Source organism: Undibacterium sp. TC4M20W, from assembly GCF_049340245.1.
Taxonomy (GTDB): domain Bacteria; phylum Pseudomonadota; class Gammaproteobacteria; order Burkholderiales; family Burkholderiaceae_D; genus Undibacterium.
In genome coordinates, this window is sequence record NZ_JBMPPI010000004.1 from 285,421 (window position 1) to 376,193 (window position 90,773).

Annotated in this window: 85 protein-coding genes and 1 tRNA gene (1 of these 86 running past the window's edge); 59 read left to right on the plus strand and 27 right to left on the minus strand. The window is 50.7% G+C overall.

Features of this window, described 5'->3' with window-relative positions:
- A protein-coding gene (gene uvrA, locus ACO0LL_RS07615) for an excinuclease ABC subunit UvrA (RefSeq protein WP_422950281.1) crosses the window boundary here: on the minus strand, nucleotides 1–2,379 show its 5' portion. It extends 561 nt beyond the left edge of the window; only the first 2,379 of its 2,940 coding nucleotides appear in the window; its start codon is at nucleotides 2,377–2,379; its stop codon lies off the left edge, out of view.
- A gap of 189 nt (nucleotides 2,380–2,568) precedes the next feature.
- Here uvrA and ACO0LL_RS07620 point away from each other — a divergent pair, with 189 nt between their 5' ends.
- Both ACO0LL_RS07620 and ssb read left to right on the plus strand, forming a co-directional pair.
- Nucleotides 2,569–3,753, plus strand: a complete 1,185-nt coding sequence (locus ACO0LL_RS07620; RefSeq protein WP_422950359.1) for an MFS transporter — start codon at nucleotides 2,569–2,571, stop codon at nucleotides 3,751–3,753.
- 33 nt (nucleotides 3,754–3,786) lie between these two features.
- On the plus strand, nucleotides 3,787–4,287 hold the full coding sequence (ssb, locus tag ACO0LL_RS07625; RefSeq protein ID WP_422950282.1) for a single-stranded DNA-binding protein: 501 nt from the start codon (nucleotides 3,787–3,789) through the stop codon (nucleotides 4,285–4,287).
- Nucleotides 4,288–4,400: 113 nt separating this feature from the next.
- Here ssb and ACO0LL_RS07630 read toward each other — a convergent pair whose 3' ends face one another.
- From ACO0LL_RS07630 to pgm, 4 genes are all read right to left on the minus strand, one after another.
- On the minus strand, nucleotides 4,401–5,159 hold the full coding sequence (locus ACO0LL_RS07630) for a hypothetical protein (protein WP_422950283.1): 759 nt from the start codon (nucleotides 5,157–5,159) through the stop codon (nucleotides 4,401–4,403).
- A 26-nt stretch (nucleotides 5,160–5,185) separates the two neighbouring features.
- Complete coding sequence (locus ACO0LL_RS07635) at nucleotides 5,186–5,614, minus strand: hypothetical protein (RefSeq protein WP_422950284.1); 429 nt, start codon at nucleotides 5,612–5,614, stop codon at nucleotides 5,186–5,188.
- A 166-nt stretch (nucleotides 5,615–5,780) separates the two neighbouring features.
- Nucleotides 5,781–6,125, minus strand: coding sequence for a hypothetical protein (locus tag ACO0LL_RS07640; protein WP_422950285.1), 345 nt, complete (start codon nucleotides 6,123–6,125; stop codon nucleotides 5,781–5,783).
- 588 nt (nucleotides 6,126–6,713) lie between these two features.
- On the minus strand, nucleotides 6,714–8,417 hold the full coding sequence (pgm, locus tag ACO0LL_RS07645) for a phosphoglucomutase (alpha-D-glucose-1,6-bisphosphate-dependent) (protein ID WP_422950286.1): 1,704 nt from the start codon (nucleotides 8,415–8,417) through the stop codon (nucleotides 6,714–6,716).
- Nucleotides 8,418–8,894: 477 nt separating this feature from the next.
- Between pgm and ACO0LL_RS07650 the strand changes: the two genes are divergently transcribed.
- The gene (locus tag ACO0LL_RS07650; RefSeq protein WP_422950287.1) at nucleotides 8,895–9,131 is read left to right on the plus strand and encodes a type II toxin-antitoxin system Phd/YefM family antitoxin; all 237 of its coding nucleotides are present in this window, start codon (nucleotides 8,895–8,897) and stop codon (nucleotides 9,129–9,131) included.
- A 299-nt stretch (nucleotides 9,132–9,430) separates the two neighbouring features.
- On the opposite strand, the gene ACO0LL_RS07655 is transcribed toward ACO0LL_RS07650, so the two are convergent.
- From ACO0LL_RS07655 to ACO0LL_RS07670, 4 genes are all read right to left on the minus strand, one after another.
- Nucleotides 9,431–9,856 carry a YciI family protein gene (locus ACO0LL_RS07655; protein ID WP_422950288.1) on the minus strand — a complete coding sequence of 142 codons (426 nt, stop codon included), beginning with the start codon at nucleotides 9,854–9,856 and terminating at the stop codon, nucleotides 9,431–9,433.
- A gap of 88 nt (nucleotides 9,857–9,944) precedes the next feature.
- The gene (locus ACO0LL_RS07660; RefSeq protein WP_422950289.1) at nucleotides 9,945–10,649 is read right to left on the minus strand and encodes a DUF899 family protein; all 705 of its coding nucleotides are present in this window, start codon (nucleotides 10,647–10,649) and stop codon (nucleotides 9,945–9,947) included.
- A gap of 42 nt (nucleotides 10,650–10,691) precedes the next feature.
- A complete protein-coding gene (locus tag ACO0LL_RS07665) occupies nucleotides 10,692–11,111 on the minus strand; it encodes a VOC family protein (protein ID WP_422950290.1) in 420 nt (139 codons plus the stop codon).
- 103 nt (nucleotides 11,112–11,214) lie between these two features.
- Nucleotides 11,215–11,742 (minus strand): GNAT family N-acetyltransferase, encoded by a 528-nt coding sequence (locus ACO0LL_RS07670; protein WP_422950291.1) that lies wholly within the window; start codon nucleotides 11,740–11,742, stop codon nucleotides 11,215–11,217.
- Nucleotides 11,743–11,924: 182 nt separating this feature from the next.
- On the opposite strand from ACO0LL_RS07670, the gene ACO0LL_RS07675 reads away from it, so the two are divergent.
- Genes ACO0LL_RS07675 through ACO0LL_RS07685 form a run of 3 tightly spaced genes read left to right on the plus strand, consistent with a single transcriptional unit; the run spans nucleotide 11,925 to nucleotide 15,023 of the window.
- Entirely contained in the window at nucleotides 11,925–13,187 is a 1,263-nt protein-coding gene (locus tag ACO0LL_RS07675; protein WP_422950292.1) for a DEAD/DEAH box helicase, read from the plus strand.
- Nucleotides 13,188–13,838 carry a hypothetical protein gene (locus tag ACO0LL_RS07680; RefSeq protein ID WP_422950293.1) on the plus strand — a complete coding sequence of 217 codons (651 nt, stop codon included), beginning with the start codon at nucleotides 13,188–13,190 and terminating at the stop codon, nucleotides 13,836–13,838.
- 21 nt (nucleotides 13,839–13,859) lie between these two features.
- Nucleotides 13,860–15,023 (plus strand): nucleotidyl transferase AbiEii/AbiGii toxin family protein, encoded by a 1,164-nt coding sequence (locus ACO0LL_RS07685; protein ID WP_422950294.1) that lies wholly within the window; start codon nucleotides 13,860–13,862, stop codon nucleotides 15,021–15,023.
- A 34-nt stretch (nucleotides 15,024–15,057) separates the two neighbouring features.
- On the opposite strand, the gene ACO0LL_RS07690 is transcribed toward ACO0LL_RS07685, so the two are convergent.
- From ACO0LL_RS07690 to ACO0LL_RS07705, 4 genes are all read right to left on the minus strand, one after another.
- Nucleotides 15,058–16,071 (minus strand): right-handed parallel beta-helix repeat-containing protein, encoded by a 1,014-nt coding sequence (locus tag ACO0LL_RS07690; protein ID WP_422950295.1) that lies wholly within the window; start codon nucleotides 16,069–16,071, stop codon nucleotides 15,058–15,060.
- 170 nt (nucleotides 16,072–16,241) lie between these two features.
- Nucleotides 16,242–18,662: a TonB-dependent receptor gene (locus ACO0LL_RS07695; protein WP_422950296.1), complete on the minus strand. Its 2,421-nt coding sequence runs from the start codon at nucleotides 18,660–18,662 to the stop codon at nucleotides 16,242–16,244.
- Nucleotides 18,663–18,764: 102 nt separating this feature from the next.
- Nucleotides 18,765–20,663, minus strand: a complete 1,899-nt coding sequence (locus ACO0LL_RS07700; protein ID WP_422950297.1) for a hypothetical protein — start codon at nucleotides 20,661–20,663, stop codon at nucleotides 18,765–18,767.
- A gap of 284 nt (nucleotides 20,664–20,947) precedes the next feature.
- Nucleotides 20,948–21,985 (minus strand): LacI family DNA-binding transcriptional regulator, encoded by a 1,038-nt coding sequence (locus tag ACO0LL_RS07705; protein WP_422950298.1) that lies wholly within the window; start codon nucleotides 21,983–21,985, stop codon nucleotides 20,948–20,950.
- 275 nt (nucleotides 21,986–22,260) lie between these two features.
- Between ACO0LL_RS07705 and ACO0LL_RS07710 the strand changes: the two genes are divergently transcribed.
- The 32 genes from ACO0LL_RS07710 (at nucleotide 22,261) to tatC (ending at nucleotide 52,511) form a co-directional block, all read left to right on the plus strand.
- Nucleotides 22,261–23,100 carry an NAD-dependent epimerase/dehydratase family protein gene (locus ACO0LL_RS07710; protein ID WP_422950299.1) on the plus strand — a complete coding sequence of 280 codons (840 nt, stop codon included), beginning with the start codon at nucleotides 22,261–22,263 and terminating at the stop codon, nucleotides 23,098–23,100.
- Between the two features lie 9 nt (nucleotides 23,101–23,109).
- Nucleotides 23,110–24,009 carry a heparin lyase I family protein gene (locus tag ACO0LL_RS07715; RefSeq protein WP_422950300.1) on the plus strand — a complete coding sequence of 300 codons (900 nt, stop codon included), beginning with the start codon at nucleotides 23,110–23,112 and terminating at the stop codon, nucleotides 24,007–24,009.
- A gap of 41 nt (nucleotides 24,010–24,050) precedes the next feature.
- Nucleotides 24,051–25,172, plus strand: coding sequence for an aldose epimerase family protein (locus ACO0LL_RS07720; protein WP_422950301.1), 1,122 nt, complete (start codon nucleotides 24,051–24,053; stop codon nucleotides 25,170–25,172).
- Nucleotides 25,173–25,454: 282 nt separating this feature from the next.
- Nucleotides 25,455–26,432, plus strand: a complete 978-nt coding sequence (gene phnD / locus ACO0LL_RS07725; RefSeq protein ID WP_422950302.1) for a phosphate/phosphite/phosphonate ABC transporter substrate-binding protein — start codon at nucleotides 25,455–25,457, stop codon at nucleotides 26,430–26,432.
- A 229-nt stretch (nucleotides 26,433–26,661) separates the two neighbouring features.
- On the plus strand, nucleotides 26,662–27,003 hold the full coding sequence (locus ACO0LL_RS07730; protein ID WP_422950303.1) for a hypothetical protein: 342 nt from the start codon (nucleotides 26,662–26,664) through the stop codon (nucleotides 27,001–27,003).
- Between the two features lie 277 nt (nucleotides 27,004–27,280).
- Nucleotides 27,281–27,979 carry a transposase gene (locus ACO0LL_RS07735; protein ID WP_422950304.1) on the plus strand — a complete coding sequence of 233 codons (699 nt, stop codon included), beginning with the start codon at nucleotides 27,281–27,283 and terminating at the stop codon, nucleotides 27,977–27,979.
- A 456-nt stretch (nucleotides 27,980–28,435) separates the two neighbouring features.
- Nucleotides 28,436–33,124, plus strand: a complete 4,689-nt coding sequence (locus tag ACO0LL_RS07740; RefSeq protein ID WP_422950306.1) for a glutamate synthase-related protein — start codon at nucleotides 28,436–28,438, stop codon at nucleotides 33,122–33,124.
- 125 nt (nucleotides 33,125–33,249) lie between these two features.
- Nucleotides 33,250–34,713 carry a glutamate synthase subunit beta gene (locus ACO0LL_RS07745; RefSeq protein WP_422950307.1) on the plus strand — a complete coding sequence of 488 codons (1,464 nt, stop codon included), beginning with the start codon at nucleotides 33,250–33,252 and terminating at the stop codon, nucleotides 34,711–34,713.
- Nucleotides 34,714–35,100: 387 nt separating this feature from the next.
- A complete protein-coding gene (locus ACO0LL_RS07750; RefSeq protein WP_422950308.1) occupies nucleotides 35,101–35,904 on the plus strand; it encodes an ABC transporter ATP-binding protein in 804 nt (267 codons plus the stop codon).
- Nucleotides 35,901–36,671 (plus strand): lipid asymmetry maintenance ABC transporter permease subunit MlaE, encoded by a 771-nt coding sequence (mlaE, locus tag ACO0LL_RS07755; protein ID WP_422950309.1) that lies wholly within the window; start codon nucleotides 35,901–35,903, stop codon nucleotides 36,669–36,671. The genes ACO0LL_RS07750 and mlaE overlap by 4 nt, the downstream gene beginning before the upstream one ends.
- Before the next feature lie 123 nt (nucleotides 36,672–36,794).
- Nucleotides 36,795–37,283 (plus strand): outer membrane lipid asymmetry maintenance protein MlaD, encoded by a 489-nt coding sequence (gene mlaD, locus ACO0LL_RS07760; RefSeq protein WP_422950310.1) that lies wholly within the window; start codon nucleotides 36,795–36,797, stop codon nucleotides 37,281–37,283.
- On the plus strand, nucleotides 37,267–38,043 hold the full coding sequence (locus ACO0LL_RS07765) for an MlaA family lipoprotein (protein ID WP_422950311.1): 777 nt from the start codon (nucleotides 37,267–37,269) through the stop codon (nucleotides 38,041–38,043). The genes mlaD and ACO0LL_RS07765 overlap by 17 nt, the downstream gene beginning before the upstream one ends.
- 242 nt (nucleotides 38,044–38,285) lie before the next feature.
- On the plus strand, nucleotides 38,286–38,936 hold the full coding sequence (locus tag ACO0LL_RS07770; protein ID WP_422950312.1) for an MlaC/ttg2D family ABC transporter substrate-binding protein: 651 nt from the start codon (nucleotides 38,286–38,288) through the stop codon (nucleotides 38,934–38,936).
- 66 nt (nucleotides 38,937–39,002) lie between these two features.
- Nucleotides 39,003–39,278, plus strand: a complete 276-nt coding sequence (locus tag ACO0LL_RS07775) for an STAS domain-containing protein (protein ID WP_422950313.1) — start codon at nucleotides 39,003–39,005, stop codon at nucleotides 39,276–39,278.
- Between the two features lie 196 nt (nucleotides 39,279–39,474).
- Nucleotides 39,475–40,395, plus strand: coding sequence for an ABC transporter ATP-binding protein (locus ACO0LL_RS07780; RefSeq protein ID WP_422950360.1), 921 nt, complete (start codon nucleotides 39,475–39,477; stop codon nucleotides 40,393–40,395).
- A 5-nt stretch (nucleotides 40,396–40,400) separates the two neighbouring features.
- The gene (locus tag ACO0LL_RS07785; protein WP_422950361.1) at nucleotides 40,401–41,156 is read left to right on the plus strand and encodes an ABC transporter permease; all 756 of its coding nucleotides are present in this window, start codon (nucleotides 40,401–40,403) and stop codon (nucleotides 41,154–41,156) included.
- A 77-nt stretch (nucleotides 41,157–41,233) separates the two neighbouring features.
- Nucleotides 41,234–41,470, plus strand: coding sequence for a BolA family protein (locus ACO0LL_RS07790; protein WP_162043501.1), 237 nt, complete (start codon nucleotides 41,234–41,236; stop codon nucleotides 41,468–41,470).
- The gene (gene murA / locus ACO0LL_RS07795; RefSeq protein WP_422950314.1) at nucleotides 41,470–42,720 is read left to right on the plus strand and encodes a UDP-N-acetylglucosamine 1-carboxyvinyltransferase; all 1,251 of its coding nucleotides are present in this window, start codon (nucleotides 41,470–41,472) and stop codon (nucleotides 42,718–42,720) included. Before ACO0LL_RS07790 ends, murA begins: the two co-directional genes overlap by 1 nt.
- Nucleotides 42,721–43,386: an ATP phosphoribosyltransferase gene (gene hisG, locus ACO0LL_RS07800; protein WP_422950315.1), complete on the plus strand. Its 666-nt coding sequence runs from the start codon at nucleotides 42,721–42,723 to the stop codon at nucleotides 43,384–43,386. It abuts the gene before it with no gap.
- A gap of 17 nt (nucleotides 43,387–43,403) precedes the next feature.
- Nucleotides 43,404–44,720 carry a histidinol dehydrogenase gene (gene hisD, locus ACO0LL_RS07805; RefSeq protein ID WP_422950316.1) on the plus strand — a complete coding sequence of 439 codons (1,317 nt, stop codon included), beginning with the start codon at nucleotides 43,404–43,406 and terminating at the stop codon, nucleotides 44,718–44,720.
- A 43-nt stretch (nucleotides 44,721–44,763) separates the two neighbouring features.
- The gene (locus ACO0LL_RS07810) at nucleotides 44,764–45,537 is read left to right on the plus strand and encodes a DNA-methyltransferase (RefSeq protein WP_422950317.1); all 774 of its coding nucleotides are present in this window, start codon (nucleotides 44,764–44,766) and stop codon (nucleotides 45,535–45,537) included.
- Between the two features lie 70 nt (nucleotides 45,538–45,607).
- Nucleotides 45,608–46,684, plus strand: coding sequence for a histidinol-phosphate transaminase (gene hisC / locus ACO0LL_RS07815; RefSeq protein WP_422950318.1), 1,077 nt, complete (start codon nucleotides 45,608–45,610; stop codon nucleotides 46,682–46,684).
- On the plus strand, nucleotides 46,681–47,283 hold the full coding sequence (hisB, locus tag ACO0LL_RS07820) for an imidazoleglycerol-phosphate dehydratase HisB (protein ID WP_110256500.1): 603 nt from the start codon (nucleotides 46,681–46,683) through the stop codon (nucleotides 47,281–47,283). The genes hisC and hisB overlap by 4 nt, the downstream gene beginning before the upstream one ends.
- Nucleotides 47,284–47,350: 67 nt before the next feature.
- Nucleotides 47,351–47,989 carry an imidazole glycerol phosphate synthase subunit HisH gene (hisH, locus tag ACO0LL_RS07825; RefSeq protein WP_422950319.1) on the plus strand — a complete coding sequence of 213 codons (639 nt, stop codon included), beginning with the start codon at nucleotides 47,351–47,353 and terminating at the stop codon, nucleotides 47,987–47,989.
- A gap of 100 nt (nucleotides 47,990–48,089) precedes the next feature.
- Nucleotides 48,090–48,881 carry a 1-(5-phosphoribosyl)-5-[(5-phosphoribosylamino)methylideneamino]imidazole-4-carboxamide isomerase gene (gene hisA, locus ACO0LL_RS07830; RefSeq protein ID WP_422950320.1) on the plus strand — a complete coding sequence of 264 codons (792 nt, stop codon included), beginning with the start codon at nucleotides 48,090–48,092 and terminating at the stop codon, nucleotides 48,879–48,881.
- The gene (hisF, locus tag ACO0LL_RS07835; RefSeq protein ID WP_110256503.1) at nucleotides 48,878–49,642 is read left to right on the plus strand and encodes an imidazole glycerol phosphate synthase subunit HisF; all 765 of its coding nucleotides are present in this window, start codon (nucleotides 48,878–48,880) and stop codon (nucleotides 49,640–49,642) included. The genes hisA and hisF overlap by 4 nt, the downstream gene beginning before the upstream one ends.
- Nucleotides 49,639–50,040, plus strand: coding sequence for a phosphoribosyl-AMP cyclohydrolase (gene hisI / locus ACO0LL_RS07840; protein WP_162043491.1), 402 nt, complete (start codon nucleotides 49,639–49,641; stop codon nucleotides 50,038–50,040). The genes hisF and hisI overlap by 4 nt, the downstream gene beginning before the upstream one ends.
- Complete coding sequence (locus ACO0LL_RS07845; protein WP_162060926.1) at nucleotides 50,037–50,390, plus strand: phosphoribosyl-ATP diphosphatase; 354 nt, start codon at nucleotides 50,037–50,039, stop codon at nucleotides 50,388–50,390. The genes hisI and ACO0LL_RS07845 overlap by 4 nt, the downstream gene beginning before the upstream one ends.
- Nucleotides 50,391–50,437: 47 nt before the next feature.
- Entirely contained in the window at nucleotides 50,438–50,809 is a 372-nt protein-coding gene (locus ACO0LL_RS07850) for a histidine triad nucleotide-binding protein (protein WP_422950321.1), read from the plus strand.
- Between the two features lie 118 nt (nucleotides 50,810–50,927).
- Nucleotides 50,928–51,149 (plus strand): Sec-independent protein translocase subunit TatA, encoded by a 222-nt coding sequence (gene tatA / locus ACO0LL_RS07855; RefSeq protein ID WP_422950322.1) that lies wholly within the window; start codon nucleotides 50,928–50,930, stop codon nucleotides 51,147–51,149.
- Between the two features lie 46 nt (nucleotides 51,150–51,195).
- Nucleotides 51,196–51,681 (plus strand): Sec-independent protein translocase protein TatB, encoded by a 486-nt coding sequence (gene tatB, locus ACO0LL_RS07860; protein WP_422950323.1) that lies wholly within the window; start codon nucleotides 51,196–51,198, stop codon nucleotides 51,679–51,681.
- Nucleotides 51,682–51,725: 44 nt separating this feature from the next.
- Entirely contained in the window at nucleotides 51,726–52,511 is a 786-nt protein-coding gene (gene tatC / locus ACO0LL_RS07865; protein ID WP_422950324.1) for a twin-arginine translocase subunit TatC, read from the plus strand.
- Here tatC and ACO0LL_RS07870 read toward each other — a convergent pair.
- Both ACO0LL_RS07870 and ACO0LL_RS07875 read right to left on the minus strand, forming a co-directional pair.
- On the minus strand, nucleotides 52,497–53,171 hold the full coding sequence (locus ACO0LL_RS07870; RefSeq protein ID WP_422950325.1) for a DUF2461 domain-containing protein: 675 nt from the start codon (nucleotides 53,169–53,171) through the stop codon (nucleotides 52,497–52,499). The genes tatC and ACO0LL_RS07870 overlap by 15 nt on opposite strands.
- A gap of 6 nt (nucleotides 53,172–53,177) precedes the next feature.
- Nucleotides 53,178–54,353, minus strand: coding sequence for a Do family serine endopeptidase (locus tag ACO0LL_RS07875; protein ID WP_422950326.1), 1,176 nt, complete (start codon nucleotides 54,351–54,353; stop codon nucleotides 53,178–53,180).
- A gap of 13 nt (nucleotides 54,354–54,366) precedes the next feature.
- Between ACO0LL_RS07875 and ACO0LL_RS07880 the strand changes: the two genes are divergently transcribed.
- Nucleotides 54,367–55,128: a Nif3-like dinuclear metal center hexameric protein gene (locus ACO0LL_RS07880; RefSeq protein ID WP_422950327.1), complete on the plus strand. Its 762-nt coding sequence runs from the start codon at nucleotides 54,367–54,369 to the stop codon at nucleotides 55,126–55,128.
- Nucleotides 55,129–55,350: 222 nt separating this feature from the next.
- Here the strand turns inward: ACO0LL_RS07880 and mscL are convergent, their stop codons facing one another.
- Nucleotides 55,351–55,770, minus strand: a complete 420-nt coding sequence (gene mscL, locus ACO0LL_RS07885; RefSeq protein WP_162043482.1) for a large conductance mechanosensitive channel protein MscL — start codon at nucleotides 55,768–55,770, stop codon at nucleotides 55,351–55,353.
- 399 nt (nucleotides 55,771–56,169) lie between these two features.
- On the opposite strand from mscL, the gene petA reads away from it, so the two are divergent.
- From petA to ACO0LL_RS07930, 9 genes are all read left to right on the plus strand, one after another.
- Nucleotides 56,170–56,784 (plus strand): ubiquinol-cytochrome c reductase iron-sulfur subunit, encoded by a 615-nt coding sequence (petA, locus tag ACO0LL_RS07890; RefSeq protein WP_422950328.1) that lies wholly within the window; start codon nucleotides 56,170–56,172, stop codon nucleotides 56,782–56,784.
- Nucleotides 56,784–58,196 (plus strand): cytochrome b, encoded by a 1,413-nt coding sequence (locus ACO0LL_RS07895; protein ID WP_422950362.1) that lies wholly within the window; start codon nucleotides 56,784–56,786, stop codon nucleotides 58,194–58,196. Before petA ends, ACO0LL_RS07895 begins: the two co-directional genes overlap by 1 nt.
- 22 nt (nucleotides 58,197–58,218) lie before the next feature.
- A complete protein-coding gene (locus ACO0LL_RS07900; protein WP_422950329.1) occupies nucleotides 58,219–58,983 on the plus strand; it encodes a cytochrome c1 in 765 nt (254 codons plus the stop codon).
- 151 nt (nucleotides 58,984–59,134) lie between these two features.
- Nucleotides 59,135–59,746 (plus strand): glutathione S-transferase N-terminal domain-containing protein, encoded by a 612-nt coding sequence (locus ACO0LL_RS07905; protein ID WP_110256517.1) that lies wholly within the window; start codon nucleotides 59,135–59,137, stop codon nucleotides 59,744–59,746.
- 155 nt (nucleotides 59,747–59,901) lie between these two features.
- Nucleotides 59,902–60,393, plus strand: coding sequence for a ClpXP protease specificity-enhancing factor (locus tag ACO0LL_RS07910; protein ID WP_422950330.1), 492 nt, complete (start codon nucleotides 59,902–59,904; stop codon nucleotides 60,391–60,393).
- A gap of 58 nt (nucleotides 60,394–60,451) precedes the next feature.
- Nucleotides 60,452–60,527 (plus strand) — tRNA-Thr (locus ACO0LL_RS07915).
- Between the two features lie 403 nt (nucleotides 60,528–60,930).
- The gene (locus ACO0LL_RS07920) at nucleotides 60,931–62,124 is read left to right on the plus strand and encodes a S41 family peptidase (RefSeq protein WP_422950331.1); all 1,194 of its coding nucleotides are present in this window, start codon (nucleotides 60,931–60,933) and stop codon (nucleotides 62,122–62,124) included.
- 301 nt (nucleotides 62,125–62,425) lie between these two features.
- Nucleotides 62,426–64,423 carry a sensor histidine kinase gene (locus ACO0LL_RS07925; protein WP_422950332.1) on the plus strand — a complete coding sequence of 666 codons (1,998 nt, stop codon included), beginning with the start codon at nucleotides 62,426–62,428 and terminating at the stop codon, nucleotides 64,421–64,423.
- On the plus strand, nucleotides 64,416–64,856 hold the full coding sequence (locus tag ACO0LL_RS07930; protein ID WP_422950333.1) for a response regulator: 441 nt from the start codon (nucleotides 64,416–64,418) through the stop codon (nucleotides 64,854–64,856). Before ACO0LL_RS07925 ends, ACO0LL_RS07930 begins: the two co-directional genes overlap by 8 nt.
- A gap of 109 nt (nucleotides 64,857–64,965) precedes the next feature.
- On the opposite strand, the gene ACO0LL_RS07935 is transcribed toward ACO0LL_RS07930, so the two are convergent.
- Both ACO0LL_RS07935 and ACO0LL_RS07940 read right to left on the minus strand, forming a co-directional pair.
- Nucleotides 64,966–65,616 carry a response regulator gene (locus ACO0LL_RS07935; protein WP_422950363.1) on the minus strand — a complete coding sequence of 217 codons (651 nt, stop codon included), beginning with the start codon at nucleotides 65,614–65,616 and terminating at the stop codon, nucleotides 64,966–64,968.
- Nucleotides 65,616–67,085 (minus strand): histidine kinase, encoded by a 1,470-nt coding sequence (locus ACO0LL_RS07940; protein WP_422950334.1) that lies wholly within the window; start codon nucleotides 67,083–67,085, stop codon nucleotides 65,616–65,618. Before ACO0LL_RS07940 ends, ACO0LL_RS07935 begins: the two co-directional genes overlap by 1 nt.
- A 383-nt stretch (nucleotides 67,086–67,468) precedes the next feature.
- Between ACO0LL_RS07940 and ACO0LL_RS07945 the strand changes: the two genes are divergently transcribed.
- The 8 genes from ACO0LL_RS07945 (at nucleotide 67,469) to ACO0LL_RS07980 (ending at nucleotide 75,709) form a co-directional block, all read left to right on the plus strand.
- Nucleotides 67,469–67,897, plus strand: coding sequence for a Csu type fimbrial protein (locus ACO0LL_RS07945; protein ID WP_422950335.1), 429 nt, complete (start codon nucleotides 67,469–67,471; stop codon nucleotides 67,895–67,897).
- A gap of 28 nt (nucleotides 67,898–67,925) precedes the next feature.
- On the plus strand, nucleotides 67,926–68,636 hold the full coding sequence (locus ACO0LL_RS07950) for a fimbrial biogenesis chaperone (protein WP_422950336.1): 711 nt from the start codon (nucleotides 67,926–67,928) through the stop codon (nucleotides 68,634–68,636).
- Nucleotides 68,633–70,921, plus strand: coding sequence for a fimbria/pilus outer membrane usher protein (locus ACO0LL_RS07955; protein WP_422950337.1), 2,289 nt, complete (start codon nucleotides 68,633–68,635; stop codon nucleotides 70,919–70,921). Before ACO0LL_RS07950 ends, ACO0LL_RS07955 begins: the two co-directional genes overlap by 4 nt.
- A gap of 2 nt (nucleotides 70,922–70,923) precedes the next feature.
- The gene (locus tag ACO0LL_RS07960) at nucleotides 70,924–71,391 is read left to right on the plus strand and encodes a Csu type fimbrial protein (protein WP_422950338.1); all 468 of its coding nucleotides are present in this window, start codon (nucleotides 70,924–70,926) and stop codon (nucleotides 71,389–71,391) included.
- A 254-nt stretch (nucleotides 71,392–71,645) separates the two neighbouring features.
- Complete coding sequence (locus tag ACO0LL_RS07965) at nucleotides 71,646–72,152, plus strand: Csu type fimbrial protein (protein ID WP_422950339.1); 507 nt, start codon at nucleotides 71,646–71,648, stop codon at nucleotides 72,150–72,152.
- Between the two features lie 208 nt (nucleotides 72,153–72,360).
- Entirely contained in the window at nucleotides 72,361–72,570 is a 210-nt protein-coding gene (locus ACO0LL_RS07970; protein ID WP_422950340.1) for a hypothetical protein, read from the plus strand.
- 98 nt (nucleotides 72,571–72,668) lie between these two features.
- Nucleotides 72,669–73,166 (plus strand): Csu type fimbrial protein, encoded by a 498-nt coding sequence (locus ACO0LL_RS07975; protein WP_422950341.1) that lies wholly within the window; start codon nucleotides 72,669–72,671, stop codon nucleotides 73,164–73,166.
- A 356-nt stretch (nucleotides 73,167–73,522) separates the two neighbouring features.
- On the plus strand, nucleotides 73,523–75,709 hold the full coding sequence (locus tag ACO0LL_RS07980) for a S9 family peptidase (protein WP_422950342.1): 2,187 nt from the start codon (nucleotides 73,523–73,525) through the stop codon (nucleotides 75,707–75,709).
- Nucleotides 75,710–75,765: 56 nt separating this feature from the next.
- Here the strand turns inward: ACO0LL_RS07980 and ACO0LL_RS07985 are convergent, their stop codons facing one another.
- Both ACO0LL_RS07985 and ACO0LL_RS07990 read right to left on the minus strand, forming a co-directional pair.
- Nucleotides 75,766–76,428: a glutathione S-transferase family protein gene (locus ACO0LL_RS07985; protein ID WP_422950343.1), complete on the minus strand. Its 663-nt coding sequence runs from the start codon at nucleotides 76,426–76,428 to the stop codon at nucleotides 75,766–75,768.
- A 10-nt stretch (nucleotides 76,429–76,438) separates the two neighbouring features.
- Entirely contained in the window at nucleotides 76,439–76,867 is a 429-nt protein-coding gene (locus tag ACO0LL_RS07990; RefSeq protein WP_422950344.1) for a DoxX family protein, read from the minus strand.
- A 78-nt stretch (nucleotides 76,868–76,945) separates the two neighbouring features.
- Between ACO0LL_RS07990 and ACO0LL_RS07995 the strand changes: the two genes are divergently transcribed.
- On the plus strand, nucleotides 76,946–77,830 hold the full coding sequence (locus ACO0LL_RS07995) for a LysR family transcriptional regulator (RefSeq protein ID WP_422950345.1): 885 nt from the start codon (nucleotides 76,946–76,948) through the stop codon (nucleotides 77,828–77,830).
- Between the two features lie 56 nt (nucleotides 77,831–77,886).
- On the opposite strand, the gene ACO0LL_RS08000 is transcribed toward ACO0LL_RS07995, so the two are convergent.
- The gene (locus tag ACO0LL_RS08000; RefSeq protein WP_422950346.1) at nucleotides 77,887–79,971 is read right to left on the minus strand and encodes an esterase-like activity of phytase family protein; all 2,085 of its coding nucleotides are present in this window, start codon (nucleotides 79,969–79,971) and stop codon (nucleotides 77,887–77,889) included.
- 162 nt (nucleotides 79,972–80,133) lie between these two features.
- Between ACO0LL_RS08000 and ACO0LL_RS08005 the strand changes: the two genes are divergently transcribed.
- Nucleotides 80,134–80,979, plus strand: a complete 846-nt coding sequence (locus ACO0LL_RS08005; RefSeq protein ID WP_422950347.1) for a hypothetical protein — start codon at nucleotides 80,134–80,136, stop codon at nucleotides 80,977–80,979.
- A 193-nt stretch (nucleotides 80,980–81,172) separates the two neighbouring features.
- Here the strand turns inward: ACO0LL_RS08005 and ACO0LL_RS08010 are convergent, their stop codons facing one another.
- Together ACO0LL_RS08010 and grxD are read right to left on the minus strand one after the other, a co-directional pair.
- Complete coding sequence (locus ACO0LL_RS08010) at nucleotides 81,173–81,763, minus strand: UbiX family flavin prenyltransferase (protein ID WP_422950348.1); 591 nt, start codon at nucleotides 81,761–81,763, stop codon at nucleotides 81,173–81,175.
- Between the two features lie 7 nt (nucleotides 81,764–81,770).
- Entirely contained in the window at nucleotides 81,771–82,082 is a 312-nt protein-coding gene (grxD, locus tag ACO0LL_RS08015) for a Grx4 family monothiol glutaredoxin (protein WP_422950349.1), read from the minus strand.
- Nucleotides 82,083–82,355: 273 nt separating this feature from the next.
- Here grxD and ACO0LL_RS08020 point away from each other — a divergent pair, with 273 nt between their 5' ends.
- Nucleotides 82,356–84,203 (plus strand): sigma-54-dependent Fis family transcriptional regulator, encoded by a 1,848-nt coding sequence (locus ACO0LL_RS08020; RefSeq protein WP_422950364.1) that lies wholly within the window; start codon nucleotides 82,356–82,358, stop codon nucleotides 84,201–84,203.
- Here ACO0LL_RS08020 and ACO0LL_RS08025 read toward each other — a convergent pair whose 3' ends face one another.
- From ACO0LL_RS08025 to ACO0LL_RS08040, 4 genes are all read right to left on the minus strand, one after another.
- Complete coding sequence (locus ACO0LL_RS08025) at nucleotides 84,204–84,593, minus strand: DUF779 domain-containing protein (protein ID WP_422950350.1); 390 nt, start codon at nucleotides 84,591–84,593, stop codon at nucleotides 84,204–84,206.
- Nucleotides 84,594–84,815: 222 nt separating this feature from the next.
- Entirely contained in the window at nucleotides 84,816–86,336 is a 1,521-nt protein-coding gene (gene adh / locus ACO0LL_RS08030; RefSeq protein WP_422950351.1) for an aldehyde dehydrogenase, read from the minus strand.
- A 271-nt stretch (nucleotides 86,337–86,607) separates the two neighbouring features.
- Nucleotides 86,608–88,956, minus strand: coding sequence for a Tex family protein (locus ACO0LL_RS08035; RefSeq protein ID WP_422950352.1), 2,349 nt, complete (start codon nucleotides 88,954–88,956; stop codon nucleotides 86,608–86,610).
- Nucleotides 88,957–89,171: 215 nt separating this feature from the next.
- A complete protein-coding gene (locus ACO0LL_RS08040; RefSeq protein ID WP_422950353.1) occupies nucleotides 89,172–90,308 on the minus strand; it encodes a hypothetical protein in 1,137 nt (378 codons plus the stop codon).
- Nucleotides 90,309–90,773: the final 465 nt, after the last annotated feature.

Here is a 90,773-nt window from a genome sequence, read left to right on the forward strand (position 1 = left end):
GTCAGGCAAGAAATGCATCTCTACCTTGATGACGCCATCGCCCTGGCAAGCTTCACAGCGCCCGCCCTTGACGTTGAAAGAGAAACGGCCTGCGCTATAGCCACGTTCCTTGGCTGTTGGCACAGTCGCGAACAGGTCACGGATAGGCGTGAACAGGCCAGTATAAGTGGCAGGGTTGGAACGTGGTGTACGACCTATCGGTGCCTGGTCGACAGAAATCACTTTATCAAAATGCTCAAGACCACTGACATGATCAAACGTTGCCGGTTCAGTTTGTGAGCCATACAGGTGACGCGCAGCGACATGGTAAAGCGTATCATTCACCAGCGTCGATTTGCCTGAACCAGAAACACCGGTCACGCAAGTCAGCAAGCCCACTGGCAATTTCATCGAGACTTTTTTCAGGTTATTACCACGCGCACCGGCAATCAGCAATTGCTTGGCCGGGTCTGCTTTCGTACGTTTCTTCGGCACGGCAATTTCCAGCGCGCCACTCAGGTATTGCGCAGTCAGCGAACGCTTGTTGCCCATGATATCTGCCAGCGTACCCTGGGCGATAATTTCACCACCATGTACACCAGCACCTATACCCATGTCGACCACAAAGTCGGCGCAGCGTATCGCATCTTCATCATGCTCGACCACCAGCACGCTATTGCCGATATCGCGCAAATGCTTGAGCGTATCGATAAGCCTGTCATTGTCGCGCTGATGCAGGCCGATAGATGGTTCATCCAGTACATACATGACACCAGTCAGGCCAGAACCAATTTGCGATGCCAGGCGTATGCGCTGGGCTTCGCCACCAGAGAGAGTATCGGCACTACGTTCCAGTGACAGATAATCGAGACCGACGTTATTCAGGAAAGTCAGGCGCGCCGTGATTTCCTTGATGATGCGGTCAGCGATGTCGCGCTTGGAACCTGTGAGTTTCAGGTGTTCAAAGAAATGCAGGGTTTCGCGCAAAGGCATGGCGCTGATATCGTAAATCGCCTTCTCCTGCTTGCCTGTACCCACCTTGACATAACGCGCTTCTATACGCAGGCGTGCGCCATCGCAAGACGGGCATTGCTTTTCATTGATGAACTTGGCCAGCTCTTCCTTGACGGCCATGGAATCAGTTTCGCGATAACGGCGTTGCAGATTCGTGACCACGCCTTCAAAGCTGTGTTCCTTGATGACGGTACGGCCTTTTTCATTGATATAGGTAAACGGTATCTGCTGTTTGCCTGAGCCATACAAAATGATTTGCTGTGCTGACTCAGGCAATTGCTCATATGGCGTATCAATATCAAATTCATAGTATGCCGCCAGGTTGGACAGCATCTGGAAGTAGAACTGATTACGCCTGTCCCAGCCCTTGACTGCACCACTGGCCAGTGACAAATTAGGGAATGCCACGATACGCTTGGGATCAAAAAATTCTATATGCCCCAGACCATCACATTCAGGGCAGGCCCCCATGGGATTATTGAAAGAGAACAGGCGCGGTTCCAGCTCTTGCAATGAATAACCGCAGATAGGGCAGGCAAATTTGTTCGAGAATAATTGCTCATGATTGCTGTCCATATCCACAATCAGGGCACGGCCATTTGCCAGGCGCAAACAAGTCTCGAAAGATTCTGCCAGGCGCTGCTTGATGTCGGCCTTGACCTTGACGCGGTCTATGACCACATCTATCGTATGCTTCTCGGTCTTCTTCAGCTTGGGCAGATTATCGACCTCATAAATCTTCGCTTCATGCGTGCCACTCTGTACGCGAAAACGTATAAAGCCCTGGGCCTGCATCTGCTCAAACAAATCCATGTGTTCACCCTTGCGGTTGGCAACCACAGGCGCGAGTATCATGAGTTTGGTATCGTCAGGCATGGCCAGCACGGCATCCACCATTTGCGAGACAGATTGTGCAGCCAGCGGGTTCTCCGGGTGATCAGGGCAATACGGCGTACCCACGCGTGCATATAGCAGACGCAGGTAATCATGTATCTCTGTGACCGTGCCAACAGTAGAACGCGGATTATGCGAAGTGGCTTTTTGCTCGATGGAGATGGCCGGTGACAGACCCTCAATCAAGTCCACATCCGGTTTTTCCATCAATTGCAAAAACTGGCGCGCATAAGCTGACAGAGACTCTACATAGCGGCGCTGGCCTTCTGCATACAGGGTATCAAAAGCCAGTGAAGACTTGCCCGAGCCAGACAGGCCAGTGATGACCACCAGCTTATTGCGCGGCAAATCTATGCTGATATTTTTCAGGTTGTGGGTACGGGCGCCGCGTACGCGTATCAATTCACGTTTTTGTGCCAATTGAACATCACTGGCATCAAAGTCGATTTCTGCCGGTTTGGGCGCTTTTGCTGCTTTTGTGCGTGTCGTCATAGTCTCTGTGCTGAATTTGGGCCGAATTGGAGGAAGTAGGCGTGCAACCTGATACTATAACGGGTTTTGAAAATCACTGCGGGCTCGTCTTTGCTTTGCCTAATCTAAATTGACCAGACGAGCTTTTTGAATATGACTATTGCAACACCTTCCGACGCATCCGCCCTGAGTGAGCAAGAGCCTGCCGGCATGAGCCGCGAGGAAATCAGCTCCAGTGCTTCCCTCGCTTCCATTTTTGCCCTGCGCATGCTGGGTCTGTTTCTCATCCTGCCGGTATTTGCCATTCATGCCAAAACCCTGCCTGATGGTGACAATGCCAGTTTGGTTGGCCTTGCCATGGGCATGTATGGCCTGAGCCAGGCGTTTGGTCAAATCCCGTTCGGGATAGCATCTGACAAGTTTGGCCGCAAGCGCATCATCGTTATTGGTTTGTTGCTGTTTGCTATCGGCGCTTTTGTTGCCGCATCCGCAACAACGGTAGTTGGTGTCATCATCGGTCGTGGCATACAGGGTGCAGGCGCGATCTCCGCCGCCATCACCGCCCTGATTGCCGATACCACCAGAGAAGAACACCGCACCAAGGCCATGGCCATGGTAGGGGGTTCCATAGGCCTGACCTTTGCATTTTCACTGGTGGCCGCACCTTTGCTGTATCAAAGCATAGGCATGAGTGGCATCTTTGCCATGACGGGTGTCTTGTCACTGGTGGGTATTGCCGTTGTCTTGTTCATCACGCCAGAAGCACCCGCCATACGCCATAAACCCGTACCCCTGTCCGTGGTCTTGAAGAATACCGAACTGATGCGCCTAAATTACGGCGTGTTTGCCCTGCACCTGACGCAAATGGCCATGTTCGTCGTGGTGCCAGCGGCATTGGTGCAATATGCCGACCTGCCGGTTGCTGCGCACTGGAAAGTTTATTTGCCTGTGATGTTCGCCTCTTTCATCGCCATGCTGCCAGCAATTTTCATCGGCGAGAAATTTGGCAAGATGAAACAAGTTTTTGTTGCTGCAATCACACTCTTGCTGGCGGTTGAGCTTGGCTTGTGGCAATACTTGCAATCTCCAGCCATGCTGGTAGGCTTGCTGTTTGCATTTTTTATTGCCTTCAATATCCTGGAGGCATGCCAGCCATCCCTGGTATCGCGTATCGCCCCGCCAGCCGCCAAAGGTGCAGCACTGGGTGTGTACAACACCCTGCAGGCCCTGGGCCTGTTCTGCGGCGGTTTGCTGGGGGGATGGCTCAAGCAAAGTTTCAACCCTTCATCAGTTTTTGTTGTTAGTTCTGTGCTTACAGCAGTGTGGCTTATAATCGCTATCAATATGCCCAACATACCCAAGCGCAGCAAAACTGTGCCTGCGGTCAAGGCATAAATTAATTTGTATCAGGAAAATTAGGAGAATTACATGGCATCAGTGAACAAGGTCATTATCGTCGGCAACCTTGGGAGAGACCCGGAAACCCGTTACATGCCATCAGGCGATGCAATGACCAGCATCACCGTGGCAACCACCGATAGCTGGAAAGACAAATCCAGCGGTGAAAAGAAAGAACAGACAGAATGGCACCGCATTACCTTCTTCGGCAAACTGGCAGAAATCGCCGGTCAATACTTGAAGAAAGGTTCCCAAGTCTACGTTGAAGGCAGCCTGCGCACCCGTAAATACACCGACAAAGACGGCGTAGAAAAATACGCAACCGACATCAAGGCCGACAGCATGCAAATGCTGGGCAGCCGTCAGGGCATGGGCGGCGGCGCAGGCATGGATGATGGTGGTGGCTACGGCGGTGGCGGCGGTGGAGGTGCTCCAGCCCCACGACCACAGGCAGCCCCACAACAACGCCAGGCCCCAGCCTCACGCCCGGCACCGAATTTCTCGGATATGGATGATGATATTCCGTTTTAACGTGTAGGTTTTGAGCATTGTAAATAAGATCCCATTTCTCATAGGAGAAATGGGATCTTATTTTTTTACATTTGGAATGCGAGTTTTCGAATCGAGTGTCATGTTATGCACTTTCAATTCAAGCCTGTTGCAACAACAGCCTGAAGCAACTCAGTCGCCTGGTTAATGATTGGACCCGCCATTGCTTCACGTTGCATTACGGACATCGGCCCTTCGCCAAAATAAAGGCCGTCAGAGACCAAAAATGTTAATCGTACATTTCCTTGTTTTGGAGGCGCTAATCGCGGCTTATCCCATGGCTCTATCTGTGACACCACTGGGGCTGATACAGAAAATAATTTCTTAACCATTGGTAAAAAGCTGTCAACGCCCTCGATGACAACAAGCTTGCCAGACTGATTGATATAACGCACCCCACCTTCCGAGAATGCGGCGAGTGTATCGAGGCCATCCGTGAGTGGCACTTCGATAATCACACCTAGCAAAATCTTTGGCTGAACAGTTTTTCCTTGCTCGCGAAGACGCGAGAAAGCCAAAAATCGAACACGTCCTTCTGCCGAAGTGTCGGAGGCCAAGGCTTCGAGTGCAGAGAAATCGGAAGGCGATGAAAATAAGATTGATTGCCAGCGCGTGGGTGTGTCGCCCGACTTACTTTTAAACCCATCCGGGTTGTCGCAAAAAAGTAAGTTATAAATTGTATTCATAGCCTCATCGGCGTAGGGCGAATGTGCAACGCCAGCTGCTGCATCCGAAGCAGCAAAATTAAGACCAACGGCAGCGAGTAATCTTCTAAACATAGGATACGTGACGTCGATTTGAGAGGCGCACGCGCCGATCAGTAAGTTGAATGGGAACGCATATTCGCACTTCATCTTCGAATGTCATGCTAGAGCTATTTTTATTGTTTGTTAATAGCATCTTCAATAAAACCGACGATCTCAGAAACTGAAATTGTAAATATTCCGGCCTTGCCAGCATCGAATGCAGATTTCCAAGTATTGTAGCCTTCAATATAATTTTGATTTGGTTTTCTCTTTCCGAGCAGTTTGGTAAGACTCTTATTTAGCGTTTCTTCAGAAACTGGAAAATGGGGTAGTTCTGAAGAAGCACCACCCTGAATGTGATTGTTCTTAACCCTGACACCATCGACACTGATGTGAAAGATTTTTCCGAGCTTCTGGTGCGTTTCGATCTTATTGATCAAGACGGTCGATTTTTCTTCACCTGCTCTAGTCTTGTATGCCCAAAGCTGACCTTCAGAGTAATCCACCGCTTTAGCGCTGTTGAATACAGAAAGTAAGCTCATGATAGTGATCAGTTTCTTCATGGTAGTAAGCTTTAACGCTGAATTACACGATGGGTAAGAGGTGTCTAATAGGTGGCATTCTTCGCTTCCGATCACCGGAGTGCGTCTTTGAGGCCTAACGTAGAGCTAGCCGACGCTGCGCGACGTTATTGTGCAGCGACCGAAGAGAGCAAGGTTGAGCGCCATGTTATGCAGACATTTTTGAGACATGCTTAAGGGCAAAGAAAATGACTATTGCCGGAATAATCAGGGCAATGACATTCCACACCCCCATTGCAAGCAGGACTATCTGATTGATAGCGACAAAACCTGTGTAGGTATAAGCTGCCCATTTTTTCATCATCCATAGCCCAATCATGCACACCAATCCCACGAAGGATGAAAAGCCTAAATATGGTGGATACCAAGGGCTAATTTGCTGGGCAATTGGAGAAAAAATGAGTGGTACTGCGATTAGTGCGCCCAAAAAACCAATTACACAAATGACTGTAATAGACGTTGGTCGCTTTACCTTTTCGATTGATTCACTCACGGCTAGAGTCTCCTTGGAATGATGTTGTATAACTTTAAATAGGGTGAAAAAATTCCGCCTAATGTGGCGGTTCGTCCGCAATACGTTTATTACTGTTGAACTGTGAAGCCATACGAAATATGCGGTGTTTATATTCAGTACTAATAATAACCAGAAAAAGTCAGGCAGCCTTCATGGACATCCCGCAAGTCATATCTGAATCCAGCTCCATACATCCAAGCTTGCCCAACTGTGTAAAAATTGTATTCGTGATAAGTGCTTCAGTTTACGCACTGAAGAAGATTATGTCTACTGGATTCGATGGCATGCCCGCTTTCATGGCCTGCACTATCCCTGGAGATGGGGGGGCTAGGTCAAAGCCTTCTTGTTCTAAGCATTGAACGCAGTGTCAGCGCCTCATTCCATTCGCTGCATAACACCCAACTTAGAGCAGATAATCGACCGTTTAGCAGGCTCTACTCAAAGTCATCCCTATCTGGATTCTCTATACCAAATTTGTCTTCAATGGAATTATTTGAACTTGATTTTCGTCATGATGCCTGCACCGGAAGCGTCTGCATAAGATGGATAATTTTCAAGGAGCTAGCTTTAAGACTGCTGTCTCTTCCCATCTATTGTTGATAACGCCACATCCACAATGCCCTGCGCTTCCGCCACGATCTCGTGCAAATGCTCCTCACCCTTAAAGCTCTCCGCATAGATCTTGTAGATTTCCTCTGTCCCTGAGGGGCGGGCGGCAAACCAGCCGTTGTTGGTGATGACTTTCACACCGCCTATCGCGGTCATGTTGCCGGGGGCAGTGGTGAGGATGTCGGTGATGTTGTCGCCCGCCAGCAATTTGCTGGTGATCTGTTGCGGCGACAGGTTGGACAGGGCTTTTTTCTGTGCCGGCGTGGCGGGGGCTTCTACGCGTATGCTGACGGGCTTGCCAAATTCTTGCGTAAGCTGTTCATATACCTGGCCGGGATCGCGTCCAGTTTTTGCTTTTATTTCTCCTGCCAGCAGGGCGGCGACGATGCCGTCCTTGTCTGTTGTCCATGCTTTGCCGTCCATGCGTACAAAGCTGGCGCCTGCGCTTTCTTCGCCGCCAAAACCCAGGCTGCCATCAAACAGGCCGGGGGCGAACCATTTGAAGCCGACGGGCATGTCGTATAGTTTGCGCCCCAGTCGTTTGCTCACATGTTCTATCATGCGGCTGCTGACGATGGTTTTTCCTATGCCGGGCGTGCTGCCCCAGTCCGGGCGATGCTGGAACAGGTAGTCGATGGCGACGGCCAGATAGTGGTCTGGCGTCATGAGGCCAGCGCCAGGTGTGACGATGCCATGGCGATCATGGTCGGTGTCGCAGGCGAAGGCGATATCAAAATCTGACTGTATGTCCAGCAGGCGGCGCATGGCGTAGGGTGATGAGGGGTCCATGCGTATCTTGCCGTCCCAGTCCAGCGGCATGAAGCGAAAGGTCGGATCAACTACATCACTGACTACCGTCAGGTCTATCTGATATTTTTCGGCGATGCGGCCCCAGTAATGCACGCCGGCACCGCCAAGCGGATCAACGCCCAGGCGTATGCCAGATTGGCGTATCGCGGCAAGATCAATGATCTGTTCAAGCTCGCTGACATAGGTATTCATGAAGTCGTAACGGTGCATCGTGCCAGCATGTATGGCCCTCTCAAAGGGTAGGCGCTTTACGTCCTGCAAATTCGCTGCCATGAGTTCATTGGCACGCTTGCCTATCCAGTCGGTGGTGGCGGTATCTGCTGGGCCACCATTGACTGCATTGTATTTAAAGCCGCCATTGTCGGGTGGATTGTGAGAGGGTGTAATGACGATGCCATCAGCCAGTCCAGTATTTTGCTCAATGCCACTAGCAATAGCAGTAGCAGCACGGCGACCGCGGTTATACATCAGGATAGCCAGTGATACAGCAGGTGTAGGCGTATATTCGTCACCGCTGGACAGCATGACGTTGACGCCATTGGCCGCAAGCACTTCTATCGCGCTGATGCGTGCCGGTTCTGACAATGCATGGGTATCAATACCGAGGAACAAGGGGCCGCTGATACCCTGTTGCTGACGATAGTCGCAAATCGCCTGGGTGATGGCGAGAACATGATGTTCATTGAAGCTGGTCTGGAACGAGGACCCACGGTGGCCAGAGGTGCCAAATGCTACTCTTTGCGCAGTGACTTGTGCATCAGGGATTTGTTGGTAATAAGCGGCGATGAGCTGGTTCACATCGACCAGTGCAGAATCTGGTGACAGTTGACCTGCAAGCGGATTGATATTCATAAGCTTCTTTCAAATAATCACAGGCATACCTGGCAGCAGCTTATCCAGTGTACTTGGATAATCGCGCAAGCGCACGCCCGTGGCGTTGTCACAGCATTGGAAATTGCAGCACTACACAGTTTAACTGCACCTTTTAGGGGGGAGGGGCTGTAAGTCGCAAGATTTATCTTTTGATCAGCATGATAAATCGGTCTCACTGCGACACTGGTAAGTGCTTATTACCGAAACGTGTAAGCGATCGCCCCGGCAAGAGGGCGACTATTTATAAATGTTTTCCAGAAGAAATGATGAGAAGAAAAAACTCTGAATTGCTTCCATTTTCAAAACTGCATGTTCGCCTACAAGCCAAGCGCATATTTTCCGACTTTCTATCGCCAGCTTTAACTTTATTATTGCTTCACCTGACAAGGTAAGTCGTCATGGTGAACGACGATCATTTCTTTATTAGCTTTACCTTTTTTGTGAACAGGAAAAACCATGCATACCGATCATTCAGTCAACATTAAAAAACTGCGTCGCCATGCAAAGGCAGTGTTGAGAGAAGCTATTCTTGAACCTGTCATGATACTTGACGACGAGATTCCTGCGGCTTATCTCGTATCTGCTGAAAAGTACGATACGATGAATAAAAAACTGCATGACATCCATGGTCTGGAACGGTTAGGGAAACTGTCTTCACGCAAACCAGCAAAAGCTTTTGCTGACGAGCTGTAAGCTGTCCTTTGCCCTGCTGTAAATTGCTTGCAGCGATGGAAGAAAATTAAAACCTAAGAAAATCAAAACCTTAGTGTCGTTTTGATTTTCTTTTGATTTTGCAATTGATGGCTTGCTTGCCAAGTTCAGTATTGAAATCTCTGTATTGAAAGTGTCGCGAATTTTTAAGGCACTATCTTGCTTTGCAATTCCTCAACCATTCTCAAATGATGCTTAAGCTAAGGCAGGGTTTTCAAGGCAAAGGCTTTGACATCAGGGCCTGTTAAAAAAGAGAAATCAGAAATTTGCCGTGCACAGTGTTAATGTTTTTCTTCAATCTGCTTGCGTAATCGCTCGTCTTGCTGGCGCAACTCTGGTGTGTATGTTTCGCCAAGATCATCTGCTTCCTGTATTTGTCTGATCTCTATGTCTGATTCGCACAGCATGGGATTGGGGCAGCGTTTTACCCATGCAATTGCTTCGTCAAGTGACTTTACCTGCCAGATCCAGAAGCCTGCAAGCAGTTCGCTGGTGGCAGAAAACGGCCCCTCAATAACTGAGCGTTCATTTCCAGAAAAGCGTACACGCACACCTTTTGATGATGGTTGCAGACCATCTCCGGCAAGCATGATGCCGGCATTCACCAACTCTTCATTGAATTTACCCATCTCCCTGAACATCTCTTCGCTGGGCATCGTGCCAGCCTCGGAATCTTTGGTTGCTTTGACCATGATCAGACATTTCATTTTCTGTCTCCATTTATGTGAGTGAGGATGAATGCGGGTAACAATACAGGTAACAGTACGGGTAACTACTCGCAGGGCGCAATGAAGCCTATTCCTTGGGGTAGCTGAGCTTGGGATACCAGTCAGCGCCGCGTCCTTCTGGCGTGCTGTCGAGTATGGTCCAGAGTGGCATGAGGTCGGGTGCGCCACGTGGATCCTGGCCAGGGTCGGCACTGTCTGCACCCATTTCACCACTCCAGAAATGTCGTATCGTGCCATCACGTCGCGTAAAGACATTAAAGGCCGGGATGTCGGCATCGTCTGCACTGACGTAATCACGGGTGTAGTCGCCACTGGCATCGGAATACAGCCTCAGGTGCTGCCAGCCACGTTCTTTTTTAAAGGCAATCAGGCGGGCAATGGGGGAACGGGCGATGACCACCAAAGAGATGCGTTGCGCAACATCTGCTGCTTCGCCATCCCAGGCCGACAGTAAAGAGGTGCACATGGGGCAAGGCCGTTCACGTTTCGGGCCAAACATGTAACTGTAAACAGCCAGGGTCTGCTTGTTGCCAAACAGGCTGGCGAAGTCGGCAGGGCCATCTTCACCTTCAAAGTGATATTGCCTGGGTACTTCACCACCTGCTGGTAAAGCGCGGCGCTGTTCTGCCACGCGTTCTATTTGCCGCCTTAGTTCGATTTCCTCAGCGAGTAAAGCATTCCGGGCCAGCCTGTATTCTTTGCTCTCGTTAGGGAAATGCACAGTGTTCTTGCTTGCCAATTCGATTGCTGACTTGAGTTGCGTAGTACTCATGTGAAAATCTCCTGAGCATGCATATTATGCATATTGGGGGTATCAGTTGTCCTGCGCAGCCACGTTGATCATCCATGGCACACCAAAACGGTCAATGACCATGCCAGACAGGGATGTCCAGAAGGCCTTTGCCAAAGGCATCTGTACCTTGCCACCATCGCTGAGTGCAGCAAATAATTTTTGCGCCTCGGCATCGTCTTTGGCTTCCAGGTTCAGGGTAACGCCCTTGATGTCCGGGTGAGCCAGGGTCTCGATACCATCGCTTGCCATCAGTGTCGTGTTGCCTATGCGAAATGATGCATGCATGATCTTGTCAGGGTCTGACGATACCTTGCGCAGGCCTGGATCAGGGCTGTCTTTCCAGCGCATCATGACGAGCACTTCTGCACCCAGTGCCTTTTCATAAAATTTGATAGCTGCTTCGCTGTGGCCACCAAAGGCCAGGATAGTTTCAACTTGCATGGTATTTTCTTCAGTGTATAAATAGCTTGCCAATCACTTTTACCCGTAGCTTACGCCAGTCACAGTTGACAGACTGTGCGTCAGCTCACACAAACAATCCGGCTTACAGTATCAATTCCATAAACCGCCAGCGTGGATGCAGGACCGCTGGTACTTCCGCACCTTCATAAGGTGGGCAGTCCTTGAAACCGGCAGTTTCATACAAGCTGTGAGCCGCTTGCATGAAGGGGGCGCTGTCCAGGCGAACCCGCTGATAGCCGAGCTTGCGGACATCGTTGAGCAAGTGTTGCAGCAGAGTATCGCCCAGGTGCAGGCCGCGAAAAGCCGGTAATACGTACAAGCGTTTTATTTCGGCAATACTATCCTGTATGCCGCGTCTGCCACCCATGGCGGCATACTGGCCATCTACCTCAACCAGATAAAACATGCCATCCAGCGCATCCGCGCCACAAATTTTATCCAGCGCGCCCGGTACATATTCAGCCAGTGGCATACCCAGTAAAGCCTCGGTAGTAATACCAAAATCTTGCGCTATGTTCGCCCCCACCCAGCCCATATATTCCATATTCATGGCGATGAGGACATCTTTATGTTGAGCAATATCAGCCTTGATAAAAGTAATTATTGCCAAAATGCTTGCTCCTTCATGCATAAACGAAAATATTGCAGGGATTGACATCTGCAGGTGTATGGCAGTTTTGCACTACAATGCGCATTGATAGGGATTAAAGCCCTGACGCACTCTATACTCTGATGCGCGTTAATATCAATAGTGTAACGCTCAATCAAAAATTTCTCTTCTTCAATTTATCCATGACTTTTGAATCTCTAGGCCTGATCCCGGAACTTTTGCAAGCGGTTGCCGCACGTCAGTATGAAACACCAACTGCGGTGCAGGCTGAGGCTATTCCTGCGGTACTGGCTGGACAGGATGTCATGGCACTGGCACAGACCGGTTCTGGCAAGACAGCTGCCTTTGCTTTGCCCCTGTTGCAACGCATGCAAGAAGAAATGGAAGAGGCTAGCAAACAGCGTAAGGTCAAGATTCTGGTACTGGTACCTACCCGTGAATTATCCGGGCAGGTAGGCCAAACAATTGAGGCTTTGGCGGAGCATTTGCCAAAGAGGCTGAAGGTAGCCGTCATTTATGGCGGTGCGTCTATCAACCCGCAGATGATGCATTTGCGTGGTGGGGCTGATATCGTCATCAGCACGCCGGGGCGTTTACTGGATTTGCTCGATAACAATGCCCTGTCTTTAAAAGACGTGGCGACACTGGTGCTGGATGAAGCAGACCGCCTGCTGGACCTGGGCTTTGCCGTTGAAATCAAACGCATCCTTGAGCAGTTACCTGCCAAACGGCAAAACCTGTTTTTCTCGGCGACCTTTTCGCCAGCAGTCAAAAAGCTGGCGCTAGGCATGCTGCATGAGCCAGTGCGCATTGCGATTGCCGACTTGACCAAGAACTTGCCCGATATCGCGCAAAGGGCGATAGCAGTTGATGGCGACAAGCGCACCAGGTTGCTGGTGCACCTGATCAAAGAGCAGCAATGGGAACGTGTGTTGGTGTTTGTCGCCACAAAATATGCGAGCGACACCATCAGCAATAAATTAAAAAAAGCAGGTATCAAGGCAGAGGCATTTAATGGCGATGCCAGCCAGGGTGCGCGTCAGCACATGCTGACTGACTTCAAGGCGAACCGCATACAGGTGCTGGTTGCTACTGACCTGGCGGCCCGTGGTATTGACGTTGTTGGCCTGCCCGCGGTTGTCAATTATGATTTGCCGCGCTCGGCAGACGACTACATCCATCGCATAGGCCGCACTGGCCGTGCCGGTGCGAGTGGTACGGCAATCAGCTTTATTCTGGCTGAGCATGAAATGCATTTCCGCCTTATAGAAAAACGCCAGAACAAACGTGTGCCGCGCGAGACCTTGCCCGGTTTTGAACCTGCGGCAATTGCAGCAAACCAGACAGATTCTGAAGCCAGCCCTGATGCGCCGACTGGCGGCATCAAGGGCAAGCGTAAAAGCAAGAAAGACAAGCTGCGTGAGTTGGCCGAAAACAATAAGTAAATGCGCGAAAATATTTCTGGACGGCCAGCTTTTGTGAGTGTTGCATGTCAAACCATGTTGCCATTTGAGATTCATCTGACGGTAGCAAATGCGCAGGAAGCAGATATCCCCGGGTTCATTGAATTTTGCGGGGAGATCAAGGCAAAACCGCTCTTGATAGAATTATCAAGAGGTACACATTCTCAGCAACTGATGTTGAGCAAGCTTCTGATGGCGGATCAACTGGACGCCGTATTGGAGGTAGCAAAAAACTATGGATGCATATTGAACCAGCGAGCTTACAAAACAAGCCGCCTGAAAATAGAGATACCTCTGCAATACGCAGAAGAGTATAAAGAAAATGTAGCCATGTCATCAGATGTTTACTATGAATGGCACGGTAAAATCAATTTCTCCAGAGTAGAAGATTTGCTGCGGTTTTGTGAAAATCATGAAGCGCACCTGTCCAGAAATTCCCTCAGAAATGAACCTGGAATGCGTTTTGTGACTTTGCGCGAATCTGGTAGCAAGGCTGCTTTCTTGCGCAGGGTTGACGCTTTGCAAAAAGGTCTGAAGGACAGTGTCTGGACCATTATGCACGAGCGTTTCGAGTACTGCGTCTTTGATGATAACTGTGCGCTGGATCACGGTTGGCTGAATCAGTCTCTTTAATGGAAAATCAGGAATTTTTTGATGTCATCTTCTAACTTATCAGCATGTGATGTTTCGCCCGCTTTCCTGGCAGGTGAAGCTTTCATACGTCGTGCCGCAAGCCTGGATTTACCTTTCATGCTGAAAGGCAGTTTCTTGACACGGCAATATTTTCAAGACCCTGCTCAGCGGATTCCTGCTGATCTTGATTGGGTATGCATGCAGGGAGTCGTTGATGCCGCGGAGGCGCGCACTATTCTTGACCCGTGGGCAGTGGTAGTTACTGAAGCTGTGGCAGATGATGATATACGTTTTCGCAGCTTTAGGAAAAATGCTTTTTGGCGACGGATAGATTACGCCATGGCAGAAGATTTTCCTACGGTGAATACTGACCTGGCTTATAGTCAGGGAGATGCGCCGTACGATGAAATTAGTATGGATGTGTCTTTGAACCTGGACCTGGCACAGGGACCTGTACCTTTGCTATACAGACCTGTTTTGGGCGACGCTTTTTTGATTAAAAATACAGTTCCACTTTCCTTACAAATCGCATGGAAAATTCATCAGACCCTGGTCAGGCCACGTTTCAAGGATTTATTTGACCTCGGTCACTTGTTACAGCATCGAGAATTTGATGAGGTAACTCACACTCAGATGCGGCAGGCACTTGAACGTGAATGCCAGGTTGGCAAAGTCGACATGCAGACACTAACCTATTTTTTGAGTGGAGATATTGCCAGGTTTTTCCCAAACTGTTCCATAGAAAAGAACTGGAATCTGTTTCGGCATAATCAAACACCGTCTTATCATTCCTACGCAGACATACTTGCGTTTGACCGGGCAGATCAAATTACAGATGCCAGTAAGTTGCCGCACGACTTGTCTGATTTTCTTGAACAATTTCATGCCATCCTCATGCGGACCGGTTTGGTTGAGGGGGGAGCTGCATGCCCGCCAGTAAGGTCCGGTGCACAAATCGTCACGTTCTTTATGCCACCAAAACGCCTTGTTCCTGAGATAGCGGAGCCTGCTCCTGCTCCTGAGCAAAATGATAATCCAATTTATGGCAGAGCAGATAATGCTAAAAAAGGAAGAGAGTTGGAGGCGGCTTTTCAATTTCCTATAACGTCTCGCGAAACTAAGGCGCTTCCAGAAAAAACGTCGACCCTGGAAAATTGGATAAAGAAGATCAAGGCCTTGTTTTAGCAGGCCTTGATTTGAGTCTGGACAAGGACTGGTTTTAGTTTGTGCAATGAGTGAGCGCAACGTTCGCCATGCCTGAACTGGTATTTGTTACCGAGTTATTGTCACAGACGATATTACCAGTCAGACCTGACTGCACATTGATGCCATAGCCCTTGGTATTGAGGTTGAAGCGGTTGCTGCTGAATTTATTGTTCTTGCCCCAGCCGGTATAAGCCTGGTGCACCTGAAAACCATCGAGCAGGTTTTTATCGCTGGAGGTAGGGTGGTTATTGACGGTGTTACCGGTGATTGCATAATTATTGCCTTTGACATCAATCACACTGTCGGCATAGTTTTCACCACTGATGCCGCTGCCATCAAAGGTATTGCCCTGTATCAGACCATCAGATGAACCTTCCTTGATGTCTATGCCTTCTGCATTGACGTTTGGGCCTATGCTGTTGGTCAGCACCTTGTTGCGGTCACTCTTGTCCGGGTTGCATGAAGTATAGGTGCACCAGTTGGAATTGGCTGAGCCTATATACACACCTTCACCAAAGCCAGCCTGTTTCTTGCCGGTGTTATAGATGTGGCTGTTCTTCAATACATTGTCGGTGTTGAAGGTGCGAAAGTGTATGCCTTCATCATCGACATCATGCACGGTCAGGTTTTGCAATACGTTGTTAGTGGAGGTATCAAGGATGATGCCCTTGCCGGAATTATTGACCGTGATGCCATCGATGATCCAGTAATTCGCGTGATCGAGATACAGGCCATAACCACCGCTGTTCACCAGCACGGCGGCAGATGATCCGGCAGGGCCAGTCAATTGTATGGGGGAGTCAGCCTTGCCGCTTTTGTTCTTGATGACGAACTTGTCTTTGTACGTGCCTGCCGCCAGTTGTATCACATCACCTGCTTTTACCTTGCTGATGGCGTCCTGCAATTCCTTGGCCGTTGTTACCTTGTAAGTCGTTGCCATTGCTGGCAATGCTGCTACCAGTAGCGTAATGAATGTCAAAGCCGGTTTCAGGATCATTGTTTTGCTATTTGATGTTGTCGATAACATGATGTACTCCTTGCTTGTTTGGATGGGATTAATTTTTCGTTATAAAAACAGACAGCAGAAAGCCATCCGGCAGGAATGCCGGAATTGATAAAAGTGGAAGGTGTATGAAATTCAGGAGCGTGATGAACGGTGCTGACTATTCATCACGCTGCTTTAGTTACTGAGGATGTTCAGAATTTAGCGTCCAGCCTGACACCGAAATAACGGAAGGCGTCACGGGCAGGTGTCCAGGTTGTGTTGGTCACTGTCAGCACAGGGTTCGGTGCTTTTGAACTCCAGCTACCTACACCTGTGAAACCGGTATTGGCATAGTGGCGGTCAAACAGGTTGTTGACAAAGAAGCTCAGTTTGTACTTGTTCATTTTGTCCCTGATCCCAAAACCGATATTCGTCACACTGATGGCAGATACGGCCAGCGTAGGGTCCTGGTTCAGGTTGGTGATGACATCGCTTTGATAACGCACACTGCCTGTAATGAAAGCGTCGAAAGGCAGGTTGCTGAAGCGCAGGTCATATTGACCACCGATATTGGCCTTGATCTTGGGTGCATTCGGCATTCTTGCTCCGGCCAGGTCTTGCACGTTCTGTCCACCATACTGGGCAGACTTCAACTGGCATTCTGCATTGAAGCCACCATTCGGGCTGCCAGCGACGTTATAGCAAGGGGCATTCGGGAATTCTGTAATGGTGGCATCGGTGTAGGCTATGCTGCCGTTGAGTATCAAGTCTCTGGTTACCAGTGCCGAGACATCCATTTCCACGCCGCGTGTCTGCACGCCACCCACACTATTGAGGCGCGTCACATAAGTTGTCGTGCCAGGCAGATAACCACCAGAATTCTGCTGGTAGTCGCTGAACCTGCTATTGAAGGCGGCGACATTCAGCGTCAGGCGGTTGTCGAGGAAATTGCCTTTAAGGCCTATTTCAAAGGTCTTGGCAGTTTCTGATTTGACCGGTTGCTGGGCCGCAGTGGCGGCATTCAAGCCGCTGGTCAAGTCATAGGCCAGGCCTTTGTAGCCGGTAGAGCCCATGGCATACACCATCAGGTTGTTGTTGACCTGGTGCTGCAGGCTGAGTTTGCCCGTCGTGGAATTCTCGGTATTGTCGAGGCTGGAAAAATAATCTGTCTGTACATACGCACCTGGCGGTGGCGCACCGACAGAGAAACGGTAGCCCGAGGTTTCACGGTTATAACGCAAGCCTGCGAGCAGGCTGAAGTTCTTTGCAAAGTCCCAGGTCGCCTGGCCAAACACGGCGCTGTTGACGTTATACGTGTCCGTGAAATACTGGATAGGCGTGGTCAAGGCAATGCCGTTATAACCGCGTATGAAATGACGTTCTATAGAGTTTTTTCCATACCAGTAACCGAGCACATAACGCAGCGAATTCTTGTCATTCGAGGTATAGCGCAATTCCTGGGTTTGCGATTTCACATCAAATGTGCCGTACTGGGTATAGCCAGCATTGACACCGGCAGGTTTGCCATTCGCCAGTGGGTAATACAGCAGGGTGGGCACGTCAACAAAGTCCTGGTCGCGTGTGTCATTGGCATAATAACGATCAAGTGAAGAAATCGAAGTCAGCGAAGAACCATCGGCAAAGTTGTAAGTGAATTTTAAGCCCGCACCACGGCTGGTGGAGGTCTGGCCTGTCAAGGTGTCATTGCGCACATCGGTGTTGTCCGGGCCTATGCGTATGCCATTCAATAAAGTCGTAGCTGGCAGTTGCGCGATATTCGACAACAGGCCGCCTTGTGCCGGTGTCAGACTGGTCAATGCCAGCACGCAGCAGGATGTGACTGTGCTGTTATAGCGTGGCGAAAAATCGACATCAATATTGTCGGTAGGATGCCAACTGAGTTTGGCCATGAAGGTCTTGCCGCCAGAACCATTGACCTTGCTGCCATCAGTCAGGTTATTCACATTGCCGGGGAAGCGATTGTCGCTGGCACTGAGCCTGAAGCCGAATTTCTCGGATACTTCCCCACCATAAGTCAGGCCAAAGCGCCATTCACCATCACTGGTATATAAGGTGCTGGCGCTGCCTGCCAGCGGGCCGGAAATGGGCTTGGTGACGATATTGACCGCACCGGCAATCGCGCTTTTACCAAACAGTGTGCTTTGCGGACCTTTCAAAATTTCTATGCGTGAGATGTCAGTCAAATCCTGGAAGGCCTTGACCTGCATGCCCATGGGAATATCATCGATGATGACTGCCACGTCAGCTTCTACGCCTATACCTATCGATGTCGTACCTATGCCGCGCATATTGATGCCATTATTGGCAGGTGTCGAACCATAGGTGATCGACAATGCGGGCGACAGGTTGATGACGTCAGCGATTTCCCTGACATTATTGCGCTGTAAGGTGGCATCGCCCAGGACCGAAATCGCCATCGGTACGTGCTCAAGTTTTTCTATGCGTTTGTTGGCCGATACCACGACTTCATTGAGTTTGCCGTCCGAGGTTTCTGCAGTAGTTGCCTGTTGCGCCTGCGCTGCCTGAGTCAGGGCCAGCATGGCCAGACTGATGGCAAAGCTCAGGGGCTTAAGTTGCATGGGATGTTGCTTGTTGCTGGATTGTGCTGACATTCTTGTCTCCGGATATTGTAGTTTTGTACTATTTTTTACTGCTGATTTTTTCTGTTAAATTCTTGATGCTTAATTTTTCCAGCTAAGTTTTGCCGCTAAATTCTATTGATACCGTATCGTCCATTTGATTTTCAGTGGCCGCCCAGGTTTTAGCTGTTGCGTATTGCAACTGATATGGTTGATGAAAGGGCCAGCCGGGGTCTGGAAGTAAGCGTCGCCCACTACCCGTTTTACCGAGCATTTTTCCAGGCCTTCGATGATGAATTCAGTGACACCACCTTTGCTGAAATAAATGTGATTTCCATCCTGCCGAACAGCATCAGAAAAGCTGCTGAATTCCAGGCTGGCTTGTTGTATCTGGGTACTGCCGATCGCTGTAAATTCATCTGTCCTGCTGATGCTGCCGGGTTCAAACAGGTAGCGGCTATTGAGTTTTACCCGCTCATCTTTCTGAGGTGGTTTGCCTTCGCCTGTCATGCGTGTCAGCCCGCTTTGCTGATAGCTGATGAATTCAGCTTTTTCTGTTTTACCAGTCTGGATATTGCTGATGAAGGCGGTCGCCAGTAACTTGCTGCCATCTGCCAGCGTCAGACTTGGGATCAACTGGGGATGGGCAAAGCCGCTGTCTGGTATGCCAACGATGAGATCATTTGAAAACGGTAGCGGGTAGTACGGGCTGTTCGCATGCTGACCTGCACCACCATTGGCCAGTAACAGGCTGAACACATGCTGACGGTCGCGATAGATCGCCAATGCCCTGTCATACTCTCCGCGGGCAAACCAGTTGAAACTGAACCGTGGCTGGTTTTTATCTGCCCATGCCTGCAGGTCAGCCAGCGGTATACGCTGGTCATAGCCTAGTTTGTGCCAGATGGCATTGGTAGTCAGCAGTTGATGCAGCAGCGAGAAATTTTCGCCCAGCACTCTGTGCGCTCCACGGTAGGCATCGGTTTTCCTGCCCTTGCCCCACAAATCGACGGAATGCAATTGCGGGTCATACCAGAAGCTTAAAAACTTGTTGAATACGCGGGTGGAATAGGTGTAGGCATAGTCTTTTTCCGTGGGCGTCAAGACATCCAGATAAGCAGATGCCGACAGGATTTCGAGTATCGCCGTATCACCATAAGCACCTATGCTGCGGCCAAAGCTGAAGCCATCGCCTTTGTCATTTGCCATATTCAGGGCGATGTCTGCGGCTTTCCTGAGTTTCAGTTTCAAGTCAGGCCGGACTTCTTTGCCGGTTTCTATGAGCCTGTGGCAAATCTCGGCAATCAATAAAATACTGTAGCGGTCAAAGCGGCCTTCACCATCGGTTTCATCAGAAAAACCATATTCGCCAGAATGGGCATCGTAATGCGCGAGCAGGGTGTTCAAGAGTTTTTCACTGCCACTGGCATCTTCCCAACCGAGCAACATGCGCAGGCGTGCCACACCAAATGCCACGCCATAGTAATTGGTGGGCAGGTTGATGAGTTTCAGGTCCGCTTCATTGACAAAGCTGCGCCAGTCCAGTTGCTTCTTGAGTTTGGCCAAAGTGTCAGGGCTGACTGCCTGCTCCAGCAAGCCCGCTTGCTGTATCTGTTGCAGTGACAGCAAATAATAATAAATGCCCCAGGTATGGTTTTCCATATCGACTGTCATGTCGGCACTGGCACGAAAATTTTCTGCTGCCTTGCGCCTGGCTTCTGGTGTCAGGGCTCGGTTCAGCATTAAATGCGCGAGGCCGGTAGCGATTTTACCGGGCAAGAATTTGTCCTTGCCATTGAAGGCAGGGTAGCCCGCCAGCGTGGTTTGCAATCTCTCGGCCAGCAGTTTTTGCGACAGGTAGTCAAGCTGGGGGTAGAGCGATTCTTGCACCATGGTGTTCATGGGCAGTAGTTGCGCTTGTGCCGCTTGCGGAGCCAGATCGGCGTTGGCTGAGACTGTCAGATTCCAGGCAAGTGCAGATGCTATGATGCAAAGCTTGTACAGATTGTTGAGTATGGGATTACGGTAAGACATACATCTCCTGATTTTGTTATGTGTCCCTGTATTTGCCGCTTTGCACTTGCGCTTTAAAGCATTTAGGAAAACGTTTAACTAAATAGTAGATGAATTCAAATTGAAGGTAAACCTGATTTTAGATTTTTTTATTAACCTATCAAAATTGTTATTCAAGAGCAGAGTTGAATTGACAAGGCTGTGCATTTTCTACGCACAGAGATAAGGCTGGGCAACGCTTTAAAGAAAACGTTTTCTAAGATTGTCGTTTTTTTGCAAAAATACGATTTATTCCGTGCGCAATTTCAGGAATTGGCCGGGCTTCTTCTGTTCATGACTGAGGAGCGCAATATCAGTTGTGGCTCTATCGTGGTCAGGCCGCGGGCAGTTTCGCCATTGATCATGCTGATCAGCGTGCGCATGGCAGCGACACCCATTTCTTCACTTTGCAGATCGACCGAGGTCAGTGCTGGCGAGGTGTAGCGGCCATACTGGATATTGTCAAAACCGGCGATAGAAACATCGCGGGGAATATCGAAGCCCAGGTTTTGTGCTTCTTTCATGAAGCCAAGTGCCATCAAATCGTTATAGCAAACCACGGCATCAGGATGCTGTTTGCCGAGCATGATGGAAGAACACAGGCGTTCGCCTTCTTGTGCAGAAGGGGAATTGACGTTGTAGATTTCTGCTGTCAGTTGATGCTCGTTCAGACATTCCTGCAGGCCGCCAAAACGTTCTTCATCGCGGCGGGATTTATTGAAACCCATATAGGCAATGCGCTTGTGACCCAGGGTCAGCAGATGTTGCGCCAGCATATAGGCGCCCTTGTGGTCATCACTGCTGACGCAGGGGGAACTGAGCTGGCTCAGGCGGCCAAAGAATACCAGGGGTTTTTCCAGTTGCTCGGTCCAGCTGAGGTCGGCTTCACTCATGCGTGAAAAAAGTATCATGCCATCGACGCGGCGGCTCAATGCTTCTATCAGCGGTTTTTCACGACCCAGGTTTTCTTCGGTATCGACCAGCAGCAAGGTGTAACCATGTTCTATGGCGATGCGGTTGGCCCCTTTGACGATGCTGGTGAAATGGGGGTTGCTGACATCAAGTATCGACAGGCCTATGGACTTGGTGCGCCCGGTGATCATGGATTGCGCCAGCGGGTTGGAACGGTAGCCGAGGCTGTCAATGACCGCTGTGATCCTGGCTTCTACGGTGGAAGAAAAACGCTGCGTGCCATTGATGAATTTGGAAATGGTGGCAGTAGAGACGCCTGCTTCTGCGGCGACATCACGTATGGTCGGTGGTTTTTTCTTCATCGCGTATAAAAAGTATTCCAGACAAGCCATGGCTGTAAGCGTTTAACTGCCAGGCTGATTCAGGATGCATCTTACCGTACAAACTACCAGACATGCATCAATGTCATTTTCCATGAACACCCGGAAGATCGCACTCCCCGTGAGCAAGGTATGAGTTTACTTGGGGTGTAAGGAAATATTTGACCACGGCGGAAATTTCTATATACTTAGTTAAACGTTTAACTAATAATCTGATTTTTCTTAATTTGCCCTGGTTTACCGGAGCAGGGTAAATCAGGGCCTACACCAACCTAAAAGCAAAAATGATGATGACTGAACAATTTAGTGAGCAATCCAGTAATAAGCCTTTTAATCGCCTGCTCTTGACGGGTGCAGCTGGTGGCCTGGGCCGGGTTTTGCGTGAGCGCCTGAAACCGTGGACAAAAATACTCAGGCTCAGTGATATCGTCGATATAGAGAACCTTGTGCCTGGCGAAGAGGCGCAGACCTGCGACCTGGCCGACAGGGCAGGGGTATTTGAATTGCTGCAAGATGTCGATGCAGTGCTGCATTTTGGCGGCATCTCGGTCGAAGACAAGTTTGAACCCATCATGCAGGCCAATATCCTGGGCATGTACCATTTGTATGAGGCTGTGCACAAGCTGGGTATCAAGCGCGTTATTTATGCCAGCTCCAGCCATGTCGTTGGTTTCTATCCGACGACAGAAAAAGTGAATGCGGACAGCCCACTGCGGCCTGATGGTTTTTATGGCCTCAGCAAATCTTATGGCGAAGCGCTGTCACGTTATTACTATGATCGTTTTGGCATAGAGACGGTATGCCTGCGCATAGGCTCGTCTTTTCCTGAACCCAGAAATACGCGCATGATGGTGACTTATCTCAGTTACGATGATTTGCTGGAGCTGATCAGGGCGGCGCTGTTCACGCCAAAAGTCGGTCACAGCATCGTCTTTGGCGTGTCAGATAATCCGGCTAAATGGTGGGATAACAGCAAGGCCGCACATCTGGGGTTTGTGCCCAAGGATAATTCCAGCGAGTTCGCCGGACGCTTCCCGCTGACCGCAAGCTGGCCTGCTGCTGACGACATGACCAGTACCTATCAGGGTGGGCCATTTGTCGTGGCCGGGCCGCAATACCAGGACTGAGGCAAGTTCATGCGCTTACCCATTTTATCTGGCAGTCTGCTTTCTGGTTTTGCCATGCTAGCTAATCATGCTTTTGCCACTGATGCGACTTCCGGCATAACCGGCAATACCTTGTGCCTGAATGCGCAAAAGCCAGGTGGAACGGACACTTATACGCGTATAGAAAATGTCTTTGGCAAGGGAGCAGTAGAGGCGCCGAGTGATACGCACTACGCACCAGCCAGGCCGCATATTATTGAAGCGGGTGATGATGTAGTGCCCGCTTATTTTGCAGTGCTGGCGATAGACCCGACGGATGTCAACCTGGATGGCAAGACCATAGCTGAGGGTAGCGATCGTTCCCGCACCGAGATCAAGATTGCGCCCAGCCTGATGGGTATGCACCAGGCTTTCAAGGCGCGCGAAAATAACAGCTTTGTGTATAGCTGGCGTTTCAAGATTGATGCTGGCATGAAGTTTTCGCCCTCATTTACGCATATCCACCAGATCAAGGCCTATGGTGGCCGCTATGCGGAACCGCCACTGATCACTTTTACGCCATTGGCGAGTGGCCGTATGGAAGTGCGGCAAATTGATGATTTGAAAAATGACGGCGGTGTTTATCATGTGCTCGGCACGGTGGCTTTGTCGCAGATGCAGGGTCAATGGATAGACGTGCGCGAGCAGATCACATTCTCAAATTCTGCCGGACGTTATCAGTTGAGTATGCGCGGCCAGGACGATAAGCCCGTATTGGAAATCGACAGCACGGGCCTGCAATTATGGCGCACAGGGGCAGACCACATGCGCCCGAAATGGGGTATCTACCGCAAGCATCATGCGATGCTGAATCAGGACAAGGATGATTACGTCTATTTTGCCAATCTTGGCATTACGCGTGGCGGCCAGCCGGATTCCAGTTGCCGCTAGTTCGCATAGTAAGGCTAGTCATTCTGGCGTGCATGAAGTGTATGGCATGTACTAGCGCGGCCGCGCTCGCTGCCCACAGTCAGGATAGTGATTGCGGCAAGACAGCTACTGGTCAGGTAGTGCAGGAACATTGCCTGCAGAACGACACGCACATGCGGGTTTGCTATATTGATTATGGCGCGACAATAACCACTGTCGAAGTGCCGGACCGCGATGGCAAGCTGGCCAATATTGTGCTCAGGCTACCTGATCTGCCAGCTTATTTAATTACCAGGCACAGGCATGCGTCCATCATAGGGCGCTATGCTGGACGCATAGGCAAAGCAGAATTTGCATTGAATGGACAAACTTTTCATTTACCTGCCAATGAAAAAGGAGTGGCCCTGCATGGCGACCCGCATGGTTTTGACAAGCGGGTGTGGTCACGCAAGGACTTTGATGAGAGCGACAGTCTGGGTTCGCATTTCAGTTTGCAAAGCCCCGACGGTGATCAGGGCTTCCCGGGTGAAGTGCGGGTAACAGTCACTTATCGCCTGTACAAGGCGCGCAATGCATTCAATATTGAATATCGTGCCGTCAGTGATAAAGCGACGGTCATCAACCTGACCAATCACGCCTACTTCAACCTGGCGGGTGCAGGTAGCAGAGGTTTGAGTACCCACCTGTTTCAAATCCATGCTGATCGCTACACTGAGGCCGACAACAAACGCATACCCACGGGGCGTATTTTGCCGGTGGATGGCAGCGTGCTGGATTTGCGCAAACCCACCACCATCACACGCCATCTTAAACAAGGTGATGCTTTGCTAGGGCAGCCATCCGGCTATGATCATAGCCTGTTGTTTACCAACTGGGATCAATCCTTGCGGGCCGTTGCGCATATCTCTGAAACTGTATCTGGCCGGCAAATGCATGTCTACACCACAGAACCCTCCGTACAGTTCAATAGTGGTAATGGCTTTGACGGTAGCGAAGCCTCAGCCTATCAGCGTCATGACGGCTTTGCCTTTGAAACCCAGCACTTGCCCGACAGCCCGAATCACGCGAATTTCCCCTCGACTGTGCTTAATCCAGGGCAAGTGTTTAAGTCTGTGACCAGTTTTCGCTTTTCCGTGACGCCGCTATCTAAAACCGGTCAGGTGCTGCCAGACCAAGAGCCCTGAGTAAAACACAGGGCTCAATAACCGAATTCCATGGCGAAGTGTCTGGTGAATTAGCTCTAAAACATTTCTTGCTTTAGGGGAATTGATTGCCCAAATTCATCTAATGCTATAATGGCAGGCAATTGATGCACAAAAATTAATCAGTGTGTATCCAATCACCATCCCCCATTCCTGTCCCAGAGTACGTCGTTGACGTCACTTGTTTGTTTGCTACCGCATACATGTTTGACCGGTCACAAGCACTGCCGTGCTTTGGGTATTTGCATTTTCTATTGAGGTTTTATGTTTAAAAAAATTGTCACCCTGGTACTGCTGCTTAGCAGTATGTTCATGTCTCTTGCCCACGCTGCAGAAAAAATCACTGTAGGCCTGATCGCCACTACCAGCATAGAAGATACCCGCAAACGCTGGCAGCCTTTGCTGGATGACCTGGCAAAAAGCACAGGCACAGAAGTGACTGCCGCCATTTCTTCGAATTACAGCGACATCGTTACTGGTTTGAAAGAAAATAAAATACAAATCGCCTGGCTGAGCAGCAAGGTCGCGCTGGATGCGGTGGAAGATGGCAAGGCCACTGTATTTGCGCAAATGGTCAAAAGCGATGGCTCACGTGGTTATAACTCGGTGTTGATTGCTTCCAGCAAAAGTGCACTGACCAGCTTTGACCAGGTTTCTGCCAAACCTGGCGTGTATATCTTCGCTGATGGCGATAAAAAATCGACATCTGGCTATCTGGTTCCTGCTTATTACCTGTTTTCCAAGAACAAGATAGATCCCGCAAAACTGTTCAAAAAAGTCATCGTTGGTAATCACCAGGCAAATTTTTCTTCTATTTTGCGTGGTGAAGCCGATGTCGCCACCTTCAATAGTGAAGAGATGGACAGGCTCAAAAAAGAAGCGCCAGACCAGCTCAGCAAGGTTCGTGTCATCTGGACTTCACCTTTGATACCAAATGACCCGATTTTGTACCGCAAGGACATGTCACCTGCCCTGAAAATCCGCGTGGAAGATTTCTTTGTCAATTATGGAAAGCAAAAACAGGCGCAGGCAGTGTTGAAAGACATTTTGAATTTGTCCGGTTTCCAGCGTTCTACCGATGCACAGTTGAAACCTATCGCCGATTTAACATTGTTTAGCCTTTTGCGCGATAATTTGAATAACACCAGCCTCACTGATGCACAAAAACAAAAGAAATTTGATGAAGTTAGTGCACGTTTTGGCAAGCTGAGCTTCGTTCTTGAAGCCTCACGCATCAAATAAGCCTGAAAAGTTCCAGCTGATTTGTAACAAAAGCTGAAATAAATGCAATAAATAGGGCATTTTTGCTCAAATTTTGCCCAATTTATTGTTTTTTTATTAAATTCACAAAAAAATTTTCGGGTTTTGTAACCTATCGTGTCAACTGAATCGCGAACCGGTGCGTTTTTGGACTAAAGAATCTTTGCTGACACCTTCCTTTAAGCAAAGTTTCCCTTTAAGGAGTCAGAAAATGATTTACGAAATACTGGTTCGCCCTTCGGACAACAGCAAGAAAATCACCGCCGATCATCTGATCTGGATAGAAAGCAACATGACTACCCGTTCTTTTGAGAACTGGCTGCGTGAAAAATCCTTGCTCGATGGTAGTGGTCATGCGCCTGTAGCGCGTTGGAGCATAGTGCAGACTCAGCGTCCTGCGCATTTCAATCTGGCAACACAGGCAAAAGCCCTGAAGAGCCGTATTTCTGAATTGATGACTGGTACACCAGAAATCGTCGCAGTACCGGACGCATCCCGTGCACTCAAAGCTTTCCGCTTGAAAAGCCCGGTTCAAGAACTCATCGCGGCCTGAGCGCTGTGTGATTGCCAGTATTCCGGCCAGACCGGAAAGCTGGCGGCGGCAAAAGCTCCCTTAAAAGTTCATTGCTGATCCATGCTCCCGCAAGGCGGGCATGGTGGCTATGCTTATGGCGAATGCAAATGCCAATATCAGTCAATATCAGCTCGCTGTTCACTGTTCACTATTAACAAGCTGCGCTGTGCTGTCGTGCATGTGCAGGCAGATAAGTTTTGACAAGACAGACTGATGCCAAGCACAATCCAGACTCTTTTGGATTGCCCGCATACCCATGGCCAGATTAGCCCGACTCGTTATCCCGCATCAGCAACATCATGTTATCCAGCGCGGCAATGCCGGTGCCGTGATTTTTCAGGATGCCGAGGATTACAGCAGCTTTCTGGACTGGCTCAAGCAAGCTGCCAAGTTGTTTGATGTAGCCATACATGCCTATGTATTGATGCCAGATCACCTGCATCTGCTACTGACACCCGGTGATGAACCAGGCTTGGGCAAGATGATGCAATGGCTGGGGCGTCACTATGTCCCTTATTTCAACCGCAAATACCAGCGTACCGGCACTTTATGGCAGGGCCGTTACCGTGCGACTGTCATTGAGTCAGCCAATTATTTCATCCCTTGCAGTATTTATATGGAAAGCAATCCTCTGCGTGCCGGTCTGGTGCAGGATTTGCTCAATTACACCTGGTCGAGTTATCGCCATCACGTAGGCCTGCATATCGATACATTGATCACTGATCATAGCTGTTACTGGGCATTGGGCAATACGCCTTTCCAGCGCGAGGCTGCCTACAAGCAAAGCCTGGAACAAGGTTTGTCAAACACGCAAATCAGCGAAATCACCCAGGCCACCACCAAAGCCTGGATGCTGGGCTCAGCTAAATTCAAGATAGAAATGAGCAAGCTGACTGAGAGACGGGTAGAGCCGGTCAAGCGTGGCCGCCCCCGCAAGGCCCAGCAAAGCGCCTGATTTTTTCTTTTACATGAGCGGGCCTGTAAGCTGCTTCCATGCCTGGAAATCCTCATATGAGCGCCAGAAACTCAATAAACACGGTTGTATTTACTATGTCCCTATTTAAATATTCATGAGAATATGATTATTTTAAATTGACACCGACCCTAATTAAATCAGTTGCGCAATATTTTGCACTGCACTATTCTCTGTCTTGTCCTGACAGGATTTACGCCAAACTGTCGTGCCGGCATTAACAATCAATCAATGCCTGGCACATTTGTCCAGCGTAGCGCCATGCCCTTACCCGGAAGCATGGCCAGCACGGTTTGATCACCCTTCAAACTAAAGTCATCAAGCTGCCATCCGCAGCCAGCAAAATTGCTGAATAGCCAAGATAAGCAAGCCAGCTATTCATGCCGACAGCTGTTTCACGTAAGTCCTGATATTGAAATTGTCCTCCGGAGATCCACTATGCACGCTCAAGGTTTATACGACCCATCCAATGAACATGACGCCTGTGGCGTAGGTTTTGTTGCCCATATCAAAGGCAAGAAGACGCATGCCATCGTCGACCAGGGTTTGTTGATTTTGAAAAATCTCGATCACAGGGGCGCGGTTGGTGCCGATGCCCTGATGGGCGACGGTGCCGGTATCCTGATCCAGATTCCTGACCAGTACTACCGTGAAGAGATGGCCAAACAGGGCATCAACCTGCCACCACCTGGCGAATATGGCGTAGGCATGATCTTCCTGCCGAAGGAACATGCATCCCGCCTGGCTTGCGAACAAGAGATAGAACGTGCCGTGCGCGCTGAAGGCCAGGTTGTACTGGGCTGGCGCGATGTGCCGGTGGATCGCGACATGCCTATGTCACCTACTGTGCGTGAAAAAGAACCGGTCATACGCCAGATTTTCATCGGTCGCGGCCCTGACATCATGGTGACGGACGCGCTGGAACGCAAACTGTATGTCATACGTAAATCGGCTGTGCATGCGATTGAAGCCCTGCATCTTTTGCATGGCAAGGAATACTTCGTGCCATCCATGTCTGCCCGTACCATCGTCTACAAAGGCTTGCTGCTGGCTGATCAGGTCGGTGTCTACTATAAAGATTTGCAGGATGAGCGCTGCGTCTCTGCGCTGGCCTTGGTGCATCAGCGTTTTTCGACCAATACTTTCCCTGAATGGCCACTGGCCCACCCTTATCGCATGATTGCGCATAACGGTGAAATCAACACCGTCAAAGGCAATTTCAACTGGATGCGCGCCCGCGAAGGCGTCATGAAATCTGCGGTACTCGGCGACGATCTGCAAAAGCTGTATCCGCTGATATTTGAAGGCCAGTCTGACACCGCAAGTTTCGACAATGCGCTGGAATTGCTGGTCATGGCTGGTTATCCAATCGCGCAAGCCATGATGATGATGATCCCTGAAGCCTGGGAAAACCACACGATGATGGATGAAAACCGCCGCGCCTTCTATGAATACCACGCAGCGATGATGGAACCATGGGATGGCCCTGCCGCCATGGCCTTTACCGATGGTCGCCAGATCGGTGGCACGCTGGACCGCAATGGCCTGCGTCCGGCCCGCTACATCGTCACCGATGATGATCTGGTCGTTATGGCATCTGAATCCGGTGTCTTGCCTATTCCCGAATCCAAGATCATCAAAAAATGGCGTTTGCAACCAGGCAAGATGTTCCTCATTGACCTGGAAGCTGGCCGCATCATTGATGACAAGGAAATCAAGGACACCTACGCCAATGCCAAGCCTTACAAGCAATGGATCAAGTCTGTTCGTATCAAGCTCAATGAATTGAAGGCGGCAGAAGACAAGGCAGAATACTCAGCCACTTTGCTGGACCGTCAGCAAGCCTTTGGTTATACCCAGGAAGACCTCAAGTTCTTGATGGCACCAATGGCGCTGGCAGGTGAAGAAGCCATCGGCTCCATGGGTAATGATTCTTCGCTGGCAGTCATGTCGAACAAGCTCAAGCCTCTGTATAACTACTTCAAGCAATTGTTTGCGCAGGTCACCAATCCACCTATCGACCCTATCCGCGAAGCGATGGTGATGTCGCTGGTATCCTTCATCGGCCCGAAACCGAATTTGCTCGATACCAATAACATCAACCCACCGATGCGCCTCGAAGTCGCGCAACCGATACTGGATTTTGCTGACATCGCCAAACTGCGTAATATCAGCGCCAATACTGGCGGCAAGTTCAAGTCTTACGAACTGGATATCTGCTATCCCATCGCCTGGGGTAAGGATGGTATTGAGGCACGCCTGGCATCTATCTGTGCGGAAGTCGTTGATGCGGTCAAGTCTGGCCACAACATCATGATCATCACTGACCGCAAGATGGACGCAAACTATGTTGCCATCCCGGCTTTGCTGGCAACTTCTACCGTGCATCAGCATCTGGTCAGCAAGGGTTTGCGTACGACGACCGGTCTGGTAGTCGAGACTGGCTCTGCCCGCGAAACCCATCACTTCGCCCTGTTGGCAGGTTATGGTGCAGAAGCTGTCCATCCTTACCTGGCGATGCAGACACTGGCCGATATGGCCAAGGATCTGTCGGGTGAATTGTCAGCAGAAAAAGCCGTTTATAACTACACCAAGGCAGTCGGTAAGGGCTTGATGAAAGTCATGTCCAAGATGGGTATCTCTACCTATATGTCTTATTGTGGCGCGCAGATTTTTGAAGCAGTTGGTCTCAATAAATCCCTGGTTGATAAATACTTCAAGGGCACGGCATCGAATGTAGAGGGTATAGGCGTATTTGAAGTTGCAGAAGAAGCCCTGCGTTTGCACAAGGCAGCTTTCGGTCAAGACCCAGTACTGGAAAATGCCCTGGATGCAGGTGGTGAATATGCCTTCCGCGTCCGTGGTGAAGACCATATGTGGACACCCGATGCAATCGCCAAGTTGCAGCATTCCACCCGCGCCAACAACTACAATTCTTATAAAGAATACGCGCAGATCATCAATGACCAGAGCAAGCGTCATATGACTTTGCGTGGCCTGTTTGAATTCAAGATAGACCCAAGCAAAGCCATCGCACTGGACCAGGTAGAACCTGCGAAGGAAATCGTCAAGCGTTTCGCGACGGGTGCGATGTCCCTGGGTTCCATCAGTACCGAAGCACATGCAACGCTGGCTGTGGCCATGAACCGCATAGGCGGTAAATCAAATACCGGTGAAGGTGGTGAAGACCCTGCGCGTTACCAGCAAGAGCTGAAAGGCATCCCTATCAAGCAAGGCGCAACGCTGGCTTCCGTCATTGGCAAAGATCAGATCGAAGTCGATATTCCTTTGCAGGATGGTGATTCGCTGCGCTCGAAAATCAAGCAAGTCGCATCTGGCCGTTTTGGTGTTACCGCTGAGTACCTGAGTTCTGCTGACCAGATACAGATCAAGATGGCGCAAGGCGCCAAGCCAGGTGAGGGCGGCCAGTTGCCAGGGCATAAAGTCTCTGAATACATCGCCAAGTTGCGTTTCTCTGTGCCTGGTGTGGGCTTGATTTCTCCGCCACCGCATCATGATATTTATTCGATTGAAGATCTCGCGCAGTTGATCCATGACTTGAAAAACGCCAATCCAAAAGCCTCGATCTCGGTCAAGCTGGTATCTGAAGTTGGCGTTGGTACGGTGGCTGCCGGTGTATCCAAAGCCAAGGCTGACCACGTCGTTATCGCAGGTCATGATGGTGGTACTGGTGCTTCACCTTTGTCTTCCATCAAGCATGCTGGTACACCGTGGGAACTGGGCTTGTCTGAAACCCAGCAGACCCTGGTCTTGAATGGCTTGCGTGGCCGTGTGCGTGTACAGGCCGATGGCCAGATGAAAACTGGCCGTGACGTCGCGATCGCCGCGATGCTGGGTGCCGACGAAATCGGTTTTGCGACAGCACCGCTGGTGGTTGAAGGCTGCATCATGATGCGCAAATGCCATTTGAATACTTGCCCGGTAGGCGTGGCGACACAAGACCCGGTCTTGCGTGCCAAGTTCTCTGGCAAGCCTGAATATGTCGTCAATTACTTCTTCTTTGTAGCAGAAGAATTGCGTCAGATCATGGCGCAGCTGGGCATACGCACTTATGACGATTTGATAGGCCGTGTTGATTTGCTGGATAAATCCAAAGCTGTGTCGCACTGGAAAGCCAAGGGGCTGGACTTCAGCCGCATCTTCTATCAGCCAGAATTGGCTGAAGGTGCAGCAATACGCCATGTTGATGTACAAGACCATGGTCTGGAAAAAGCGCTCGACAACAAACTGATTGCCCAGGCAAAGATCGCTCTGGAAACTGGTGAAAAAGTATCCTTCATATCACCGATCAAAAACCTGAACCGCACGGTAGGCACAATGTTGTCTGGTGAAGTGGCAAAAAAATATGGTCATGCCGGTTTGCCGGATGACACTATCCACATACAGTTGCAAGGTACGGCTGGTCAGTCTGCCGGTGCTTTCCTCGCACATGGCGTGACGCTGGATCTGGTGGGTGAAGGTAATGATTATGTCGGCAAAGGTTTGTCCGGTGGCCGCATCATCATCCGCCCGAATACAGAATTCCGTGGCTGGGCAGTGGACAACATCATCTGTGGTAACACTGTCCTGTACGGCGCCATCTCTGGTGAAGCCTTTATCAATGGTGTTGCCGGCGAACGTTTCGCCGTACGTAATTCTGGTGCAGTCACTGTGGTTGAAGGTACTGGCGACCATGGCTGCGAATACATGACAGGTGGCACAGTCATCGTGTTGGGTAACACCGGTCGTAACTTTGCTGCCGGTATGTCAGGCGGTATCGCTTATGTCTATGACCCTGAAGGTGAATTCGAAGCCAAGTGCAATATGTCCATGGTGACACTGGAGCCGGTGTTGGCCGGTGACGTACAGGTGGCAACCCTGGATAAATCAATCTGGCATAGCCGCCTGCGTGGCGGTGACGGCGAGACCGATGAAGCTATCTTGCGCAATCTGATAGAGCGTCATTTCAAACATACAGGCAGTACCCGCGCCCGCAATTTGCTGGACGACTGGGCCCGCAGCCGTGCCAAGTTCGTCAAGGTATTCCCTACCGAGTACAAGCGCGCCCTGGGTGAAATGTATGCAGCCAAACAGCTCGTAGCGAAAAAGGAAAAAGTCACGGCATAGTTGAGTGAGCGTGCCGCAGCTTTGCTGCGGTCGCGCCCTCCTGTGTTCTCCAGACTATTCAGCTTATTTCAGCTTATTTCAAATTCAGACAGGGCAGATGCCCGCAACAAAATTGAGGTTAGAAAATGGGTAAAATTACCGGCTTCATGGAATACCAGCGTTTGCAAGAAGCAAGCGAAGCACCACAGTCACGAAAAAAGCATTACAAGGAATTTCTGGTACATCTTGATGATGGCCAGGCCAAGGTGCAGGCAGCACGCTGCATGGACTGCGGCATCCCTTTCTGTAATAACGGCTGCCCCGTGAACAACATCATCCCTGACTGGAATGATCTGGTGTTCAATGGCAATTACAAACTGGCGCTGGATACCCTGCATTCAACGAATAACTTCCCTGAATTCACAGGCCGCATTTGTCCTGCACCATGTGAATCGGCCTGTACTCTTGGTATCAATAGCGATGCCGTCGGTATCAAGTCGATAGAACATTTCATCATCGACAAAGGTTGGGAAAACGGCTGGGTCGTGCCGCAAGTTCCATCCATCAAGACCGGCAAAAAAATTGCCGTGGTTGGCTCTGGGCCTGCGGGCCTGGCAGCGGCACAGCAACTGGCACGTGTTGGCCATGATGTGACTGTGTTTGAAAAAAATGACCGTGTTGGTGGCTTGCTGCGTTATGGCATCCCTGACTTCAAGATGGAAAAATCCCATATCGACCGCCGTGTTGATCAGATGGTGGCGGAGGGTGTGACTTTCCGCACCAGCGTATTCGTCGGCAAGGACTTCCCCGCAACAGTCACCAACTGGGCCAAGGAAAACATCTCGCCTGAACAACTGCAAAAAGACTTTGACGCCGTCATCATCGCCGGTGGTGCAGAAACACCGCGTGACTTGCCTGTTCCTGGCCGTGAACTCAAAGGCGTGCATTTCGCCATGGACTTTTTGCCACTGCAAAACAAGGTCAATGCCGGCGACAAGGTCAAGGACCAGATCATGGCCAGTGGCAAGCATGTCGTCGTTATCGGTGGTGGCGATACCGGTTCTGACTGCGTAGGTACTTCCAACCGTCACGGTGCCAAATCAGTCGCCCAGTTTGAACTGATGCCGCAACCGCCTGAGCAAGAAAACAAACCCATGGTCTGGCCTTACTGGCCAACCAAGCTGCGCACCTCTTCTTCGCATGAAGAAGGTTGCGACCGTGACTGGGCAGTAGCGACCAAACGTCTGGAAGGCAAGGCAGGCAAGGTGGAAAAGCTGATCGCCTGCCGCGTGGAATGGAAAGATGGCAAGATGCAAGAAGTGCCGGATTCAGAATTTGAAATGAAAGCTGATCTTGTCTTGCTGGCCATGGGCTTTGTCTCGCCAGTACAACAAGTGCTGGATGCCTTTGGTGTTGATAAAGATGCCCGTGGCAATGCCAGGGCAACCACAGATGGCGCTGGCTGCTATAAAACCAATGTCGAGAAGGTATATGCTGCGGGTGATATGCGCCGCGGTCAGTCGCTGGTGGTGTGGGCAATACGTGAAGGGCGTCAGTGTGCTCGTGAAGTAGATTCCTTCCTCATGGGTGATTCAGTATTGCCGCGCTGATTTGCGGCACTGAATAGCAGGACCGGAGCCCATTTCATCTGTATTGATGAAATGGGCTTTAATTATTAATTGCTTATTGACTGGCATTTTTCGTAGTGCGGGGCGGCTTGTTTTTTGCGGGTAAAATTGTAGAGCTTGGGTTCAGACAGTTCAGTTTTGGACAGATATTTGCAAATAACTGACTTTGCGTTCATTTAAAAAATTTATTTTCGCCCCTATCATTTGAATTAAATTCGGAAAAATATGCATTTATCGCGTTTTGCGTGAAATAGCCGCAATATTCTGAATATTCATCAATTAGTTGTTTTTTTAATATAGTTGTCTGTACAACCCTCTTTGCCTTTCTGCATTACAATCTAGTTTTTATAAACTATCTCCCCCATTGCTGTGCCAAATCTTGTAGAAATTCGCGATATCCAGTTTGGGTATGGAGACCGGACTATCCTGTCTGAACTCCGTATGGATTTCCCACGCGGTAAACTGATTGCCGTCATGGGTGGGTCAGGCTCAGGCAAGACGACGATCTTGCGTCTGATAGGCGGACAAATCCGCGCGCAACGCGGCAGTATCAAGGTCAATGGGCAAGAAGTTAGTGAGCTGGACACCAAGGGTTTATATGCCATCCGCCGCAAAATGGGCATGCTGTTCCAGCATGGCGCCTTGTTCACTGACTTGAGTGTCTTTGATAACGTGGCTTTTCCCATGCGTGAACATACCGACCTGAGCGAGGCCATGATACGTGACCTGGTTTTGCTGAAATTGCAGGCCGTGGGTTTGCGTAATGCAGCCAGTTTGATGCCTGCTGAAATATCAGGCGGCATGGCCAGACGCGTTGCTTTGGCGCGTGCAGTGGCGCTGGACCCAGAATTGATCATGTATGACGAGCCCTTTGCTGGTCTCGACCCTATCTCCATGGGCGTTGCTGCCAATTTGATACGGAACTTGAATGACGCTCTGGGGTCTACGTCCATTCTGGTCTCACATGATGTGAATGAGACCTTTGCGATCGCTGATTATGTTTACTTTTTGTCCAAGGGCAAAATCGTCGCACAAGGTACGCCAGAAGAAATGCGGGCCTCAGAAGACCCCTATGTAAAACAGTTTGTGCATGCAGAGGCAGATGGACCCGTGCCTTTCCATTATCCCGGTGCATCCCTGCAGGCGGACCTGGGTTTGGAGAAGCGCACATGATCGTAGAAAAAATCGGCGGTTTTGTCAGATCGACCATGGCTGACCTGGGCTATTCGGCCCGCAGCTTTTTTTCGATATTGATGAGTTGCGGTGGTTTGTGGCGCAGGCCACGTCTGGTCACGGACCAGATTCATTTCATCGGCAATTATTCGATGTTGATTATTGCCGTGTCGGGATTGTTTGTCGGCTTTGTGCTGGCCTATCAGGGTTATTACACCCTGAACCGTTATGGATCGGAAGAGGCGCTGGGTCTTTTGGTTGCCCTGTCGCTGGTGCGTGAACTGGGCCCGGTGGTAACCGCCTTGCTGTTTGCTGGGCGTGCAGGTACATCGCTGACCGCTGAGATAGGCTTGATGAAAGCTGGCGAGCAACTGGCAGCAATGGAAATGATGGCAGTCAACCCTATCCAAAGGGTGCTGGCACCGCGTTTTCTGGCTGGCATCATCGCCTTGCCGATATTGACTTCCATCTTCAATGCCATGGGCATTATTGGTGGTTATATTGTTGGCGTGAAACTGATCGGTGTCGATAATGGCGCTTTCTGGTCGCAAATGCAGGCAGGCGTCGCAGTATTCCAGGATATTGGTAACGGCGTCGTCAAAAGCATCGTCTTTGGTTTTGCAGTAAGCTTTGTTGCATTATTCCAGGGCTATGAAGCGCAGCCTACGCCTGAAGGTGTAGCGCGTGCCACGACCAGGACTGTGGTCATATCTTCATTGCTGGTGTTGTGGCTGGATTTCCTGTTGACGGCATTGATGTTCCAGTAGTTGGCCCTGATCCGCATATTTTGCTGTGCGGGTAGAGCAAAATGAGTTATTTGCCTGGCCTGCAAAGTGGCTGTGTGCATGGCAAAACTGTAAGAAATCGCAAGAAATAGGTGGAAAAGAAAAATGCAAAAAAAATCTCTCGACTTTTGGGTAGGCCTGTTCGTCTTGCTGGGTGCGGCTGCGCTGTTGTTTCTGGCACTCAAGGCGGGCAATTTAAGCTCTCTGTCCTTTGAGCAGACGTATACTGTTACCGGGCGCTTTGACAATATCGGCGGGCTCAAGCCCAGGGCCGCAGTGAAAAGTGCAGGCGTGGTAGTGGGCCGCATCAGTGAAATCAAGTTTGACGATAAAACTTATCAGGCAACTGTCGTCATGGAATTGGAAAAGCGTTACAAATTCCCAAAAAATTCGTCCATCAAGATACTGACCGCGGGTTTGCTTGGTGAGCAATATATAGGTTTGACCGCAGGCAGCGATGAAAAATTGCTGGCTGCAGGTGACAGAATTACATTTACCCAAGATGCCATCGTGCTCGAAAGCCTGATCAGTCAGTTCCTGTTCAGCAAAGCAGCAGACGGTAATACGGAAGAGAAAAATGACAAGAACAAATAAGTTTCCTGCAAGCAGCAGGATGTTAGCCATGTTGCTGTTGATGGCCAGTGTATTGCTGACCGGTTGCAGCACAGTTTCGGTAGAGAAAATCAAGGATAAGGCTGACCAGACCCTTGATGTATTGAGCACCAAGACCAATATAGGTAAGAACCCGCGTGATCCGCTGGAAGGTTTCAACCGTGCCATGTTCAGCTTTAACGACACTGTTGATACGGCGGTCGTCAAACCGGTGGCGCAGGCTTACCGTGCTGCTACGCCAAGTTTTGTACAGACTGGGATTGGCAATTTTTTCAGCAATATTGGTGACGTCTGGAATGCAGTGAACAATTTGCTGCAAGGACGTGTCAATGATGGTGTCACCGACGTCATGCGGTTTGCCGTCAATACCACCATAGGTATAGGTGGTCTGATCGACATAGGTTCAGCGGCTGGTATGCCCAAGCATAATGAAGATTTTGGGCAGACCCTGGGGCGCTGGGGTGTCAAGTCCGGCCCTTATCTGGTCTTGCCGGTATTGGGGCCATCGACCGTACGTGATGCACTGGCGACGCCTGTCGATATGCGCGGGGATTTGTGGTACTACAAGCGGCCGATGTATATCAAGAACATAGGTTCGGTGGTGCGTTTGGTCGATAAGCGTGCATCGGTACTGGATGCCGGTAGCCTGCTGGAAGAAGCGGCACTTGATAAATATGTCTTCTTCCGTGACGCCTATTTGCAGCGCCGGGCAGGGCAGGTTAATGCGGATGATGCAGACTGATTATTGTTTGAGCGCTATTTGCAGATCAGGACTTACGCAAAATTGTCCCAGCAAGGCGTCAGCGACGAAGACAGTACTTTAGTACGGCTAGGAGCTGCAACGCAGCTGGGGCGGTTTTGCGTAAGTCCTACAAATGTAAGAATTGGTGTAGGTGTAGTGAACTAAGTCAACCGCCGAGGCTGCTGACAAGTTAACTGCTCATGTGCGGCATTTGCCGCAAAATCAGGAACAGGAATAATAAAATGAAACGAACTCTGACAAAATTTTTTAATCTGGTATTTGCCAGCTTACTCATCACTGGCCTGGCCAGCGGCGCAGCGCAAGCACAGGAAGGACCTGATGCCCTGGTCAAACGCCTGAGCCAGGAAATCCTGGATACGGCAAAAAATGACAAGGATATCCAGGCCGGGAATCAAAAGAAAGTGTATGACATGGTGGAAAGCAAAATCCTGCCATACATAGACTTTCCCCGCATGACTTCCCTGGCGGCCGGTAAAAGCTGGAAAGACGCGACGCCAGCTCAGCAAAAACAACTGACCAATGAATTCCGCACTTTGCTGGTATTCACTTATTCTGGCGCGATTTCTCAGATCAAGGATCAACGTGTCGAATTCAAGCCTATGCGTGCTGATGCAGCTGATACTGAAGTTGAGGTACGTACCCAGGTTATACAGTCACGCGGTGAACCAATTGTCTTGAACTATCGCCTCGAAAAATTGCCAGCTGGCTGGAAGATTTTTGATATCAATGTACTCGGTGCCTGGCTGGTGGAAACCTATAAAGGCAGTTTCGCTGCTGAAATCAGTAAATCCGGCATTGATGGTCTGATCCAGACTCTGTCTGAAAAGAATAAAAAACTGGCAGCTGCGAGTGCGGCCAAAAACGGAAAATAAAAAGCAATAATAAGACGTAATAGTAAGACGCAACAATAAGACGCAAAATAAATCCGGGAACGTATTGTGTATACAGTAACAGGTGAGCTTAGCCATGATAATGCCAATGCAGTTGTTGCAGCTGGCTTGTCTGCCATAGCTGCAGGTCAGTCAGCGTTCGACTTGTCGGCGCTGACTAAAATTGACTCCAGCGCTGTGGCGGTCATGATAGCCTGGCAACGTCAGGCTATTGAGAAAGGCGTGCAGCTACAGTTCAGTGGTTATTCTGCCAGCTTGCTGAGTTTATTGGCACTATACGGTCTCAACGAGCAATTCCAGCTTCATACACCAGAGCGACATTGATCGCATCCTGAGTTGTTTCTCCCTTGAAAAGGCATGTTCAGCAGTAAAGCAGGCATGCCATTTCAAATCAAATCCCGAAAATCCCCTATAATCAAAGGTTTCGTCACTCTAGTGGACTGTAATAGTGAACTAGTGACAAGAAACCGGGTTTTCCGGTTCTTAATTCCCTGATGAGCACTTAGTGCAAACACGCCAGATGGCAGCCATACAAATTAGCAATATACAAAAACGCTACCAGTCGCTACAGGCGCTGGGCGGTGTCTCCCTTACGATAGAAGAGGGTGAGTTTTTCGGTTTGCTGGGGCCAAATGGTGCTGGCAAGACTACTTTGATTTCCATACTGGCAGGACTCAATCGCGCTGATGCCGGTAACATCACCGTGCAAGGTCATGATGTGGTCACGGACTACCGCAATGCCCGCAAGAAGTTGGGCGTGGTGCCGCAAGAGCTGGTATTCGACCCTTTCTTCACCGTGCGTGAAACCCTGCGCATGCAGTCTGGCTATTTTGGCCTGAAGAACAATGACAAATGGATAGACGAGGTCATGGAAAACCTCGATCTGACCAATAAGGCCGACGTCAATATGCGCGCGCTGTCAGGCGGCATGAAGCGCCGGGTACTGGTGGCGCAAGCGCTGGTACACAAACCACCTGTCATCGTTCTCGATGAGCCGACGGCCGGCGTCGATGTGGAACTGCGCCAGACCCTGTGGCAATTCATCGCCCGCCTGAACCGCGAAGGCCATACTGTCGTCCTGACCACACATTACCTCGAAGAAGCACAAGCCTTGTGTAACCGCATCGCCATGCTGAAACTGGGCAAGGTCGTGGCGCTGGATAGCACCGCCAATCTGATCAAGCGCATCTCGGGTTCACAATTGCGCATCACCCTGGCAGCCAGTGGTGTAGTGACTTTGCCTGCCAGCTTGCGTGATAAGGTAATTACCCATGAAACCCCGTCAGACCCACGCCAGTTTGCCCTGCGCGTAACTGACTACAACCAGGTCGAAGGCATGCTGGCTGCTTTCCGTGCTGATGGTTGTGTCATCGAAGATATGCATTTATTGCAAGCTGATCTGGAAGATGTCTTCCTGCAAATTATGGAGGGCAGCAAATGAGCAGCTTGACCGGTTTTAATACCCTGTTTTACAAAGAAGTTTTGCGCTTCTGGAAAGTGGCGACACAAACCATCACTGCGCCCATCATGACGGCCATCCTGTATTTGCTGATTTTTGGCCATGTGCTGGAAGATCATGTACAGGTTTATCCTGGCGTTAAATACACGGCCTTTCTGGTGCCTGGTCTGGTCATGATGAGTGTCTTGCAAAATGCGTTTGCGAATTCATCTTCTTCGCTGATTCAGTCCAAGATTACGGGTAACCTGGTGTTCATCCTCTTGCCACCACTGTCACACTGGGAAATTTTCAGTGCCTATGTACTAGCGGCGATTTTGCGTGGTGTTGCTGTCGGTGCCGGTGTGTTTATCGTCACTGCCTGGTTTGCTGACCTGCATTTCGTTGCGCCATGGTGGATAGCGATTTTCGCTTTCCTTGGTGCTGCCATGCTGGGTACCATGGGTTTGATTGCCGGTATCTGGGCAGAGAAATTTGACCAGCTCGCGGCTTTCCAAAACTTTTTGATCATGCCTGCGACTTTCCTGTCGGGTGTGTTTTATTCCATTCATTCCCTGCCCGGCATCTGGCAAAGTATTTCGCGTTTCAATCCGTTTTTCTACATGATAGATGGCTTCCGTTTTGGTTTCTTCGGCAAGTCCGACGTTGATCCTCTGCATAGCCTGATGATCGTTACAGTTTTCTCATTATTGCTGGCGACGATTGCCATCCAGATGTTGAAACGTGGATATAAATTAAGGCACTGAGTGAGACACTGAGTACGCCACAGAATAAGATATTAAGTACAACAATTGCTTCACCATTTTGATCAAGAGAGTTAGCCGTGTTTCCTACGCCCGAACAAATTAAAAATTACATTGCAGCCGGTCTGGAATGTACACACCTGGAAGTCGAAGGCGACGGCCAGCACTTTAATGCCGTGATCGTTTCTGCTGCCTTCGCTGGCAAGCGTCCGATACAGCGTCACCAGATTGTCTATGCCGTTCTCGGTGATCGCATGCGTGAAGAAATACATGCGCTTTCCATGAAAACCCTGACGCCAGAAGAGTACGCTGCATAATGGATAAATTATTGATCACGGGCGGCAATCGCCTGAATGGTGACATCACGATTTCCGGTGCAAAAAATGCTGCACTGCCTATCCTGTGTGCCGGCTTGCTGACTTCCGGTAACGTCGAATTGCACAATGTGCCGTCGCTGCAAGATGTCAGCACCATGCTCAAATTGCTGCGTCAGATGGGTCTGCAAGTCACTCAGGAAAACGGGGTGACCGTACTCAATGGCGCAGCCATAGACAAGCTTGAAGCTCCGTATGACCTGGTGAAAACCATGCGCGCATCGATACTCGTGCTCGGCCCCTTGCTGGCACGTTTTGGTGAAGCCAAGGTATCGCTGCCAGGTGGTTGTGCGATTGGTTCCCGCCCTGTGGATCAGCACATCAAGGGCTTGCAGGCCATGGGTGCCGAGATCAATATTGAAGCAGGCTATATCCATGCCAAGGCCAAGAAACTCAAAGGCACACGCATAGTCACCGACATGATTACCGTGACAGGAACAGAAAACCTGTTGATGGCAGCAACGCTGGCCGAAGGCGAAACCGTACTGGAAAATGCTGCACGCGAACCAGAAGTCACTGACCTGGCCAACTTGCTGGTGGCCATGGGTGCGAAGATAGAAGGCATAGGCACAGACCGCCTGGTGATACAGGGTGTAGAGAGCCTGCACGGCGCGACACATACCGTCATCGCAGACCGCATAGAAACTGCAACCTTCCTGTGCGCAGTAGCTGCTACCGGTGGTGACATCACTTTGAAAAACACACGCAGCGACATCCTTGATGTCGCGCTTGATAAATTGCGTGACGCCGGTGTGATACTGACGACAGGCCCTGACTGGATACGCGCGCAAATGAGCAGCCGTCCCAAAGCTGTCGGTTTCCGTACTACTGAATATCCAGGTTTCCCGACCGACATGCAGGCACAATTCATGGCGCTGAACTGTATCGCGCAAGGTACAAGCCGTGTCACAGAAACGATATTCGAAAACCGTTTCATGCATGTGCAGGAAATGAACCGCCTGGGTGCAAAAATAGAAATCGACGGCCACACTGCCATCGTCAATGGTGTTGATAAACTCATAGGCGCGCCTGTCATGGCAACGGACTTGCGCGCATCTGCCTCGCTGGTGATTGCCGCCATGGTGGCCGAGGGTGAAACCCTGATAGACCGTATCTACCATCTGGACCGTGGCTATGACCGCATGGAAGTCAAACTCTCAGCAGTTGGTGCACAGATACAGCGAGTCAAATAAATGTCTTCAGCCACCACTCCACAATTGACACTAGCCTTGTCCAAGGGCCGCATCTTTGAAGAAACCCTGCCCTTGCTGGAAGCAGCAGGCATACGCGTCACTGAAGATCCAGAGAAATCGCGTAAGCTGATTTTGGCGACCAATGATCCTGATGTGCGCGTCATCATCGTGCGCGCGTCTGACGTACCTACTTATGTGCAATATGGTGCTGCTGATTTTGGTGTGGCAGGCAAGGATGTCTTGCATGAGCATGGCGGTGCTGGCCTGTACCAGCCTATCGATCTGAATATTGCCAAATGCCGCATGTCAGTTGCGGTGTCGGTGGGTTTTGATTATGAAAACGCCGTACGCCAGGGCGCACGACTGCGGGTTGCGACCAAATATACAGAAACTGCGCGCCAGCATTTTGCTGCCAAGGGTGTGCACGTTGATCTGATCAAGCTGTATGGCTCGATGGAGCTGGCACCACTGGTCGGTTTGTCAGATGCAATCGTCGATCTGGTCAGTACCGGCAGCACCCTGCGTGCGAATAATCTGGTTGAGGTTGAACACATCATGGAAATTTCTTCGCGCTTGGTAGTTAACCAGGCAGCACTGAAATTGAAGCGTGAACGCTTGCAACCCATATTGGAAGCATTTGATCGTGCCTCCAAGGCAAATGCATAATTGACCAAGAGAACAGCATGGCATCCCTGATTACCCGGCTTGATACGACAGATGCAGATTTTTCCAGGAAACTGAGTTCACTGCTGGCTTTTGAAGCGAGTGAAGATGAAGCGATAGACCGCGCCGCTGCGCAAATTCTGGCCAGTGTCAAAACCAGCGGCGACACTGCCGTGCTGGAAGCGACCAATCGTTTTGACCGCCTGAGCGCTAGCAGCGTTGCCGCGCTGGAGTTGACGCAGGAAGAAATGCAGGCTGCACTGGCTTCATTGAATGTCGAGCGCCGCACTGCGCTGGAAACTGCAGCAGCACGCGTGCGCGCCTATCACGAAATTCAAAAGACAGAATGTGGCTCTGCCGGTTTTAGCTATACCGAAGCTGATGGCACCGTGCTTGGCCAAAAAGTCACGCCCCTGGATCGCGTTGGTATCTACGTACCCGGCGGCAAGGCAGCTTATCCATCGTCAGTATTGATGAATGCGATACCGGCCAAGGTGGCAGGTGTCAAAGAAATCATCATGGTGGTGCCTACGCCAGACGGCGTAAAAAATCCCCTGGTCTTGGCAGCTGCAGCCATCTCCGGTGTTGACCGCGTGTTTACGATAGGTGGTGCCCAGGCTGTAGGCGCTTTGGCCTATGGCACAGCAAGCATACCTGCTGTCGATAAAATCGTAGGCCCGGGCAATGCCTATGTGGCCGCCGCCAAGCGCCGTGTGTTTGGCGTGGTTGGCATAGACATGATTGCCGGTCCATCCGAGATTCTGGTCTTGTGCGATGGCACGACAGACCCTGACTGGGTTGCCATGGATTTGTTTTCACAGGCTGAACATGATGAGCTGGCGCAATCCATTTTATTGTGTCCGGATGAAGCCTATATCGAAGCCGTGCAAGCCAGCATCATCAAACTGCTGCCTGACATGCCCAGACATGAAGTGATACGCACTTCTCTGGCCAATCGCGGTGCACTGATCAAGGTGCGCGATATGGATGAAGCCTGCGAAATTGCCAACAGCATCGCGGCTGAACATTTGGAAATTTCTGCAGAAAACCCTCAGCAATGGGCTGACAAGATACGTCATGCCGGTGCCATGTTCCTCGGTCGTTATTCGTCCGAATCCCTGGGTGATTATTGCGCTGGTCCCAACCATGTCTTGCCAACGTCACGCACGGCACGTTTCTCATCACCGCTGGGTGTCTACGATTTCCAAAAACGTTCATCGATGATTTTTGTCAGTGAACAGGGCGCACAAACCCTCGGTAAAGTAGCTGCTGAACTGGCCTATGGCGAAGGCTTGCAGGCTCACGCGCGCAGTGCAGAATTGCGGCTCAAGTCATGAAAGTAAAATTGCTGGCTGCCATGAATACCTATACCTGCATATGATGGCCGAATGGCGTAACCAGGTTTTTTGTGAAGATGCGCTGCAAGGTCTGGCGCGTCTGCCTGATGGCAGCATAGACTTATTGCTGGCTGATCCACCGTATGGTCTGGGCAAGGATTATGGCAACGAGTCAGACAAGATGGAATCTGCTGCCTATCTGGAATGGATGGCGCAGTGGATAGATCTGGCCCTGCCCAAGCTGAAAGCCAATGGCAGCCTGTATATCTTCCTGACCTGGCGTTATTCGCCTGAAGTCTTTGTCATGCTCAAGCAGCGTATGAGCATGATGAATGAAATCATCTGGGACAGGCGTGTGCCGTCGATGGGGGGCACGGTAAGAAAATATTCATCGGTACATGACACCATAGGCTTTTTTGTCAAAGCCAAAGATTATTATTTTGACCTGGATGCCATACGCATCCCGTACGATGCAGCCACCAAGAAAGCCCGCAGCCGCAAGATTTTTGAGGGTGCGAAGTGGCTGGAAATGGGATTCAATCCCAAGGATGTCTGGAGCGTCTCGCGCCTGCACAGAGAGCATGCCGAACGTGAAGAACATCCTACCCAAAAACCGCTCGAAATCATCGAGCGCATGATCAAGGCTTCCTGCCCACCCGGCGGTGTTGTACTCGATCCCTTCATGGGCAGTGGCACCACCGCCGTAGCTGCCAAACGTTGCGGGCGTGATTTTGTCGGATTTGAATTAAATCCCGACTATTGCGCAATGATAGAAAATCGCCTGGCCTCAATCGACACGGAAGCACTTCCTGCCTGATTTGTGTTGAACGGTGTTGAGCGGTAGTCTGCGCGATTTTCGATGTAAGCCCTGAACATGGAGCAAAGAATTGAGCATCACCAAACTGATACGTCCTGAAATCGCCAGCCTGTCCGCTTATCACGTGCCGGACGCCAGCGGTTTCCTGAAGCTGGATGCGATGGAAAACCCTTACCTGCTGCCGCCCGATATGCAGCAGGAACTGGCCAAGCATCTGGCAGGCGTAGCACTGAACCGTTATCCACAACCAGCCTATGCCAGCCTCAAGCAATTGATCGCCGACAAACTCGGTGTACCTGCTGGTCATGACATCGTCCTCGGCAATGGCTCGGATGAACTCATCAGCATGGTGTCCACCGCCTGCGCAAAGCCAGGTGCCAAGGTGCTGGCGCCTGTGCCCGGCTTTGTCATGTATGCCATGTCGGCCCTGTTTGCCGGATTGGAATTTGTAGGCGTAGATCTGAATCCGGATTTTACGCTGAACAAGGCAGCCATGCTGGCCGCTATTGCCGAACATCAACCTGCCATCACTTATCTGGCTTACCCCAATAATCCCACGGGCACGCTTTACGATGCTGACGACATGGTCGCCATTTTGCAGGCAGTTGGTGAAAATGGCATCGTTATCGTCGATGAAGCTTATCAACCGTTTGCCCAGGCCAGCTTCATGTCACGCCTGGCAGAGTTTGATAATCTGATCGTCATGCGCACCGTCTCCAAGCTGGGCCTGGCAGGCATACGTCTCGGTTATATGGCTGGTAATAATGCCCTCATGCATGAATTTGAAAAAGTGCGTCCGCCTTACAACATCAATGTATTGACGCAGGCAGCGGCAGAATTTGTCTTGGCAAGAGTAGAAATACTGGACGCGCAGGCAGCAGAATTGCGCCAGCAACGCACAGAATTAATGGCCGTTTTGGCAAGCTTGCCAGAGGTGCAAGTCTTTCCTTCGGCTGCCAATTTTGTGTTGATACGTGTTGCGAATGCCGAACAAGTCTTTGTGAAATTACGCGAACAAAAAATTTTAGTCAAAAATGTAGGTAAAATGCATAATCTGCTGGGTAACTGCCTGCGTATCACAGTCAGCACCCGTGAAGAGAATGCTCTTTTTCTTGCTGCCCTGGCAGCATCTTTATCATCAAAATGAATAAGCCCATAGAACGCATTGCGGCGGTTACCCGCAATACCAATGAAACACAAATCCGTGTTGCCATTAATCTTGATGGCACAGGCCAGCAAAAACTCAATACCGGCGTCCCTTTTCTGGATCATATGCTGGATCAGATTGCCCGTCATGGCCTGATTGATCTGGACATAGAAGCCGTAGGCGACTTGCATATTGATGCCCACCACACGGTAGAAGACGTTGGTATTACCCTGGGCCAGGCATTTGCCAAGGCAATTGGTGATAAAAAAGGCATACGCCGTTATGGTCATGCGTATGTGCCGCTGGATGAGGCCTTGTCACGCGTGGTCATCGACTTTTCTGGCCGCCCAGGCCTGGAATACCATATTCCCTTTACCCGCGCCATGATAGGCAATTTTGATGTCGATCTGACCCGTGAGTTTTTCCAGGGTTTCGTCAACCATGCTTTAGTCAGCTTGCATATCGACAACTTGCGCGGCGACAATTCTCATCATCAATGCGAAACGGTGTTCAAAGCCTTTGGCCGCGCCCTGCGTATGGCGACGGAGCTTGATGCGCGTGCGGCAGGAACCATACCCTCGACCAAAGGCAGCCTTTGATCGTAATGCAAATACCGATACAGATACAAATCGCAGACACGAGATACCAGCTTGCTGGTGATTCATTATGAATAAAATTGTAGTAGTAGATTACGGCATGGGTAATTTGCGCTCGGTAGCGCAAGCTCTGCGTGCCGTTGCCCCAGAGGCGAATGTGCTGATCTCGGGTGAAGTTGCCGATATCCGCAGCGCCGATCGTATCGTTTTGCCAGGTCAGGGCGCCATGCCGGATTGCATGAGCTGCCTGCGTGAATCAGGCCTGCAAGATGCCTTGCTGGAAGCCGCCCGCAGCAAGCCCCTGTTTGGTGTGTGCGTCGGTGAGCAAATGCTGTTCGATGTCAGTGAAGAAGGCGACACGCCTGGCCTCGGGCTCTTGCCCGGCAAGGTAGTGCGGTTTGAACTGGACGGACAATTGCAGGCAGATGGCTCGCGTTACAAAGTGCCACAAATGGGCTGGAACCGCGTACAGCAATCGCAGTCACATGCTCTATGGCAAGATATTGCTGATGATGCCTATTTTTATTTTGTTCACAGCTACTATGCTCAGCCTGCAAATGTGCAACATGCAGTCGGCATGACGGATTACGGCAGCCCGTTTCCCTGTGCCGTAGCGCGTGACAATATTTTCGCCACCCAGTTCCACCCTGAAAAGAGCGCAACGGCTGGCTTGCAACTGTATAAGAATTTTGTACACTGGAAACCGTAAGCTTGCGAACCAGGTATTTGAGGTAAATTTTTTACACTGATTTTTAACTGGTGTTGTCTTTTCTTATTGCCACATTGACGTTCCTACTTTTTTTCATATCATGCTGCTCATTCCTGCTATAGACCTGAAAGATGGCCACTGCGTACGCCTTAAACAAGGCGACATGGACCAGGCCACCGTATTTTCTGAAGACCCAGCCGAAATGGCGCGCCATTGGCTGCGTCAGGGCGCTCGTCGTCTGCATCTGGTGGATTTGAACGGTGCTTTTGCCGGCAAGCCCAAGAACGAGGCGGCGGTCAAAGCCATCATACAAGCGGTGCGTGACTACGCAGAAGAAACCGATACCGAAGAAATCCCGGTGCAACTCGGTGGCGGTATCCGTGATCTCGATACCATAGAACGCTATCTTGACGATGGCCTGTCCTACATCATCATCGGTACGGCTGCGGTCAAAAACCCCGGGTTCCTGGCAGATGCCTGCAGCGCCTTTCCCGGCCAGATTATCGTTGGCATAGATGCCAAGGATGGCAAGGTAGCGACCGATGGCTGGAGCAAATTGTCTGGCCATGAAGTTATCGACCTCGCCCAAAAATTTGAGGGCTATGGCGTCGAGGCCATCGTCTATACCGACATAGGCCGCGACGGCATGATGGGCGGCGTGAATATTGAAGCTACCGTCAAGCTGGCGCAAGCCGTCAGCATCCCCGTTATTGCTTCTGGCGGCGTCCATGTGCTGGCCGATGTTGAAGCACTTTGCGTTGTGCAGGACGAGGGTATAGAAGGTGTCATCTGTGGCCGTTCGATTTACGAAGGCACGCTGGACCTGTCATCGGCACAAGACCGTGCCGATGAACTCAGCGGTGAATTCGATGATGAAGAAGAAACTGAATGAGCTTAGCCAAACGTATTATCCCTTGTCTGGACGTGACCGCTGGTCGTGTCGTCAAGGGCATTAATTTCCAGGAACTGCGCGATGCCGGTGATCCGGTAGAAATCGCCCGCCGCTATGACGGGCAGGGCGCAGATGAAATTACTTTTCTCGATATCACTGCGTCTTCCGATGGCCGCGACCTGATCTTGCCGATTATCGAAGCTGTGGCTTCGCAAGTATTCATTCCGCTGACTGTCGGTGGCGGAGTGCGCACGGTGGCTGATGTACGCCGTTTACTGAATGCCGGTGCGGACAAAGTGGGCATCAATACTTCTGCCGTGACCAATCCGCAATTGGTGGCGGATGCTGCGCATAAATATGGTTCGCAATGCATAGTCGTCGCGATTGATGCCAAGAACGTAGGGCCAGGCAAGTGGGAAGTATTCACCCACGGTGGCCGCAATGCCACGGGCCTGGATGCGGTTGAATGGGCGCAGCATATGGCCAAACTCGGTGCAGGGGAAATCCTGCTGACCAGCATGGATAAGGATGGCACGCGTTCCGGTTTTGATCTGGGCCTGACCCGTGCAGTGTCGGACGCAGTATCCATACCCGTCATCGCCTCAGGTGGCGTTGGTGGTTTGCAAGACCTGGCGGATGGCATCAAGGTAGGTGGGGCAGATGCGGTACTGGCTGCCAGCATCTTCCATTACGGACAACATACAGTAGGCGAGGCCAAGCAATTTATGGCTGCACAACATATACCGATGAGGTTGTCATGAGCGCGGCAAAATGGTTGAACAAGGTCAAATGGGATGAAAACGGCCTGGTACCTGTCATTGCACAAGAGGCCAGCAGCAACGATATTCTGATGTTTGCCTGGATGAACCGCGATGCCCTCTCTAAAACCGTAGAGCTGGGTGAGGCGGTTTACTGGAGTCGTTCACGCAAGAAGCTCTGGCACAAAGGCGAAGAGTCGGGTCATATCCAGAAGGTCAAAGAAATCCGCATTGATTGCGACGAAGATGTGGTCTTGCTGAAGATAGAACAGATTGACAGCATCGCCTGCCACACTGGCCGCCATTCCTGTTTCTTCCAGAAATTTGAAGGTAGTCTCAATGATGGTGACTGGCAGGCAGTTGATCCGGTCTTGAAAGATCCGGAAAGCATCTACAAATGAGTAATACACAAATACAGACTTTACAGCGTCTGGCAGAGATCATAGAAAGCCGTAAACTGGTGAATGGTGGTGACCCGGACAAGTCCTATGTCGCCCGCCTGTTTTCCAAGGGTGACGATGCCATCTTGAAAAAGATAGGCGAAGAAGCAACAGAAACTGTCATGGCCGCCAAGGATGCACGCGTGTCTGGTGATGCGTCCAAGCTTTTATATGAGTGTGCTGACCTGTGGTTTCATTCGCTTGTCATGTTAGCGCAGTATGATCTCAGCCCTCAGCAGGTGCTGGACGAGCTGGCAAGGCGCGAAGGTATTTCTGGTATTGAAGAAAAGGCAGCACGCAAGGATGCGTGAAGCCATCATTTGACATCATGCGTCTTGTTGAAAAGAACGGATAAAACGTGGATAACTGTATTTTTTGTAAGATTGCCGCAAAACAAATTCCATCCGCCAGTGTCTATGAAGATGAAGAATTGCTGGCCTTTAAAGATATCAACCCGGCTGCCCCTGTGCACCTGTTGATTATCCCCAAAGTACATATCGATACCTTGTCTTCAGTGCAAGCTGAGCATTCGGTTTTGTTGGGAAAAATGCTTGCTTTGGCGCCAAAATTGGCACAGGAGCAAGGATGTGCACCGGTGCAAGAGGCTGATGGCAGCTTAACGGGCGGTTACAAAACCCTCATCAACACCGGACCGGATGGTGGGCAAGAGGTGTATCATCTGCATATGCATGTGATAGGTGGCCCCAAGCCTTGGCGAGGACAACGCTGATCTACCAGATGACCGACAGTGAACAGACGCTGAGCTGACACTGTGATATGGCTGGGTTTGATAATCGCGGGTTTCTATTCATATTTTTCGAGAGCAAGACTCTCATAAGGAGTACATCATGGGTTCATTCAGTATTTGGCATTGGCTGGTGGTGCTGGCTATCGTTGTTGTTGTGTTTGGTACAAAAAAGATCGCCAATATCGGCCCTGATCTGGGTAAAGCCGTTAAGGGTTTCAAAGATGGCCTCAAGGGTGAAGAAGACAAGGCTGCTGCAGGATCTCAGCAAGTTGCCGACAAAAGCACGATAGATGTAGAAGCCAAAGAAAAATCCAAACTGTGATTGCATTCTTTACCGGTAATCTGGATTTTTTATGTAGGTTTTACCCATGATAGACCTGGGAATCAGCAAACTCGCCTTGATAGGTGTGGTTGCTTTGATCGTGATTGGCCCTGAAAAATTGCCCAAGGTGGCAAGAATGGCCGGTACCTTGCTGGGACGTGCGCAGCGTTACATCAATGACGTCAAATCTGAAGTCAGCCGCGAAATTGAGCTGGAAGAATTGCGCAAGATGCATAAAGATGTGCACGATGCGGCGCAGAATGTAGAGCAATCGATACACAAGACCTGGTCCGAGACTGAGCAGGAATTGCGCAATCTGGGTCAGGAAACTGATACCGCCTTGTTGCATACGGCCACGCCTGAGCAACTGGCGGTCAAGGCAAAAAACTTCCGCCGAAAAAAACTCGCGCGCACTTCGGCACTGCCTGCCTGGTATAAAAACCGCCACGGCCAGCGCCAGCATATTATCTCTGGATCGGCAAGAATGGCGCGTCATCGTGCCTATCCCCGATCTGGCGGCAGCTTCTTTTAATTTTCGCTTATGTCTTTGCGTTTTTATAATCTGGCGGTATTCGCATGAGCGATCACACGGAACAGGCTCCTGAAGAAAGTTTTATCTCGCATCTGGTTGAGTTGCGTGACAGGCTGGTCAAGTCCATGTATGGCCTGGTCATCGCCTGCGGTGCTTTGATGTTATGGCCGGGGCCTTCGGCTATTTACGATTTTCTCGCGCAACCCATGCTGGCCTCTTTGCCTGCCGGTTCAAAAATGATTGCGACTGGCGTTATCTCACCTTTTCTGGTGCCGATGAAGGTGACCTTGTTGCTGGCATTCATGCTGGCCCTGCCCTGGATTTTGTATCAGGTGTGGGCTTTTGTTGCACCTGGCCTGTACACGCATGAAAAACGTCTGGTCGCTCCATTGGTGATTTCTTCATCAGTACTATTTTTGAGCGGCGTAGCGTTTTGTTATTTTCTGGTATTTGGCCGCGTCTTCAAATTCATCAATGAATTTGCTCCTGCATCCATCAACGTCTCACCGGATATAGAAAATTATCTGGACTTCATCATGTCCATGTGTCTCGCCTTTGGCGTGACTTTTGAAGTGCCGGTGATCGTGGTTGTGCTGGTACGCATGGGCCTGGTGCCGCTGGATAAACTCAAGGCCATACGCCCTTATGTCATCGTCGGCGCTTTCGTCATCGCCGCTATCGTTACGCCACCGGACATTGTCAGCCAATTCTCATTGGCTGTGCCCATGTGCATCTTGTATGAGTTGGGTTTGCTGATCGCCCCCATGTTTGTGAGGGTAACCCAGGCGCCTGAAGAAACCTCGGGATCTAGCGAATCAAACGGGAGCTGACCTGAGCCAGCTTACCAGTGGCATCGCGCTACGGTAAGCTGTCAGCAAAGTAGTTTTCAGCTCATCAGTATCCATGCCCTTGAGCGGGCATTCAGTCCACACCATGAAGTTCTTCAGCTTGATCTGCTCTATGTGCGGCAGGTCAGCATCGAAGCCCTTGGGCGGGCGCTGCAGCTTGCCTTCTTCCTGCAAAGTACCAAACTGCGATTTCAGTTTCTTGTCCTTCAAGACCTTAGCAAAACCATCCGGGTCGGCGACGATGTGATTGCGTATCGCCTTCAGACGGTCTGATGGGGGCATGTATTCACCAACCGCATAGAACAGACGGCCAGTACCATCCATCTGGAAATAATAAGCGGGCCCACCACCTTCGCTGGGCTTCTTGCGCCCGCTAGGGACGATGGAAGACGAAAAGGTAGTCTTGTACGGCGATTTGTCATGCGCAAAGCGTACGTCGCGGTTGATGCGGAACAAGGCTTTTTTGGGTTCCAGCCCCAGGATGGCAGGGTCGAACTTGCTGATCTCGGTGATCAGCTCCGTCACCAGTTGTAAAAATTCCGCCCGCAAAATGTCATAGCGCGGTTTGTTCATGACGAACCAGGCGCGGTTATTGTTGTCGCCCAGTTCGGACAAATAAGCTTGCAAGTCAATCAAATGCATGGATTTCTATTCCCGGTTTTCTTCTTTACGTGCTGACGGGCGTTTGCCTATCAGGATTTCCAGTGTTGGTTCCTTGGTGTCACGCAAAACCGTGACCTTGGCCTTGTTGCCTGGCTTCAGTTGTGCCACCAGGTTCAGCATTTGGGTAGTGTCACCGACGGGCTTGCCTTCAATCGCGATCAGGATGTCGCCAGGCTTCATGCCTGCCTTGTCGGCCGGGCCGCCGCGTATCACGCCAGCGATGATGGCACCGGATTTTTGTTTCAGGCCAAAGCTGTCAGCCAGCTCTGGCGTGATGTCTTGCGGCTCTACACCTATCCAGCCGCGCACTACCTGGCCATTGGTGATGATGGATTCCATGACTTGTTTGACCGTGCTTGCCGGTATCGCAAAACCTATGCCTACCGAGCCCCCGGTCTGTGAGTAAATCGCGGTATTGACACCGAGCAGATTACCATTCACATCCACCAGCGCACCACCCGAGTTGCCTGGGTTGACGGCGGCATCTGTCTGGATAAAATTTTCAAAGGCGTTGTCAGTCAGGTTATTACGTCCCAGGGCAGAGATGATACCCATGGTCACCGTCTGACCTACGCCAAAGGGATTGCCGATGGCGAGCACGACATCGCCGACACTGGCGGTGTCGGAGCGGCCCAGGGTAATCGCAGGCAAGTCCGGCAAATCGATCTTGATGACAGCCAGGTCAGTTTCCGGGTCAGTGCCGACTATCTTGGCACTGGCTTTGCGGCCATCCGCGAGGGCCACTTCAATATCATCAGCAGCTTCCACCACATGGTTATTCGTCAGGATGTACCCTTCTGAACTGACGATGACACCTGAACCCAGGCTGGACAGGCGTTCGGCCTGCGGGTTTTGCTGGTCGCCAAAAAAACGCCTGAGGAAAGGATCATTCAACAGTGGGTTGCGGCGCTGACGCACTTCTTTCGAGGTGAAAATATTCACCACCGAGGGCATGGCCCGTTTGGCTGCCGCACCATACGAGCTTTGCGCGGGGACGCTATTGGCAGGCGCTTCCTTGACGATAGCACCGGCATTCAGGGTCTGGCTTTGTCTGCTGTTATAGCCAGCTTTTACCCAGTCGGGTTTCAAGGTGGTTACAATGAACCAGAGCGCCAGACCGACAGTGACAGTTTGGGCAAACAATAACCAAAGACGACGCATAGTGAGAATCAGTATGAAATCAGTGAATCGGGACGAATTAGCGCAATTCCTGGCAAAAGAATTGCAAGTCAATTATTTTCGTGATTATTGCCCAAACGGCGTACAGGTGGAAGGGCGCAACACCATTAAACATATAGTCAGCGGTGTGACTGCCAGTTTAGCATTATTGGAAAAAGCCGTGGAATTGCAGGCAGATGCCATCCTTGTACATCATGGTTATTTCTGGCGCGGCGAAGACATGCGTGTAATAGGTCAAAAACAGCGCCGCCTGAAACTCTTGCTGGAAAATGATATTTCCCTGTTCGCCTACCATCTGCCGCTGGATAACCATGCAGAGCTGGGCAATAACATAGGCCTGGCCCGTCGCCTGGGTCTGAGTGCCGATGGGCGCTTTGGTGAAAATGATCTGGCCTGGCTGGGGACTCTGGAAGACAAAGCCATTGCTACCCTTGCTGACCTGGCCTTGCACATAGAGCTCAAGCTGGGCCGCAAACCCTTGCTGATCGGTGATCCGGCAGCACCTGTGGGCCGGGTGGCCTGGTGCACAGGAGCTGCGCAGAACATGCTGGATCAGGCGATTACGGCAGGTGCCTCGGTCTATTTAAGTGGTGAAATATCTGAACCGACAGTACACCTGGCACGCGAATCAGGTGTGGCTTACATCGCCTGCGGCCATCATGCGACCGAGCGTTTTGGCGTGCAGAGTCTGGGGGCATTCATTGCTGACACTTTCGGAGTGCAGCACAGCTTTGTGGATATCGATAATCCGGTGTGAGGTTAGGGATATGTAAGGGTAGGGATATATTTTGCGCGTAGCTTATGGCAATCCGGGAATCACCTGATTTCGTAGGAGCGGCTTTAGCCGCGATCAGTTGATTCCATCGGTCATGCAGTTTTGTCCGGCATTCGCGGCTGAAGCCGCTCCTACAGAGGAGCGGCCAATCATGTATAGCACCTCAGTCTGAGGTGCTATGTTCAATAGCAACCTCAACAGCAATCATTTCCTTAAAGCATCCCTGATCTCACGCAACAACAACACATCTTCAGGCGTGACTTCTGGCGCCGGTTCCGGTGCAGGCTCTGCCTTTTTTAGCGCATTGACGAGTTTGACCATCTGGAAAATCACAAACGCCAGGATGACGAAACCTACACTGACAGTCACAAAATTACCATAAGCGATAACGCCACCTGCTTTTTTGGCTTCTGCCAGCACCAGATGCGTGCCCTGGCCATTCAGCGGTATGTAGTAATTTGAAAAGTCCAGTCCACCAACGATACGGCCGATGACAGGCATGACAATATCGCCTACCAGAGAATCAACGATTTTGCCAAAGGCAGCACCAATAATGACGCCGACAGCCAGATCAACGACGTTACCGCGGCTGATAAAGGTTTTAAATTCATGCAACATGGACATAGAAATTCTCCGGTGAGAAACTGGTAAATAAATCATAAACAGGGGACGAGGCGCAGATAAATACCTCATTGTGCTGCAGAATAAACGACAAAAATGCATGCACAAAATGTAATTATCCAGATTTTAATGCCCAAAGCAGGGGAAAAGCCTGCAGTTTTTTGTCAATTTTGTTTTCTCTCCAGCCTTAAATATTTATTATTACCTATGATTTTGTGCTCAAAGTGCAAATTCAGCCAGCCCGCACATGCCATTCGGGCTTGAATTGTTGAAAAAAGCCAGCAAGTTGGCGTTTCGGATATCTTTTTCTTTAAAACCATATCCGGGTCATTTATAATTTAAGGTTGCTAGAAGCTGGGTTTTGCTTCATCAGTTTTTGATTATTGACAGATTGGGGTTGGTATGAGTATCGAAAAGCAGGTCGATTCCGGCCGTCGCGGTTTGCTCGTCGCCACTTGCGCGGCGGGCGGTGTGGCAGGCTTGGCAACGGCAGGTGCGCTGGTAAGCACTTTCCAGCCATCCGAGCGTGCCAAGGCTGCAGGTGCACCGGTGGAAGTGGACATCTCGTCCTTGAAGCCAGGCGAAATGCAAACCACTGAATGGCGTGGTAAGCCAGTATGGATTTTGAAGCGCACACCAGAAATGATGGCGAGTCTGGCCAAGACTGAAGACAAGGTGGCCGATCCAAAATCGGAAAAGCCTTACACCATGGACATGCCAGAGTACTGCGACAAGCAAAGCCGCTCACGCAAAGAACATAGCGACATCCTGATTGCAGTAGGTATTTGCTCGCACCTGGGTTGCTCCCCAAGCTCCAAATTCCAGGAAGGTGCTCAGCCATCTCTGCCAGATGACTGGAAAGGCGGCTTTTTGTGCCCATGCCACGGGTCGACCTTCGATCTGGCTGGCCGTGTATATAAAAACAAGCCAGCTCCGCAAAACCTGGATGTGCCTCGTCACATGTTTTTATCAGATACTAAAATCATCATCGGTAAAGATGAGAAAGGCGAGGCCTGATCATGGCATTTGTTGAGAAAAAACTTCCGGCAGATGCTCCTGTCGTGGACAAGGCCTTGAACTGGGTTGATTCCCGTTTCCCGCTGACCAAGCTGTGGAATGATCAATGGGGCAAGTATTACGCCCCAAAGAACTTCAACTTCTGGTACATCTTTGGTTCCCTGGCGATGCTGGTACTGGTTATCCAGATCGTTACCGGTATTTTCCTGGTCATGCATTACAAACCAGATGCGAATCTGGCGTTTGCTTCTGTTGAATACATCATGCGTGATGTGCCGTGGGGCTGGCTGGTGCGCTACATGCACTCGACCGGCGCTTCGGCATTCTTCATCGTGGTCTATCTGCACATGACCCGTGCCTTCCTGTACGGCTCTTACCGCAAGCCACGTGAGCTGATCTGGTTGTTCGGTTTTGCGATTTTCCTGTGCCTGATGGCCGAAGCCTTCTTCGGTTACCTGCTGCCATGGGGCCAGATGTCTTACTGGGGTGCTCAGGTTATTGTTAACCTGTTTGGTGCCATCCCTTTCATTGGTCCTGATCTGTCCTTGTGGATCCGTGGTGACTATGTGGTATCTGATGCGACTCTGAACCGCTTCTTCTCTTTCCACGTCATCGCCATTCCTCTGGTTTTGCTGGGTCTGGTGGTTGCTCACTTGATTGCCTTGCATGAAGTGGGTTCGAATAACCCTGACGGCATAGAAATCAAGGACAACATCGGTCCGGATGGTCACCCTGTTGATGGTGTGCCTTCTCACCCTTACTACACTTTCCACGATATCTTTGGTGTGACTGTGTTCCTGACAATTTTCAGTGCAGTTGTGTTCTTTGCGCCGGAAATGGGTGGTTACTTCTTGGAGTACAATAACTTTATCCCGGCTGATTCGCTGAAAACGCCATCACATATTGCCCCGACCTGGTATTTCACGCCTTTCTACTCGATTCTGCGTGCAACTACTTCCGAGTTCCTGTTCGTGGTGCAGGCTGGTGCTGCTGCTTATGTGGCCCTGATCTGGCTGACTACCAAGCTGCCACAGTTGCTGAAGATCGCGATTGCCGCAATTGCTCTGATCGCTATCGCAGGCATGATGCCAGGCGCACTCGATGCTAAATTCTGGGGTGTGGTATTGTTCGGCGGCTCTGTCGTGATCCTGGCTTTCCTGCCTTGGCTCGATGTTTCTCCGGTTAAATCCATACGTTACCGTCCTGACTGGCACAAATATGTGTATATCGTGTTTGGTATCGCCTTTGTTGCCCTGGGTTACCTCGGTGTTGAGCCACCCTCACCAGTTCGTGAGCGTGTCTCCCAGGTTTGCGCGATTATTTACTACGGCTTCTTCCTGCTGATGCCATGGTGGAGTGCTATGGGTACATTCAAGCCTGTGCCCAAGCGCGTAACATTTGCAGCGCACTGAGAAAAAGCGAGGAAGAATAAGCATGAAATTACTTAAAAAACTGATCGCTGTGCTGGCATTTGCTCCTGCAATGGTATTGGCGAATAGCGGCACGTTCCCACTGGACCACGCACCTGATCGTTCTACTGACTTGTCAGCATTGCAAAACGGTGCCAAGCTGTTCGTCAACTATTGCCTGAACTGCCACTCTGCATCCGCCATGCGTTACAACCGCTTGAAAGATATCGGTTTGACAGATGAGCAGATCAAGCAAAACCTGTTGTTCACTGGCGAAAAAGTCGGCGACCTGATGAAAACCACCTTGTCCGCCAAGGATGCCAAGGACTGGTTTGGTGCAGTGCCTCCTGATTTGTCCGTGATTGCCCGTGCCAAGGCATCTGGCGACGGCACAGGTGCAGACTGGATTTACACTTACCTGCGTACTTACTACAAGGATGAATCCCGTCCTACCGGCTGGAACAATATGGTGTTCCCTAACGTAGGCATGCCACATGTACTGTGGGAACTGCAAGGTACACGTACCGTCAAGATGGTAGAAGAAAGCGACCCGCATGATGAATCCAAAAAGGTTCACAAGTTCGCTGGCTTTGAAACGGTAACGCCTGGCACCTTGAACAAGATAGAGTATGACAATGCGGTTGGCGACCTCGTCGCTTATCTGCAATGGATGGGCGAACCTGCGCAAAGCACACGCAAGCGTCTGGGCGTCTGGGTCTTGTTGTTCCTCGCTACGCTGGCTACGCTGGCATGGCGTCTGAACGCATCGTACTGGAAAGAAGTAAAATAAATGTAAGGTTTCTGGCTTGTGCTGCTAGCGGCATGAGCCCGGAATTTTTTGAGATCGTCCGTTTTTCTCCGTCGTAAACGGACGTGTAATCCCTGGGGTGAGGTGCGCAAAACTGGCTCCTCGCCCTGATCGTTTCTAAGGAACTATAAAAATGATGGTTCTCTATTCGGGTACAACCTGCCCATTTTCTCAACGTTGCCGCCTGGTCCTGTTTGAAAAAGGCATGGATTTTGAAATCCGTGATGTTGATCTGTTTAACAAGCCTGAAGATATCTCGACCATGAATCCTTATGGTCAGGTACCTATCCTGGTTGAACGTGAATTGATATTGTATGAATCCAATATCATCAACGAATACATCGATGAGCGCTTCCCGCATCCGCAACTGATGCCGGCAGACCCGCTGCAACGCGCCCGCGCCCGTTTGATGTTGTTCAATTTTGAAAAAGAATTGTTCATCCACGTCCACACTCTGGAAAACGACAAGAACACCGCGTCGGCCAAAGTACAGGACAAGGCCCGCGCAGAAATCCGCGACCGCCTGACCCAGCTGGCACCTTTGTTCGTCAAGAACAAATACATGCTCGGTGATGAGTTCTCTATGCTCGACGTGGCCGTTGCCCCGTTGTTGTGGCGTCTTGATCACTACGGTATAGAATTGTCGAAGACAGCAGCACCTTTGATGAAATATGCAGAACGTATATTCTCCCGTCCTGCCTATATCGAAGCACTGACACCATCTGAAAAAGTCATGCGCAGATAAGCAAGGCAATTTCAGGATAAGATAACAAGGCTGATGCATATCAGCCTTGTTGTTTTTGGGCACTACGCCTATGCTTGAGTAAGTTTTACAGTATTCGCAAGTACCACCTAAAGTACATTTTCATCTATCGCAGCTATCGCATTTACCGTATACACATGCAAGAAATATCCACCAAACCTTATTTTATGCGTGCCATCTATGAATGGTGCACCGACAATGGCTTTACCCCCTATATGGCGGTCAAGGTCAACCATGCTGCGCGCGTGCCTATGGAATTCGTCAGGAATGGTGAGATTGTACTCAACATCAGTTTTGGCGCGACCAGTAGCCTGAAGATGGATAATGATGCAGTTGCCTTCAAAGCCCGCTTTGGCGGTGTCTCACGCGAAATCTATGTGCCGGTAGAAAATGTGCTGGCAGTGTATGCCAGCGAAAACGGCCAGGGCATGGCATTTGAAGTTGATCTCAGCGAAACGCCTGAAGAAGGCGAAGCAGTTGTCGCAGAAGTCGAAGAAATCAGCAAGCCTGTGCTGGGCCTGGCATCGGTAAAAAGTGCGCCTGCCTCAGTAGAAAAGCAGCTTTCTGAAGAAGAACCAAAAAAATCTGAAAAAAAATCAGAAAAGCCCTCGCTAAAAATAATAAAGTAGCCTATAATCTTGGTCTTCGGGAATGCAACGGCAACGAAGCAAAAACGAAAAAAGTTTCGCCGACTTAGCTCATTTGGTAGAGCAGTTGACTTGTAATCATCAGGTGGCCAGTTCGATTCCGGCAGTCGGCACCAAATTAAAAACCCATCGTTAGCAATAACGGTGGGTTTTTTCTTTCTACTCCCTTCCTGCTTTTCGGCAGATATCTTTTTCCAGGCCCTCAATCACTTTCTTCTGCTCGTGTGAAGCGGCACCGTCATTTATCTGGATAGATTTTTTAAAAATTTGGCAATAGCTGGAAACTCAGGTAATGCTGTTGATGGATAATCGTGCCTTATGCTGATACTTGCCTGTGTCCGGGATGTATTATCCCTGCATGGCGATTTGCCTGGAAGCACCGATTCATTATACGTGCAATAACAGTGGGATGATGACTGCGCGCCCGTCGTCATCAGTGCACACCTAACGATGTGATGCTTTCCCGGCTGCCGTTTGCTGGCCAGGCAGAAAATAAACAGAATTATTGAGAGAACTTGCATGAAACAATCACATTACATCTGCCATTTTTTTAGAAATTGCCTGGCTGCCATCCTGTTCCTGGCAGCACCATGCTCTTATGCAGATAATCAGCCTATTCCTACAGAATTGCTGCGCAAGTTTGTCAATATTTACGGCTTCATACATGCAGACTATGTGAATGAAGTTGATGACAAAAAATTGTTCGAGGCCTGCTATGGCAGTATGCTGAAAAGCCTGGATGGCCGCTCGGCTTATATTGATGCTGAGTTATTCAAGGAGCTGCAAACGAGGGAACATAGTGTTGATGCTTCGATAGGTATCAATCTCCATTCCAGGGCGGGCCTGCCCTATATCATTGGCATCTTTGACGATTCGCCAGCGAGCCGGGCTGGCCTTAAAATCAAGGACTATATCCTCGCGATAGACGATGAGAGTACAGAGGAAATGGATATATCTCAGGTGGGGAAAAAACTGCGTGGCCCACATGGCAGCACGGTACACCTGAAAGTAAGACGATATGGAGAAATTGAAGAGCGCTCACTGAGCTTGATACGCGAAAAGGCAGATACGCGTGGTGCCAAGTCAGCCCTGCTGGCAAAGGACATTGCCTATATTCGCATCAACGAGTTTTCCAGCAAGATAGTCGTCGATACAGTCGCAGCTTTTAAGGACCTGAGTGTCAGGAACAAGAGTGCACTTAAAGGACTGATACTGGATTTGCGCGACTCGCCTGGTGGCATTTTGCCCGCATCGGCAGAGATCGCGGCCTTGTTCTTGCAGAATGAAAAACTCATCTATTCTTCCAGGGGGCGCATGCCGGAAGCTAACTCAGAAGTTTATGCAAAACGCAGTGACTTCAAGAGCGACTATGAGGGCAGCTACAGCGGTGAATGGCCAGCAGCAATGGCGACGCTCCCTGTTGTGGTGCTGGTGAATGAAGGAACGGCATCTGGTGCAGAGATCGTTGCTGCTGCCTTGAAAGAACATCGTCGCGGCCTGCTGATAGGACGCAAGACCTTAGGTCTGGGTTCCATACAGACAATACGCAGAGTCAGTCCTGATACAGCGGCCAAGTTGACGACAGCATATTTCACGACACCTGAAGGTAACAGGATACAGGGAAATGGCGTCATGCCAGACCGGCTCATCGTTGGTGAAAATAATGAGGCGTGGATAAGTGCTGCCATGGCTGCCTTAAAAACAGGCAAGTGATCACTGAGATTGTAGGCAAGCTGCCCAGGCGCTGCGTATCAGACTGTTTGCAACATACATAGTCATTGAAAGGCTGAAGTAGAGACTTGCCGGCAGGCAGCTAAAATTTTCCTGAAAAACCATTAGTTTTCTGATATTCTCAATCAATAGATTGCTGAAATGCTATTTATCCCCGTCTGCATCAAGCCACAACGATTGGGAAAATCTGTATTCCGAATTGCAAGCATAGTTAGATTTACCGCAGTGAAACTTGCTGATGAATTTGTATTCATCCACACAGGCAACTGATGGGAGTCGGAAAATGATGCGTCTCAAATCGGTAGGTTTAATTGGTCTGTGCTTATTGCTGACAGGCGCGATGACTATGGTAGCCTGGCTTAGCCAGAACACTTATCTGGTCAAGGTGTTTTACAGCAGCACGGTCATGGTGTTCTATACGGCTTTTTGTTTTTTTCTGGCCGGGCTGGCATTCTTGTTGCCGGTTTATTTCCCCAAGCAGGCACCCCTGGCACGTAATGCTATCGGTGCCGTGATTGTTGTCATTGCCATCCTGATGTTGATAGAAAATCTCTTCAATGTCAGTCTCGGCATAGACCTCGATGGTATTCATCAATGGTATGGCGATGCCAATCCTCATCCCGGCCGCATGGCACCCAACACCGCAGTGGCTTTTCTGTTTGGTGGAGCGGGTCTGCTGCGCGGCAAAAATAATTTTTTTATCAAACCGCGTACCGCCGCAGGCGTGATGCTGACCATCAGTGTGCTGGGCATGGTCGGTTACATGCTGTTGCTGGATCTTGCCTATAGCTGGTATGGATTTCCCCGCATGGCTTTCATGACAGGGTTTTCCATGAGCATGTTTGCCGCTGCGCTGATGCTGGAGCGTACTGAGCAAGACGTGCTGGCCAAAGGTGAATCCAATCTCTATGTTTTCCTGGGCGTGGCTGTGACGGTGCTGGCTACCACCATGATCGTTTCTTATGGCAGCCTGCGTGCTCTGGATGCGCGCAATACCTGGGTCGAACACACTTATGAAGTCAAGATTCTGTCGGACGAGGTGGCTACTTACCTGACGCTTGCAGCGACCGCAAATGAGCGGCAAGAATTAAATAATCTAGTCAGCAATATACAATTCAGGCTCAATGAGCTGAAGAAACTGACCAAGGATAACCGGGCGCAGTATGCCAGATTGCAGGAGCTGGAAGCCAGGCTGGCACCAACCATAGACGCTGCCAGCAAGATATTGGCAACAGGCGCCAATGCCGCCCTGGCAAAAGGCCGCACGCCTTTGGAATTCCAGTCCCTGATACAGTTGATGCAGCAATTCAGGAGTGCTGAAAATCAATTGCTGCTACAAAGAAAACAGGAATCAGAGCAAAGTACCGCCAGTACTATCGTCATCATCATTCTCGGGAATATGACAGGCTTTGCGATGCTGCTGTATGCATTCTGGCTGTTGAAAAAACTCAATGTGCACAGGTCTGAGCTGGAGCTGGCTTTGCATCAGTCAAACCTGGATCTGGAATTGAAGGTGGAAGAAAGAACGCATGAGCTGGCCAGGCTTAATCAGGATTTGAGTGGGTTCAATGCCACCCTGGAGCAACGTGTCGCTGAGCGCACTGCCGATCTCGAAAGCTTCAGCTATTCGGTTTCTCACGATTTGCGCGCCCCCTTGCGGGCGATAGATGGCTTTGGCCGCATGCTGGAAGAAGATTACGCCGCTCAACTCGATAGCAGTGCACTGCGCTACCTGTCTGTCATACGCAAGAACAGCCAGCGCATGGGTATGCTGATTGATGATCTGCTGGCATTTTCACGTCTCGGACGACAAGACGTGCATAAGTTTGACCTGGACATGACGGCGCTGGTCAGGGAAGCCATTCATGAGTCTTTGCAACAGACAGAAAATGCGCCGGAAATAATACTCGACAAATTGCCTGCTGCCCTGGCTGACCGCGCCTTGTTGAAGCAAGCCTGGCTCAATCTGTTATCTAACGCCATCAAATACAGCAGCAAGGCTGAGAAGCCGGCAGTGCAAATCAGCGGTGTGATTGAAGGTGACGAGATAGTGTATGCCGTCAAGGACAATGGTGTGGGCTTTAACATGGAATACTACGACAAACTGTTTGGCGTGTTCCAGCGCCTGCATCACAGTAGCGAATTCAGTGGTACGGGTGTCGGTCTGGCGATAGTGCAAAGAGTCCTGAAGCGGCATGGTGGCCGTATCTGGGCCGAGTCGAGCTTGAACCAGGGGGCCACTTTCTTTTTTTCATTACCAATAGGAGCACAGAATGGATGATATCGATGCTGCAGAAATTTTATTGGTAGAAGACAGTGAAGACGACGCAGAAATGACCATGCGTGCTCTCAAAAAGCATAATTTTGGCAATAAGCTGACCTGGGTCAAAGATGGTGCCGAGGCATTGGAATTCCTTTTCTGTACCGGCGCTTATACCAGACGCAGGACTGGCAATCCCAAGCTGGTTTTGCTGGATGTCAAAATGCCCAAGATGGATGGGATAGAGGTATTGAAATACCTGAAGGCAGACAACAAGACCAAGTCTATCCCGGTGGTGATACTGACCTCGTCAGCAGAATGCAGTGATGTGACCGAGAGTTATAAACTCGGCGTCAATAGTTACCTCGTCAAGCCTGTTGATTTCGATGCCTTCATGAATGTTGTGGCCCAGGTCGGCCTGTACTGGACTGTCACCAACAAGGCACCATCCTGAGTGAAGGATGGTGCTGGGGCCCGGGGCTATTGAATGCTGGCTGAAGGCTGTGATGGCTGGCAGATGTGATGCGTGCCTTATCTGCTCGTCCGCGCTAAGCTCGCAGGCCTTATTTTTCTGCCGTCGTCAGCCCTATGCGTATCGCATAACGCACCAAACCGGGTACGTCATGGATGTCCAGGCGGTCCATCAACTGGGCCCTGTGGGTTTCCACCGTTTTACCGCTGAGATTGAGGCGGTAGGCAATTTCCTTGGTGTTGTCGCCCTCAGCAATGAGTTGCAGTATCTGCCTTTGCCTTGGTGTCAGGATTTCTATGTTGCTTCCTTTTTCAGCGACACGACGCATGTATTGCTCCAGTGCCTGTGGCGACAGGAATGAATCAAGATAGCGTTGTCCCTGCATGACCTGGCGTATGGCTTTTTCCAGCTCATGGCTTGCCGAGTCTTTCAGCAGATAGCCACTGGCACCGGCATTCAATGCCTGCATTACATATTCTTCGCTGCTGTACATCGACAGCATGAGCAGTCTGACCGCCGGGCAGCGGGCACGGAAATGGCGTACTGCCTCTATGCCATTCATGCCCTTCATGGCGATATCGAGGATAGCCAGATCCGGCTTATGGGTTTCTGCCTCCATCAGGGCTGCGGCTCCATCTGCCGCCTCGGCCACTACCTGTATGCCCGGCATGGTCCTGAGCAGTGAATGTATGCCACTGCGTACCAGCGCATGATCGTCCGCCAGCAAAACACGTATATTCATCATGTGAGCCCCCTGATGTGAGGTGTGAAGGGGAGCAATACATCGATGGTCACCCCTGCACCGGGTGATGAAATGAAGTCCATCGTGCCGCCCACCAGCAATGCGCGTTCTTCCATGTTCAGCAAACCAAAGCTATTACCCAGCACGGCGTTCTCGCGGGCCTGATCGACATCAAAGCCCTTGCCATCATCGCGTATGCGCAAAATCAGATTGCTTTCATTCTTGTCCAGCCTGACCCAGATATTACTTGCATGCGCATGCCGTAAGATATTGGTGATGGCCTCCTGCACAATTCGGAAGCAGGTATTTTCTATATCAGGATGCAGCTTGCTGATCTGGCCTTCGTATTCAAACCAGCCGCGCAGGCCATCACTGGAAGTCTTGCTTTCCACATACCAGCGCAATGCAGATACCAGGCCCAGGTTGTCCAGCTGGGGCGGGCGCAATTCCAGTGACAGCGTGCGTACCTGAGACAGGATGCTGGCAACCAGTTCCACACCTTCCTGCAGCCTGGTGTGCCGGACTTCGTCATCAGCTTTTTGCGCTGCCTGCAGCATGATCTTCAGGGCAGTCAGTGACTGCCCTACATCGTCATGCAGGCCGCGCGCCAGATGCTGGCGCTCCCTTTCCTGGACTTCGATGATGCTGCCGGATAGCAGTTGTAAGCGCTGGTTGGCAGCTTTCAGGTGTTCCTGATTGTGTACCTCAGCGGTCACGTCCATCGCCAGCCCGGCTACCATGGGCTGGCCCTCATCCATGCCTAGCGGGAAGCGGGTGATGTTCAGTATGCGTGCAGTCAGGCCTTCGTCAGCGATGGTTTCCTGCGTGCTGACGCTGGCACTGCTGGCCAGTACCTGCTCATCATGATGACGTGAGGTTTGTGCCGCGCCTATCGACATCAGGTCAAAATCATCGCAACCTATCATCTCTGCGGGTGCCATGCCAAAAAAACTGGCCTGGGCTGTATTCACATACACATAGCGCAAGTCCTTGTCCTTGATCCAGGCGGGAGTGGGGGCGTTATTCATGAAGGCATGAAAACGCACCTGCATTTCGCGCAAGGCAGTTTCGCTGGCCATTTTCTTGCGTCTCAGTGCCGAGTCACGTAACTCTCTTTCTATGGCCAAAGGCAGGCGCGTGATATTTTGCTTGAGGAAAAAATCATCCGCACCAGCGCGCATGACTTCCAGAGCCGTGTTCTCGCCTATGGTGCCTGAAGTGATGAAGAAGGGAATATGTAGCTTCAGGCTCTTGAGCAGCTCCAATGCTTTCAGACCGCTGAAAGCAGGCATGGAATAGTCGCAGATGACGATGTCCCACTTGGCCTGCTTCAAGGCGTCTTGCATGGCCCTGGCATTATCTACCCGCAGCCAGTCGGGTGCGAACCCGCCGCGTTTGAGTTCGCGAACGATCAGTTCGGCATCTTCGCTGACATCTTCTACCAGTAAAACACGTAGAGGTATGCTCATCAGGTGCTTGCCTTCCAGCATGATTTGAGAAGGAAAAATATTGTTTAATAGAGCGATTTTGCATGCAGATGACGGATAATGACGGTATCCGCGTATGTCTTGGAGAATTTGCTTTGTGTTAATTGCAAATAAGACAAATGCGATGCTTAAAAAAGCTTTATTGCTAATTAGATATTAGCAATAATTATAGAATTATTTGTAATTTTTTGTCAAAATAGATCCTTATTTGACGGTGAATGCAAAATTTACCGGCAAGCGGTATGTTTTTACCTGTTCATTTCAAGGATCTGGCGTTTTCAACTTCATACCAGGATATGTGTATTTTTTTCAACAAATATAAAATATTGCTAAATTCGATAACTAAATTGGCAATATTTGCCAGCATGCTTGCTATACTTGCACCAGCGCTGGCAGAAAATCGTACTGCCAGCCTGGCAGTATCTGCAGTGGTTGTGCCAACTTGCACTGTGAATGGTTCGGCAACTTCTTCCGCGAGACATGAAGTCGTGCCTGTAGAGCAGGCAGGTAATATCGGCGTCAATTGTTCGCAAGGCACAGCCTATGTGCTGAGTCTGGGAAATGGAGCCGATGCCACGCAAATGTCGGGCACCGTGAGTACGGCACTGGACTATGCTTTTTCCCAGAACCGTACACGTGGAAAGCAGTCGCTACCCGCCGTTGACAACCATGCCATAAGCTCTACCGGTGATGGCAATCTGCAAAATCTGCCTGTATATGGTCGTATCCCGGCTGGTCAGGTAGCTGCACCCCTTCATCAAAATGAGGTAGTGAGTATTACCCTGACCTATTGATGTAAAACCTCGCTATGGAGGAGACGTCATGTTTCCATATGCATGTGTTTTAATTTTAGGCCTAGGGTTTTTTGCAGGCAGCTTGTCTGCCCAGGCTTCCAACTTTGAGATAGCTCCCGTTGTGCTCGACCTGAGCATGAACCGCAGCGCCGGGGTGATACGCATCGTCAACAAGGACGATCATCCTGTTTCTCTCCAGGTGCGTGCTTATGAATGGACGCAACTGGACAATGATGACCAGCTCAACAGTAGCGAGGCCTTGCTCATCAGCCCCCCCATGTTTGTGATTGAGCCAGGTGCAGCACAAGTCATACGTGTGATATCGCGCAAACCTCTGGCCAGCAATGTCGAGCTCGCCTATCGCTTGCTGATAGATGAAATTCCTGACGCTGAACAGTCTGCAGTGAAATTCAAATTCCGCATCTCCATGCCGGTGTTCATACAGCCGGAAAAAATACAATCTCCCAAAATCAACTGGCGTGTCGAAGCTGGTGGCAAGCAAGCCATCGTAGTAGAAAATTTTGGCGGACAGCGTGCCAAGTTGCTCAACATCAGTCTGGGTTTGCCAGATGGAAAGCGGCTATCTCCCAAGGCTGCGGCGAATCCTTATGCATTGGCTGGTGCCAGGCGGCGCTACGAATTTGAAAACAATGCCGAGCTCAAGGCCGGGCAGCCCGTAAAAATTTATGCGACATCCGACGCCGGACCTGTCGAAGTGGAAACCACCGTCTTGCCATGAGATTGCCGGCCGGGAGTGCCATGCTGTTCTGTCTGACTGGAGCACTGCATGCGGCTCCGGCAGAGGAGATATTGTTACTGGAGGTCAGTGTGAATGGACGTCAAACGCAAAGTGTTATGCAATTTACCCGGCGCGCTGGCAAACTGTTTGCCAGCGTGGAGGAATTGCAGGCCGCTGGCATACGCTTGAACGCTGCGCCAAAACAACTGATAGACCTGGCCAGTTTTGCCGCAGATGTGCAACTGGACATGGGAGCGCAGACGATTAACATCAAGGTCCGGCCAGACCTGTTGAGCACCACGCAATTGCAGGCTGCGGTAGCAGAGGCTGATGCCCTGACACTGGCAGATAAACATCCTGGTGCCTTGCTCAATTACGATGTGCTGGCAACCCAGACTGGCAGCAGCAGGGGTGTCAGTGCTCTCACGGAGGCTCGCACTTTCTATGGCCCGCACGTACTTAGCAGCACTGGCCTGGCCTATGCCCATGAAGGCAAGGCCAGTTCCCGGCGGCTTGATACTACCTATACTTATTCCAGCCCGGGCAGCTTGCATCGCTACCGGGCCGGTGACTTCATCAGCAATGGCCTGAACTGGTCCAGACCGGTACGGATAGGTGGTTTGCAACTTTCTACCGATTTCAGTTTGCGGCCTGATCTGGTGACGTTCCCTACACCGGACTTGCGGGGGGAAGCCGTGGTCGCGTCGAATGTCGATCTTTTCCTCAATGGCATACGGCAGTTATCCGAGACCGTACCACCAGGCCCGTTTGAAATACGCCGACCACCCATTGCCACCGGTGCCGGCACCATGTCACTGGCAGTGACAGATGCACTGGGTCGCCAGACCTTCAGGAATATCTCTTTCTATGCCAGCGAAAAACTGTTGCGTGATGGTTTGCTGTCGTATTCTGCTGAAGCGGGTTCCTTGCGCAAGAACTATGGTGTTCAGAGCAGTGATTATGGCAGCCTCGTGGCTTCAGGTTCAGTACGGTATGGCTGGTCACCGACGCTCACACTGGAAGGGCATGCAGAGGCGACGGCTGGCCTGCTGCAGGCAGGGTTGGGTCTGGCAACCACGGTGCGCGACTGGGGTGTACTCAGCGCCGCAGCCAGTCGCAGCAGCAATGCAGGCCAGCAGGGCATGCAATACCTGCTCGGTTTTGAAAGACGGGCTGCCGATGCCAGTTTTTCGGTATCGAAGATGCAGGCCGACCGCTTTTACCGTGACATTGGTGCCATGTATGGATCACCCGTACCACGCTCCTTGCTGACAGCCAGTGTGGGTTTGTATTCCCAGCAATATGGTTCGCTGAACCTGGCTTACACATCAGCGAAAACCACATTGCCCGGTACAGAAAGCATGCCCGAGATCAGGCAGCTGGATGCCGACATATTGTCCTTCTCGTATTTCAAATCTATCTTCAATCGTGCCAATTTTTTTCTGACCGGTTTCAAGAACCGCACCGACCAGAGTTATGGCCTGACTGTGGGTCTGCTGATGGCTCTGGGCACCAAAGACAGTATCAGCACCAGCTACACCACGGGCGGAGGTTTGCGTAATTTTTCTGTGCAGGCTTCCCGTCCGGCGATACAGGTGGGTGACATAGGCTGGCAGTTGCAAGACAATGAAGGTGATTATACCCAGCGACTGGCAGAGTTCAGTTACCGGGCAAATGCTGCCCGTGTCAGCCTTGCAGTTTCGCAATCTGGCAATCTGTCGAGCGAGCGCGCCAATCTGCGTGGTGCGCTGGTGTGGGCAGACAGTTCATTGTTTTTGTCCAACTGGATTGATGACAGCTTTGCCGTGGTGAATGCCAGCGGCATCAGCAATGTTGCCGTGTTTGCCGAAAACCGCATGGTAGGCCGCACAGATGCGCGCGGCAAGTTGCTGATACCTGATCTGCGTTCTTACGAAGCCAATAAAATTTCTCTTGATCTGCGCGATTTGCCTATGGATGTGCAAATCGGCGTCTCCGAATATACCGTCAAGCCACAAAACCGCAACGGTGTCATCGTCCATTTCAAGCTTGCCAGAGCGCTGGGTGTGCGCATCATTCTGCAAGACAGCGAAGGTAAATTTCTCCCCGTAGGTAGCTCTGTACAAGTTAAAAAAGGGGGCAACAAGGCGATCGTCGGCTATGACGGCGAAACCTATTTCCCTGAATTGCAAGTCGAAGGCACATTGGAAATCATCACTACCAACGGTGCGACATGCCGGCTTGGTGCGGACAGCGTCCCCAAAAAAGAAACCATCCCTGTCGTGGGCCCACTTACCTGTAAATGACCATGCGCTATTTTTTCAAAACACTTTTTATTCTGCTGCTGAGCGTCAGTCTCCAGACGCAAGCGCAGACTTGTACGGTCTCCACGCTGCCAGTGACTTTCAGCACCTATGACCCATTGTCGAACACGCCTTCTGACATCACCGGGACGCTGACGGTGACCTGTAATGCTCTGGTGTCATTACTGGTCAGTTATAACGTCAAGCTCAATGGCGGCCTGACGGGCAGTGTCGCATCGCGGATCATGACCAGTGGCGTTTCACAGATGACGTATCAGCTTTACAGTGATTCCGGGCGCACCACTATCATGGGCGATGGTACTGCAGGTTCGACCATCATCAATGATGGTTACCTGCTCAGTGTAGTGGCGCCCGTGATACGTAATTATTCTATTTATGGGCGTATCGCTGCGAAGCAAAACGTTAAGGCTGGAGCGTATCTGGATACGGTCACGATTTTGCTGACATATTGACTAAGTAGGGAAAAAAATATGAGTGAAATATGAGTGAGGTGTGGGCTGAGCTGTGGATGAAAGTGGTGTTGAAAAGGACAATTAATTGTATTCCCTGCATCAGGAAAACCCTGAGCCACAATAGGCGAAACTCAGGCTTATCCTGATACCGCAAAGAGCTGGTTGGACATAAAGTTTCATCAAAGCACTGTTATTCAGAAATATGAAAACTGCGCTTTCAACAGTGTCCGATAATCCAGCCTGAGGAAATCATCATGTCCGCCGTAACCCGTAATCGCCTGATCCGCCCCATCCACCTGTTTTTGCCCGCAGTCAGTCTGTGCATTTCTGCCAGCAGCCTGGCAGCTACCTCGAATAGCAATCTGTCAGTGTCATCTACCGTTTTATCGGCGTGTTCTGTGACGGGATCGTCGCTGGCTTTTGGCAGTTATACCAATACCCAGATTGATAATAGTGCTGCCGTCAGCATTACTTGCACCAATGGTACGGCGTATAACGTTGGACTTGATGCTGGCGGTGGCTCAGGTGCCAGCACCGCCGTCCGCAAGATGACTGGCTCGATCAGCGGCACCCTGAGCTATTCTCTTTATAAGGATTCTGGCCGGAGTACCGTATGGGGCAATACTGTAGGTTCCGATACGGCGATTGGTACAGGTACAGGCTCTGCTCAATCGATTTCCGTGTATGGCAGGGTGCCAGGCGGGCAGAATGCCGATGTTGGCATTTATAGCGATACCGTTACTGTCACCCTGACTTACTGATTTGACTTGTTTAATGATTAACTGCCGTTGCACTGGGGTGATTATCTTTTCAGGTGCGCACAGACAATGAAGTCTGGCGATATGTTGATCTTGCCGATGTTCGGCGATGTTTGACCTTGCTTGTTTTTGTTTATTCTTGTTTGATTATTTTTTAGTAATATGTCAATTTTCCGGGGCGGGCTGACCAGGGACATGGTCAGCCACATCCATGTCCGGTTACATTTATCGGCGCTGTCTTGCGATTGATATGCGACCAGGCACTACCCGGGCTGGTATTGCCGCAGGGCTGTCAGCATTTCTATCAACTTGTTTTGTTGTTTTATTCTCTGTCGATTTTTACCTGTATCAGGAAAACCCTGAGTTGCATAAGCCAAAACTCAGGTTTACCCCGATATCACAGAAGGCTGGCCTGGCATAAAGTTCTATCACAGCGCAGTTATTCAGAAATACGAAAAAACTGACTTACAACAGAACCAACAGAACCTGAACCAGATCATTTAGCCCAAGGAAAATATCATGTCCAACGCAAACCGCAACCGCCTGATCACAACATTATTCTCTGCAGTCTGCCTGTGCGTTTCTGCCAGCAGTTTTGCTGCCACCTCCACTGGTAGCCTGACAGTGTCTGCTACCGTTCTGTCAGCTTGTTCCGTCACAGGTGCTTCTCTGGCGTTTGGTACCTACGCCAGCAGCCAGATCGACAACAGCGCTGCTGTTAGCGTCACTTGCACTAATGGCACATCTTATAATGTAGGCCTGGATGCTGGCGGTGGCTCAGGCGCAACGACCGCTGTCCGCAAGATGACAGGCTCGGTCAGTGGCACATTGAGTTATTCCCTCTACAAAGATTCTGGCCGTAGCACTGTCTGGGGTAACACCGTGGGTTCTGATACCTCCATAGGCACAGGTACAGGCTCTGCGCAATCAATCTCCGTCTATGGTCGCGTACCTGCCGGACAAAGCGTTACCGCTGGCGTGTATAGCGATACTGTGACAGTTACCTTGACTTATTGATCGCTGATTCATTCAGCCCTTGATTCAGATAGTGATGGGCTTAAATAATGATGGGCCTGACACCAGTTTTTCAGTTTGATGATGTTTTCCAAAGGCAGATTTTTCAGGACAGACTGACCCGGGGCGCCGGGTCAGTTACAAGCTTGCCGGGATACGCTGTTTTAGCATTAATCCTGTACTAATCCTGCTTTTCACCGTATTTCCGCCTTCCCCCGTGCTTTTCCCCCATTTTGTTCCCCAATACTTGAACTGCTGCCTTGCATAGCGGTCATAATCCCTTTACGTAAAAAAACTGATCACGCATGCCTGCTCAAAAGCCTGGTCAGCATGAATCAAATGGAAAAAGTAGGAGTCTTATGAAACTTAGCAAGGCGTCGCAGCTGTTGTTCCTGTTCCCGCTACTGGTAGTCACTGCTGCCCAGGCACAAGAAGGCATGTTGAGTCTGGAAATGCTGTATCACCCGACAAAAAAAGAAAAATTTGATACCACGCCACTGACGCGCCTGGCATGGGATGCGCAAAACCGTTTGATAGAAACCCAAAGCAAGGATGGCATAGTCCAGCAATTTGTGGTTAATCCTGTGACCTGGGACAAACAGGTGTTAAGCCTGGATGGCAATATCCTGGCGATGATGACAGCCGCAGGCATACCAGAAAAAGAAGCCAAAGCGCAGATAGACAAACTGACACCGCAAATCAAGCCGGACCTGAAGTCTTACCTGTTCACGTATAAAAATGACTTATGGCTGCTGGATCTGCAACAGGGCAAGGTCAAAGAACTTACCCATACACCAGACCAGGCAGAAGATGAAGCGATACTGTCGCCTGACCTGCAATCGGTCGCCTATCTGAAAGGTAATGATATTTATCTGACAGATGTCGCCACTGCCACAGAAAAACGCCTGACCACCGGCGGCAATGAAACCACTTTCAATGGCCGCCTGGACTGGGTCTATATGGAAGAGATTTATGGCCGTGGCCATTTACGCGCATTCTGGTGGGCACCTGATTCCAAAAAAATCGCTTACCTGAGTTTTGATGAAAGCAAGGTGCCGGTATATACCTTGAGTGGTGATCATGTGCAACCGATCAAGAGCGAACGCACCCGTTATCCCAAGGCAGGCGACCCCAACCCTGAAGTCAAGCTCGGTGTTGTTGATATGACGGGCCAAACCAGCTGGACTGAAAACCCTTATGCGGGCAAGGAAACCCTGATCGTACAGGTAGGCTGGACACCAGACGGTAAATTGCTGGCATCCTGGCAAGACCGCGTGCAGACCTGGCTGGATTTGCGCCTGTATGATGCCCAATACCGCAGCAGGCAATTGCTGCGCGAGAGCAGCCCGGCCTGGGTAGAGCGTTTGCCTTTGCCACAATTTTTGAAAGATGGCAGTTTTGTCTGGGAATCTGACCGCACAGGTCACCATCACCTGTATCGCTATGACCAGCAATATCAGTTCAAAGGTGCAATCACCAAAGGTGACTGGGATATACGCAGCGTTTATGGTGTCGATGAAGCCAAAGGCAAAGTTTTTTTTGCGGCCAATGAACGCAACCCCATAGGCAATGATGTGTATGCCGTCAATCTCGATGGCAGCAAGCTGCAAAGACTGACGACAGAATCAGGCACTCATAATGCACGCTGGAATAGCGCATATACCCATTTCATCGATAGTTGGAGTAGTCTCAAACAGCCACCAAGGCAGGCAGTATTCAATGCAGAAGGTGTATCGCAAAAGCTGGTTGATGATGTCGGCGTGCCTGAGAAAATGCAAAGCCTGAAACTGGCCAAAGTCACGCAACAACAAATCAAGTCGCGTGATGGCTTCCTCATGGAAAGCCTGCTGTTCCTGCCACCAGACTTTGATCCAAAAAAGAAATATCCAGTTTATCAGCATCTGTATTCCGGCCCCATGGCGTCACAAGTGGTTGACCGCTGGAATAATAATCTTTTGTACCACTTCCTGGCGCAGCAAGGTTATATCGTCTGGGTACTGGATAACCGCAGCGCCAGCAACAAGGGCCTGGCCAGCGCCTGGCCGATACACAAAAAACTCGGCCAGCTTGAATTGCAGGACCAGCTTGATGGCCTGGAATGGTTGCGCAAGCAGGGCTGGGCAGATATGGACAGGATAGCCCTGAATGGCTGGAGCTATGGCGGCTATATGACTTCGTATGCGATGACGCACAGCAAGGCCTGGAAGATAGGTTTCGTCGGTGCGCCTGTCACGGATTACCGCCTGTATGACAGCGTTTATACCGAGCGCTACATGGGGCTGCCACAAGACAATGCCGAAGGCTATGACAAGGGCAGCGTGCTCAAAGCTGCCAAGGATCTGAGTGGCAAAATCATGATCATGCACGGCACCATGGATGATAATGTCCATCCGCAAAATACCATTATGTTTATTGATGAACTGATCAAGAATGGCAAAGACTATAGCCTGCAATTGTATCCTGGTGTGGGCCACAGCCCGCGTGGTGACTGGATCAACTGGTCTTTGCAAAAAGCCAAATGGGAATTCTTGAAAAACAATCTCTGATTTTTTTGATCTTTGAGATGCAAAAAAAGCGGTGCAGAAAAATCTGCACCGTTTTTTTATTGCATCAAAGCTGATAAAGCAGAATGACGTGCATGCAAGAAAGCGCTTAAGAAAACAGGGTAGTCTTCACTGACAGCAGTCCGTACTGAAGCCCGTGCCTGCAAGGCTTGTTGCCATGCCGTTAGTTTGGGAAGGTCAGTAAAAAATCCAAAATCTGCTATCCGCTCAAACACATCAAAATAGCGGAATACCGGTGCAAATGCCGCATCTGCGAGGCTGAAATTTTCTCCTGAAAAATAAGGCCCATTGCCTAGCTGTTTTTCCAGTTGTGCAAACTTCGTTTTTAGTTCTGTTGCTTTGGCATTCAGGATTTGCGTATCTGCGGCATTGTAAAAACCGCCTATGTTATTCAGCGTGGCTGAGGCAAATTCTATCCAGGCGCGATGCTGCGCTCTTTCCAGTGCAGCTTCCGGATGCAGGCGGTGTGGCATGGTTTCATCCAGGTATTCGCAAATGACTGCTGATTCAAAGATGGCTTGTCCATCCACCAGCAACACTGGTGTCTTGCCCAGTGGTGATACTTGCAGAAACCAGTCAGGCTTGTTCGCCAGGTCTATGTCTATGCGTTCAAACTCCAGACCTTTCTCGGCGAGGGTAATGGCCGCGCGTTGCACATAAGGGCAAAGCTTGTGGCTGATCAGGGTATATTTATTGCACATGATTTTCCCCTTATGCCAGTGAAAAGCGTGAACTACGGCGCAGGGTAAAGGCACCATCACCGAGTAACCAGACCGCGATTGAAGTCACGATCAGAAACACCGGATATTCCCAGCCACCATTCGGGCTGGTATGCACCCAGCCATTGCCAAAATGCACAGTCGCGGCAACCGCCATGATGGGCACCAGTGCCAGCGCAACCTGGCGGCTGTAGATGCCGAGTACCAGTGCCAGGCCGCCCAACAATTCCAGCGCAAATACGGGATAAGCGAGAAAGCCCGGATAACCTATGCTGATGAAAAACTGCGCCGTACCTGGCAGGGTAAACACAAACAGTTTCAGCAAGGCGTGGGCTATCCACATGACGCCGAGGCTGATGCGTAACAGGGTGATACCGTAGGCATTGCTGCCTTGGTCGGTAGAAGGATTTGAATGCGTCATTTTGTTCTCCAAAAAAGTAGTTGATGGAGCTACTATATGATTTCGCATTTGCAATGAAAATAGGCGATAGGGCAAACTATGAATGCAAAAACGCAATACAAGCTAAATGCTGTTGACCTTGAGGTGGTGCTGGCGCTGGTACGCACCGGCAAACTGGCTGAGGCGGGAGAACGGCTGACACTGGATGCATCCACCGTCTTTCGCAGCATACAAAAGCTGGAAAAAGGCCTGGGCCAGCGCCTGTTTGAACGCTCGCGCACAGGCTATCAGGCCAATGAGCTGGCGCAGGAACTGGCGGTTCATGCAGAGCAAATGGAAGCGCAGCTGGAAGCTGCCCGTTCAGCCATGCAAATGCAGCCAGATCAGGTCGCAGGAGCCGTGCGTATTACGACGACAGACACCATATTGCACGGCTTGCTGGCACCAGTACTAAAGCCCTTGCAATTGCTGCATCCCCTCTTGAGTCTGGATCTGCATGCAGGCAATGAGCTGGCCAGTCTGACCAGGCGCGATGCCGACATTGCGATACGGGCAAGCAAGCGGCCACCGCAGCATTTGATAGGCAAGCATCTGGGGCCTATACGGGTGGCTTTGTATGCAGGCAAAACTACCAGGATAAAGCACTTTGATGCCGATGTCGCGCAGCGTCATCACTGGATAGCCCCTGACGATGCCTTGCCAGAACATCCGTCCGTGGTGTGGCGCAAGAAGCATTTCCCAAAGCTGCAGGCGACCTACAAGGTCAATAGCATACTCACCGTAGCAGAAATGGTGGGGCAGGGTTTGGGCCTGGGTATCTTGCCGCTATTCCTTGCCCAGGGTCGCAAAGATGTAGTGCAACTGAGCGATGTGCTGGATGAATGCCAGACCGAGCTATGGCTGCTGACGCATACCGAGGCCAGGCATTTGCGCCGGGTCTCGGCGGTGTATTCCTACCTGTCGCAAGAGATGGTCTTGAATTGAAAAAAAGCCGCTGTGAGCTTGATCACTCACAGCGGCTTTCTATCGGTAAGACAATATCAGGAAGGGATATTGAAGTCGGACAGTTTCTTGCTGAACTTGAACAGCCAGATACGGTTAGGGCGTTCAGTATCTGCACCACGGGCTACGCGCATGGTATTGCCTGCGGTACAGCCCAGTGCCCCGGCGGTAGTAGTCATCGCACCACTGGCATCTACCGTACACTTGGTGACGTCGGCACCAACCACGATTGCACCGCTAGGATCAACAATCACAGTCTTCATGCCAAAGTCATCATCATTGGTCAGTGCCAAGGTGTTTTCATCGACCAGGGCCAGACCTTCGGCTTTTTCTGCCAGCCAGCCTGCATTGTTCAAATCAAACAACTGTGTTTTCTTGAGCAAGACTACATCGGCATAATTGACACCATTGACTGCCGCACCTGTCATGCTGCTTTTTTCCAGGTCCGTACCCATGTTGGCGATATCGGTCGCATTGCTGGGTACCTGTACCAGCATCAGCTTGTTGAAGGCCTTGCCGTTCGCATCTGTACCCTGTTCTATGACGATGAATTTGCCGTTACCCAGCGAGACCATATCACCCAGTTTGGCATTGCCGGTTTTGCCCGCGGTGTATTGCGTGCTGTCGATAGGGTAGGCATACAGCTTGGTTTTTTCTGTGGCCGGATCAAACTCTACCCAGCGGTTGAACTTGGCATAGTCCTTGATGCTTTCGCTGGTCGCTGCCGTTGCACCAGGCACCGTGTAATTAGCTTTGCCATCGTCCAGCGGGCTTTGGATAAATCCATTCAATTTGCCAGTGGCGATTTCCAGTGACAGACCTTCCATGCCACGGTTGGCGCGACGTTTCAACAAGACGGCTGGCAAGTCGCTTGCGCCTGTGCCTGGCTGGTATTTTTTCAGGATGATGCCGGTGGCAACATCAATCTTCAAAATGAATGGGCCGTATTCATCAGACACCCAGACTACACCGCGTGCTGCATCATAGACGATGGATTCAGTATCGAGGCCATAGTCGCTGAACGTGGTTTTGCTGCTGGCATCAAATTTGGCAGCATCATTCAAAGGCACTTCGGCAGAAGAACCCACTTTACCCGCCGCGATAGACAGGCCGGAAGCATTGATGGTAGGGCTGAACTTGATAGGTGTGCTGGATTTCAGTACAGCGCCATCCTTGCCTATGCTGATCAGGCCAAATGACGGCGTGAAGCTCGGTGACGGGAAGAATTTGGCATCGCTGGTACCAGTGGCGCCAGGCGTCACTACCGAGTTAGGTACTTTGGGGCCATCGCCGTTAGGACCACGATCGGTGATGCCATAAAATTCCAGCGAGCCATCAGCCGCCTTGCCCTTGAAGGTCAGGCCAGAACCATACGATGGCAAGAAACCTTTCGGGAATTCTGCCTTGACTGCGGCATTCGTGCCTTCATACGGCACAAAGAAATTGTCCGCAGCCTGTACCTGGTAACGCGTGATGGCGGCGCTGACCGTGCCCAGGGCATTGGTTTGCGTGACAGTATCAACGACAGGTGTGCCCAGTTTGGATGCCATTGTGTCTTCAAAATGTTCGCGTACCAGGGTGCGGCGGTCTGCATCCACGGTGAGCTTTTGGTAATTCGCTGGCAGCTTGGCCAAAGTTGCCGTCAGTGCTGTATTGAAGTTGGCAGCAGTGGCATTGAAATCCAGCGTCTGACCAGCGAGCGCAGTCTTTACTGTAGCAGGTATTTTGATACCTGTAGCAACATCATTGTCTTCATCCAGCAATTGCAGGAATAGCAGGCGGTTGACCACGCTGTCATCCTTGACGTTACTGGAATTAGCCAGCGTTAATGGTGTAATGGTTGTGGCGCAAGGAGCAGAGCCGATACCTATGCCACCCACAGAAAATGCAACAGTGTCGCCCACATTGCAGCTAAAGCCGCCCGTGGCAGATGTGTTTTGCTTGGTGCCGCCAGCAACAGAATATTCAAGACCATCCACTGCGGCATCCAGGAATATGCCATTGACCGGTGTAGGCGTGGCAGGTGTGGTGACGACAGTATTATTGCTGCTGCCACCGCAGGCGCTCAGCAGCATGGCGGCAGCCAGGCTACTGAGTATCAGGTTCTTGTTACTTTGCATCATTTGATATGACCTTTTGAATAGATAAATTTGCGTGAAAATTCTTGCCCGCGAATTTACTACCGGCATATGACGCAGCAATGACACTATCGACAATGTTGTCGTAATGCGAAGGTCACAATTGGCTTTTATAGTGTGCTCATCAAAATCCATGGAGTGCATATCATGATCAAGTTTGTCGTTCGTACCAGCATATTCAGTCTAGCTTTGAGCGTGTTGCTGCCACTGAGTGATGCAATTGCCGCCGGCAATATGGTGCCCGACTATGAAGTCAAATTGCTCATGAACCCGAATGTGGTTCTGGATGCAGATCACAAACTCAAGAGTACGGTACTCAGCACCTTCAGCATGCCAACATCCGTGACCAAGATGAATGTGCTGTTCATGGATACCAATGCCAAGGATATCTACGGCAATACATGGATAGCGCGAATACGCAAGACCGAAGGTGAAAGTGATTTCGAGCTGACCTACAAGAAACGCTATGCCATAGACAATGGCAATATCACTGAAGCCCTGTATAAAGCCAATGCAGAGGGTTTTGACTCTACAGAAAAGAATTATGAAGCCCAGGTTGAATGGGGTTATCAAAAGAAGACCCTGAGTATTTCCAACAGCAAGACAGACAGCAAATCCGGATATAGCGGCATGGACCTGCCATCGGCCAGTGACTCCCGCAGTCTGCTGAAAAAGAATATCCCTGGCAAGCTGAATAACTGGCTGTATAGCGGCTGGGGCACATCCATGCTGGATAGCTCGCGCAAGTATGGCCCGATACTGGCCAAGCGCTCAGTCGGCACCTGGAGCGGCCTGAAGCTGTACATCGAAGTCTGGCCTATTTTGAACCAGGCTGGTACAGGTACTGACTACATCGTCGAAGCCTCTTTCAAGACCACGAGCGAAGCAACAGCATCAGCCAAGCATGATGAATTGCAGGCTTACCTGATTTCGCGTGGCTGGTTTGTGGCAGAAGATTCGCTGAAGACCCAGCTCATCATGGATCGGTACTAAGGACTTACACAAAATTGTCCCAGCAAGGCTAACGCTTTAGGTAAGCTCTCTTGCAAGAGAGCTTCGTTACATTGGCAGACAACGTTGTTGTCTGAAACCCCAAAACACCGTAGCGACGAAGACAGTACTTTAGTACCGGGTTTTACTAAATGCGGGAGCTGCAACGCAGCTGGGGCGGTTTTGTGTAAATCCGCTAAGAATCTTTAAGGCCTTGCCAGCGTGGCGTCAGTTCATGCGGCAAGGCAAACATATCGAGTACGCGACCCAGCGTGTGATCGACCATCTCTTCTATGCTTTGCGGACGGTGGTAAAAACCAGGCAGAGGCGGGAAGATGATGCCGCCCATTTCTGTGACGGCTGTCATATTGCGCAAGTGCGCGAGGTTGAACGGTGTTTCGCGCACCATCAGGACCAGGCGGCGGCGTTCCTTCAAGACCACATCGGCAGCGCGGGTGATGAGATTGTCGGACAGCCCATGTGCCACGGCTGCCAGGGTTTTCATCGAGCAGGGCGCGATGACCATGCCGTCTGACAAAAACGAACCGCTGGCGATACTGGCGCCGACATCGCGCACATTGTGGACAACATCGGCCAGGGCTTCTACATCCTTGCGCTTCAAGTCCATTTCCTGGTGCAAGTTCAGCACACCTGCTTCTGAAATCAGCAAATGACTTTCTACGCCAGAAATATTGCGCAAGACTTGCAGCAGCCGCACACCATAGATGGCACCTGTTGCACCGGTAATGGCAACAATCAGGCGCTTGGGGGCTGCGGCTTCAGTCATGCCTTGCTTAGTCTTTCAGCAAAGTCTGCAATTCACCGCTGTCAAACATTTCATTCATGATGTCGGAACCACCAACGAATTCGCCTTTGACATACAACTGAGGTACGGTAGGCCAGTTGGAAAAATCCTTGATGCCCTGGCGTACTTCCGGGTCTTCCAGCACATTCACGGTGACCATGTTTTGCACACCGCAAGTCTTCAACAATTGTATTGCACGGCCAGAAAAGCCGCATTGCGGGAATTGGGCAGTACCCTTCATGAATAACACTACAGGGTTTGCAGTAACAGTTTCTTTGATCCAGCTTTGTACATCGCTCATGGCTATCTTCCAGTAATTATTACGAATACCGTCATTATAGTAGAAAGCACACTGCAGTGTCGGTTAGCTCAGGTCAGGTAAGTGAAGGTAAATTAATTTGCGGTTTCTGGTGCGATAATCTATTAGTGTTACATTAAGACCTTAGAGCAATAGCCTAGAGCCGATAAATCGGCCATGTCTCAGGAGACCCGTATGCAAATGCGTGACACTGGAATTTCCTCCGGGCAAGTTAAGCCTGGCCCTGGCATAAGTTCTGCTTCATCAGCCCGCATGATGATAGAACAGGCACATGAACGCTCCGCCGCCTATGGCTTGCCGCGCACGGCTACGCCAGACTATGACCCCCTGGGCAAGACTGATCTCAAGACCCTGCTCGAGCAAAACCGGGTCTTGCATCAGCATGCCTTGCCGGTCATGGAAAACCTGTATGAGCAAATAATTAACACGCACAATATGGTCATCCTGACCGATGTGAATGGGCTCATTATCCATACGCTTGGCGATGCTGATTTTCTGGAAAAGGCCGACAGGGTGGCACTGAGTCCCGGTGTCGTCTGGTCTGAGCGCAGCAAAGGCACGAATGCCATAGGCACGGCCATTGCCGAAAAAACACCTACCATCGTCCATGCAGACCAGCATTATCTCGAAGCCAACAATTTTCTGACTTGCTCAGCCGCACCTATTTTTGATGTCATGGGCAATGTCATCGGTGTGCTGGATGTGACGGGGGACCAGCATAATTTCCACAAGCACACCATGGCCCTGGTGCGCATGTCGGCGCAGATGATCGAAAACCAGTTGTTTGCCTCTTCTTTTCAGGATGCAATCAAACTCAGTTTTCACAGCCGCCCGGAATTTTTGGGCACCCTGATGGAAGGTATCGCCTGTTTCGACAATGATGGCCGTTTTTTATCTGCCAGCCGTAGTGGCTTGTTTCAGCTGGGTTTGCCACTGTCTGCCTTGCAGACGCATACCTTCAGTTCCCTGTTTGGTTTGCCTGTATCAGCTTTGCATGAACACTACCGCACCGCGACACCGGGTTTGCTGACGCTGTGCCTGCATAATGGTGTGCGGGTGTATGCCAAAAGCCAGAGTCTCAAACGTCAGTCAACTGGAGCCAGACATGTGCTGGACAATGCACGTGAACCGCAAGCGGCAGAAGTCAAACCCAAGCTATCCAGCCTGCATTATCTGGATACCGGCGACCAGCAACTTGCCCGCGCCATCGATAAACTCAAACGTGTCATAGGTCGTGATATCTCGATACTGGTGACGGGTGAGACGGGTACCGGCAAGGAATTGCTGGCCCAGGCAGTACACAATGATTCACCACGTAAATCCAGCCCCTTTGTTGCCGTGAATTGTGCATCGATACCAGAGACCCTGATTGAATCAGAACTGTTCGGCTATGAAGATGGCGCTTTCACTGGCGCACGCAAGAAAGGCAATATAGGCAAGATCTTGCAGGCCAATGGCGGTACGCTTTTTCTAGATGAAATCGGTGACATGCCCCTCAATCTGCAAGCCCGTTTGCTGCGGGTCTTGCAGGAGCGTATGGTGACACCACTGGGTAGCAGCAAATCCATCCCGGTCAACCTCGCCCTGATCTGCGCCACCAACCGCAACCTGCGCGAGATGATAGGTAAAGGCGAATTCCGTGATGACCTGTATTACCGTCTGAATGGCCTGGTAGTGCGCCTGCCGCCCTTGCGTGAACGCACGGACCTCGATGTTGTTATTGCTAAAGTCCTGGCGACAGAAAGCGAAGGCAGGCAATACAAGATTGCGCCTGCAGTGATGCAGTTATTTCATGCCCATGGTTGGCCGGGTAACTTCCGCCAACTGACAAATCTCTTGCGCACTGCCATTGTCATGACGGACGCCGACATGGAAATCCGTCTCGAACATTTGCCTGAGGATTTTCTGGAAGACATGGACGTGGCATTCAAGCCCACTACCATAGCCTTGAGTCAAACACCAGCCAGTCTGGATGCGCTGGAAATGGATGCTATACAACAAGCCTTGCAGCAACATCAGGGCAACGTTACTGCTGCGGCCAAGGCCCTGGGGGTGTCGCGTAATACAATTTATCGCAAGCTGTCCGCTTTGAAGAGTGACTGATCAAGCCTGCGGGCCGTGCAAAACCGCAGTACCCAGTAAATCATTTTCTTCATCCGTAAACAGGCGTGAACGTGTCAAAAAGCGTTTGCCTGTGCCATTGTCGAGTGAAAACATACCACCCATGCCATTGACGACATCAATGATCAGTTGTGTGTGCCGCCAGTATTCAAACTGATCACTGCCCATATAAAACGGCGTGCCATCCAGATCACCCAGATACACATCGGCATCGCCTATGCCGTATTCATTCCTGGCATAACAAAGCGGTGAACTGCCATCACAACAACCGCCAGACTGGAAAAATAATAGCGGGCCGTATTTGGTTTGCAGCACGCTGATAAATTCGAGTGCTGCAGGTGTGGCAGTGACGCGGGCAGGTGTGTTGGTCATTTTGTTTGTATCGGTTGTTTATGCTTAAGACCGAAAAGCTCACCACAGAGGCACAGAGACACAGAGAAAAAACAGGAGAAGATCCACATCTGTTTTGCAATGTCTCTATGGGCCAGTAGATGAATGAAGCATAAAGAGGAGAAGCAAGTTTTGGTCTCTCAGTTTCTCTCTTGCCTTCCTCTGTGTCTCCGTGTCTCTGTGTTGAGAGGTCTTAAATGTCAATCAAAAGAACCCCATCGCATTCGGGTTATAGCTTACCAGCAGGTTTTTAGTTTGCTGATAATGATCCAGCATCATCTTGTGATTCTCGCGTCCTATGCCGGATTGTTTGTAACCACCAAATGCTGCATGCGCTGGATACAGATGGTAGCAATTGGTCCAGACGCGGCCAGCTTCAATGGCGCGGCCAACGCGGAATGCGCGGGAACCGTCGCGTGTCCACAAGCCAGCACCCAAGCCATACAGGGTGTCGTTGGCGATAGCTATCGCGTCTTCTTCATCCTTGAAGGTAGTCACGGACACCACAGGTCCAAAGATTTCTTCCTGGAAGATACGCATCTTGTTGTGACCTTGGAAGATGGTCGGTTTGACGTAGTAACCCTTGGCTAGATCGCCATCCAGCATATTTCTTTCGCCGCCTATCAAGAGCTGGGCGCCTTCCTGTTTGCCTATGTCCAGGTAAGAGAGAATTTTTTCCAGCTGTTCCTGCGAAGCCTGGGCACCTATCATGGTGGTGCTGTCGAGCGGGTTGCCCTGCTTGATGGCGGCGACGCGCTTGATTGCCCTGGCCATGAACTGGTCATAGATGGATTCCTGTATCAACACGCGTGAAGGGCAGGTACAGACTTCACCCTGGTTCAGTGCGAACATGGCAAAGCCTTCCAGGCATTTGTCGAAGAAGGCATCATCTTTTTCCATGACATCGGCAAAGAAGACATTCGGCGATTTTCCACCCAGTTCCAAAGTCACAGGGATCAGGTTTTGCGAAGCATATTGCATGATCAGGCGGCCAGTGCCAGTCTCACCGGTAAAGGCAATCTTGGCGATGCGCTTGCTCGATGCCAGTGGCTTGCCGGCCTCCAGGCCAAAACCATTGACGACATTGAATACGCCAGGCGGTAACAGGTCCTTGATCAAATCAACCAATACCATGATGGAGGCTGGTGTTTGCTCTGCCGGTTTCATGACTATGCAATTGCCTGCGGCCAGTGCTGGGGCCATTTTCCATACTGCCATCAGGATAGGGAAGTTCCATGGAATGATCTGACCGACCACGCCCAGTGGTTCATGAAAATGATAGGCATAAGTCTGGTCATCGATCTGTGAAACCGAGCCTTCCTGCGCACGTATGCAACCGGCAAAATAACGGAAGTGGTCAATCGCCAGCGGGATATCTGCCGCCATGGTTTCGCGTATGGGTTTGCCATTGTCTATAGTCTCTGCAGTCGCCAGCAGACTCAGGTTGGCTTCCATGCGGTCAGCGATCTTGTTGAGAATATTGGCACGGTCGGCTGGTGAAGTTTTGCCCCAGGCCACTTTGGCAGCATGGGCAGCATCAAGTGCCAGCTCCACATCTTCAGCCGTTGAGCGTGCCACTTCACAAAAAGCCTGGCCGATGACAGGACTGATATTCTCGAAATATTCACCCTTGACCGGGGCCACAAATTTACCGCCTATGAAATTATCGTAGCGTTTGGCGAAAGGATTGCTGATGCCGAGTTTGCTGATGTCTGCCATGTTCATGATGGTGGTCTCCGTTGTTTATTAGATGGTGCGCATAAGCTGCGACACGGGGATAACAACGCAAATGGCGTGCCATGATGGGAATGTTTTCCTGACAGAAAAACACAGCAGGTGCAGACTGGAGATAGGAAAGGTACAGAGGGGGATTTACTGCTGATGCTGGTGAAGGATTTGCGGAGAAGAGATAAGTGGAAAATTCATATGTCACATTATTTCGCAACACTGATCAGACTGTCACAATTTGGGACAGTCTGATCAACAAGTTTATTACTTACCCACGCAATTTCGCAAACGCCGCTGCCATCGCATTACCCGAGGGTGCTGGTGCCTGAGCTTGTGAGCGATGTTGATTGAGGCGCTTGGCGTCGTTACGGTCGCCACGCTGTTCAGGCTTGCTGCCTGCTACAGGCGCAGCATCGCTCAGGCGCATGGTCAGCGCGATACGCTGGCGTTTGACATCGACTTCCAGCACTTTCACTTTGACAACCTGGCCAGCTTTAACAACTGTATGCGGGTCCTTGACGAAGGTATTCGACAAGGCAGAGATATGTACCAGACCATCCTGATGCACACCAATATCAACGAAAGCACCAAAGGCGGCAACGTTGGTGACTACGCCTTCCAAAATCATGTCGGGGCGCAAATCCTTGATTTCTTCTACGCCGTCCTTGAAGGTGGCAGTAGTGAATTCAGGACGTGGGTCACGGCCTGGTTTTTCCAGTTCGCCTATGATGTCCGTGATGGTCGGTACACCGAATTTTTCATCGGCGTATTTAGCTGGATTCAGGGATTTCAACAAACCAGAATCACCGATGACGCCCTTCACATCCTTCTTAATATCCGCCAGGATTTTTTCTACCAGCGGATAAGATTCGGGGTGGACTGCGGAAGCATCAAGCGGGTTGCTGCCATTCATGATGCGCAAGAAACCGGCGGCTTGTTCGAATGTCTTGTCACCCAGGCGCGGTACTGCACGCAAGTCTGAACGCGAGTTGAACATGCCCTTGGCATCGCGGAAATTGACGATGCTTTGTGCCACGCTGGACGACAGTCCAGAGACACGCGCCAGCAAAGGTGCAGAAGCCGTATTCACATCGACACCAACCGCATTCACGCAATCTTCAACCACTGCATCGAGTGAGCGCGCCAGTTGTGACTGGCTGACGTCATGCTGGTACTGGCCTACACCTATGGACTTGGGATCGATCTTCACCAGTTCCGCCAACGGGTCTTGCAGGCGGCGTGCAATTGATACTGCACCACGGATGGATACATCCAGGTCAGGCAATTCTTTGGACGCAAATTCAGAGGCAGAATACACCGATGCACCCGCTTCAGAAACCACGATCTTGGTCAGTTTCAGTTCAGGCTTGAGCTTGATCAAATCGCCTGCCAGTTTGTCGGTTTCACGCGATGCCGTGCCATTGCCGATAGAGATCAGCGAGACATTGTGCTTGGCTGCCAGTTGCGCCAATACATGCAGCGAACCATCCCAGTCGTTGCGTGGCTGATGCGGGTAAATTGTGGCGTACTCAACTACCTTGCCTGTGGCATCCACGATCGCTACTTTGACACCGGTGCGCAGGCCAGGATCAAGGCCCATGGTGGCGCGTGGGCCAGCAGGTGCGGCCAGCAGCAGGGCTTTGAGGTTGCGCGCAAAGACATTGATGGCTTCGACTTCTGCGGTTTCGCGCAGCTTGCCCATCAGCTCAGTATCGAGATGCATGAAGACCTTGACGCGCCAGGCCCAGCGCACAGTATCGACCAGCCATTTGTCGGCTGGGCGGTCTTTCTGGCTCACGCCAAAGCGGGCAGCGATGCGGCTTTCGCAAGGGTTCAGCGGTGCATCCCATTTTGGTTTTTCTTCTTCGCTATCCAGACGCAAAGTCACAGTCAGCATTTCTTCGCGACGGCCACGGAACAAAGCCAGGGCACGGTGGGAAGGGATAGTGCCCAGGGTTTCTGAATAGTCGAAATAATCGGCAAATTTTTCACCGGCTTCTTCTTTGCCGGCAACGACCTTGGATTCCACGATGCCATGGTCATTCAGGTATTCACGCAGGGCTTGCAACAGGGTCGCATCTTCGGCAAAGCGTTCCATCAGGATCTGGCGCGCACCATCGAGGGCAGCTTTGGCATCTGCCACACCCGGGTTGTCGCCATTGTCGGTGGTGAAGGCTGGTTTCAGGTAATTCGCAGCTTCGGTATCTGGGTTCAACATCGGGTCGGCCAGCAAGGCATCGGCCAGTGGCAGCAAACCAGCTTCAACAGCGATCTGGGCCTTGGTGCGGCGCTTGGGTTTGTACGGCAGGTACAAGTCTTCGAGACGAGTCTTGTCTTCGGCATGGGTGATGGCATCCAGCAGCACTGGTGTCATCTTGCCCTGTTCTTCTATTGAGGCGATGATGGCGGTGCGGCGGTCTTCCAGTTCGCGCAGATAGCGCAGGCGCTCTTCCAGCAGGCGCAACTGGATGTCATCCAGGCCACCGGTCACTTCTTTACGGTAACGGGCGATAAACGGGACGGTTGCACCTTCGTCCAGCAAGGCAACAGCAGCAGCAACCTGAACCGGCTTGGCAACCAGTTCTACGGCAAGTCTTTGTTCAATCGAAGGCAACATAAATCCAGAATCCAGACATAAAAAAAGCAATCAAGGCGCAGATGATACGCAATTTGTGACTTTGCGCCAGTCTTGACAGCAGGCGCAGACTAGGCTTAGTTCTGCCCAATTTTCATTTCTGCCAGTCACAAATTGAAATCGCGGGCAAGAAAATAACAAAACTGTCCCGTATTCCGGGGCAGTTTACCTCGCTCTTGTCGACTGAGCTTGTTGTTTCAGCAAGCCATAGACCAGATGTCGGCGCTTGCCACATGGGAAGCGGGTGCGGCAGTCGCGATTACCTGTACCGGTCTGGCACCCGTCAGGCCTGTAATGCCATCGGCTGTCAGCACGAAGGCATGTGTTTCATAGGTTCTGGTATTCATGGCAGAGCCAACTATCCAGCCCTTGTCATTGATATCAAGGGCGTTTGCCAGTGTCCAGCCGGCGTCGCGCTGAGACTGGTCGAGGAATTGATTCAAATCGACGGGAGCACTGTCAGGTGTATTCCAGAGCAAAGCATGGAATTGGCCGTTGGCGCTGATCTCTGAACCGACTACCTGATTTTTATTATTGATGGCACTTGCATAACAAAAAGATCCCGCAGTGCTTTGCATGATGGTTTCTTTTTGATTGTTCCACAGTACAGGATGTGCGTACATCTCGTCGTCAAGTATATATCCTACGACCATGCCACTGTCATTGATGCTGTCGGCGGCACCATGATGCGTTGGCGATAAATTGATGATATTGCCATCTTTCCAGATGACAGGATGGGTATAGTCGCTGGGTTCTGCACCAGAAGCCCAGCCAGCTATCACGCCATCATTATTGATGGCTAATGCATTACTGTCCGTGCCGCCCAGGGTGCCGAGATCAATCACTCCTTTGTCATTCCATAGGGTGGCGTGGTGTGCATCCCATGAATTGCCTGTAAAGCTGTTGCCAACGACCACACCTTTGTCATTGATGGCATTAGCACTACTCTTATACAGGCCATCGCTTAATGATGCGAGGTAGTTCGTCTTGCCGTCTTGCCAGATGGTGGCGGTTGTCTGGAAACTGCCATTCACTTCTTTCAGTGAAGAGCCAACAATGTCGGACAAGTTGTTGATCCCGTAAGCATGGCTCTCAACATCTGCCAGCAAGCTGGTTTTGGGGACGTAATATGAATTGTCCCAAAGTACTGCATAGGTAGTTTGGACACCATATTTAGATGAACTATGTGAGTTGCCAGATTCACTTTTTGTATCGCTGCCTATCATCTGGCCAGCATCGTTGATGGCGTTGGCAAAACTATACTGGCCACCAAAAGTGCTCAGGTCTGCATAAGTGTAGACGGGTTTTTGAAAACTGATTTTGTTTAAGGACATTAAGGACTTTAAGGACATGCAACAGGCTCCAATGTTGTTGTGATCAATCTAGCTTTTTTCAGGGGGACGCACGAAAACCTGACCAGGCAATACGTATCAAGGCAGCAGTTTTCGCAAGTCTTGTTGGTTAATTGGTATGATGGGAGAAAACTTTGGCCTATCCCAAATACCTGATTGCTTTGACAATGTTGCTATTGTATTAGTTCTTGCTTTTAAACATTATTTTTATTTCAAGATGACTATCTCTACCAAATCCATTTTGAGGGGCCTGTTCCCTGTTATTGCTATTAGCGCGCTGTGCATGTCCAATGCCATGGCTATCGAAGATTGTGAATTAAGGAATCTCTGATTAAGTCCCCGAGCAATGATTCAGAAACGGTAATATAAGCTTATTTTCCATTGAATCATAAATACCATGAGACAGACAACATTTGCCGAAGGTGGCTTTGAACGCTATGCCAAGAC

Bases quoted from the DNA above. Each gene is read 5' to 3' on its own strand.
- ACO0LL_RS07630 (WP_422950283.1), bottom strand. From the start codon at position 5,159: ATGAAGTGCGAATATGCGTTCCCATTCAACTTACTGATCGGCGCGTGC.
- ACO0LL_RS08040 (WP_422950353.1), bottom strand. From the start codon at position 90,308: ATGTCCTTAAACAAAATCAGTTTTCAAAAACCCGTCTACACTTATGCA.
- ACO0LL_RS07665 (WP_422950290.1), bottom strand. From the start codon at position 11,111: ATGCAAGTTGAAACTATCCTGGCCTTTGGTGGCCACAGCGAAGCAGCT.
- ACO0LL_RS07920 (WP_422950331.1), top strand. From the start codon at position 60,931: ATGAAACAATCACATTACATCTGCCATTTTTTTAGAAATTGCCTGGCT.
- ACO0LL_RS08035 (WP_422950352.1), bottom strand. From the start codon at position 88,956: ATGTTGCCTTCGATTGAACAAAGACTTGCCGTAGAACTGGTTGCCAAG.
- ACO0LL_RS07740 (WP_422950306.1), top strand. From the start codon at position 28,436: ATGCACGCTCAAGGTTTATACGACCCATCCAATGAACATGACGCCTGT.
- ACO0LL_RS07765 (WP_422950311.1), top strand. From the start codon at position 37,267: ATGACAAGAACAAATAAGTTTCCTGCAAGCAGCAGGATGTTAGCCATG.
- pgm (WP_422950286.1), bottom strand. From the start codon at position 8,417: ATGAATATCAATCCGCTTGCAGGTCAACTGTCACCAGATTCTGCACTG.
- ACO0LL_RS07875 (WP_422950326.1), bottom strand. From the start codon at position 54,353: ATGCGTCGTCTTTGGTTATTGTTTGCCCAAACTGTCACTGTCGGTCTG.
- ACO0LL_RS07735 (WP_422950304.1), top strand. From the start codon at position 27,281: ATGGCCAGATTAGCCCGACTCGTTATCCCGCATCAGCAACATCATGTT.
- ACO0LL_RS07660 (WP_422950289.1), bottom strand. From the start codon at position 10,649: ATGAGTACTACGCAACTCAAGTCAGCAATCGAATTGGCAAGCAAGAAC.
- ACO0LL_RS07970 (WP_422950340.1), top strand. From the start codon at position 72,361: ATGTCCGGTTACATTTATCGGCGCTGTCTTGCGATTGATATGCGACCA.
- tatC (WP_422950324.1), top strand. From the start codon at position 51,726: ATGAGCGATCACACGGAACAGGCTCCTGAAGAAAGTTTTATCTCGCAT.
- ACO0LL_RS07925 (WP_422950332.1), top strand. From the start codon at position 62,426: ATGATGCGTCTCAAATCGGTAGGTTTAATTGGTCTGTGCTTATTGCTG.
- ACO0LL_RS07985 (WP_422950343.1), bottom strand. From the start codon at position 76,428: ATGTGCAATAAATATACCCTGATCAGCCACAAGCTTTGCCCTTATGTG.
- petA (WP_422950328.1), top strand. From the start codon at position 56,170: ATGAGTATCGAAAAGCAGGTCGATTCCGGCCGTCGCGGTTTGCTCGTC.
- mlaD (WP_422950310.1), top strand. From the start codon at position 36,795: ATGCAAAAAAAATCTCTCGACTTTTGGGTAGGCCTGTTCGTCTTGCTG.
- ACO0LL_RS07700 (WP_422950297.1), bottom strand. From the start codon at position 20,663: ATGTCTTACCGTAATCCCATACTCAACAATCTGTACAAGCTTTGCATC.
- ACO0LL_RS07620 (WP_422950359.1), top strand. From the start codon at position 2,569: ATGAGCCGCGAGGAAATCAGCTCCAGTGCTTCCCTCGCTTCCATTTTT.
- ACO0LL_RS08000 (WP_422950346.1), bottom strand. From the start codon at position 79,971: ATGATGCAAAGTAACAAGAACCTGATACTCAGTAGCCTGGCTGCCGCC.
- ACO0LL_RS08010 (WP_422950348.1), bottom strand. From the start codon at position 81,763: ATGACTGAAGCCGCAGCCCCCAAGCGCCTGATTGTTGCCATTACCGGT.
- ssb (WP_422950282.1), top strand. From the start codon at position 3,787: ATGGCATCAGTGAACAAGGTCATTATCGTCGGCAACCTTGGGAGAGAC.
- ACO0LL_RS07955 (WP_422950337.1), top strand. From the start codon at position 68,633: ATGAGATTGCCGGCCGGGAGTGCCATGCTGTTCTGTCTGACTGGAGCA.
- hisF (WP_110256503.1), top strand. From the start codon at position 48,878: ATGAGCTTAGCCAAACGTATTATCCCTTGTCTGGACGTGACCGCTGGT.
- ACO0LL_RS07950 (WP_422950336.1), top strand. From the start codon at position 67,926: ATGTTTCCATATGCATGTGTTTTAATTTTAGGCCTAGGGTTTTTTGCA.
- mscL (WP_162043482.1), bottom strand. From the start codon at position 55,770: ATGTCCATGTTGCATGAATTTAAAACCTTTATCAGCCGCGGTAACGTC.
- ACO0LL_RS07650 (WP_422950287.1), top strand. From the start codon at position 8,895: ATGCATACCGATCATTCAGTCAACATTAAAAAACTGCGTCGCCATGCA.
- hisB (WP_110256500.1), top strand. From the start codon at position 46,681: ATGAATAAGCCCATAGAACGCATTGCGGCGGTTACCCGCAATACCAAT.
- ACO0LL_RS07710 (WP_422950299.1), top strand. From the start codon at position 22,261: ATGATGACTGAACAATTTAGTGAGCAATCCAGTAATAAGCCTTTTAAT.
- mlaE (WP_422950309.1), top strand. From the start codon at position 35,901: ATGATCGTAGAAAAAATCGGCGGTTTTGTCAGATCGACCATGGCTGAC.
- ACO0LL_RS07745 (WP_422950307.1), top strand. From the start codon at position 33,250: ATGGGTAAAATTACCGGCTTCATGGAATACCAGCGTTTGCAAGAAGCA.
- ACO0LL_RS07695 (WP_422950296.1), bottom strand. From the start codon at position 18,662: ATGTCAGCACAATCCAGCAACAAGCAACATCCCATGCAACTTAAGCCC.
- ACO0LL_RS07940 (WP_422950334.1), bottom strand. From the start codon at position 67,085: ATGAGCATACCTCTACGTGTTTTACTGGTAGAAGATGTCAGCGAAGAT.
- ACO0LL_RS07635 (WP_422950284.1), bottom strand. From the start codon at position 5,614: ATGAAGAAACTGATCACTATCATGAGCTTACTTTCTGTATTCAACAGC.
- hisG (WP_422950315.1), top strand. From the start codon at position 42,721: ATGTCTTCAGCCACCACTCCACAATTGACACTAGCCTTGTCCAAGGGC.
- hisA (WP_422950320.1), top strand. From the start codon at position 48,090: ATGCTGCTCATTCCTGCTATAGACCTGAAAGATGGCCACTGCGTACGC.
- phnD (WP_422950302.1), top strand. From the start codon at position 25,455: ATGTTTAAAAAAATTGTCACCCTGGTACTGCTGCTTAGCAGTATGTTC.
- adh (WP_422950351.1), bottom strand. From the start codon at position 86,336: ATGAACATGGCAGACATCAGCAAACTCGGCATCAGCAATCCTTTCGCC.
- ACO0LL_RS07705 (WP_422950298.1), bottom strand. From the start codon at position 21,985: ATGGCTTGTCTGGAATACTTTTTATACGCGATGAAGAAAAAACCACCG.
- ACO0LL_RS07715 (WP_422950300.1), top strand. From the start codon at position 23,110: ATGCGCTTACCCATTTTATCTGGCAGTCTGCTTTCTGGTTTTGCCATG.
- ACO0LL_RS07965 (WP_422950339.1), top strand. From the start codon at position 71,646: ATGTCCGCCGTAACCCGTAATCGCCTGATCCGCCCCATCCACCTGTTT.
- ACO0LL_RS07730 (WP_422950303.1), top strand. From the start codon at position 26,662: ATGATTTACGAAATACTGGTTCGCCCTTCGGACAACAGCAAGAAAATC.
- ACO0LL_RS08020 (WP_422950364.1), top strand. From the start codon at position 82,356: ATGATAGAACAGGCACATGAACGCTCCGCCGCCTATGGCTTGCCGCGC.
- ACO0LL_RS07870 (WP_422950325.1), bottom strand. From the start codon at position 53,171: ATGCATTTGATTGACTTGCAAGCTTATTTGTCCGAACTGGGCGACAAC.
- ACO0LL_RS07960 (WP_422950338.1), top strand. From the start codon at position 70,924: ATGCGCTATTTTTTCAAAACACTTTTTATTCTGCTGCTGAGCGTCAGT.
- grxD (WP_422950349.1), bottom strand. From the start codon at position 82,082: ATGAGCGATGTACAAAGCTGGATCAAAGAAACTGTTACTGCAAACCCT.
- ACO0LL_RS07680 (WP_422950293.1), top strand. From the start codon at position 13,188: ATGCGCGAAAATATTTCTGGACGGCCAGCTTTTGTGAGTGTTGCATGT.
- ACO0LL_RS07945 (WP_422950335.1), top strand. From the start codon at position 67,469: ATGCTTGCTATACTTGCACCAGCGCTGGCAGAAAATCGTACTGCCAGC.
- ACO0LL_RS07685 (WP_422950294.1), top strand. From the start codon at position 13,860: ATGTCATCTTCTAACTTATCAGCATGTGATGTTTCGCCCGCTTTCCTG.
- ACO0LL_RS07675 (WP_422950292.1), top strand. From the start codon at position 11,925: ATGACTTTTGAATCTCTAGGCCTGATCCCGGAACTTTTGCAAGCGGTT.
- murA (WP_422950314.1), top strand. From the start codon at position 41,470: ATGGATAAATTATTGATCACGGGCGGCAATCGCCTGAATGGTGACATC.
- ACO0LL_RS07780 (WP_422950360.1), top strand. From the start codon at position 39,475: ATGGCAGCCATACAAATTAGCAATATACAAAAACGCTACCAGTCGCTA.
- ACO0LL_RS07935 (WP_422950363.1), bottom strand. From the start codon at position 65,616: ATGAATATACGTGTTTTGCTGGCGGACGATCATGCGCTGGTACGCAGT.
- hisD (WP_422950316.1), top strand. From the start codon at position 43,404: ATGGCATCCCTGATTACCCGGCTTGATACGACAGATGCAGATTTTTCC.
- ACO0LL_RS07770 (WP_422950312.1), top strand. From the start codon at position 38,286: ATGAAACGAACTCTGACAAAATTTTTTAATCTGGTATTTGCCAGCTTA.
- ACO0LL_RS07930 (WP_422950333.1), top strand. From the start codon at position 64,416: ATGGATGATATCGATGCTGCAGAAATTTTATTGGTAGAAGACAGTGAA.
- ACO0LL_RS07905 (WP_110256517.1), top strand. From the start codon at position 59,135: ATGATGGTTCTCTATTCGGGTACAACCTGCCCATTTTCTCAACGTTGC.
- hisI (WP_162043491.1), top strand. From the start codon at position 49,639: ATGAGCGCGGCAAAATGGTTGAACAAGGTCAAATGGGATGAAAACGGC.
- ACO0LL_RS07720 (WP_422950301.1), top strand. From the start codon at position 24,051: ATGGCATGTACTAGCGCGGCCGCGCTCGCTGCCCACAGTCAGGATAGT.
- ACO0LL_RS07845 (WP_162060926.1), top strand. From the start codon at position 50,037: ATGAGTAATACACAAATACAGACTTTACAGCGTCTGGCAGAGATCATA.
- ACO0LL_RS07880 (WP_422950327.1), top strand. From the start codon at position 54,367: ATGAAATCAGTGAATCGGGACGAATTAGCGCAATTCCTGGCAAAAGAA.
- ACO0LL_RS08005 (WP_422950347.1), top strand. From the start codon at position 80,134: ATGATCAAGTTTGTCGTTCGTACCAGCATATTCAGTCTAGCTTTGAGC.
- tatA (WP_422950322.1), top strand. From the start codon at position 50,928: ATGGGTTCATTCAGTATTTGGCATTGGCTGGTGGTGCTGGCTATCGTT.
- ACO0LL_RS07690 (WP_422950295.1), bottom strand. From the start codon at position 16,071: ATGTTATCGACAACATCAAATAGCAAAACAATGATCCTGAAACCGGCT.
- ACO0LL_RS07910 (WP_422950330.1), top strand. From the start codon at position 59,902: ATGCAAGAAATATCCACCAAACCTTATTTTATGCGTGCCATCTATGAA.
- ACO0LL_RS07810 (WP_422950317.1), top strand. From the start codon at position 44,764: ATGGCCGAATGGCGTAACCAGGTTTTTTGTGAAGATGCGCTGCAAGGT.
- ACO0LL_RS07980 (WP_422950342.1), top strand. From the start codon at position 73,523: ATGAAACTTAGCAAGGCGTCGCAGCTGTTGTTCCTGTTCCCGCTACTG.
- tatB (WP_422950323.1), top strand. From the start codon at position 51,196: ATGATAGACCTGGGAATCAGCAAACTCGCCTTGATAGGTGTGGTTGCT.
- ACO0LL_RS08025 (WP_422950350.1), bottom strand. From the start codon at position 84,593: ATGACCAACACACCTGCCCGCGTCACTGCCACACCTGCAGCACTCGAA.
- ACO0LL_RS07975 (WP_422950341.1), top strand. From the start codon at position 72,669: ATGTCCAACGCAAACCGCAACCGCCTGATCACAACATTATTCTCTGCA.
- ACO0LL_RS07990 (WP_422950344.1), bottom strand. From the start codon at position 76,867: ATGACGCATTCAAATCCTTCTACCGACCAAGGCAGCAATGCCTACGGT.
- ACO0LL_RS07655 (WP_422950288.1), bottom strand. From the start codon at position 9,856: ATGAAATGTCTGATCATGGTCAAAGCAACCAAAGATTCCGAGGCTGGC.
- hisH (WP_422950319.1), top strand. From the start codon at position 47,351: ATGAATAAAATTGTAGTAGTAGATTACGGCATGGGTAATTTGCGCTCG.
- ACO0LL_RS07900 (WP_422950329.1), top strand. From the start codon at position 58,219: ATGAAATTACTTAAAAAACTGATCGCTGTGCTGGCATTTGCTCCTGCA.
- ACO0LL_RS07995 (WP_422950345.1), top strand. From the start codon at position 76,946: ATGAATGCAAAAACGCAATACAAGCTAAATGCTGTTGACCTTGAGGTG.